This is a genomic window from Zooshikella ganghwensis DSM 15267, from assembly GCF_000428585.1.
Lineage (GTDB): Bacteria > Pseudomonadota > Gammaproteobacteria > Pseudomonadales > Zooshikellaceae > Zooshikella > Zooshikella ganghwensis.
In genome coordinates, this window is record NZ_AUAF01000002.1 from 1 (window position 1) to 115,070 (window position 115,070).

At 42.3% G+C, this 115,070-nt stretch carries 114 protein-coding genes, 4 tRNA genes and 1 pseudogene; 51 read left to right on the forward strand and 68 right to left on the reverse strand.

Annotated features, from left to right (window positions below):
* Positions 1-22: 22 nt before the first annotated feature.
* The 14 genes from F607_RS33395 to mtnA form a co-directional block, all read right to left on the reverse strand.
* Positions 23-154, reverse strand: coding sequence for a transposase (locus F607_RS33395; protein WP_230400453.1), 132 nt, complete (start codon positions 152-154; stop codon positions 23-25).
* A gap of 200 nt (positions 155-354) precedes the next feature.
* Positions 355-834 carry a transcription termination/antitermination NusG family protein gene (locus tag F607_RS27560; protein ID WP_051310608.1) on the reverse strand — a complete coding sequence of 160 codons (480 nt, stop codon included), beginning with the start codon at positions 832-834 and terminating at the stop codon, positions 355-357.
* Between the two features lie 17 nt (positions 835-851).
* On the reverse strand, positions 852-1,544 hold the full coding sequence (gene pyrF, locus F607_RS0100565) for an orotidine-5'-phosphate decarboxylase (RefSeq protein ID WP_230400346.1): 693 nt from the start codon (positions 1,542-1,544) through the stop codon (positions 852-854).
* 250 nt (positions 1,545-1,794) lie between these two features.
* Positions 1,795-2,976 carry a lipopolysaccharide assembly protein LapB gene (gene lapB / locus F607_RS0100570; RefSeq protein WP_027706473.1) on the reverse strand — a complete coding sequence of 394 codons (1,182 nt, stop codon included), beginning with the start codon at positions 2,974-2,976 and terminating at the stop codon, positions 1,795-1,797.
* 11 nt (positions 2,977-2,987) lie between these two features.
* The gene (locus F607_RS0100575; RefSeq protein WP_027706474.1) at positions 2,988-3,296 is read right to left on the reverse strand and encodes a LapA family protein; all 309 of its coding nucleotides are present in this window, start codon (positions 3,294-3,296) and stop codon (positions 2,988-2,990) included.
* A 116-nt stretch (positions 3,297-3,412) separates the two neighbouring features.
* Positions 3,413-3,709: an integration host factor subunit beta gene (gene ihfB / locus F607_RS0100580; protein WP_027706475.1), complete on the reverse strand. Its 297-nt coding sequence runs from the start codon at positions 3,707-3,709 to the stop codon at positions 3,413-3,415.
* A 236-nt stretch (positions 3,710-3,945) separates the two neighbouring features.
* Entirely contained in the window at positions 3,946-5,625 is a 1,680-nt protein-coding gene (rpsA, locus tag F607_RS0100585) for a 30S ribosomal protein S1 (RefSeq protein WP_027706476.1), read from the reverse strand.
* 171 nt (positions 5,626-5,796) lie between these two features.
* Positions 5,797-6,480 (reverse strand): (d)CMP kinase, encoded by a 684-nt coding sequence (gene cmk / locus F607_RS0100590; protein WP_027706477.1) that lies wholly within the window; start codon positions 6,478-6,480, stop codon positions 5,797-5,799.
* Positions 6,480-8,732 (reverse strand): bifunctional prephenate dehydrogenase/3-phosphoshikimate 1-carboxyvinyltransferase, encoded by a 2,253-nt coding sequence (locus tag F607_RS0100595; RefSeq protein ID WP_230400347.1) that lies wholly within the window; start codon positions 8,730-8,732, stop codon positions 6,480-6,482. Before F607_RS0100595 ends, cmk begins: the two co-directional genes overlap by 1 nt.
* A gap of 81 nt (positions 8,733-8,813) precedes the next feature.
* Positions 8,814-9,917 carry a histidinol-phosphate transaminase gene (gene hisC / locus F607_RS0100600; protein WP_027706479.1) on the reverse strand — a complete coding sequence of 368 codons (1,104 nt, stop codon included), beginning with the start codon at positions 9,915-9,917 and terminating at the stop codon, positions 8,814-8,816.
* Between the two features lie 38 nt (positions 9,918-9,955).
* Positions 9,956-11,044, reverse strand: coding sequence for a prephenate dehydratase (gene pheA / locus F607_RS0100605; RefSeq protein WP_027706480.1), 1,089 nt, complete (start codon positions 11,042-11,044; stop codon positions 9,956-9,958).
* Between the two features lie 8 nt (positions 11,045-11,052).
* Positions 11,053-12,141 (reverse strand): 3-phosphoserine/phosphohydroxythreonine transaminase, encoded by a 1,089-nt coding sequence (gene serC / locus F607_RS0100610; protein WP_027706481.1) that lies wholly within the window; start codon positions 12,139-12,141, stop codon positions 11,053-11,055.
* A 137-nt stretch (positions 12,142-12,278) separates the two neighbouring features.
* A complete protein-coding gene (gyrA, locus tag F607_RS0100615) occupies positions 12,279-14,960 on the reverse strand; it encodes a DNA gyrase subunit A (RefSeq protein WP_027706482.1) in 2,682 nt (893 codons plus the stop codon).
* A 604-nt stretch (positions 14,961-15,564) separates the two neighbouring features.
* Positions 15,565-16,632, reverse strand: a complete 1,068-nt coding sequence (mtnA, locus tag F607_RS0100620; RefSeq protein WP_027706483.1) for an S-methyl-5-thioribose-1-phosphate isomerase — start codon at positions 16,630-16,632, stop codon at positions 15,565-15,567.
* Between the two features lie 344 nt (positions 16,633-16,976).
* On the opposite strand from mtnA, the gene F607_RS0100625 reads away from it, so the two are divergent.
* The 5 genes from F607_RS0100625 (at position 16,977) to F607_RS27565 (ending at position 21,906) form a co-directional block, all read left to right on the forward strand.
* Positions 16,977-18,305 (forward strand): TRZ/ATZ family hydrolase, encoded by a 1,329-nt coding sequence (locus tag F607_RS0100625; protein ID WP_027706484.1) that lies wholly within the window; start codon positions 16,977-16,979, stop codon positions 18,303-18,305.
* 41 nt (positions 18,306-18,346) lie between these two features.
* The gene (gene ubiG / locus F607_RS0100630) at positions 18,347-19,102 is read left to right on the forward strand and encodes a bifunctional 2-polyprenyl-6-hydroxyphenol methylase/3-demethylubiquinol 3-O-methyltransferase UbiG (protein ID WP_051310611.1); all 756 of its coding nucleotides are present in this window, start codon (positions 18,347-18,349) and stop codon (positions 19,100-19,102) included.
* 8 nt (positions 19,103-19,110) lie between these two features.
* Positions 19,111-19,791, forward strand: coding sequence for an HAD-IA family hydrolase (locus F607_RS0100635; RefSeq protein WP_027706486.1), 681 nt, complete (start codon positions 19,111-19,113; stop codon positions 19,789-19,791).
* A 28-nt stretch (positions 19,792-19,819) separates the two neighbouring features.
* Positions 19,820-20,560, forward strand: coding sequence for a YciK family oxidoreductase (locus tag F607_RS0100640; protein ID WP_027706487.1), 741 nt, complete (start codon positions 19,820-19,822; stop codon positions 20,558-20,560).
* 398 nt (positions 20,561-20,958) lie between these two features.
* Positions 20,959-21,906: a GGDEF domain-containing protein gene (locus F607_RS27565; RefSeq protein WP_051310613.1), complete on the forward strand. Its 948-nt coding sequence runs from the start codon at positions 20,959-20,961 to the stop codon at positions 21,904-21,906.
* Positions 21,907-21,915: 9 nt separating this feature from the next.
* Here the strand turns inward: F607_RS27565 and rluB are convergent, their stop codons facing one another.
* The 5 genes from rluB to F607_RS0100675 all read right to left on the reverse strand — a co-directional run bounded on the left by rluB (position 21,916) and on the right by F607_RS0100675 (position 26,711).
* Complete coding sequence (rluB, locus tag F607_RS0100655; protein WP_027706488.1) at positions 21,916-22,764, reverse strand: 23S rRNA pseudouridine(2605) synthase RluB; 849 nt, start codon at positions 22,762-22,764, stop codon at positions 21,916-21,918.
* A 104-nt stretch (positions 22,765-22,868) separates the two neighbouring features.
* Positions 22,869-23,852 (reverse strand): SMC-Scp complex subunit ScpB, encoded by a 984-nt coding sequence (gene scpB / locus F607_RS27570; RefSeq protein ID WP_084611045.1) that lies wholly within the window; start codon positions 23,850-23,852, stop codon positions 22,869-22,871.
* Entirely contained in the window at positions 23,849-24,748 is a 900-nt protein-coding gene (locus F607_RS0100665; protein ID WP_084611053.1) for a segregation and condensation protein A, read from the reverse strand. The genes scpB and F607_RS0100665 overlap by 4 nt, the downstream gene beginning before the upstream one ends.
* A gap of 439 nt (positions 24,749-25,187) precedes the next feature.
* Entirely contained in the window at positions 25,188-25,814 is a 627-nt protein-coding gene (locus F607_RS0100670) for an L-threonylcarbamoyladenylate synthase (RefSeq protein ID WP_027706490.1), read from the reverse strand.
* Positions 25,815-25,838: 24 nt separating this feature from the next.
* Positions 25,839-26,711, reverse strand: coding sequence for a PHP domain-containing protein (locus F607_RS0100675; protein WP_027706491.1), 873 nt, complete (start codon positions 26,709-26,711; stop codon positions 25,839-25,841).
* Positions 26,712-26,994: 283 nt separating this feature from the next.
* On the opposite strand from F607_RS0100675, the gene F607_RS0100680 reads away from it, so the two are divergent.
* The 3 genes from F607_RS0100680 (at position 26,995) to F607_RS0100690 (ending at position 28,856) form a co-directional block, all read left to right on the forward strand.
* The gene (locus F607_RS0100680; RefSeq protein ID WP_027706492.1) at positions 26,995-27,591 is read left to right on the forward strand and encodes a septation protein A; all 597 of its coding nucleotides are present in this window, start codon (positions 26,995-26,997) and stop codon (positions 27,589-27,591) included.
* An 8-nt stretch (positions 27,592-27,599) separates the two neighbouring features.
* Positions 27,600-27,899, forward strand: a complete 300-nt coding sequence (locus F607_RS0100685; protein WP_027706493.1) for a YciI family protein — start codon at positions 27,600-27,602, stop codon at positions 27,897-27,899.
* A gap of 282 nt (positions 27,900-28,181) precedes the next feature.
* On the forward strand, positions 28,182-28,856 hold the full coding sequence (locus F607_RS0100690) for a TIGR04211 family SH3 domain-containing protein (protein ID WP_027706494.1): 675 nt from the start codon (positions 28,182-28,184) through the stop codon (positions 28,854-28,856).
* Here the strand turns inward: F607_RS0100690 and F607_RS0100695 are convergent.
* Positions 28,853-29,131, reverse strand: a complete 279-nt coding sequence (locus tag F607_RS0100695; RefSeq protein WP_027706495.1) for an Rdx family protein — start codon at positions 29,129-29,131, stop codon at positions 28,853-28,855. The genes F607_RS0100690 and F607_RS0100695 overlap by 4 nt on opposite strands.
* Before the next feature lie 184 nt (positions 29,132-29,315).
* Here F607_RS0100695 and F607_RS0100700 point away from each other — a divergent pair, with 184 nt between their 5' ends.
* On the forward strand, positions 29,316-29,957 hold the full coding sequence (locus F607_RS0100700; RefSeq protein ID WP_027706496.1) for an O-methyltransferase: 642 nt from the start codon (positions 29,316-29,318) through the stop codon (positions 29,955-29,957).
* Here F607_RS0100700 and F607_RS32420 read toward each other — a convergent pair.
* The 5 genes from F607_RS32420 to F607_RS0100725 all read right to left on the reverse strand — a co-directional run bounded on the left by F607_RS32420 (position 29,954) and on the right by F607_RS0100725 (position 33,096).
* A complete protein-coding gene (locus F607_RS32420) occupies positions 29,954-30,604 on the reverse strand; it encodes an ion channel (protein ID WP_051310615.1) in 651 nt (216 codons plus the stop codon). The genes F607_RS0100700 and F607_RS32420 overlap by 4 nt on opposite strands.
* A 35-nt stretch (positions 30,605-30,639) precedes the next feature.
* Entirely contained in the window at positions 30,640-31,704 is a 1,065-nt protein-coding gene (locus tag F607_RS0100710; protein WP_051310618.1) for a DUF2804 domain-containing protein, read from the reverse strand.
* Positions 31,701-32,141: an acyl-CoA thioesterase gene (locus F607_RS0100715; RefSeq protein ID WP_027706498.1), complete on the reverse strand. Its 441-nt coding sequence runs from the start codon at positions 32,139-32,141 to the stop codon at positions 31,701-31,703. The genes F607_RS0100710 and F607_RS0100715 overlap by 4 nt, the downstream gene beginning before the upstream one ends.
* A 187-nt stretch (positions 32,142-32,328) precedes the next feature.
* Positions 32,329-32,784: a hypothetical protein gene (locus F607_RS35080; protein WP_051310620.1), complete on the reverse strand. Its 456-nt coding sequence runs from the start codon at positions 32,782-32,784 to the stop codon at positions 32,329-32,331.
* A complete protein-coding gene (locus F607_RS0100725; RefSeq protein WP_027706499.1) occupies positions 32,785-33,096 on the reverse strand; it encodes a BolA family protein in 312 nt (103 codons plus the stop codon).
* A gap of 791 nt (positions 33,097-33,887) precedes the next feature.
* Between F607_RS0100725 and F607_RS0100730 the strand changes: the two genes are divergently transcribed.
* The gene (locus F607_RS0100730) at positions 33,888-34,181 is read left to right on the forward strand and encodes a YebG family protein (RefSeq protein ID WP_027706500.1); all 294 of its coding nucleotides are present in this window, start codon (positions 33,888-33,890) and stop codon (positions 34,179-34,181) included.
* A gap of 136 nt (positions 34,182-34,317) precedes the next feature.
* Positions 34,318-37,200, forward strand: a complete 2,883-nt coding sequence (gene rapA / locus F607_RS0100735; protein WP_027706501.1) for an RNA polymerase-associated protein RapA — start codon at positions 34,318-34,320, stop codon at positions 37,198-37,200.
* 157 nt (positions 37,201-37,357) lie between these two features.
* Here rapA and lpxL read toward each other — a convergent pair whose 3' ends face one another.
* Entirely contained in the window at positions 37,358-38,272 is a 915-nt protein-coding gene (gene lpxL, locus F607_RS0100740; RefSeq protein ID WP_027706502.1) for an LpxL/LpxP family Kdo(2)-lipid IV(A) lauroyl/palmitoleoyl acyltransferase, read from the reverse strand.
* Positions 38,273-38,496: 224 nt separating this feature from the next.
* On the opposite strand from lpxL, the gene minC reads away from it, so the two are divergent.
* The 3 genes from minC to minE are packed head-to-tail and all read left to right on the forward strand — an operon-like array spanning position 38,497 to position 40,377.
* Positions 38,497-39,237, forward strand: a complete 741-nt coding sequence (gene minC / locus F607_RS27585) for a septum site-determining protein MinC (RefSeq protein WP_051310622.1) — start codon at positions 38,497-38,499, stop codon at positions 39,235-39,237.
* 54 nt (positions 39,238-39,291) lie between these two features.
* Positions 39,292-40,101 carry a septum site-determining protein MinD gene (gene minD / locus F607_RS0100750; protein WP_027706503.1) on the forward strand — a complete coding sequence of 270 codons (810 nt, stop codon included), beginning with the start codon at positions 39,292-39,294 and terminating at the stop codon, positions 40,099-40,101.
* Positions 40,102-40,107: 6 nt separating this feature from the next.
* Entirely contained in the window at positions 40,108-40,377 is a 270-nt protein-coding gene (minE, locus tag F607_RS0100755) for a cell division topological specificity factor MinE (protein WP_027706504.1), read from the forward strand.
* A gap of 164 nt (positions 40,378-40,541) precedes the next feature.
* On the opposite strand, the gene F607_RS0100760 is transcribed toward minE, so the two are convergent.
* The gene (locus tag F607_RS0100760; RefSeq protein ID WP_051310625.1) at positions 40,542-41,693 is read right to left on the reverse strand and encodes a tRNA-queuosine alpha-mannosyltransferase domain-containing protein; all 1,152 of its coding nucleotides are present in this window, start codon (positions 41,691-41,693) and stop codon (positions 40,542-40,544) included.
* Positions 41,694-41,748: 55 nt separating this feature from the next.
* On the opposite strand from F607_RS0100760, the gene F607_RS0100765 reads away from it, so the two are divergent.
* The 3 genes from F607_RS0100765 to F607_RS0100775 all read left to right on the forward strand — a co-directional run bounded on the left by F607_RS0100765 (position 41,749) and on the right by F607_RS0100775 (position 45,996).
* The gene (locus F607_RS0100765) at positions 41,749-43,065 is read left to right on the forward strand and encodes a M18 family aminopeptidase (protein WP_027706506.1); all 1,317 of its coding nucleotides are present in this window, start codon (positions 41,749-41,751) and stop codon (positions 43,063-43,065) included.
* A 213-nt stretch (positions 43,066-43,278) separates the two neighbouring features.
* Positions 43,279-43,455: a hypothetical protein gene (locus tag F607_RS33915; RefSeq protein ID WP_157365338.1), complete on the forward strand. Its 177-nt coding sequence runs from the start codon at positions 43,279-43,281 to the stop codon at positions 43,453-43,455.
* Between the two features lie 420 nt (positions 43,456-43,875).
* Positions 43,876-45,996: a carboxy terminal-processing peptidase gene (locus F607_RS0100775; RefSeq protein ID WP_027706507.1), complete on the forward strand. Its 2,121-nt coding sequence runs from the start codon at positions 43,876-43,878 to the stop codon at positions 45,994-45,996.
* A gap of 287 nt (positions 45,997-46,283) precedes the next feature.
* On the opposite strand, the gene F607_RS0100780 is transcribed toward F607_RS0100775, so the two are convergent.
* The 4 genes from F607_RS0100780 to F607_RS0100800 form a co-directional block, all read right to left on the reverse strand.
* A tRNA-Asp gene (locus F607_RS0100780) sits at positions 46,284-46,360 on the reverse strand.
* Positions 46,361-46,375: 15 nt separating this feature from the next.
* Positions 46,376-46,451 (reverse strand) — tRNA-Val (locus tag F607_RS0100785).
* A gap of 543 nt (positions 46,452-46,994) precedes the next feature.
* Positions 46,995-47,071 (reverse strand) — tRNA-Asp (locus F607_RS0100795).
* A gap of 15 nt (positions 47,072-47,086) precedes the next feature.
* Positions 47,087-47,162 (reverse strand) — tRNA-Val (locus F607_RS0100800).
* Positions 47,163-47,454: 292 nt separating this feature from the next.
* On the opposite strand from F607_RS0100800, the gene rdgC reads away from it, so the two are divergent.
* A complete protein-coding gene (rdgC, locus tag F607_RS0100810) occupies positions 47,455-48,366 on the forward strand; it encodes a recombination-associated protein RdgC (RefSeq protein ID WP_027706508.1) in 912 nt (303 codons plus the stop codon).
* A 24-nt stretch (positions 48,367-48,390) separates the two neighbouring features.
* Here the strand turns inward: rdgC and F607_RS0100815 are convergent, their stop codons facing one another.
* The 4 genes from F607_RS0100815 to dapA all read right to left on the reverse strand — a co-directional run bounded on the left by F607_RS0100815 (position 48,391) and on the right by dapA (position 52,501).
* On the reverse strand, positions 48,391-49,245 hold the full coding sequence (locus tag F607_RS0100815; protein ID WP_027706509.1) for a tetratricopeptide repeat protein: 855 nt from the start codon (positions 49,243-49,245) through the stop codon (positions 48,391-48,393).
* 405 nt (positions 49,246-49,650) lie between these two features.
* On the reverse strand, positions 49,651-50,367 hold the full coding sequence (gene purC, locus F607_RS0100820; protein WP_027706510.1) for a phosphoribosylaminoimidazolesuccinocarboxamide synthase: 717 nt from the start codon (positions 50,365-50,367) through the stop codon (positions 49,651-49,653).
* An 89-nt stretch (positions 50,368-50,456) separates the two neighbouring features.
* Positions 50,457-51,626 (reverse strand): outer membrane protein assembly factor BamC, encoded by a 1,170-nt coding sequence (gene bamC, locus F607_RS0100825; RefSeq protein WP_027706511.1) that lies wholly within the window; start codon positions 51,624-51,626, stop codon positions 50,457-50,459.
* Complete coding sequence (gene dapA, locus F607_RS0100830) at positions 51,626-52,501, reverse strand: 4-hydroxy-tetrahydrodipicolinate synthase (RefSeq protein ID WP_027706512.1); 876 nt, start codon at positions 52,499-52,501, stop codon at positions 51,626-51,628. Before dapA ends, bamC begins: the two co-directional genes overlap by 1 nt.
* Positions 52,502-52,893: 392 nt before the next feature.
* On the opposite strand from dapA, the gene F607_RS0100835 reads away from it, so the two are divergent.
* The gene (locus F607_RS0100835; RefSeq protein ID WP_027706513.1) at positions 52,894-53,361 is read left to right on the forward strand and encodes a peroxiredoxin; all 468 of its coding nucleotides are present in this window, start codon (positions 52,894-52,896) and stop codon (positions 53,359-53,361) included.
* Between the two features lie 43 nt (positions 53,362-53,404).
* Here the strand turns inward: F607_RS0100835 and F607_RS0100840 are convergent, their stop codons facing one another.
* Entirely contained in the window at positions 53,405-54,487 is a 1,083-nt protein-coding gene (locus F607_RS0100840) for an AI-2E family transporter (RefSeq protein ID WP_027706514.1), read from the reverse strand.
* A 56-nt stretch (positions 54,488-54,543) separates the two neighbouring features.
* Positions 54,544-54,777: a sulfurtransferase TusA family protein gene (locus F607_RS0100845; protein ID WP_027706515.1), complete on the reverse strand. Its 234-nt coding sequence runs from the start codon at positions 54,775-54,777 to the stop codon at positions 54,544-54,546.
* 330 nt (positions 54,778-55,107) lie between these two features.
* Between F607_RS0100845 and F607_RS0100850 the strand changes: the two genes are divergently transcribed.
* Positions 55,108-56,544, forward strand: coding sequence for a M48 family metalloprotease (locus F607_RS0100850; RefSeq protein WP_038289459.1), 1,437 nt, complete (start codon positions 55,108-55,110; stop codon positions 56,542-56,544).
* Positions 56,545-56,635: 91 nt separating this feature from the next.
* Here F607_RS0100850 and nadA read toward each other — a convergent pair whose 3' ends face one another.
* From nadA to ruvC, 12 genes are all read right to left on the reverse strand, one after another.
* A complete protein-coding gene (gene nadA / locus F607_RS0100855) occupies positions 56,636-57,700 on the reverse strand; it encodes a quinolinate synthase NadA (RefSeq protein WP_027706517.1) in 1,065 nt (354 codons plus the stop codon).
* A gap of 193 nt (positions 57,701-57,893) precedes the next feature.
* Complete coding sequence (gene queE, locus F607_RS0100865) at positions 57,894-58,544, reverse strand: 7-carboxy-7-deazaguanine synthase QueE (RefSeq protein ID WP_027706518.1); 651 nt, start codon at positions 58,542-58,544, stop codon at positions 57,894-57,896.
* 263 nt (positions 58,545-58,807) lie between these two features.
* Positions 58,808-59,581 carry a tol-pal system protein YbgF gene (gene ybgF / locus F607_RS0100870; RefSeq protein WP_051310627.1) on the reverse strand — a complete coding sequence of 258 codons (774 nt, stop codon included), beginning with the start codon at positions 59,579-59,581 and terminating at the stop codon, positions 58,808-58,810.
* A 170-nt stretch (positions 59,582-59,751) separates the two neighbouring features.
* The gene (pal, locus tag F607_RS0100875) at positions 59,752-60,270 is read right to left on the reverse strand and encodes a peptidoglycan-associated lipoprotein Pal (RefSeq protein ID WP_027706520.1); all 519 of its coding nucleotides are present in this window, start codon (positions 60,268-60,270) and stop codon (positions 59,752-59,754) included.
* 56 nt (positions 60,271-60,326) lie between these two features.
* Entirely contained in the window at positions 60,327-61,613 is a 1,287-nt protein-coding gene (tolB, locus tag F607_RS0100880; RefSeq protein WP_027706521.1) for a Tol-Pal system beta propeller repeat protein TolB, read from the reverse strand.
* Between the two features lie 5 nt (positions 61,614-61,618).
* The gene (tolA, locus tag F607_RS0100885; protein WP_027706522.1) at positions 61,619-62,572 is read right to left on the reverse strand and encodes a cell envelope integrity protein TolA; all 954 of its coding nucleotides are present in this window, start codon (positions 62,570-62,572) and stop codon (positions 61,619-61,621) included.
* A gap of 13 nt (positions 62,573-62,585) precedes the next feature.
* Entirely contained in the window at positions 62,586-63,017 is a 432-nt protein-coding gene (gene tolR / locus F607_RS0100890; RefSeq protein ID WP_027706523.1) for a protein TolR, read from the reverse strand.
* 3 nt (positions 63,018-63,020) lie between these two features.
* Positions 63,021-63,716, reverse strand: a complete 696-nt coding sequence (tolQ, locus tag F607_RS0100895; RefSeq protein ID WP_038289466.1) for a protein TolQ — start codon at positions 63,714-63,716, stop codon at positions 63,021-63,023.
* A 243-nt stretch (positions 63,717-63,959) separates the two neighbouring features.
* Positions 63,960-64,358, reverse strand: coding sequence for a tol-pal system-associated acyl-CoA thioesterase (gene ybgC, locus F607_RS0100900; protein WP_027706525.1), 399 nt, complete (start codon positions 64,356-64,358; stop codon positions 63,960-63,962).
* Positions 64,359-64,449: 91 nt separating this feature from the next.
* Complete coding sequence (gene ruvB / locus F607_RS0100905) at positions 64,450-65,454, reverse strand: Holliday junction branch migration DNA helicase RuvB (protein WP_027706526.1); 1,005 nt, start codon at positions 65,452-65,454, stop codon at positions 64,450-64,452.
* A gap of 11 nt (positions 65,455-65,465) precedes the next feature.
* Positions 65,466-66,068, reverse strand: coding sequence for a Holliday junction branch migration protein RuvA (gene ruvA / locus F607_RS0100910; protein WP_027706527.1), 603 nt, complete (start codon positions 66,066-66,068; stop codon positions 65,466-65,468).
* 38 nt (positions 66,069-66,106) lie between these two features.
* Positions 66,107-66,625, reverse strand: a complete 519-nt coding sequence (gene ruvC, locus F607_RS0100915) for a crossover junction endodeoxyribonuclease RuvC (protein WP_027706528.1) — start codon at positions 66,623-66,625, stop codon at positions 66,107-66,109.
* Between the two features lie 1,112 nt (positions 66,626-67,737).
* Here ruvC and F607_RS0100920 point away from each other — a divergent pair.
* Together F607_RS0100920 and F607_RS0100925 are read left to right on the forward strand one after the other, a co-directional pair.
* The gene (locus tag F607_RS0100920) at positions 67,738-68,367 is read left to right on the forward strand and encodes a class I SAM-dependent methyltransferase (protein WP_027706529.1); all 630 of its coding nucleotides are present in this window, start codon (positions 67,738-67,740) and stop codon (positions 68,365-68,367) included.
* 82 nt (positions 68,368-68,449) lie between these two features.
* Positions 68,450-69,199 (forward strand): substrate-binding periplasmic protein, encoded by a 750-nt coding sequence (locus F607_RS0100925; RefSeq protein ID WP_051310632.1) that lies wholly within the window; start codon positions 68,450-68,452, stop codon positions 69,197-69,199.
* Positions 69,200-69,223: 24 nt separating this feature from the next.
* Here F607_RS0100925 and F607_RS27590 read toward each other — a convergent pair whose 3' ends face one another.
* Positions 69,224-69,865, reverse strand: coding sequence for a glutathione S-transferase family protein (locus F607_RS27590; protein ID WP_051310634.1), 642 nt, complete (start codon positions 69,863-69,865; stop codon positions 69,224-69,226).
* A 61-nt stretch (positions 69,866-69,926) separates the two neighbouring features.
* Between F607_RS27590 and F607_RS27595 the strand changes: the two genes are divergently transcribed.
* The 3 genes from F607_RS27595 (at position 69,927) to F607_RS0100945 (ending at position 72,592) form a co-directional block, all read left to right on the forward strand.
* Positions 69,927-71,360: an ATP-binding protein gene (locus tag F607_RS27595; protein WP_157365339.1), complete on the forward strand. Its 1,434-nt coding sequence runs from the start codon at positions 69,927-69,929 to the stop codon at positions 71,358-71,360.
* A 44-nt stretch (positions 71,361-71,404) separates the two neighbouring features.
* On the forward strand, positions 71,405-72,073 hold the full coding sequence (locus tag F607_RS0100940; RefSeq protein ID WP_027706531.1) for a response regulator: 669 nt from the start codon (positions 71,405-71,407) through the stop codon (positions 72,071-72,073).
* A 105-nt stretch (positions 72,074-72,178) separates the two neighbouring features.
* Positions 72,179-72,592, forward strand: coding sequence for a Spy/CpxP family protein refolding chaperone (locus F607_RS0100945; RefSeq protein ID WP_027706532.1), 414 nt, complete (start codon positions 72,179-72,181; stop codon positions 72,590-72,592).
* A gap of 124 nt (positions 72,593-72,716) precedes the next feature.
* Here F607_RS0100945 and F607_RS0100950 read toward each other — a convergent pair whose 3' ends face one another.
* The 3 genes from F607_RS0100950 to F607_RS0100960 all read right to left on the reverse strand — a co-directional run bounded on the left by F607_RS0100950 (position 72,717) and on the right by F607_RS0100960 (position 75,798).
* Complete coding sequence (locus tag F607_RS0100950; protein ID WP_027706533.1) at positions 72,717-73,460, reverse strand: YebC/PmpR family DNA-binding transcriptional regulator; 744 nt, start codon at positions 73,458-73,460, stop codon at positions 72,717-72,719.
* A 212-nt stretch (positions 73,461-73,672) separates the two neighbouring features.
* Positions 73,673-75,436, reverse strand: a complete 1,764-nt coding sequence (aspS, locus tag F607_RS0100955; protein ID WP_027706534.1) for an aspartate--tRNA ligase — start codon at positions 75,434-75,436, stop codon at positions 73,673-73,675.
* 47 nt (positions 75,437-75,483) lie between these two features.
* Complete coding sequence (locus F607_RS0100960; RefSeq protein WP_027706535.1) at positions 75,484-75,798, reverse strand: FmdB family zinc ribbon protein; 315 nt, start codon at positions 75,796-75,798, stop codon at positions 75,484-75,486.
* Between the two features lie 1,215 nt (positions 75,799-77,013).
* Between F607_RS0100960 and F607_RS0100965 the strand changes: the two genes are divergently transcribed.
* The 3 genes from F607_RS0100965 to F607_RS0100975 all read left to right on the forward strand — a co-directional run bounded on the left by F607_RS0100965 (position 77,014) and on the right by F607_RS0100975 (position 81,894).
* Positions 77,014-78,315 (forward strand): OprD family outer membrane porin, encoded by a 1,302-nt coding sequence (locus F607_RS0100965; protein WP_038289469.1) that lies wholly within the window; start codon positions 77,014-77,016, stop codon positions 78,313-78,315.
* Positions 78,316-78,686: 371 nt separating this feature from the next.
* The gene (locus F607_RS0100970) at positions 78,687-79,940 is read left to right on the forward strand and encodes an OprD family outer membrane porin (protein ID WP_027706537.1); all 1,254 of its coding nucleotides are present in this window, start codon (positions 78,687-78,689) and stop codon (positions 79,938-79,940) included.
* 622 nt (positions 79,941-80,562) lie between these two features.
* Positions 80,563-81,894 (forward strand): OprD family outer membrane porin, encoded by a 1,332-nt coding sequence (locus F607_RS0100975; protein ID WP_027706538.1) that lies wholly within the window; start codon positions 80,563-80,565, stop codon positions 81,892-81,894.
* A 126-nt stretch (positions 81,895-82,020) separates the two neighbouring features.
* Here F607_RS0100975 and F607_RS0100980 read toward each other — a convergent pair whose 3' ends face one another.
* A complete protein-coding gene (locus tag F607_RS0100980; protein ID WP_027706539.1) occupies positions 82,021-82,365 on the reverse strand; it encodes an HU family DNA-binding protein in 345 nt (114 codons plus the stop codon).
* A gap of 1,099 nt (positions 82,366-83,464) precedes the next feature.
* On the opposite strand from F607_RS0100980, the pseudogene F607_RS35375 reads away from it, so the two are divergent.
* Positions 83,465-83,653 (forward strand): annotated as a pseudogene (locus F607_RS35375) (cold shock domain-containing protein); the annotation flags it as partial.
* A gap of 313 nt (positions 83,654-83,966) precedes the next feature.
* On the opposite strand, the gene F607_RS0100990 reads toward F607_RS35375, so the two are convergent.
* Both F607_RS0100990 and F607_RS0100995 read right to left on the reverse strand, forming a co-directional pair.
* Positions 83,967-84,167, reverse strand: coding sequence for a SlyX family protein (locus tag F607_RS0100990; protein ID WP_027706540.1), 201 nt, complete (start codon positions 84,165-84,167; stop codon positions 83,967-83,969).
* An 11-nt stretch (positions 84,168-84,178) separates the two neighbouring features.
* Positions 84,179-84,622, reverse strand: coding sequence for an HIT domain-containing protein (locus tag F607_RS0100995; RefSeq protein ID WP_027706541.1), 444 nt, complete (start codon positions 84,620-84,622; stop codon positions 84,179-84,181).
* Between the two features lie 128 nt (positions 84,623-84,750).
* Between F607_RS0100995 and F607_RS0101000 the strand changes: the two genes are divergently transcribed.
* Entirely contained in the window at positions 84,751-86,481 is a 1,731-nt protein-coding gene (locus F607_RS0101000; protein ID WP_027706542.1) for a proline--tRNA ligase, read from the forward strand.
* A gap of 172 nt (positions 86,482-86,653) precedes the next feature.
* Positions 86,654-87,286 carry a lytic transglycosylase domain-containing protein gene (locus F607_RS0101005; protein ID WP_084611050.1) on the forward strand — a complete coding sequence of 211 codons (633 nt, stop codon included), beginning with the start codon at positions 86,654-86,656 and terminating at the stop codon, positions 87,284-87,286.
* 32 nt (positions 87,287-87,318) lie between these two features.
* Here the strand turns inward: F607_RS0101005 and F607_RS0101010 are convergent, their stop codons facing one another.
* On the reverse strand, positions 87,319-87,591 hold the full coding sequence (locus F607_RS0101010) for an acylphosphatase (RefSeq protein ID WP_027706544.1): 273 nt from the start codon (positions 87,589-87,591) through the stop codon (positions 87,319-87,321).
* 97 nt (positions 87,592-87,688) lie between these two features.
* Positions 87,689-88,144 (reverse strand): TlpA family protein disulfide reductase, encoded by a 456-nt coding sequence (locus F607_RS0101015; RefSeq protein WP_027706545.1) that lies wholly within the window; start codon positions 88,142-88,144, stop codon positions 87,689-87,691.
* A 122-nt stretch (positions 88,145-88,266) separates the two neighbouring features.
* On the opposite strand from F607_RS0101015, the gene F607_RS0101020 reads away from it, so the two are divergent.
* Positions 88,267-89,817 (forward strand): hypothetical protein, encoded by a 1,551-nt coding sequence (locus F607_RS0101020; RefSeq protein ID WP_157365341.1) that lies wholly within the window; start codon positions 88,267-88,269, stop codon positions 89,815-89,817.
* Here F607_RS0101020 and F607_RS27605 read toward each other — a convergent pair.
* Positions 89,776-91,104 (reverse strand): YihY family inner membrane protein, encoded by a 1,329-nt coding sequence (locus tag F607_RS27605; protein ID WP_051310640.1) that lies wholly within the window; start codon positions 91,102-91,104, stop codon positions 89,776-89,778. The genes F607_RS0101020 and F607_RS27605 overlap by 42 nt on opposite strands.
* Before the next feature lie 169 nt (positions 91,105-91,273).
* Between F607_RS27605 and arsC the strand changes: the two genes are divergently transcribed.
* From arsC to F607_RS27620, 7 genes are all read left to right on the forward strand, one after another.
* A complete protein-coding gene (gene arsC, locus F607_RS0101030; protein ID WP_027706547.1) occupies positions 91,274-91,636 on the forward strand; it encodes an arsenate reductase (glutaredoxin) in 363 nt (120 codons plus the stop codon).
* Positions 91,633-92,001: a DUF2069 domain-containing protein gene (locus F607_RS32430; RefSeq protein WP_051310642.1), complete on the forward strand. Its 369-nt coding sequence runs from the start codon at positions 91,633-91,635 to the stop codon at positions 91,999-92,001. The genes arsC and F607_RS32430 overlap by 4 nt, the downstream gene beginning before the upstream one ends.
* A gap of 255 nt (positions 92,002-92,256) precedes the next feature.
* The gene (locus F607_RS0101040; RefSeq protein ID WP_027706548.1) at positions 92,257-92,514 is read left to right on the forward strand and encodes a hypothetical protein; all 258 of its coding nucleotides are present in this window, start codon (positions 92,257-92,259) and stop codon (positions 92,512-92,514) included.
* 51 nt (positions 92,515-92,565) lie between these two features.
* Positions 92,566-93,273: a ZrgA family zinc uptake protein gene (locus F607_RS27615; protein ID WP_051310643.1), complete on the forward strand. Its 708-nt coding sequence runs from the start codon at positions 92,566-92,568 to the stop codon at positions 93,271-93,273.
* Positions 93,274-93,352: 79 nt separating this feature from the next.
* Positions 93,353-94,099, forward strand: coding sequence for an ABC transporter ATP-binding protein (locus tag F607_RS0101050; protein WP_027706549.1), 747 nt, complete (start codon positions 93,353-93,355; stop codon positions 94,097-94,099).
* Positions 94,099-95,364, forward strand: a complete 1,266-nt coding sequence (locus F607_RS0101055; protein ID WP_027706550.1) for an ABC transporter permease — start codon at positions 94,099-94,101, stop codon at positions 95,362-95,364. The genes F607_RS0101050 and F607_RS0101055 overlap by 1 nt, the downstream gene beginning before the upstream one ends.
* Positions 95,365-95,367: 3 nt before the next feature.
* A complete protein-coding gene (locus tag F607_RS27620) occupies positions 95,368-96,009 on the forward strand; it encodes a DUF3299 domain-containing protein (protein ID WP_051310645.1) in 642 nt (213 codons plus the stop codon).
* Positions 96,010-96,051: 42 nt separating this feature from the next.
* Here the strand turns inward: F607_RS27620 and hda are convergent, their stop codons facing one another.
* From hda to F607_RS0101080, 4 genes are all read right to left on the reverse strand, one after another.
* A complete protein-coding gene (hda, locus tag F607_RS0101065) occupies positions 96,052-96,756 on the reverse strand; it encodes a DnaA regulatory inactivator Hda (protein WP_027706551.1) in 705 nt (234 codons plus the stop codon).
* A gap of 6 nt (positions 96,757-96,762) precedes the next feature.
* Positions 96,763-97,845, reverse strand: a complete 1,083-nt coding sequence (locus tag F607_RS0101070; protein WP_230400349.1) for an AI-2E family transporter — start codon at positions 97,843-97,845, stop codon at positions 96,763-96,765.
* A complete protein-coding gene (locus F607_RS0101075) occupies positions 97,842-98,414 on the reverse strand; it encodes a CDP-alcohol phosphatidyltransferase family protein (RefSeq protein ID WP_230400350.1) in 573 nt (190 codons plus the stop codon). The genes F607_RS0101070 and F607_RS0101075 overlap by 4 nt, the downstream gene beginning before the upstream one ends.
* 265 nt (positions 98,415-98,679) lie before the next feature.
* Positions 98,680-99,906, reverse strand: a complete 1,227-nt coding sequence (locus F607_RS0101080; RefSeq protein ID WP_027706554.1) for a DUF2066 domain-containing protein — start codon at positions 99,904-99,906, stop codon at positions 98,680-98,682.
* Between the two features lie 356 nt (positions 99,907-100,262).
* Here F607_RS0101080 and purM point away from each other — a divergent pair, with 356 nt between their 5' ends.
* The 4 genes from purM to gloA all read left to right on the forward strand — a co-directional run bounded on the left by purM (position 100,263) and on the right by gloA (position 103,245).
* Complete coding sequence (gene purM, locus F607_RS0101090; RefSeq protein ID WP_051310650.1) at positions 100,263-101,333, forward strand: phosphoribosylformylglycinamidine cyclo-ligase; 1,071 nt, start codon at positions 100,263-100,265, stop codon at positions 101,331-101,333.
* Positions 101,334-101,441: 108 nt separating this feature from the next.
* On the forward strand, positions 101,442-102,074 hold the full coding sequence (gene purN / locus F607_RS0101095; RefSeq protein WP_212716237.1) for a phosphoribosylglycinamide formyltransferase: 633 nt from the start codon (positions 101,442-101,444) through the stop codon (positions 102,072-102,074).
* 24 nt (positions 102,075-102,098) lie between these two features.
* Positions 102,099-102,815 carry a DUF3108 domain-containing protein gene (locus F607_RS27625; RefSeq protein WP_165773304.1) on the forward strand — a complete coding sequence of 239 codons (717 nt, stop codon included), beginning with the start codon at positions 102,099-102,101 and terminating at the stop codon, positions 102,813-102,815.
* 22 nt (positions 102,816-102,837) lie between these two features.
* On the forward strand, positions 102,838-103,245 hold the full coding sequence (gene gloA / locus F607_RS0101105; RefSeq protein ID WP_027706557.1) for a lactoylglutathione lyase: 408 nt from the start codon (positions 102,838-102,840) through the stop codon (positions 103,243-103,245).
* Between the two features lie 70 nt (positions 103,246-103,315).
* Here gloA and F607_RS0101110 read toward each other — a convergent pair whose 3' ends face one another.
* Together F607_RS0101110 and F607_RS27630 are read right to left on the reverse strand one after the other, a co-directional pair.
* Positions 103,316-104,530, reverse strand: coding sequence for an argininosuccinate synthase (locus F607_RS0101110; RefSeq protein WP_027706558.1), 1,215 nt, complete (start codon positions 104,528-104,530; stop codon positions 103,316-103,318).
* A 242-nt stretch (positions 104,531-104,772) separates the two neighbouring features.
* A complete protein-coding gene (locus F607_RS27630) occupies positions 104,773-105,717 on the reverse strand; it encodes a flagellar protein MotY (RefSeq protein WP_051310652.1) in 945 nt (314 codons plus the stop codon).
* Positions 105,718-105,921: 204 nt separating this feature from the next.
* On the opposite strand from F607_RS27630, the gene pyrC reads away from it, so the two are divergent.
* Together pyrC and rnt are read left to right on the forward strand one after the other, a co-directional pair.
* Entirely contained in the window at positions 105,922-106,959 is a 1,038-nt protein-coding gene (gene pyrC, locus F607_RS0101120; RefSeq protein WP_027706559.1) for a dihydroorotase, read from the forward strand.
* 16 nt (positions 106,960-106,975) lie between these two features.
* Entirely contained in the window at positions 106,976-107,620 is a 645-nt protein-coding gene (gene rnt, locus F607_RS0101125) for a ribonuclease T (RefSeq protein ID WP_027706560.1), read from the forward strand.
* A 119-nt stretch (positions 107,621-107,739) separates the two neighbouring features.
* Here rnt and F607_RS0101130 read toward each other — a convergent pair whose 3' ends face one another.
* Positions 107,740-108,342: a peroxiredoxin gene (locus tag F607_RS0101130; RefSeq protein ID WP_027706561.1), complete on the reverse strand. Its 603-nt coding sequence runs from the start codon at positions 108,340-108,342 to the stop codon at positions 107,740-107,742.
* A gap of 322 nt (positions 108,343-108,664) precedes the next feature.
* Here F607_RS0101130 and F607_RS0101135 point away from each other — a divergent pair, with 322 nt between their 5' ends.
* Together F607_RS0101135 and bfr are read left to right on the forward strand one after the other, a co-directional pair.
* Positions 108,665-108,862, forward strand: coding sequence for a (2Fe-2S)-binding protein (locus tag F607_RS0101135; RefSeq protein ID WP_027706562.1), 198 nt, complete (start codon positions 108,665-108,667; stop codon positions 108,860-108,862).
* Positions 108,863-109,139: 277 nt separating this feature from the next.
* Positions 109,140-109,613, forward strand: a complete 474-nt coding sequence (gene bfr / locus F607_RS0101140) for a bacterioferritin (protein ID WP_027706563.1) — start codon at positions 109,140-109,142, stop codon at positions 109,611-109,613.
* A 273-nt stretch (positions 109,614-109,886) separates the two neighbouring features.
* On the opposite strand, the gene grxD is transcribed toward bfr, so the two are convergent.
* Complete coding sequence (gene grxD / locus F607_RS0101145; RefSeq protein WP_027706564.1) at positions 109,887-110,228, reverse strand: Grx4 family monothiol glutaredoxin; 342 nt, start codon at positions 110,226-110,228, stop codon at positions 109,887-109,889.
* A gap of 373 nt (positions 110,229-110,601) precedes the next feature.
* Here grxD and F607_RS0101150 point away from each other — a divergent pair, with 373 nt between their 5' ends.
* The 4 genes from F607_RS0101150 (at position 110,602) to F607_RS35380 (ending at position 114,628) form a co-directional block, all read left to right on the forward strand.
* Positions 110,602-111,645 carry an ABC transporter ATP-binding protein gene (locus F607_RS0101150; RefSeq protein WP_027706565.1) on the forward strand — a complete coding sequence of 348 codons (1,044 nt, stop codon included), beginning with the start codon at positions 110,602-110,604 and terminating at the stop codon, positions 111,643-111,645.
* A gap of 693 nt (positions 111,646-112,338) precedes the next feature.
* Positions 112,339-112,539: a hypothetical protein gene (locus F607_RS0101160; protein ID WP_027706566.1), complete on the forward strand. Its 201-nt coding sequence runs from the start codon at positions 112,339-112,341 to the stop codon at positions 112,537-112,539.
* A 793-nt stretch (positions 112,540-113,332) separates the two neighbouring features.
* Positions 113,333-113,527, forward strand: a complete 195-nt coding sequence (locus F607_RS0101165) for a hypothetical protein (protein WP_027706567.1) — start codon at positions 113,333-113,335, stop codon at positions 113,525-113,527.
* Between the two features lie 36 nt (positions 113,528-113,563).
* The gene (locus F607_RS35380) at positions 113,564-114,628 is read left to right on the forward strand and encodes a LamG domain-containing protein (protein ID WP_268967626.1); all 1,065 of its coding nucleotides are present in this window, start codon (positions 113,564-113,566) and stop codon (positions 114,626-114,628) included.
* A gap of 195 nt (positions 114,629-114,823) precedes the next feature.
* Here the strand turns inward: F607_RS35380 and F607_RS0101175 are convergent.
* Positions 114,824-115,070 (reverse strand): ISAs1 family transposase (locus tag F607_RS0101175; RefSeq protein ID WP_157365343.1); only part of this gene is annotated, 247 nt, incomplete at its 5' end.

The following is a 115,070-nucleotide window of genomic DNA, read 5'->3' on the forward strand; positions in this document are numbered from 1 at the left end:
AAACTAATTACTAAAAATCAAATTATTCTTGTCGTCTTTCAAGCTGTTCTTGATATCTGACATAATTTTTTATCATTTCTGCGTTCATACCAACTGTATCTACACAATAACCTTTAGCCCAAAAATGATTTCCCCAGTAAGGCCTTTGTTTCAAATCTGCTCATGTGTCTTTCCTTTACTCAGTTATGGGGATAACCAAGTAAACGAATACCATGAGCAGATCATTCAGGCATAGCCTTTCGCTGACGATGACCACGCCCATAGGACGTGGTTTTTATTTATTAATAAACACGCTACCGCTCAGAGATTTACAGTTATATCCCCAAAAACTCTACGCAAACCATAAAAGCTACTTTATATAGCTTTAACTAGGTTTTCATGTACACTTATTAACTGGTTTTTACTTAAAAAGCTAAGCAGAATAATACAGCGCTCATCACCAGACTTATTCAAATATATACCTTGTAGATATTTAAATGGACCTTCTTTAAACTCTACTAATTGGTTTATTTTAAATTTTGCTTTTGGCTCAGCGCATAATAAAGCTTCCTGACGTTTTATTCGCTCAATTAAATCATCACTCGCTTGTGCGTGATTAATGCCAAAACGAACAAAGTTTGCCACACCTCTTGTTGAACGTACTTTGGTATAATTTATACCTTCAACTCTTTCATTATTTAAAAAAACATAGCCAGGAAATAAAGGCTCTTTTTTTACTTTTCCTGCCTTATCAAGCTTATCAATCCAAGGGCAGTACACAGTAAAGTTTTGATTTTCTAAATGGGCTACAGCCCGCCCCTCTTCACGTGGCTTTGTTTTCAATAAATACCACATATTTAACTATCCTTGTCTTAGAAAGAGAAGAGTTCTTTCACAATATTCTGAACAGCAACAGATGGTGATTTTGCCTGAGTTACAGGTCTGCCTATCACTAAATAATCTGCATTATTTTTTACAGCCTCAACAGGTGTCATGATCCGACGTTGATCATCTAAACTATTCTCTTTCAATCGTATGCCTGGGGTTACTGTTAGAAAATCTTTATGCGTATGATTCTTAATACTAGATGCTTCAAAAGCTGAACAAACGATACCATCAACACCACAGTTGTAGGATAATTTGGCGAGTGCTAGTGCATATTCTTCAGGGGTAGTAGTATAGCCAAGCGTTTGAAAATCAGAACTATCCATGCTAGTTAAAACAGTAACCGCTATTAGTAGTGGTTTATGCGGAGATTTGTCTATAGCTTCTCTACAAGCAGCTAGCATTCGCTGCCCACCTGAAGCATGAACATTCACCATCCATACCCCTAAATGGGCAGCAGCTCTTACAGCTTTGGCTGTCGTTGTTGGAATATCATGAAATTTTAGATCTAAAAAAACTTCAAAGTTCTTTTGCTGAAGCTCTTCTACAATAGCAGGGCCACAGGTAGTAAAAAGCTCTTTACCTACTTTAACACGGCATACCTCGGGATCAAGCTGCTGAGCCATATCTAATGCAGCTTGCTTAGTTGGGTAGTCCAGTGCAACAATGATTGGAGACATGCTTAAACCCATTTACCTGCAGTTTCAAATCAACGCCAGAAATTAAGCTGCGAGATAATATCAGAATTGACTTTGCAAGTCTTCTCTTACTAAAGTGCAAAATACATAAAATACATAAAATACATACTACTTAATATACCAAACAATGCACAATTCTAAATGGATTAACAGTCAAGGTTAAATTAAAAACAATAAACTGAAGTTAACATCTAATAAGTAAACACTATATTAATTACAATTTAATACAGTTTTATTGCCCTTCAATACCTCTAATAGGCTTGACTTTTCCCCACTGATGGCAACTAGGACATAACCAATGCAACTCCTTTCCTGCAAAACCACAGTGGTGACAGCGATAGATTGGTTTATTTTCGACCAAACGTTCTGTCAGCTCACGCAATAAACCCAAGTTCTTTTTTGCTTTTCCTTCTGTATTAGCAATATGCAAGTCAATAAGAGCATTTAATCCTCGCAATGATGGACGCTGAACAAGTTGTTCAGCAATAAATTTACCTGCTGCTTTATCACCCTCTTTTTCCCGAATAGTTTGAGCTAGTGCTAATACAACTGAAATAGAAGGATACTCTTTAAGACATTTTGACAAATACCCATTAATCCCAAAGAGTGTTTTTGCCTTTTGATCACATTCTATTAACAAGGGGACAGACTCAGAAATAAAGTCAGGATCTTGATGAAAAATTTGTTGCAATATCTTAATCGCTTCTTTGAAATTTTCCTGCTCAAATTCTAAACGTCCTAAGATCAAGTAGGCACGAGCACAACATTTATCGTATTTCATTGCACGCTTTATAGCTTGTTTTGCAGCACTATAGTCCTGCCTTCTTATACATAGCTCAGCTTGCTCACAACAGAAGTGTGCTAAAAGGGTGATATAACGTTGTCCATCATAAGAAACTAATTGATCTGCAATATTGATTGCTTCTTCCCACTCTTTTTCTTGCTGATAGATCTCAACCAAAGCCTGTAAAGCGGTGTACTTTAAATCATGCCCAGACTTGACAACCTCTAAAAATAAGGACTCTGCTCTATCAAGCACACCTGCCGATAGATAGTCTCTTGCTAGCTCAAGCTGTACCTGCAAAGACTGCTTGCGATTTAAGCTAGGACGTGCCAATAAGCTTTGATGAATTTGAATTGCTCGTTGCACTTCACCACGCCGGCAAAATAGTCGACCTAAAGCAATGCAAGTTTCAAACGCCTCATGACTATCAGGATTAATCTCTAGTGCTTTAATAAAAATATCAATTGCTTCATCAGTTTGCTCATTTAGCAAGTAATTCAAACCAATAAAGTATTCCTTTGATAGTCGGTCCTTAACTCGTTGTTGTCTTTTCTTACGGTCCCAACGCCCCAACACATATCCAACAGCAATAGCTGTGAGTACCATTCCAAATAGCAATGACTCAGACATTCACTTGCACCTTACAGTGTGCTTGTCCTGATTTTTTGTAATTCTTCATCTCGACTTTTGAGTTTCTTTTCTAGCCGACGAATTTTATGCTTAGCTAACATGATAATCATCAAAGCCGATAAGAGTCCCAAGATACCACCGACAACAAACGATACAATAATAAGCCATGGTAAAGAGAGTCCAGGAAATGAAAAACCCACAAGGCTTAAGTCGACAAGTAGTGTATTACTGCTAATAAAATCAGCCATCACTAAAGCGAGCGCTAATGCGACAAGAACAGCTCCAATCCACTTAAACCAAGATACAAACCGTTTTAACATGAATAAAACTCACTGGTTGATTACACTATGCAAGGCATTATAGGGTTAAATAACAGATAAAAAAAACGGTACTATCAAAAGATCATACCGTTTCATAATGAATTTTTAATGGATGCTTAATAGCCAGCCACTAAGCCTTTATTTACTCGCTCTCTCAGCTCTTTACCAGGCTTAAAATGAGGTACATATTTTCCTTCCAACATAACAGCCTCCCCTGTTTTGGGGTTTCGGCCTACCCGTGGTTCACGAAAATGGAGAGAAAAGCTACCAAAGCCACGTATTTCAATGCGGTCACCACTCGCTAACGCATATGACATTTGTTCCAGCATTGTTTTAACCGCTAATTCAACGTCCTTGAGAGACAGTTGCGGTTGCTGTTCAGCAATGCGTTCGATTAATTCTGACTTGGTCATGCAGGCATCCTCACCTTGGTCATATGGCACCCTAACTAACATAGCCAAGAAATCAATTTTATTCAAGTAACTATCTGATTATAAAGGATATATCGTAGTCAAAGCACAGTACAAAACAGGTACAGCACAGAAGAAGTACAACATTTGCATTAAATATTATCTCCTTCACAACAAAAAAAGGGGTGACCTAATGGCCCCCCCTTTTTATAGTCTCTTAGAAAGATTACGAAGAGAACTTAGTCCTTGCTATCCATTTGTGCTTTGATCAAGTCACCAATAGTAGTAGGTCCTGCAGCTTCCATTTCTTGCTTACGCAACTCTTTCAATGCAGCTTTCTCATCAGCTTCATCTTTTGCTTTGATTGAAAGACTGATTACACGGTTTTTGCGATCGATACTGATAATTTTCGCATCGATAGCATCACCTTCTTTCAGTGCATTGGAAGCATCTTCAACACGGTCACGACTGATTTCTGAAGCCTTCAATGTACCTTCAACTTCTTCTGCAAGCTGAATCGTAGCGGCTTTAGCAGTCACTTCTTTAATGACACCATTAACAATCGCACCTTTCTCATGCTTAGAAGCGTACGCTGCAAATGGATCTTCTTGAAGCTGCTTGATTCCTAGAGAGATACGCTCACGCTCAGGATCGATCGATAGAATAACGGTTTCAAGCTCTTCGCCTTTCTTGTACTTACGAACAGCCTGCTCGCCTGCTTCGCTCCAGGAAATGTCAGACAAGTGAACCAAACCATCAATAGCACCATCTAGACCAATAAAGATTCCAAAGTCAGTAATAGATTTGATTGTGCCAGAAACTTTGTCGCCTTTGTTGTACTTAGTAGAGAACTCTTCCCAAGGATTTACTTTACACTGTTTGATACCTAGGGAAATACGACGACGCTCTTCATCAATATCCAGCACTTGAACTTCAACTTCATCACCCAAAGAAACCACTTTAGAAGGATGAATGTTCTTATTAGTCCAATCCATTTCTGAAACGTGAACCAGACCTTCAACACCTTCTTCCAGCTCAACAAAGCAGCCGTAGTCAGTTAGGTTAGTTACACGACCGGAAGTACGTGTACCTTCAGGGAAACGCGCTTTAACTGCAACCCATGGATCTTCACCCAACTGTTTCAGGCCAAGCGATACACGGTTACGATCACGATCGAACTTCAATACTTTAACGTTGATTTCATCACCCACATTCACAATTTCACTTGGATGCTTGATGCGCTTCCAAGCCATATCAGTGATGTGCAACAGACCGTCAACACCGCCTAGATCAACGAATGCACCGTAATCAGTCAAGTTCTTAACGATACCTTTAACTTCTTGACCTTCTTGCAATGTAGCTAACAATGCTTCACGCTCAGCACTGTTTTCAGCTTCAAGCACACTACGGCGAGAAACAACAACGTTATTACGCTTTTGATCCAGCTTGATCACTTTGAAGTCAAGCTCTTTACCTTCAAGGTGAGTAGTATCACGAACAGGTCTAACGTCAACTAGTGAACCAGGTAGGAATGCACGAATAGAGTTAATATCAACTGTAAAGCCACCTTTAACTTTACCATTGATAATACCTTTAACCACTTCATCCGCTTCAAACGCCGCTTCAAGTTCTTTCCAAGCTTCAGCACGTTTTGCTTTTTCACGAGACAAGCGGGTTTCACCGAAACCATCTTCTACAGTATCCAGAGCAACCTGAACTTCATCACCTACTTGAATAGTCAGCTCACCGCTTTCACTCAAGAACTGCTCACGAGGAATCACACCTTCAGACTTCAAGCCAGCATGAACAGTGACCCAGTCCTGATCGATGTCAACCACTACTCCACTGATAATAGAGCCTGGTTGCATGTCTAATTCTTTTAAACTTTCTTCAAATAATTCTGCAAAGCTTTCGCTCATTACACATACCTACTAGTTGACTGAGTAGCATAGAGCACCCTTAACTTAATAAATGGATGATACACTACGGTGGCCGCAGGACCAGCATCTGCGGGTTGTCCAATAATTAAACAGCACACCGCGCCGCTGGCTCCACAGTGTGCTGCTTACCTTTTCATTTAAATAAACTTGTTATAGCAGACCTTTGCGCTTCAGGTGCGTTTTTATTTCAACCAAAACCTCATCAACAGTCAGAGGTGTTGTATCAATAATGATTGCATCTGCTGCAGGCAGCAAAGGTGCGATAGCGCGCTCACTGTCTCGCCTGTCTCGAGCAACGATATCCTCAAAAATGCGCTGGATGTTAGCATCAATACCTTGTGCTTGCAATTGTTTAAGCCTTCGTTGGGCGCGCTCTTCAGCTGAAGCGGTTATAAAAAATTTAATATCTGCATCAGGAAAGACAACCGTACCCATATCTCGACCATCAGCCACTAACCCCGGTGATTGTGCAAATCCCTGTTGCCTAGTGAATAAATTATCTCGAACTTCAGAAATTGCTGCCACTTTTGATGCAGATAAACTCACCTCTTCAGTTCTGATTTGTAGGCTAACATCTTCTTCAACAAGAAAAATCTGCATTTGTGATGATTCGTTACAAGTACGAAAAGACACATCTAAATTTTTCGCCAGTTTAGATAGTGCAGCAATATCATCCAGTGCGATCTGTGCTTTTAGTGCAGCTAACGCGGTTAACCGATAAAGCGCACCACTATCCAGCAAGTGCCAACCAAGTTGCTGAGCCAACAGGCTACTAACAGTACCTTTCCCTGAACCACTGGGACCATCAATAGTAATAACAGGTACTTCACTCATTACTCAGCTGACTCCACGGCAAGATCAAAGCCTGTTACTTTTGCAAGCTCAATGAAATTTGGAAATGAGGTCGCTACATTGGCACAGTTTGCTATTTCAATGGCACCTCTTGCCCGCAGTCCTGCAACCGCAAATGCCATAGCAATACGGTGATCTCCTAAGCTATCAACCTGACCACTTTGCAATGTCTGGCCACCCTTGATGATAATACCATCGGGCGTAGTTTCGACATGAGCCCCCAACACTTCAAGCCCATCAGCCATCGCTTGAATACGGTCACTTTCCTTGACTCGTAACTCACTGGCACCGCGAACAGTCGTAGTGCCTTGCGCATTAGCAGCAGCAATACAGAGTACAGGGAACTCATCAATAGCTAGTGGGACTTGGTCTTCCGGGACATCAATCCCTTTAAGTTGAGCTGCACGCACACGAATATCCGCAACAGGCTCCCCGCCTACTTCACGTTCATTTTCAAGAGTAATATCCCCCCCCATTAGGCGCAAAATATTAATCACACCAATACGTGTGGGGTTAATTCCAACATGCTTAATCAATAACTCTGAGCCTGGCACAATGGATGCCGCTACCATGAAGAATGCTGCTGAAGAAATATCAGCTGGCACTTCAATTTTACATGCAGACAGCTGACCACCACCTTGGATAGTGGCGGTATTACCATTAACCTCAACGGGATAACCAAACCCCGTCAACATGCGTTCAGTGTGATCACGTGTTGGAGCAGGCTCAGCGACTGTTGTCTTACCCTCAGCATACATACCCGCTAACAACAAACAGGATTTAACCTGAGCACTCGCCATAGGTAATGTATAGTTTATGCCTGCTAATTGATTCCCACCCTCTATTCTTAAAGGGGGACGACCTTCGTCCTCAGTGTTAATAACCGCACCCATTTGCTGCAAAGGCACGGCAACTCGGTTCATAGGTCTTCCAGAAAGAGAGCCATCACCCGTCAAGGTAACATCAAACTTCTGCGCCGCTAGCAGCCCCGCAAATAAACGCATTGCGGTACCTGAGTTACCTAAATAAAGCGGACCAGGTGGTTGCTTAAGTCCATGCAAACCTACCCCATAAATAGTGACTTTACCCTGGTGAGGGCCTTCAATCACGACCCCCATATCTCGGAACGCTTGCAGCGTAGCCAGACTATCTTCACCTTCTAAAAAGCCCTCTATTTCAGTCACGCCCTCTGCTAGCGACCCCAGCATAATAGAGCGGTGAGAAATAGACTTGTCTCCAGGAACACGAATTTCTCCTGACAATGGACCGGCTGGATGACTGATATACCGAATTTCTTGCTGTTTCATAGGCTCCACATAGGCACGACGGGCCAACATTTTACTAAAGTGTTCACGAGCAACTTTAGCTCGGGTAAAAACGCCCAGCATATACTGGCTATCTTCTGTTTCAACAGCCTTCTGCAGTTTGCATAAATCAGCTGTAAAATCATTAAGCGCACGCAATACAGCACCTTTATTGGCAACAAAAATATCGTGCCACATGGTCGGATCACTGGCAGCAATCCGCGTAAAATCACGGAAACCACCCGCTGCATAGCGAAAAATATCCTGATTATCCCGCTCAGTTGCCAACGTATCAACCAGCGAAAAGGCAAGGAGGTGAGGTAAATGACTGGTCACTGCAAGCACTTCATCATGCCGCTGAATATCCATTTGCAATACATCAGCACCCATTCCCTGCCACAACTGACGTACACGTGACAACGCCTGGTGATTCACCATCGCATGAGGTGTCAAAATCACTTTATGATTGACAAACAGGTCGGGATTTGCGGCTGTCACACCACTTTTTTCTGAACCCGCGATAGGGTGTCCTGGAATAAAGTTTTCAGGCCATTCACCAAAAACAGCTTCTGTGGCATCAATTAAACACCCTTTGGCGCTGCCCACATCAGTGATGATTTTATCTTGCCAGCCTTCTACTTCAGCAAGTGATTGCAACACCTGCTGCATGCGCAACATGGGGACTGCTAACACAATGATATCCGCCGCTTTTACCGCATCAGCAAACGGCAAGTAATCATCAATAACCTGTATTGCTTTGGCTATTTTTAGGGCCTGTTGATCGAGATCGACACCTAACACACGGTGACAAAGCGACCGCTGTTTTACAGCCGTCGCAACTGAACCACCAATCAAACCTAGCCCAATCACTGCCAGTGTTTGCTTTGACAATGGTTTCATCAGAAAGCCATTTGGCACTGTACTACTCATAATGCTTTACTGCTCATCGTCCACAAACTCACTCAACACGTTTCATCTAGCAATATAGGTAATTTCGAGGTTGCTTGAAAGTTAGAGTGTCTGCTTAAGTGCTTCAATAAACTGCTCATTTTCTTCGGGCAGTCCAATAGATATGCGTAAATGGTGAGCCATACCATAGTTCGCTACTGGACGAACAATCACTCCTCGCTGAAGCAGCTGCTGATTAATACTCCCAGCATTCTCACCAAAGTCAGCCGTTATAAAATTTCCTTTTGAAGGAATATAGCTAATACCAAGAGCATTAAACGCTGATGTAATTTGCATCATACCTTCATGGTTAATCTGACAGGCCTTTGCTAAATACGCCTGATCCTCAAGTGCTGCTTCAGAAGCCGCTAGCGCAATACTATTTACATTAAAAGGTTGGCGAACTCTGTTTAACAAGTCTGTTATTACAGGTGACGCAACTGAATAACCAACACGTAAGCCTGCAAGCCCATAAGCTTTAGAAAACGTACGACATACCACAAGGTTAGGAAAACCCTGCTGAAGTAATAAGCCGTTAGGATAGTCTTCACCCCCAACGTACTCAAAATAGGCTTCATCAAGCACAACTATAACGCGTTTAGGTACTTGCTCAAGGAACTTAACTAACTCTCTTCGAGAAAAACAGGTCCCCGTAGGATTATTTGGGTTAGCTAAAAAAACCATCGCAGTTTTTTCATTAACCACCTTCGCCATGGCGTCAAGGTCATGCCCCCACTCCCGTGCAGGCACTACAACAGCTTTCCCACCAACGGCCTGGGTAACAATGGGATAGACAATAAATGCATACTGGGAAAATACGACTTCTGAGCCAGGAGCCACAAATGCACGCGCCAAAAGATCAAGTACATCATTAGAGCCATTCCCTAATGTAATCTGGTCGAATGCCACATTAAGGTGAGCACACAATGCACTTTTCAGGTTAAAGCCATTACTATCTGGATAACGAGTCAAATCACTTTGAGCATTAGCAATCGCTTTCAGGACCTTAGGGGAAGGCCCTAAAGGATTCTCATTACTTGCCAGCTTAACAATACTCTCTGGCGCCAAGCCCAGTTCACGGGCAACCTCTTCAATGGGTTTACCTGGCACATAAGGTTGTAACTGCCTAACCCCCGGTACTGCCAGCTGTGCATAGTCCACTGACATAGCCACTCCCTAATCATTATTATTGATGTGTTTTACGGTTAAAGAACCCCTTGAGGATAAGAACCTAAAATCTTTAGATCAGAAGCTTTAGCAGCTACATTTTTCATAACTTCTGCAATTTCAGGTTCTTGAACATGGCCTAAAAAGTCAATAAAAAACACATAATTCCACGTACCTGTGTTTGAAGGACGTGTTTCCACACGAGTTAAGTCAATGTTTCCTTTGTGAAAAGGTTCTAGCAGCTCATGCAAAGCACCTGGTTGGTTACGCATTGATACCATGATTGACGTTTTATCTTGTCCACTAGGTAGCGCTTCTTGGGTTCCAATAATTAAAAATCGTGTTGAATTATCCGGACGATCTTCAATTTTTTCAGAGACCTTTTCTAACTCATAAAGCTCAGCCGCCATATCACCCGCAATTGCAGCAGAGTGCCATTCACTTTTAATACGCTTTGCAGCCTCCGCATTACTATTCACAGCAACACGTTCAGCACCTGGATAATAAGAGTCCAGCCATTTACGACATTGCGCTAAAGACTGAGCATGTGAGTAAATACGAGAAATTTTTTCACGGCGAGTGTGTTCTGAAACCAGTAAGTGATGATGAATGCGTAGCTCAACTTCTCCACATATTTTTAGTGGTGACTCCATAAACGAGTCAAGAGTATGATTAATAACTCCTTCCGTTGAGTTTTCGACAGGAACAACACCATAGTTAACCGCTCCTGCGAGCACCTCCCTAAACACTTCATCAATCGTTGCCATGGGCACACTTACAGCTGAATGCCCAAAATGCTTAATGGCTGCTGCTTGGGTAAATGTCCCTTCTGGCCCAAGGTAGGCCACATGAATAGGCTGTTCCAGCGCTAAACATGCAGACATAATTTCCCGAAACAAACGAGCCACTTCTTCATCATCAAGAGGCCCCTGATTATTCTGCATGATGCTACGCAGCACTTGAGCTTCACGCTCTGGCCGATAAAAAAAACTATCACCTTCCAGCTGCTTGACTTGGGCTACACCCTTCGCACAATCAGCACGCTCACTAATCAACGTCAGTAATTTGCTATCAATTGCATCAATTCGATTGCGTAACTCTTTTAATTTTTGCTCAGTTTCAGACATACTTTTTTTCAACCGCAGCGTTTCTCGAAATCTTTCATAAAAGTAATCAGTGCATCTACCGCTTGCTCAGGTACTGCATTATAGATAGAAGCACGCATTCCTCCCACCGAGCGATGACCTTTTAGGTTCATCAGCTTATTTGCTTCCGCTTCTTGTAGAAACCGAGCATCTAGGGTGTCATCTTTTAAAATAAAGGGTACGTTCATCCAGGAGCGACAGTCAGGGTCAATAGGATTATGGTAAAAGTCACTCTCATCAATAAAGCGATATAATTTTGTGGCTTTTCGCTCATTGATTTCAGCCATTGCTGTAAGCCCACCCTGGCGCTTCAACCACTTAAACACTACCCCTGACAAATACCAGGCAAATGTTGGCGGTGTATTTAACATTGAGCCATTGTCTGCAATGCGCTGATAATTAAACACTGAGGGGGTTGAAGGCATCACACGATCAAGCAAGTCTTTACGCACAATGACCAGGGTAATCCCTGCCGGTCCAATATTTTTTTGAGCACCAGCATAAATTAAAGCGAACTTACTGACATCAATCGGCCTGGATAGTAGCGTAGAGGACATATCTGCAACCAACGGAATTGACTCCACCTCAGGTACAAAGTGAAACTCAAGCCCACCAATGGTTTCATTCGGGGTGTAGTGCAAATAGGACGCCTGCACTGGAATATCCCACTCCGTCATTGGTGGGATTGTTGTATTCTGGAAGCCTTGAGCATCGGCAACGATATGGGTTTTAGCATACCGAGCAGCTTCAGCTGTGGCTTTATTTGACCAAATTCCGGTATTAACACATGCTACTAGAGGGCTAGCTTCTTTTCCTAGCAAATTCATTGGGATAAGTGAAAACTGAGCCGTTGCTCCACCTTGCATAAACAGCACAGCATAATCATCAGGTACTTGCAACAGATCTCGTAAATCCTGCTCAGCCTCAGCAGCCATAGTTTCAAACGAGGCATGACGGTGACTGATTTCCATAACGGAAATGCCCCTCTGCTGCCAATCAAGCAGCTCAGCCTGAGCCTGTAGCAGCACTTCATCAGGTAAAGCCGCAGGTCCTGCACAAAAATTAAAGGCTCGTGTCATAAGCAATACCGTACCAACTAACTCCATAGACAATAAAACGGCCAATCTCCCAGTCAGGACATTGGCCGTTCTGTTAACACTTTAGCGGCTTCAGGTCAGCTTGATCCGCTGACAGGTCATCCTTTTGCAGCCGTTTGTCAGTCTTCACCAGGCTCTTCTCCCTGCTGAGGATCAGGATCATCATTATCGGCATCTGGTTCTGACTCACCCTCTGTCACTTGTGAAGCTCCAACTTCACTATCAACAACATCGTTAAGCTCTTCAGATTCTTCGCTCAAATCACCAGAATCCTCTGGCTCAGCAACCCGCTCGATACTGACTAGACGCTCATCATTGCTCAGTTTAATCAAGCGCACACCTTGAGTATTTCGGCTAAGCACTGAGATTTCGTCAATGCGTGTTCTGACCAATGTGCCTTGGTCAGAGATCAACATCATTTCATCATTATCCCAGACTTGAATAGCACCAATAATCGCGCCATTACGCTCACTGCTTTGCATACCAATCACACCCTGACCGCCTCGCCCATAAACGGGGAACTCAGCCACTTGAGTGCGCTTACCATAACCATTTTCACTTGCAGTAAGAATAAAGCCATCATTATCAGGAATAATCAGTGAAATAACTTTATGCTGCTCTTGCAGACGAATACCTCTTACCCCTTTTGCAGTCCGCCCCATCGCACGAACATCGGACTCTTTAAAGCGAATAGCTTTACCAGAACTACTCACCAGCATGACATCCTGTTCACCATCGGTAATAGCAACACCCACAAGATGATCTTCTTCATCCAACTCCAATGCCCGAAGACCAGCATTACGAGGACGTGAAAACTGCTCTAGTGGTGTTTTCTTGACAGTACCATTCGCCGTCGCCATAAAGACAAAATGGCCTTCCGTAAACTCAGCAACAGGCAAGATAGCCGTAATATACTCATCAGCCTGCAGCGATAATAAATTATTAATTGGCCGGCCACGGGATGTCCGTCCTGCAGCAGGAATCTCATACACTTTTAACCAGTAAACCTTACCAACCGACGAGAAACATAAGATCTGAGTATGAGTATTCGCCACTAGCAAGTGCTCAATATAATCTTCATCTTTCAATGAGCTTGCTGACTTACCACGACCACCTCGGCGCTGAGCCTGATAGGTATCCAGCGGTGTTGTTTTAGCGTAACCACTCCGTGAAATGGTAACCACCATATCTTCTTCAGTGATGAGGTCTTCAACGGTTAGGTCAACCCGTGAACTGACAATCTCAGAGCGTCGCTCGTCACCATACTCTTCGCGAACCTGTTCTAACTCCTCACGAATCACCGCTTTTAGCTGGTTTGCATCTGACAAAATAAGCATCAACTCAGCAATTCGCTTCAGCAACTCCTGATACTCATTCAATAACTTGTCATGCTCTAAGCCTGTCAGCCTATGCAGACGTAGCTCAAGAATAGCCTGGGCCTGCTCTGGTGATAAATAATACTTACCATCACGTAAACCATATTCCTCTGGTAAGCCATCTGGGCGACAAGAAACTGCACCAGCACGATCAATCATGTTTAACACATGACCAGGTTGCCAAGGTGTATTAATCAACTTCTCTTTCGCCTCAGCAGGTGTCGGAGACTCTTTAATCAGCTGAATAACCGGGTCGATGTTGGACAACGCAACCGCTTGTCCTTCCAAAATATGCCCGCGCTCTCTGGCTTTACGAAGCTCATACACGGTACGACGTGTAACGACTTCGCGGCGATGGCGTATAAAGGCTTCAATTAATTCTTTCAGATTTAGCAGCTTAGGTTGACCATCAACCAGTGCCACCATATTAATACCAAAGACACTTTCCAGCTGCGTCTGTGAGTAAAGGTTATTGAGTACAACGTCTCCTGACTCACCACGGCGTAGCTCAATCACTACTCGCATTCCATCTTTATCAGACTCATCCCTCAGCTCTGTAATCCCTTCTATTTTTCGATCTTTTACTAGCTCAGCAATTTTCTCAATCAGCTTAGCCTTATTGAGCTGATAAGGGATTTCAGAAATGATAATAGTTTGCTTGCCTGTCTTTGGATCTTCTTCTATATCCGCTTTTGCTCTGATGTAGATTCGGCCACGACCAGTTCGGTAAGCCTGCAAAATACCCGCCCGGCCATTAATAATTGCCCCTGTGGGGAAATCCGGCCCAGGAATATATTCCATCAACTGATCAATCGTTAAAGAATCATCTTCAAGCAGGGCTAAACAGCCATTAATCACTTCTCTAAGATTGTGCGGAGGAATATTGGTCGCCATCCCTACCGCAATACCTGAAGAACCATTGACCAACAAATTAGGGATACGGGTTGGTAATACAACTGGGATTTGCTCTGTACCATCATAGTTAGGCGTAAAATCAACGGTTTCTTTTTCTAAATCCGCCAGTATGGAGTGAGCAATTTTTGCCATGCGTACTTCGGTATAACGCATCGCAGCAGCTGAGTCTCCATCAACAGAACCAAAGTTACCTTGCCCATCAACCAGCACATAACGCATTGCAAAAGGCTGCGCCATACGGACAATCGTGTCGTACACCGCAGAATCACCATGAGGGTGATACTTACCGATTACATCACCAACAACACGTGCCGACTTTTTGTAAGCTTTATTCCAGTCATTACCAAGCTCACTCATCGCAAACAGTACACGACGATGTACTGGCTTCAAACCATCACGGACATCAGGCAATGCACGCCCAACTATCACGCTCATAGCATAATCTAAATACGACTGTTTCAGCTCATCTTCGATATTAATCGGAAGTATTTCTTTAGCTAAATCACCCATTACGGATATGTTTCCTTATGCTGTGGGTTTTGACTGATGCCCGCATCAATGAGTCAAAAACCGATAACACCTATGCATTAAGCAACTGCACCAAGTGAAGCTATTCAACATGAAAAAGCGTATTGAGCATCTGTCTTCTAAGCAAGTTAACCTAAATTACCCGACAACCCACTTAAGCTGTATTTATCTGCACGTATTTAGAATGCTTATGCCATCTACAAGCTGCCACAACACTTTTCAACAACAGCCTTCAATTTGTACTACAGCCTCAATAACACCTTTTCCCTTGCATTCAAAACTCACAACAGTAGCAAGCACGCAACCTTGAGACAGATTGCGCAAATGATTAAGGCAAAGGGGTATGGGTCTTACCATGCTCAATGCATATTTAATCTATTCACCACTGGTAATATATCACCAGCTATACTCAACCAGTTTCTTTACTAGTTGGACTGGGAATTATTCCGTGAAGTTTCGGTCACCCAGCAAAAAGATGAGCAATTATAACCAATTACCGCAAAGGTGTATATTTAATCAATGCATCTGACTCACGCTATTCCAACAATACATTTAAATCGTCACGTTACGACTATCAAACCCACTTTCAGCAAAACAGTTGTTGCATTTTTGCCAAAGTTGGATTTTCTATCACTCCCCGCTCTGTAACAATCATATCGATCAAGCTAGCAGGCGTCACATCAAAGACGGGGTTACTTACAACAGTATTTTCAGGCGCTACATTTTTTTCACCCAACATAACGAGCTCATGGTTTCCCCGGCACTCAATTTCAATTTCATTGCCTGTTGCCAAATCCATATCCACCGTAGAAGAAGGTGCTACAACCATAAATTTACAACCATGATGCCGTGCCAGTATTGCTAAGCTATAGGTGCCAATTTTATTGGCCGTATCACCATTGGCTGTAATACGATCTGCACCGACTATCACCCAATCTATTTTATTAGTAGCCATATGGTAGGCTGCTGCGCTGTCTACTCCCAAAACAAAGGGTATTTTTTCCTGACTCAGCTCCCAGGCGGTTAAACGCGCACCTTGAAGCCACGGGCGTGTTTCGTTCACCCAAACTTGCTGCAGCTCATCAACTTCAGCCAAAGCCCGAATAACACCCAGAGCAGTTCCATAACCACCTGTGGCTAATGCTCCTGTATTACAGTGAGTCATTACTCTTATCTTATGGCTACCCGACAATGTAGCTAAGATAACCTGTTTACCGTACTGCCCCATTGTTTTGTTAGCTGTAATATCTTCCTGATGAATCGCAATAGCTTCAGCAATAAGCTTATCTTTTAACGAAGCCGTTACTTGTTGTTCTTTAGAAGATGTAACATGCACATCAATCAAAGCCTTCATTCGTGCGATGGCCCACCGGAGATTAACCGCTGTTGGTCGTGCAGCACTGAGCATATCAAGGCTAGCCATGAGAGTATTTAATGGTTGCCCAATAGTTGCGGCAAGAACAACACCATAAGATGCACTAATACCAATAGCTGGTGCCCCACGAACAACCATTTGCTGTATAGCCAACGCAACATCCTCTGCGGTTGAGCACAACACATAACGTATTTGATTAGGTAACACTTGCTGATCCAGCAATTTTAGCTGCTCCCCTGTCCAGCTAATGGCTTCTACTCCGGAAAAAGAAGACTGCATTTTTAGGTCCTTTTACATTGGATTAATAAGCTGACTAAGCTCTATATTGCTTTTGCTTTCCTGCTTTAAAAATCAATCTAAAAATACTGACGGTTTTTAATAACCTATAAAATAATTTAATTGTCGTATATTGACTCATTAAGTTATTGATATAAGCCAGACAAACTACACAACATACGCTGAATATCAAACTCGAAATAGACAACACAAAACTATATACTGCCGACTAGTCTCTGGATACAGGTGATTTGTGCAGGATGCATAAACTCGTACTGATCACTTATTACTCTAATAAGTCTACTAACTAATGCTGTTGTATTTTAAATCAGTCTGTGGAAGCCGCTATGAGTGAAAAAAAAACTGTCGATACCGTCATTGAGGCGGGCTGGGTTATCCCTGTCACCGCTGATAAAGAGGTACTCAAAAATCACGCTCTTGTTATTAATGACGGAACCATCGTTGCGATTACACCCAACGAACAAGTGCTAGATCAGTTCCAGCCAGCAAACCATCAGCAACTCCCCAACCACGCACTGATTCCTGGTTTTATTAACACACACTGTCATGCTGCCATGTCCTTTTTCCGGGGGAAAGCTGATGACCTGCCTTTAATGACCTGGCTTAATGAGCATATTTGGCCTGCCGAGTCACAATGGGTGAGCGCTGAATTCGTTCACGATGGTACTCAACTTGCCATTGCTGAAATGCTGCGCTGTGGTACTACTACATTCAGTGACATGTACTTTTTTCCAGAAGTAGCAGCCAAAGTCGCTTTGGATGCCAAAATTCGCAGTCAAATCAGTTTTCCCATCATGGACTTCCCTACGCCATGGGCTAAAGATCCTGATGAGTATATTCATAAAGGGCTAGAGGTTTTTGATCAGTTCCGTCACCAGTCTATGACCCGCATCATGTTTGGCCCTCATGCACCTTATACCGTATCAGATGAGCCATTAAAGCGAATCGCAACTCTTTCTGAGCAGCTTGATGCCGCTATCCAAATGCATATCCATGAAACACCAACAGAAGTTAATGATGGGCTAGCCAAAACAGGCAAGCGCCCTCTCCAACGTCTTCACGATTTAGGGTTACTTAGCCCAAGGCTACAGTGTGTTCATATGACCCAAATTACTGAAGCTGATATACAGCTGCTCCAACAAACAGGTGCACATGTTGTTCACTGCCCTGAATCGAACCTAAAACTGGCCAGTGGCTTTAGTCCTGTTGATCAACTTCTAAAAGCAGGTATTAATGTATCTTTAGGAACTGATGGAGCTGCTAGTAACAACGACCTGGATATACTCAGTGAAATGCGCACGGCCGCTTTGCTTGCTAAAGCCGTTGCTGAAGATGCTGAAGCTTTGTCAGCGCATGAAGCACTCGCCATGGCTACTATTAACGGTGCAAAAACACTAGGTATTGATGACATTACAGGTAGTTTAGAAGTCAACAAAGCTGCAGATATCACTGCCATTAACCTTGATGAGCTGGAAAATTTACCTATGTATCATCCAGTTTCACAAATTGTGTATACCGCAAGTTCACGACAAGTAACGCATGTTTGGGTGAACGGTCATTTAGTGTTAAATAACCGGGAGCTCACTACATTAGATATTGATTATCTCAAAGCCAACGCCCTGCGCTGGAAAGAAAAGATCATTACTGGCAAATAAATAACTACCAACAAGGTACTTTAAAACGGGAAATGCTCGCGATGGAACAATCCCCTGACCGCAAGGTTGATACCCCAAACAACCGCGTTAATGCAAATAGTAATGTTGATGCAGATGAAATAGCTAAGTTTGAGGCATTGGCTAGCCGTTGGTGGGATCGTAACAGTGAGTTTAAGCCTCTCCATGATATAAACCCCCTAAGGCTTAATTTCATTGATGAGCGAGCATCCCTGGCGGGTAAAAAAGTACTCGATGTTGGTTGTGGTGGTGGCATTCTTGCTGAGTCCATGGCCTTACGCGGAGCTCATGTGCAAGGCATTGATATGGGAGAAGCCCCACTGACCGTTGCCAAGCTACACAGCCTTGAGTCAGGGGTCAATGTTGAGTACGCTCAAACCACAGCCGAAAATTTGGCTCAAGAAAAGCCTGAGCAGTTTGATGTTGTCACCTGCCTTGAAATGCTTGAGCATGTGCCAGATCCCTCGTCAGTCATCAACGCCTGCTGCCAACTGGTTAAACCAGGTGGGCACGTCTTTTTCTCAACCATTAACCGCAATCCAAAATCTTATCTATTTGCCATTATCGGTGCAGAATACATATTAAAGTTACTCCCTAAAGGCACCCATGACTGGAATAAATTTTTGCGCCCAGCCGAACTAGCCCAATGGGTTCGTGCTGCAGGTCTGCAACCACAAAGCATGACAGGTATGACCTATAACCCCATCACCAAACACTACAAATTGGATGAGCGCGATGTTAGTGTCAACTATTTGCTACACACCATAAAACCCAGATGAATAAAGTCATGCCATCATCACCTATTCATGCCATTTTATTCGACTTAGATGGCACACTACTCGACACTGCGCCAGACTTAGTGGCTGCAGTAAATCGTCTACGCCAAGCTCACGGTGAAAATTCACTTGATTACAACCTAGTACGAAACTGCGTATCTAATGGTGCTAAAGCATTAGTTAAGCTTGCATTTTCAACAACTGAAGACGACCAGCGCTTTACTCATCTTCACCAGCAACTGTTAGCGCTTTATGAAGAACAGCTTGTTAATGAAACAGCCTTATTCCCTGGCATGGATCGTTTACTTCAAGCAATTGAGTCTCGCCGCCTTCCCTGGGGAGTGGTCACCAATAAACCCAGTCAATACACAGCGCCAATAATGGATTCACTTGCCCTGAGCCAGCGCAGTGCAGTGACGATATGTCCCGACCATGTTCAGCAACGTAAACCACACCCCGAACCATTGCTAGCCGCTTGCAGCCGGATTAACTGTAAACCAGAGCAGTGTATTTACATTGGCGACCATGAACGGGACATTGAAGCGGGTCAACGTGCAGGTATGGTGACGATTGCAGCATGCTATGGCTATATTGACAGTGATACTGACCCTGCTTCCTGGCCTGCAGATTTTCATGCCAATTCCGTAATGGAAATTCTTGACTGGCTTAACGATAACCATTGGACTTTATGAGCTTAACTTTACTGACTGGGCGAATACCATGTTTGAATATCAAGCACAAGACAACCTGTTAGCTGATCGCGTTGTTTTAGTAACAGGTGCAGGTGATGGCATTGGCAAGGCGGCAGCCCTGAGTTTTGCTCGTTATGGTGCTACTGTCATTTTGTTAGGCCGTACCACCAAAAAGCTAGAGGCCGTTTATGATGAAATTGAGCAGAATGGCTATCCACAACCCGCTATTTACCCAATGAATCTAGAAGGGGCAAGCCCCAAAGACTATGATGACCTAGCACAGCGCATTGATGAGGAGTTTGGCCAGCTTGATGGCCTGCTTCATAATGCAGGCAGTCTGGGAACCCTAACCCCCATTAGCCAATACAATATTGACACCTGGCATCAGGTCATGCAGGTAAACGTTAATGCGGCATTTATGATGACTCAGGCCCTATTACCCCTGCTTCGCAAATCAAACGATGCCTCTGTCATTTTTACGTCATCCTCTGTTGGCCGCAAAGGTAGAGCCCATTGGGGAGCATACGCTGTCTCCAAGTTTGCTACAGAGGGGCTAATGCAAGTACTTGCCGATGAAGAGGAAGATATTAGCCACATTCGCTTTAACTCAGTGAACCCTGGCGCAACCCGCACAGCAATGAGGGCAAAAGCTTACCCTGCAGAAGATCAGTCTAAACTGGCCAGCCCTGAGGATATCCTTAATGTTTACCTTTACTTAATGGGGCCAGATAGTAAAACTGTTAATGGTCAAGCTTTTAACGCTCAATAACCCCAAATCATAGTTACCACTATCAGGTTATTACGCATAGCTAATCCCCCTTCCATTGAACGCTCAAAAAAGGATGACTCACTCCTCTTTGAGCGTTGCAATTCAAAATACTGAAATAGCACACCGTCTTTCATATCCACGATTCACCACTAAAATCATCATGTAACCACTATATTATTTTTTTCGTCACTTATTTGACGCTACCCCTACTCTATCCGTTATGATTGGTTGTTAAATCAAACAATAGCCATGATGGTGGAACCTATTTGCCGCCAAGAACCCTCACGGGACTGTAAACCCGCAGAAGTATTTAAATAATAAAAATTTAATCAAGTGGCATAAAATTCGCAAAGATTTAGCGAACAAGACGGAACTATTTACAGAAGGCTTTGGTCGTTATGAATCAACCTGTGCAGCAAACACATTTGAGCAAGTCAAGAAAGCTCACCGCAGTCAATGGACAAGCCTCGCCCAACGCTAAGGTTAATATAAAACCGCTTCATCCAACCTATACTGATAACCTCTCAGTAACTCAGCGATTGCAGTTTATTCAAAAGCTACAGTCATCACTGGAAATTGATACCCTGATTCAGCAGCTGTTTAACACCATTAATGGGCTGATTGAGTTAGATGGTCTTACCTATCTTCACAAGGAGTATGACTTAACGATCCATTGTGGCAAAACCAAGCACCACAGCTGTAGCTATCGAATAATCACTGAAACTGACCAACTTGGAGAAATCATTGGCTATCGTCAGCAGCGCTTTACTGAAGAGGAATTAACCTGCTTAGAAGACTTACTACATTATGTCGTATGTCCACTGCGTAATGCTTTACAGTACCGATCTGCCATCCAGGCAGCTCTTTATGACCCACTCACTGGGGCAGGCAACCGTATAGCCTTGGATAATGCACTTCACCGCGAGTTACAAGTCTGCAAGCGGGAAAAACAGCCTTTATCCTTACTGGTATTAGACCTGGATTATTTTAAGCAAATCAATGACAGTTATGGTCATAGTGCTGGAGACTATGTGCTAAAACAAACCGTCGCCTGCCTGCATAACAGTTTAAGAAATGTCGATATGGTTTTTAGATATGGTGGCGAAGAGTTTATTGTTCTTCTCTCAAAAACCAGCAAGAAAGCAGCTGCAGTGGTTGCAGAGCGCTTACGTAAAAGTATTGAGGATATGCAGTGCCAGTATAACAACATTGCCATTCCACTAACGGCAAGCCTAGGCACTTCAACACTTGGAGCAAAAGATACGATACAAGACTTATTTAATCGAGCTGATCAAGCCTTGTACCGTGCTAAAGCATCTGGTCGAAATGTTGTTATTAGCAGCTAACTGTAAAGATTAGCGCGACGGGCGCGAAGGCTTCTTTTTCTTTGGCTTACTCGCAGTGTGTTTGCGCTGCTGTCGCTGTAAGTCAGTTTTTCCTTGTTTACTATGGGTTGGCACAGGCTTAGCACTTAGTCCTACCAGTTTTGCTAACTCATCAACTTCCCGCTGAGAAAGTTCATCCCAAGCACCCACCTTAACTCGGCTCGCTAAAATGATGTTACCATAACGCACACGTTTCAAGCGGCTTACTTTAACTCCTTGAGACTCCCAAAGACGGCGCACTTCTCTGTTTCGACCTTCCATTATCACAACGTGAAACCAGTGATTAATACCATCGCCACCTGAGTCAACAATGTCTGTAAAACGGGCAGGGCCATCATCCAGCGTCACGCCTTCAAATAAGCGCTGTGTCATCTCAGGCGTTACTTCTCCCATAACCCTAACAGCGTACTCTCGCTCTATTTGATATGAAGGATGCATCAGGCAGTTTGCCAGCTCACCATCAGTGGTAAACAATAATAAACCTGAAGTATTTATGTCCAAGCGCCCAATATTTATCCAGCGCTCTCCTTTAAGCTTTGGTAAACGGTCAAAAACAGTAGGACGTCCTTCGTTATCTTTTCTTGAACACACCTCACCTTCAGGCTTGTTATACACCAGCACACGACGATGTTCAGAACCACAGCTAGTTGTCACTAACCGACCATCCACTTTAACCTGGTCAGTGTTAGAAACTCGCACACCTAAAGTCGCTGTTTGCCCATTCACCTGGACACGACCTTCAGCAATCCATCGCTCAATTTCCCGTCTGGAAGCCAGGCCAGTTTGTGCCAAGGCTTTTTGTAACTTCACCGTTTCCACTTCGTTTTTACTCGCAACTGTTTTCAATAATTAAAGCTTACTACCCAATTAGACAGTAAGCTTTCAGTTTCTGAATTAAGGATATCTTTATTAATTAGCGGCTCTTACGAGGCTGTACCATCTTGTTGGTCAGTAGATGCATCTATTACATCATCGGTACTGGCTTCAAGCGTAGTTGACTCAGCCTCGCCAACCCTATTTCGTACCTGCTCTTCTTGCAGCTGCTTCTCTAAAAACGCAACTGCACGCGCCTGGGCTTGCTCGGTTTCCTCTGCCAGTGTCATTTCTCCTGCAGTTTCAGGCGGTATGATAGCTGAAGCGTCTTCAGAAAGAGGATCAGAGCAGCCATCTTCCTCTTTATTAACGGCTTCTTCCTCACAGGCTTCAGGCTCAAATTGACCAGATAACAACTGATCAAAATGCTCAGGTAGTTGCTGTTCCATTTCATCAAGCTCAGCAAACAGCGCTTCTGCAGCCATCGGCTTATCCTGCATATCCTCTGCAGAGCCAGCTTGCTGCTCTATAGGCTCATCTAACGCCAGCTCTTCATTCGCGGCCATTTCTTTAATCTCTGCAAGTGGAGGCAATTGGTCTAAGCTTTGCAAATTAAAATAGTCTAAAAACTGACGTGTTGTTGCATACATCGCCGGCCTGCCAGGGACATCACGGTGCCCGACTACACGTACCCACTCACGTTCTTGCAACGTTTTGATAATGGAAGAACTTACACTCACCCCACGAATATCTTCTATTTCACCACGGGTAATGGGTTGTCGATAAGCAATCAGTGCCAACGTTTCCAGTAAAGCACGCGTATAGCGAGGGGGACGCTCTTCCCACAGCTTGCCAACCCATTCACTCAGTTGACTTCGCACCTGAAAGCGATAGCCAGAAGCAACTTCCTTGAGTTCAAATCCACGCCCCTCACACTGTTCACTAATGGAAGCTAGAGCTTGCTTGATTACATCAGGCTCAGGACGGCTACCTTCGGAAAACAACAGTCGCATCTGTTCTATGGTTAGTGGCTTTGGTGATGCGAGTAATGCACCTTCCAAAATCATGCTTAGAGTAACGTCAAAATCTGTCATGAGGCTCGCGCTTTTACATGAATAGCCCCAAATGGCTCAGTCTGTACCAGCTCAATAAGGGACTCTTTAATTAATTCCAGAACGGCTAAAAAGGTCACCACTACACCCAACCGTCCTTCTTCCAGGGAAAAAAGAGCAACAAAAGGGGTAAAATGATCAGCCGATAAAGCACCCAAAACTTGAGACATGCGCTCCCGTGTTGAAAGTGCTTCCTGCTCTACTTGGTGGCTTTCAAACATCTCAGCACGTTTCAATACTCCAGCAAAGGCAACTAATATCTCTTTTAAGTCCACATCAGGCTGAGGTTTATCATGCACAATATGGGGCGGCAAAGCTCTTGCTAAATGAATATCACGTCCTTGCCGTGGTATTTCATCGATGGACTCCGCCGCCTTTTTAAACCGCTCATATTCCAACAAGCGCTTTATCAATTCAGCACGAGGATCTTCCTCTTCCTCTTCAGTCTCTTCACTTGTTCTAGGTAATAGCATGCGTGATTTAATTTCTGCCAGCATAGCGGCCATGACTAAATACTCTGCTGCCAGCTCAAAGTGGACAGCTTTCATAAGCTCGACATACTCCATATACTGCAGCGTAATATCAGCAACACATATTTCCAAAACATCGACATTCTGTCGTCGAATTAAGTACAAGAGCAAGTCCAAGGGGCCTTCAAATGCCTCCAGAAAAACCTCAAGTGCTTCTGGAGGAATATACAAGTCTTGCGGTATTTCTGTGACAGGCTCACCTTGCACAATTGCAAATGGTAGCTCAGCCTGCTCAGGCGTTTGTCGAAAACGACGTTGATAAGCCTGGCTTTCTGAAAGCAAGTCAGTTTGGTGGTCCAGCGCACTGTCGGCTGTAGTATTTTCCGGTTGAGACACTGGTTCTGACATATCATGCATTCCTAACGAAAGCGCCACAGAGTTAAACATGCTTATTATGTGTTTATGCTGGGCTTACTCAAATCCTGCAAAAGGTTGGTTTGAATTGTGTAAACCTCAATCAACACTAGAAGTATATTAGTTGTATTTATGACAACTACTTTAAGCACTGTTGCAACCGCTACTTTATTACTCAGTATTCAGTTATTCAGCTTTAGCTGTCTAAACAGTCTATTTTCGCAAAACAGGCTCTATCCTGCACCTGTTTTTGAGTACACTCCTCTTAATAAATTATGATGAAAGTTCCAAGCTGGGCATTTATTTGCTTTCCTGAAAAACATGAAAACATGCCGCACTGTCAAGATGATTAACCGACAGGCGTTAACCACTCTATAATCAGCTTAGAAGAAAATAGTTGGTCCAGAAGTCAGCAGACTAAACAAACATGCACTCACGCTTGTAAGAAAGGGGTAGCATCACCTTTACCTTCACGAATAACACTAGGCACTTCATCCACCATATTGACCACAGTGGTAGGCTCCATTCCACAAAAACCACCATCAATAATCAGGTCGACATGATGTTCCAGCAAGTCACGCATTTCATATGGATCAATAAGCGGATACTCATCCCCAGGCATAATAAGAGTGGTACTCATAAGCGGTTCACCTAAATCGGCTAACAATGCTTGGGTAATTGCAAAGTCTGGCACACGTAAACCTATTGTTCGCCGCTTTGGGTGCATTAAGCGTCGAGGAACCTCTCGTGTTGCTTGCAAAATAAAGGTATAAGGCCCTGGCGTGTAGGCTTTCAATAAACGATAAGCCGTATTCTCCACACGTGCATAAATAGCAAGCTCCGATAAGTCACGACACATCAGTGTAAAATTATGACGATCATCTAAGTTTCGAATACGACGAATACGGTCAACAGCTTTTTTATCACCAATATGACAACCAATAGCATAGGCAGAATCTGTTGGGTAAACGACCACTCCCCCCTGGTGAATAATATCTGCAGCTTGTCGTATTAAACGCTGCTGGGGATTTTCATAATGTATCTGAAAAAATTGGCTCACAGTATTTACCTACTGTTTTTTTATTCAAAGCGACCAAGCAGACCAAATTGGTCGGCACTGTTTTGGTAATAGCGGTACTTTACCCACATCAGCCCAGTGGGTCGCAGGTCCATGAAAGTCACTACCACAGGATGCCAGAAGCTCATAATCACAACTTAATTGAGCTAAATAAGCCAAACGATCAGGTGTAACCCCTGCAGTGGCTACTTCCATCCCATGACCACCAAAGGCTTTAAACTGCTGTAATAAGTTACGTAGCTTGGTATTGGTCATTTTATAACGAGCAGGGTGTGCCAGTACGGCTTGGCCTTCAGCTTCTCTAATCCAGGTGACAACTTGCTGTAAATCTGGCCACTGACTTTTGACATCACCAATTTTGCCAGCCCCTAACCACCGTTTAAAAGCCTGATCACGTGTTTCCACAAAGCCTGAACGAACCATATGTTCAGCAAAATGTGGACGACCTAGCTGTAATTCTTGGTCAGAAAAAAGACCTTTTGTTTGTTGTCGAACAACCTCTAGCGCCCCTTCCAATGGGTTAGTAACACCCACTTTCACTAGCCGCTCAGCAATTTTAGTTGCACGCATTTGCCGCGCTTGGCGCTGACAAGTGAGAGCTTGCTGAAAGCTGGATGATTGCAGCTTAATATTTAAACCTAAAACATGTAATGTGATTCCTCGCCAAACACAGGAAAACTCAATACCTGGAATAATGGTTAAAGATAATGCTTGCAGCTCTGAGCTATATGCCTGGCTCAGCCAATTAATGCCAGCTACGCTGTCATGATCAGTGATTGCCAGAACATCAACTTGTTGGGTTATTGCCCGTTCAACCAGTTCTAAAGGGGACAAAAGACCATCTGAGGCTGTTGTGTGGGTGTGCAAATCGTACAGCACATTAACTCTCTTTTTACTTACTTTTGCTCATAGTAACAGCTTTCATTTCATGTGCGTTAATGTCATTGCACCGACATGGACAATTCGTTTGAACTAAACTGATGTTTAAGGGTTCTAACCGCTGTAGTATCAATTCCTAAGTACCTAAAAAAGCACCCCAAAAACAACACTAATAAAGCAACCATCAGCAATCCAAAAGATGATAGATAGACTTTTATTTAGATTGCTAAGAAAATAAAGTACTATATACACCTACTTATCTAGCCAGGGTGACAGAAACGCAATGAAATTCTTTGTTGATCTACTCCCAATCATCGTTTTCTTCGCGGTATATAAGCTAACAGGCGACTTTTTATTGGCAACCATCAGTATTTTAGCGGCTACTGGTGTGCAAATGGCCTACAGCTGGGTTCGTCACCGTAAGATTGAACGTATTCACCTTATTTCTGCGGGATTACTTGCTGTCCTTGGCGGTATGACCCTCCTTTTTGACAACTCTGCCTTTTTACAATGGAAGCCCACTATTTTGTATTGGGTTATGGGGGCAGCAGTACTGATCTCTCACTTCTGGGGAAAGAAAAACCTTACCCAACGCAGTCTTGAAGGCCTGCTCAAAAGCTCAAATGTTCAACTCCAAGCAGTACCCACAACAACCTGGAGCAAACTCAATTTAGGTGTTTTTGGGTTCCTGACTGCAATAGGTGTTGCCAACCTATATGTTGCTTACCAGTTTAGTGAGTCAGCCTGGGTTAACTTCAAATTATTTGGTTTAACCGGCATCACACTTGTTTTTATGGTGGCATTGATTATGCCACTGTCTCGCTACATGGAGACTGAGCAAAAAGCCGAACCCGCAATGATCAACGAAGAACAAGACTAACAAGCCTTATGCTATATATCATCATCGCTGAAGACGTCCCAAATAGTCTTCCACTACGCCAGCAAGCTCGTCCACAGCACTTAGCCCGACTGGAGCTACTTAGAGAGGAAGGTCGTTTGATCATAGCGGGTCCTACACCAGCTATTGATAGCAACGACCCTGGAGAAGCGGGTTTTACCGGCAGTATTATCATTGCTGAGTTTAATTCACTAGAAGATGCTAAGCGCTGGGCAAATGATGACCCTTATATCAAAGCAGGTGTATACGCCAAAACAACCGTAAAACCTTTTAAGAAAGTTTTGCCTTAATTTCTGCAAGCTATCCTTGTTTCCGCAGACTACCCTGCCCCACTAAAATTTGAGTACTAACACTATGGTATTCTTCTAGAATGGGGCAGGCTTCCCCCCCACAGTCCTTAACGCGTTTTAAACTCAAGTTCATAAAAAAACTGTGATATCCTCTTAGTCTTTCCTTTCATTACATTTAAAGAATGGATTCACCGTATTTAATAACAGTGTCCACAACTGAATGGATTATTCTGGACGATGCCAAAAAATACGCTTTTTTTCAGATACAGGGAGTTGGGCCGAATGCGAAGCATTGCAGCTTTATTTATTGCAGTCATAGTTATATTTCCCTTACCAGCTCAAGCAGCACGAATTGGATATGTTGGTGATGAAATCTATGTTCCCCTTAGAGCAGGGCCAGCCAGTAGTTACCGAATTGTACATTCAGGCCTAAAAACAGGTACTCAACTTGAGATCCTGGCCTACGAGATTGAAAAAGGCTATAGCCTAGTAAAAACACCTTCAGGGTTAGAGGGTTATATTGAAAACCAATATTTGGTTGAAGAACCTGTTGCCAAGCTTCAGCTTACAGAACTACAAAATGATGTATCGTCTTTGACCGCTGAAAAAAATAGACTAGAGCAGCTTATTACTGACTTTAAAACTGAAAACCAAGGTGTCATCACCCTAAATGACCAGCTAAAAGAAGAAAAACAAGCCATTCAAGTACGCCTTCAATCACTGGAGAACATGACTAAAAATACCCAGCAAATTGTGGCCCGAAATAAAACCCTCAGTGACACACATGTTAAGCTCACAGAACAGATTAGCGCCTTACAAAAAGAAAATAATAAACTATCTCAAATGGCCTACTTAAAGTGGTTCTTGTATGGCGCAGGCACCATGATTCTAGGCATTACCTTAGGGCTAATACTGCCTAGAGTTAGACTGCGCCAAAAACAAAGTGAGTGGCTTTAGCCGTCGATATGCCCCAGGTCTCTTTCTGGCTGAAAATAATTGCGTAAGCGTTGTTTGAGCGTTTTTGCATCGGGGAAACCACCATCACGCTTACGCTCCCAAAGCAGGACATCGTCTGCATAGATATAAAAACGACCACCATATGATGGTTTAAGGGTCACTCCTGCTAGATCCTCAGCAAATGTACTTAAAAGCTCTTGAGCTAGCCAAGCAGCCCTAAGTAACCATTGGCACTGACAACAATACTCAATCGTTATCAAGGGTTTATTCTTCATAAAAACCTCAGTACAACCTGATAGCAGCCACTTTAACTACACATGACTAACCTTTATTGTGGTTGAAAAATCAGCTACAAACCCGCTCAATTAAAACGACTTTTGCAACTGAAGCAAATAGCTATTCCACAAAGGACAAGCTAAACTAGCCGGCCGTTATTACTCTATTTACGCGATCATTATTATGTTGGACTATCTTGTTAACCCTGATATTGAAGATTACTGCCACCAAAACACAACCAAAGAGTCTGACTTGCTTCTCTCTCTCATTGAAGCAACCAATAAAAATATGGGGTATCCCGTCAAATTATCAGGTAGACAGGTAGGACGCTTATTAAAACTGATCGTTAGCATCAGCCAAACCAAGACTATTCTTGAAATTGGTATGTTCACTGGTTACTCAGCACTATCTATGGCTGAAGCATTACCTGACGATGGCAAAATTATTTGCTGCGAAACTAACCCTCGAGCCGTTGAGTTTGCTAAAGCATTTTTTGAGCAGTCACCTCATGGCGACAAAATTGATATTCGTTTTGGTAAAGCACTGGATACCATCGGCTCCTTTTCAGACATTACTTTTGACCTAGTATTTATTGATGCTGACAAAAAAAATTACACCAATTACTTACATGCCACACTTCCTCTTGTTAGAAAGGGTGGACTCGTTATTGTGGACAACGCCCTTTGGCAAGGTAACGTTCTAGCACCTAGTGATGAGAGAGATCAGGCTGTTGCTGACTTAAACCACTATGTTGCCGAAAGTGATGCTCTTGAAAATGTCTTGCTAAGCATTCGTGATGGAGTGAATATCATACGTAAGTGTTAGGCCACTTTTTGGGAAATATGCATACCCACTAACCTCCCAACAAAAACAGCTAAGTAAAACTGTCCAACAACCGCTTCCAGTGCAGTCAAAGACTGCGCTGCTCGACTGATAGGGACAACATCGCCAAAGCCAAGTGTAGTTAAAGAAACGTAACTAAAATAGATAAACCCCCATACATCGTAACCATCCACCGCATTAATGCCATGAAAGGAATCAGGATGGAGCAACTCAATAAAGCTGTAGCAAAGCGCCCACCAAATACCAAACAATAGATAAATGCACATAGAGCCATAGAGGGTATCTCGCGTAATCACCGTATTCGCAAACACGAGTTTAATCATACGAATAATGACGTACACAAAAAATACAATATATAAAAAGGTATCCAGCATCGCAAAGGTTGGTGTCCCTCGGCTCACTGATACCCAACCCGTAATTGCAGTGGGAATAGCTAGTATCAGGGATGAAATAAAGGCTCGCCGATCATGGCTAAAAACATAAATAGAACATACCAACAACAATGTTAAACTGGCTTTCAGCATAACACTGCGGGTAATAAGCTCAGGAATTAAAGGAAATATAATAGCGACTAAAATAAGGGCTACTAAAAGTGACGCAAAACTATAACGAGGGACTTTGACTTTCATTTAAAGCAGCCTTATGCCATAGGCTTATCACTTATCTACCACTTTGCATAATGTTCTTCAACAAACCCTAAAATATTATCGACTTGAATAGTACGTTGGCCGGTCTCTATCGTTCCTGAAAAATAGCCATAAAGCTGATGAAAATTAGTTGCCATTAACCATAAATTTAAACATTCTCGATGCGCTCCAAGAGGCGTAAAGGTCAAATCAAGCGACTTATCATAGGATGTGATATGCCATGGCAAATAAATATCATCAACATGATAATCAAAATGTATATGATCAATTTTTCCCAGCTGCCCATCCAGCCAATAGCAGTTTTCAGTAAAGCTTGTCTCATTGACACCCGCAGATAAATTCAACCCTAACCATTCACCTGAGCTTAACCTTCCCCCAAGGCACGCCCAATTCCAAAAGGTTTCCCGGCGCATATAACCAGCCGAAAAATCATGATGTGCTGATGCCTGTATTTGGGATAAATCAAAGTGCCCCCACTTACAGTCGATTTCACCCTGAACTGCCAGACCAGCCACTTTTTGCGCGTAGACCCAACCAGAGGGACCACAGCGAGTGCAAATTCGTAGTGGCTGCATGGGCTGGATAGCCTCATCAAATACACAATTTACATTGAGGTTTGGTAGCTCGATACGCAGTGACTTAGTACGCGTTAACCGATCATATTTCATAACAATAACGCGATTTCCACGTTTAAAATAACTACCGCCTTCATCAGGACTTAAACTTAAATGGCAGTTTTGACTCAGTACATCATGAAATGTCAGTGCCCACCGACGCTTAGAAGGTGGATGGTACAAATAACAAAAAGCCAGCCCCACAAGTTTAGTATCAACCAGGGCACAGCCTAAAACGATCTCAGGCGAGATAATACCGTAATATTGAAATGCATTAAAACCAAACCAACGCTGCCAGCGTGATGCTGCTTTTCCCATTGGTGTTAATAGGCGACAATCACGATAATTAATTTCGGAGACCGGGTAATCTATAACCCCAAACCTTGGCTGGCCATTTTGCTGGATAAGCTTTGTATCAGGGAACTGCACTACAGATTGATGTTGATCGATCAGCATGCTTTCGCTCAAACCTGGCTCCCTTCTAGTTTACGAATAGCTTCAACCACATGATCAGGCAACGCAGTTTTTGCTTCTTTTGATATATCAAAGCAAACTACAGTCCCAAATCCCTCTGCTGCAACACGTTGTGCTTTTTCACTAAAAACAACATATTGCATCTTTAACCTGTCAGTCAGTATTTCCGTTACTTTCGCTCCAATAACCAGCTTGTCTGGATATACCAGTGGCATTTTAAAGCGACAGGAGGTTTCAGCCAGAACAGGCACAAGGTGTTGTGCATCTAATAAATTACCCAACAGTAGACGCTCAAAATAGGCTATGCGAACATTTTCAAAATAACGGAAATAAACAGTATTATTTAAATGCCCTAACGCATCCATCTGCCCCCATTCTACTGCTGTTTCAAGAACCACAGGCATTGAAGCAATATCGAAAGATGATGCCATAAACCAACTCCCTGGACTTCACCATTATGTCTACATAAGCCTAAATAATAAAAAACTCAGCTAGCGAATTGTATCCAAGCTGCAACAGGAAACCTGCTATGAAATGTGACTTTTTGGTTTTAATTCAGCCGTCTTTCAACAAGCTTAGAGGTTGTTTAATCCTTTAAACACTACCTACTTAATACCCTCATTCAAAAGAGTGAGTCGAAGATGACTCAGTTAGGGTCTTTTCCTGATGTTTTAAGATACGAGGCCAGCGTGCACTTTTATGTTGCGACTTTGGGTCTGTGACTGTAACAACATAGACTCGTGTAATACCAGCATCCTCGACCAATAAACCCTGAATAAACTCATCTTTACCTAAGCTATACCACTGACTATTCCCCAACTGGTCCTTTTCCATAAACCCATCGATGATAATCTTGACTGGCCTAGGGTTATAGCTACTCCACTTTCCAGAATAAATTGACTCCAAGCGAGCCCAACCACCCAAAGGTGTAAAACCAGGTTGTTTTTCCCTTCGTCCCCAGGGAATAAGTAATACCTGCCCACGTTTATTACGAACAGGTAAACAGCTTTTCGGGTTTGGGAAAAAAGTACGAATTGTTTCTTCTGCTTGTTGGTACGTAACCCCGCCACACATTTAATGCTGCCCACCCTGGCAGTTGGGTGATTGTGGAGCACTGGCCGATCTTGCTTGCCACTCATCTGGCGTATAGGTATGAAGCGCTAACGCATGCACCGGACCCGCTAGTTCATTAGCAAGTAATTGATAAACCTGTTGATGGCGAGCCACACTGCGCTTATCTGCAAAGGCATTAGAGACAACAATAACCTTAAAGTGTGTACTTGAATTTGGTGGGACATTGTGCATATAACTTTCATTTTGCACATCTAAATATGTTGGCTGCAAGCCCTCATTTAGCTTGCTCATAATGGTATCTTGCACACTCATGCACGAACCCTCAGCACTAAGAAACGATTAAGGAAAGCCTAACAGAATTAACGTACACCATACACGCATAAAGACTAGGGTTAAGTGCTAAGGTACAGGGAATAAGTGGGCTCTTGTTTTTGGAAGGAAGGGACTCATAAGAAAAAGACAGGCAGAACAGCTAAAAGGACCTGACCTCTTTTACCTGCCAAACCTGTCTTCTAAGGACATATCAAGTTGATATGTATTAGCGGGTAAAACCCACCCATTGCTTTTTGTTGTATGCAGCCAAAAGCCGAGCAATAATTAATGATTATTATCTACCAATTCTTGCGTTCATTCTTGTACCGCAGGCTCTCCTTAAGTTTTTCAGTAATATTATTCAGCTCGTTAACACGAGACTTGAATTGTTTTTTACATTACATATCACAGCGTTTAATGCTTACTACTGTTATCGTGCTTTACAAACCAAGCACATTTACCTAAAAACACCATCTGTCTTGAATTACTTAAGCGGTTTATACTAATACTTTATCTATGTTGTAAGCCTAGCACTGATTCCTACAAAGGATATTTGACCCGAGTCAATACGAACAAATAACTAAACAACACTATATTTTCTATTGATTTACCGCAGTTTTTCCAAAACCAGTAAGTTATCCTCTTTAGCAGAAATAAATAATTCACATTTAAAAGTTTCAACAAGCCTCAGTTAGTAATAGACATCAATACTGACATTTTATACAGTATGCGCTTTACTCTAGGGATACCAACACAACCCTTATCCTGTGTAAATTCAAACGAGGTGACCCATGCCGGTAATACCCATGTGGAAATGTGATAGGGATGGCAGTATGTTTGATGATAAAAAAGCTGCAGAAGAGCACGATAAAATGCTAGAACTGGCGGCAAACATCACACACATGTTAGAACGCCATTATGCGACATTAGATGAAGAGCTTGCTGAAGACATTGGTTTGCTTTTCGCTCAAAACAAAGAAACGATTGCTAAAGCAATAAAAGGTAAGCCTGAGCTTATTCTGGAAATAGAGCCACAGGCGGAACAGAAAGCCTCCACCAAAAAAGCTGAGAAAAAGGAGGCATAATGCTGCATTACTGGCTTACACTTTATTCAGCCTTGTGAGCCAGTCTGACAGTTATTATTTGTCTCACCTCCCTATTGTCATTCTGTCAGGATCAGCTACCATAGCGGCTTTTTTTCAGAGGTAGTAGGCGTAAAGCATGACGACATTTGTTCCAGGACAACGTTGGATTAGTGATACCGAAACAGAGCTAGGCCTGGGTACCATTCTGACGCTTGAGAACCGCCTGGTCACGCTATTGTTTCCTTCCACTGGCGACACACGGATTTACTCTATTCATAATGCCCCCTTGACCCGGGTGGTTTTTAATGTGGGAGATACCATTGAAAATCATGAAGGGGAGCAAATTGAGGTCACTGATGTCGCGATTAACAATGAGTTAATCACATATACTGGTAATGACACACAAGGCAAAGCTGTCGAAGTGCCTGAATCATGCTTGGGTAACTTCATCACATTTAATAAACCCCAAGAACGACTGTTGGCTGGACAAATTGACCAAAACCAACATTTCTCACTTAGATATAAAACATTACAACATAATCACCAGCTACTTAGCTCTAAGCTTCTGGGTTTAGTAGGCTCACGTACAGCATTAATTCCTCACCAGCTGCATATTGCTTACGAAGTTGGACAGCGAACAGCACCCCGTGTATTACTTGCCGATGAAGTTGGACTAGGTAAAACCATTGAAGCCGGGTTAATCATATATCAACAGCTTTTAGCAATGCGTGCCCAGCGCGTGCTAGTCATAGTACCTGAAACCCTTCAGCATCAGTGGCTTGTAGAACTTCTTCGTCGTTTTAACCTGCACTTTAGCCTGTTTGATTTAGAGCGCTGTCAGCAATACCCTGACGACAATCCTTTTGACAGTGCTCAGCTTGTACTTACAAGTTTGGAGTTTCTCACCCAGCACTCAGCTTATCATGACCAGTGTTGCAAGGCGGGCTGGGACTTAATGATTGTTGACGAAGCTCACCACTTAACCTGGTCTGCAGAACAACCTAGCGTACCTTATTTATGCATTGAGCAGCTTGCTCAAGCAACACCTGGTGTACTTCTGCTGACAGCAACGCCCGAACAACTTGGAAAGGAAAGCCATTTTGCTCGATTAAGGCTGTTAGATCCTGAACGCTTTCATAGCCTAGAAGCATTTATAGAAGAAGAAACCGCCTATGCACCAGTAGCAAAAGCCGTTCAAAACTTAATTGAGTTTGACTCAATGAGTGAAGATACAGCCAAATTACTACTGACATTTACCTCCACCGAACAGCACAAAGCACAAGATTTAATAAACATTATCCAAACATCTAAAGATAACGACGAGCGTGAGCAAGCAAAGTCAGTACTCATCAATATACTGCTTGATAGACACGGTACCAGTCGTGTTCTATTTCGTAATACACGTGCAGGTGTTCATGGTTTTCCAGGCAGGCTCCTACAACCCTATCCTCAGCCAATCCCCGAACTTTACACGCTGGCATGGGAAGATAGCGACAAGCTAGAGGAATTTCTCTTTCCTGAAATCGCATACCAACAAAGAATTACTATTGATGATAAAGACCCTTGGTGGCGATTTGACCCAAGAATTGACTGGCTGCTTACACTACTTAAGGCATTGAAAGGCGAAAAAATATTACTTATTTGCGCCAATGCAACAACAGCCCTTGACCTTGATGAAGCTATTCGTGTTCGTTCCGGTGTACCAAGTGCCGTATTTGAAGAGGGTATGTCAATCATTGAGCGGGATCGTGCTGCGGCTTATTTCGCAGACCAGGAGTATGGCGCACAAATTTTAATTTGCTCAGAAATTGGTAGTGAGGGTCGCAACTTCCAGTTTGCTCATCACTTAGTTTTATTTGATTTACCACTCAACCCTGACCTGCTTGAACAGCGCATTGGTCGACTTGATCGAATTGGTCAAACTGAAGCTATTAGAATTCATGTGCCTTACTTTGAAGGCTCAACTCAAGCCATGATTTATAGCTGGTACCATGATGGCTTAAATGCTTTTCTGGATACCTGCCCTGCTGGCACTCAGTTATACTCGATTTTTCAGGATGAAATTACCACGTTATGCCAGCAAACAAACCCATTGGAAGATGATAAGTGGCCAGCATTACTTAAAAATACCCAACAGCAGCTAAAGCAAATTGCCCATAACCTTCATGAAGGTAGAGACAGACTTCTTGAGCTCAACTCTCAAGGTAATATAAAAAGTTTTGACCTAATCAACGCGCTACAAAATGAAGGTAACGCAAAAAAACTGCGTAAATACACAGAAAAATTATTTAGCTGCTTTGGTATTGATCATGAAGATCACTCAAAAGATTGCATTGTCGTAAGACCCAGCGAGCAAATGCTAGTACCTTCATTCCCAGGCTTACAAGAAGAAGGTATGACGATGACCTTTAATCGGGATATTGCACTGAGCCGTGAAGATATGCACTTTCTGACCTGGGAGCACCCTCTCGTGCGCAATGGAATGGAGATGCTACTGGATAGTGAGTTTGGTAATACAACCGTTGCCTTACTCAAAAATAAAGCTCTGAAGCCTGGAACTATGCTAGTCGAAGCAATTTATGTAGTCGCTCCACCAGCAGATCACCAGCAATTACAACGCTTTTTACCACCCACTAGCATTCGCACGTTGATTGATCCTAAAGGTAATGATCTCAATACTAGTGTTAATTTTGAGACACTCGATGCCCAACTCCACCCGATAAAGAAAAAGACCTCACGAAAACTAATCAAAGCGCAGCATGAACCCATAATGCAAGCATTAAAGCAAGCAGAAAACGCTGCTGCACAACAGATGCCGGCTATTGTCCAGTCAGCTACTCAGGCTTTTAGGACAACACTTGAATCTGACCTTGAGCGCTTACAAGCGCTAAAAGAGGTAAACCCTAATATTCGAGAAGAAGAAATAACACATCTTCAGCAAACTATCGCATCAGGTCTCATTGGATTATCTCAGGCTCAACTTCGACTTGATGCAGTTCGTGTAATGTTTGCCGGGTAAAGTGTCTGGAAAACATAAAGCAAGTAGGTGCCGCTAACGCCCTACTTACTGCCTTGCTATTAAACTAATCACGTCGTAAAGATACCTCTCGCATAGTTTTATCGAGGTATCTTTTAACACTCCTAACCAAAAATCTCCTAAACGAAAAACGCTGAAATTAATATAACTTAGCCTCTCCCTCTGGCCGTGTTTTAAAGCGACGATGCAGCCACATATACTGATCAGGTTTTTTACGGATTTCTTGCTCTATACACTGGTTTACTCTAAGCGCATCTGCTGCTTCGTCTTTTGAGGGAAAATCTGATAATGGCGGATGTATAGTAACCAAATAACCTTTATTCCCAGGTAAACGTTGCTGAGAAAATACCACAACTTTAGCTTTTCCCATTCGAGCAAACTTTGATGTCGCAGTAACAGTAGCGGCTTGAACCCCAAAAAAAGGAACAAAAACACTTTGCTTGGGACCATAATCCTGATCAGGGGCATACCACACAATGCGCCCGTCTCGAAGTGCTTTAAGCATTGTGCGAATATCTTTTCGAGGAATTGTTCGTGAAGAAGGGTGATAGTTCTCTCTACCTCGCCTTTGTATATAATCAAATACTGGATTTTTATGCTTACGGTACATGCCATCAATTGGAAAGTGCATTCCAAGCAGGGCTGCTCCAATCTCCAAAGTTGTGAAATGCATTGCAACTAATAACACACCTTGGTCTTTTAATGCTTCAAGATGCTCCTTACCCTCAAATACCACATATTTTGCCAACCGTGACTTTGGCCACCACCATGCCATTCCCGTTTCCAGCATACTAATGCCTAAAGAGTGAAAGCTCCGCTTCACCAGTGTAGCTTGCTCATCTGATGATAGCTCAGGAAAACACAGCTTAATGTTGGTTTCTGCAATATGGCGACGCTGTTTTCCCAGATAGTACGCAACTTTTCCTAAACCTTTTCCTATAAACTGAATCCATGTATAGGGTAGCTGACAAAGCAACCACATAACCCCTAACCCCAACCAGGTTAACCAAAATCGCGGATGGAAAAATTGCTTAGAAAATTTCAAAGGCTCCATAAAAACACTCAAATACTTATGACAAACAGTGCTCAATGAATAGCCTCATTGACACATGCACGTTTAATAAAATAGCAATTGATGCTAAAAACAACTACAGTTACTCATGCTGACATTATAAATAATGACCGCTGAACCAATACAATGCTTAATAAACTCGTGTCGTGTAATTTAATCACTAATGAAACAGGTAAATTCAGCAAACCCTAACTGATGCGCAAACAATGACTGCGAATGCCTCTCAACCCAATAATACAACTGGTTTCCAGTTAAAAAGAAGCCGACTGACACTAACCACGCTAGAGCTACTAAGCCTTGAGCTGGAAATAATTCGGCTTCAACTGACAGAACAAGCTCAGCTTGCCCCTAATTTACTCCATGACATGCCAGTGATATTAAGCCTTGAGAAAGTGGCTCTGCCGGAGAAAACGTGCAATGTTAACGCGATCGTTCATGAATGTGAACGAATGGGCCTAAGAATAATAGCAATTCGAGCACAAGCGCACTGGCGTCCTTATCTTAAATCAATAGAAATTGCCTATTTACCCACACTTTCAGCACAGTCAGACGAACCAATCAGCAAACCACAACGTCAAATCACAGAGCAAACACCTAACCCAGAACCAAAGCCTGCAAGCCCAACACATATTGTTGTTAATAGACCTGTGCGCTCTGGTCAGCAGGTTATCGCACCTGAAGGGGACTTAATTGTCCTTGCCCCAGTCAGTGCAGGAGCTGAATTACTGGCAAAAGGTAATATTCATATTTACGGACCGCTTCGAGGGCGAGCACTTGCAGGAATAGAAGGCAACACAAAAGCTGGTATTTTTTGCTTACAGTTTGCTGCAGAACTCGTAGCAATTGCAGGACACTATATGACTGAAATGGCACCATTCCAATCTTTTTGGCAAAAAGGTGCTCATATTTTTCGTGAAGGAGAAAACTTGCAGATCCTTCCACTTTAAACAATAATTTTTTGAGAAATTCCGCTAGAAACTAATTTTTTATAGGGTGCTACGTTGGCCAAAATAATTGTTGTCACTTCAGGCAAAGGTGGCGTTGGCAAAACCACGACCAGTGCAGCTATTGCCACAGGTTTAGCAATGCGTGGTTATAAGACTGTTGTCATCGACTTTGATGTGGGGTTACGTAATCTTGATTTAGTAATGGGCTGTGAACGTCGAGTGGTGTACGACTTCGTTAATGTTATTAACGAAGAGTCAAACTTAAAGCAGGCTCTCATCAAAGATAAACGTATTGCCAATTTATTTGTTTTACCTGCCTCTCAAACACGAGATAAAGAAGCCTTAACAAAAGAAGGCGTAGGACGTGTTTTAGAAGAGCTTCGCGAGTCCTTTGATTATATCGTGTGCGATTCACCTGCGGGCATTGAAAAAGGTGCACTTATGGCACTTTATTATGCTGATGAAGCCATTATTGTCACTAACCCTGAAATTTCTTCAGTTCGTGACTCTGATAGAATCCTAGGTATTTTGCAAAGCAAATCTATACGAGCTGAGCAAGACTTAGAACCTGTTAAAGAGTATTTACTACTGAGCCGCTATGATCCAGAACGCGTAAACCGCGGTGAAATGCTGAGTGTTGGTGACGTAGAAGAGATTCTAGCTATTCCATTATTAGGTGTAATTCCTGAGTCAAAAGCCGTCCTTAAAGCATCCAACCAAGGTATTCCGGTTATTCATGACGCTGAAAGCGACGCAGGACAAGCCTATGCTGACTCAGTAGATCGATTTCTTGGTAAAGATCTGCCCCACCGCTTTCTTGAAGTGCAAAAGAAAGGCCTGCTCAAGCGGATGTTTGGAGGCTAACCCATCATGAGTTTTTTTGAGATTTTTAAAAACACCAAAAAAGATGCCAGTGCATCAATGGCCAAAGAGCGCCTACAAATCATTGTGGCACATGAACGTGCCACCCGTGACGGGCCAGACTACTTACCTGCTTTACAGCGTGATATTTTAGAGGTCGTGCGTCGTTATATTTCAATCAATCCAGAAGATGTCGCTGTTAACTTTGACAGCCTTGATGACTATGCAATTTTGGAGCTGAATGTAACACTACCAGAGACAGCACCTGCTCAAGAGTAGCTTAGTTGTTTTTATAAAACAAAAGTAGTCCCCTGTCGTATCCACCCTCATACCTCGGCCAGTACCATGAGATAGTGTCTTTCACAATAACTGTTTTATAGTTATTGAAACCAGACCATTAGCTTGCTGGCCCCTTTGGCTACCCACCTAAATATCAACAAGATTTATTTTTCAGCCAGTCGTGCCACACATACTTCAGAAAATAAAGAAGCATAAGTTTCTTTTAGTGAAGACCAATACCACTTTTGCATCATAGGAGCCTGGGGCAATTTATTTTTTTGCTTTGCAATCACTAGTTGATATAAGCGCTTTGCTAAGTGCTCTGCTTCCTGCTCATGGGCTTCAGTATTTGATGGATAGCAGTAATCTTCAGCAAATAAATGAGGATAGGCCAGCCGATTTGGCACAACAGGAATACACCCTAAAGCCACCGCTTCTTGAATAGCTATACCCTGAAAGTCATGCAATGCAGTAGAAACTACAACATCACTGCTGGCCAGTAATTGATAGTACTCTTCACGATTCTCAACAAATCCCCATTTCCCCACTATATCTGCGTATTTCTGATAAAACTTAGCAAAACACGTTGGCTTATTTCTAAATTGTTGTCCAACGACATGAACGCATATATTCCTTGTTTTAGTCACTAGCTGAGCAATAGCTGAAAAAAAGCGTTCCGGCGCTTTATCATACTCCCAACGATGGTTCCAAATGATCTGTAACTTCTGCTCAGGTACTGTAGGTTTAAGTTGAAAAAAGTGATCCTCTTGGAGAGGGACAGGTACTACCCTGCACTTTTGGACTATTTCTGGTATCACATTTACTGGCACGCCATCTGGCAACTGGCCTAATAATTTTTTTGCTCCATATAAAAAAGTCTCCTGGTTGTAGATTGTATTAAACACCACACAATCAGCCACTAATGCTGAGTAAAGTGTAATCACTTGAGCGCCCACAGAGTCAACCACATTTTCTTGAATAGGGTAGACAAACTGGTTTTCATGGAAATAAAGAATTGTAGGTATTTTAGATAGTGTGGGTACCATTCCCCGCAGGGCTGACAGATCTGTCATTGATGTAGCGATGATTAAGTCATACGGCTGAAGTAGTATATCTCGATAGCCTAGCCCTAGCGTCAAGCTATTCCCTCGAATCCGCCACGAAAAAAAACGTGCAGGCAAAGTCAATACTGTCCATTCAATTGCAGGAAAGGCTTTCACGAGTCCTTTATGCCAATAACAATGACTCACTGCATCATATGGAGAGAGAAGCAAAATGCGTTTAGGAAAAATAGTTGGTGTATTGTTTTCTGGCATAGCTTTGGCACTATATGAATAAAACAAAGCTTGTATTATGGATCTAGAGTAACTTATGAGTACATTATCAGACTTCAATCACCAGCTTCTGCAGTTTTTAAACTCTTCCCCAACACCCTTTCATGCTGTCTCAAGTATGACAGAGCTGCTTATAAATGCTGGATTTATACCTTTAAAAGAAAGTGAAAGCTGGTCACTTAAAGACTTTCAAGGATATTTTATCACACGAAATGATTCTTCCATTATTGCCTTTACAACTGGTAGTCAAGAATACTTCAAACACGGCTGGCGTTTAGTGGGCGCTCATACCGATAGTCCTTGCCTTAAGGTAAAGCCAAATGCTGATCTATACCAACAAAATTATTGGCAACTAGGGGTAGAGGTTTATGGTGGTGCTTTATTAAACCCTTGGTATGACCGTGATTTATCCTTGGCGGGCAGGGTTACTTTTTTAAATAGCCAAAAGCAAGTATGCAGTGCACTTATTAATTTTGAAGAGCCTATAGCGGTCATTCCCAGTTTAGCCATTCACCTAGATAGAAATGCCAACAAAGAGCGCTCTATTAATCCGCAAACAGATATTCCACCTATTTTAAGCCTGATACCTGAAGACAACACAAATAAGCCGACTCTTAGTAAATTATTAATTAGTCATCTTAATAGTGCAGGCTATCAAGATATTAAAGAAATATTAGACTATGAACTTAGTTTCTATGATAGTCAGGCACCAGCACTTGTTGGTTTAAACAAAGAGTTTATTGCTAGTGCTCGGCTTGATAACTTATTAAGCTGTTTTATTGGGTTACATGCCTTACTTAATAGTGAGTATCAAAAAAACGAAGTACCTTGCCTGTTGGTATGTAATGATCATGAAGAAGTTGGCAGCCAGTCTCACTGTGGAGCACAGGGACCTTTCCTACAACAAACACTTACTCGAGTTATGGGATGCCCAATTACCGCAGCCCAGGTAATGGCAAATTCACTTATGATTTCCGTTGATAACGCTCATGGAATTCATCCAAATTATGCTGACCGGCATGACGCAAACCATGGTCCAATACTAAATAAAGGTCCTGTCATTAAGCAAAACTGCAACCAGCGCTATGCAACAAACAGTGAAACAGCAGCTATTTATAAGTGGCTCAGTCAGCAGCAACAAGTTCCTTTCCAATCATTTGTTGTTCGAACAGATATGGCGTGTGGCTCAACCATTGGCCCTATAACTGCTGGAGAATTGGGTGTAAGAACACTCGATATTGGGGTTCCTACTTTTGCAATGCATTCACCTAGGGAGCTTGCAGGCAATCAAGATGGCTATATATTAAATAATGTATTACAAGCCTTTTTTAAAACTACGGAACTACCTTCCTAAATCTCTCCACATGTAGCACCAAAGATCTAACCTTTCCGCAATAAAAAAGCTGCGATTTTATGAAAATAAAGTCGCAGTACTATCAACATTTACGTATTCATACGGAGTTAGTTCACACCAAATTGGTGCTAAAATAACCATCACTGATTGAGATAAGCCAGTAACTCAATCTGAAGCAGCCAGAACTTGCACGACCAACGCTTGGAGCTCAAAATGCCTACCAGAACCAAAAGAGCAAGCTTTGCTGACCACATCGCCTGCCATCGCTTCGGAAAACGTTCAGCAAAAAATAATCAAAATTCAACAGCTACTCTTCTTAAGTCTAAGTTCACAACTAAAATTGATATTGAACACGACTCTAATGCAAACTTTGTTCGAGGCTACAACTAATTATAATAAATAGCTCAAAAGCTCTACATAGCTAAATGACAAGATTTCCTTAAGCCACTTAATGTTAAAAGTTAAGTGGCTTTATATTATCTAGCAATTTTAACTACTGCTTTTATAACAATTTCCTCAAATTACACGTCATTATTGTTTACACCTTCACTCCCACATAAAGCGCTTACTCTCACCTCATAAGCTTTCCAGCTCACATATTGACAGTTCTGAGATTCAACTCTTAGCTTTTATGCAGTTGTTCAAGGCTGATGCAATCATAAATGGGCTAAACTTAACACTTAAAACAGGTTATGATTGCAAACATCCCCCCTCCTGGAAGTAGGAAACTGGGAACTATTAATGCATACAGGCTCTCAAAATAGGGCATAAAAAGACTATAAGTATCGGAAAGGTATCGAGCATTAACCAATGGCATTAAATCTCTGTAAAAGCAAGCTACTAAATGCACTACTATTTACAACCATGACAAGTCTGTCACTGGCCACGATCGCAAAGGTTATTCCTGCAGAGCAGCTGAATTTGCAAGAGTTAACGCCTACTGAAGATCAACGGCTGGCCACTGTAAATATGGTGCAATTACTACGCCGTCATTATGAAAAGATTCCACTTAACGATCAGAGCTCAGTTAAAATTTTTGACCGATACTTAGAAACCCTGGATCCTGACCGACGCTATTTCCTTCTTCAAGACATTAATGAATTTGAAAAATACCGTCATAAACTAGACAACGATTTGAAAACAGGCAATCTGCGTCATGCATTTGAAATGTTTAATCGTTACCAAGCTCGTGTTAAACAACATCTACTTTTCAACCTCAAACTATTAAAACGTGGTGTTAGCCGCTTTAATTTTGCAATAAACGAAACCCTAGAGACTGACCGAAAAAATGCACATTGGACAGCAACACATGCAGACCAGCAAAGTTTATGGCGTAAAATCTTAAAGGATCGTATTCTGCGCTTACGGTTAGCCGGTAAAGAAGATAAAGAAATCGTTAAACTGCTAACTAAACGCTTCAATAATCAGCTTAATCGACTCCATCAAAACAATAATGAAGATGCCTACCAAATTTTTGTGAACGCTTTTACACAAATCTATGACCCTCACACTCAATACTTCTCACCTCGCAGAGCAGAAAACTTTGATATCAACATGAGCCTAAAGCTGGAGGGTATTGGAGCTGTTTTGCAGTCTGAAGATGAGTATACAAAAGTAGTTCGACTTGTAAATAAAGGGCCTGCAGACAAGGCAGGGCAACTCAAGCCTGCAGATAAAATAGTAGGTGTTGGCCAGGGAACTGATGGTGAAATAGTTGATGTAATTGGTTGGCGGCTTGATGAAGTTGTTGAGCTGATTCGAGGCAAAAAAGACACCATTGTAAGGTTAGAGGTCATTCCATCTGGCAGTGACACTACTGGCCCCGAAAAGGTTTATTCTATAAAGCGGGACACCGTTAAACTTGAAGAGCAGTCAGCTCAGAAAAAACTGTTCACCATAAAGGAAAAAGGCAAATCATTTAAAGTTGGCATTATTCAGATTCCAACCTTTTATATTGACTTTAAATCAGCTCAAGCAGGTGAGCCTGAGTATAAAAGCACTACACGTGATGTAAAACGACTGCTAAAAGAGCTAGAAAAAGAAAAAGTTGATGGTCTGGTTATTGACCTGCGTAACAACGGTGGTGGTTCGCTGCAAGAAGCAAACGAACTGACCGGATTGTTTATCAAACAAGGTCCTACTGTTGTTGTTAAAGACAGCCTTGGCCGGGTTGATACCCAAGAAGACCCAGATGGCTCAATTTATTATGATGGCCCAATGGTTGTTCTCGTTAACCGCTTAAGTGCGTCTGCTTCTGAAATTTTTGCTGGTGCTATGCAAGACTATCGTCGAGCGCTGGTTGTAGGTAGTCAAACCTTTGGAAAAGGCACAGTGCAGAGTATTCAACCATTAAATCACGGTCAGCTTAAATATACTCTGGCAAAATTCTATCGTGTATCAGGACAAAGTACTCAGCACCAAGGCATCATGCCAGATATTCACTTTCCTGCTGTTTACAATACGGAAGAAATTGGTGAAAGCTCATTACCAGATGCCTTACCATGGGATACCATCAAGCCTGTTCGCCATACTCCATATCAAGCTAATATTCCTGAAATAATGTTGCTACAAAAGAAGCATAATCAGCGGATACAAATCAGTCCTGATTTTATCTACATTCAAGACCAACTGAATTATCAAAGAGAACTTGAAAAACAAACTAAAATCTCTTTAAACCAAAAACAGCGGCAAGAAGAGTTACAGCAGCGCCAGGAACAGCGGTTAGCAATGGAAAACACTTTCCGCAAAGCAAAAGGAAAAGATACCTATAAAAGCTACTCTGACTTTGAAGAAGCAGCTGAAAAAGAAAGCCTAAAAGAGCAAGAAGATCTACCTGTTGAAGATGATGCCTACTTGTTCGAAGCTGGCAACGTGCTGGTTGACTATGTCCAACTAAAACAACGTATTGCCGCCAATGATAGCGTATTTTGATTGTTACATTTAGTTCTTAACCGAGCTATTAGTCACCCCTTGGCTAATAGCTTCACCTGCCCCCAGCCCTTCCCTCTAAGGCTTATCTGATAGCAAATCTAGCTAGCAGCATGACAAGGAACAATAGACTATATGCATAAAGCTGACTAGGTATTTAATGGAAAAGTAAAGTAATTCACCATCAGTGCTTGTAGATCAGCAAATAGTGGTTACAGGATAAACTTACCGCAGAAATAGATAGATATGTAAACGAGATTGCAATGTACTGTAACACTGCTTAAGGAAGGTGGCGGAGCGGACGGGACTCGAACCCGCGACCCCCGGCGTGACAGGCCGGTATTCTAACCAACTGAACTACCGCTCCGAATCCTAAAAGAAATGGTGGGCAGAGAGGGGATCGAACCCCCGACCCTCGCCTTGTAAGGGCGATGCTCTCCCAGCTGAGCTATCTGCCCATCTCTTAAGGACGGGGCGCATTATACGCACTATAGACCACAGATTGCAACTTTCTTTTAATATTTTTCATTGGATATACCCTTCACGAATCATTTTTAGGGTTTGTTGCCAGCACTTTTGGCCACCAAGGATGGGTAGGAATGCAGTTTATGCATAATGACATGGATGTCATATAGTAGAGCAATGCAGGAGCTACTGCCGAGGAGCATTTAACTGTCACACCAGTCACTTATTAATATAACCGCCCAGCAGCGCTGTTATATCAATTAAAGTGGCTACCGCAAGTTTCACAGAAGTAAACTTGCCCAGGGGCTTCATCGCTTGACGGCCCTGCCCTTGGGGTATAAAAACCCTTCGTTCTGGGTATAGATAGCTACTTTTCAATAAACCAGTACAAGAAAAGTATTTCCACTCAGCAACTGGATCGCAATGTAAAAAGGGGATCAGAAAGCTGTATATCTAAAAATAAAGAGGACTGTATTAGCGGGGATAACTACGCTTAGAGGGGGCATCTAAATCAGATTATGGAGAAGATGAAATGATGGCGGAGCGGACGGGACTCGAACCCGCGACCCCCGGCGTGACAGGCCGGTATTCTAACCAACTGAACTACCGCTCCGAATCCTAAAAGAAATGGTGGGCAGAGAGGGGATCGAACCCCCGACCCTCGCCTTGTAAGGGCGATGCTCTCCCAGCTGAGCTATCTGCCCATCTCTTAAGGACGGGGCGCATTATATAAGTGCTTTTACTCGCAATGCAACCCTTGCGCATAGTTTTTCTTATTTAGCATTCTATTTCAGCTAGTTAGCTCATAAAAAAGCTTTTACCAACGACCAAGAAACTAGCAAGCATTTTCATGTAAGCTGCTTTTACTACTTGGTTATTAACCTAATAGTTACATTTGTCAGCAATATGCCAATTAAGAAGCATCCAGAGCAAAAAGCTTTGAGGTGCCAAGTAAGCTTTTGCTAACATGCGGCCTCCTAACAAAGTGAGGCAAGTATGTGGTTTAAAAACTTAATTGCTTACCGTTTAACGAAACCTGTTGATTTTGATAATGAACAACTTAATCAGCAGCTGCAAGATCATTTATTTACCCCATGCTCTAAACAACAAGCTTCCACCTATGGCTGGGTCCCTCCCCTGGGATCACATAGCGACTTATTTTTACATCAGGCTAATGACTTGATACTCATATGTGCCAAACGTGAAGATAAAATACTTCCTGCATCTGTCATCAAAGATTTTGTTCAAGATAAAGTCACCGAAATAGAAGAAAGTCAGTTTCGCAAAGTTACTCGTAAAGAACGCGAGCAAATAAAAGAAGATACTATTCAGACACTGCTCCCCAAAGCCTTCAGCCGCTCCCAAAAAACCTTTGCTTGCCTAGCACCACAGCAAGGATGGTTATTAGTAGATGCGGCAAGTCATAAAAAAGCAGAAGAACTCACGAGCTTTCTTCGGCAGTCCATTGGCTCACTACCTGTTGTTCCCCTAATGCCTAATGACGCCCCTAACACCATTATGACTAGCTGGCTTAATGGAAATGCACTACCAACACCTTTTATTATTAGTGATGAGTGTGAGCTTAGAGAGCCAACAGAAGACGGAAGTATTATTCGCTGCAAACGTCAAGACTTACTTAATGATGAAATCTGTACACTCATTAACAATGGCAAGCAAGTCAGTAAGCTCGCTTTGCAGCTTGAGGCAGAGCTAGCTTTTGTTCTCGCAGACGACTTTACACTTAAACGTTTAAAGTTTGCTGATGAGTTGATTGAGCAAGCCTCAATTGATGACCCTGATGATAAGGCGGCACAATTTGATGCAGACTTTATTCTTATGACCAACACACTGTTAGCACTAATTGAAAAGTTAGGAGAGCAGTTTGGGGGATTTTCCAAAGGTGAGTAAAGCCCTCTTTTGAGGGCTTTGAAACTAGTGCATTAAACTAAACAGCTTGCGGCGGAATGATTTAACGAGGTCGTTAGCAGAACCCAACAAATCAAAAATCTGCAGCATGAGTAACCTGGCACCATCCTCTCTAAAGGTGCGATCTTTTTGGACAATCGTAAACAGTAAAGAAAGTGCAGACTCATATTCATCTTCAACCACACGCCTAATGGCCAGCTGAAAAGAAACCTCTAAATCCTCTGGCTGTTTACTTGCCTGCGCTTCAAGCTCGCTTGAAGGTGGTAATTCTGCAGCCATTTCATAAAAAACAATTTTTGCCTTGGGCTGCTCTATGCCTGGAGCGTCATCCGGAATACTAGCCATCACTTGCTTGGCATCCTCAATTTTGCCCGTTTGCAACAGCAGTTTAGCTAGCTGAACCTTTAAGGCTTGGTTATCAGGTTCACTTTGTAACATTTGCTGAACAAATAATAACGCCTGATCAAACTGTCCTTCCTCAATAAGTGCATCAACTTGCTTCTGAATACGATCAGCAGGACTCAAGGTCAACTCATCCAATACAGCTTTTAAGTCCGCTTCACTGGTTAAGCCTGAAAATTCTTGAGCTATTTGTCCCTGAAAAATTATTTTTAATGTTGGTAAAGAGCGCACCGCCAAGTGTTGTGCCAACATAGGTTGCTCATCGGCATTAACCTTAGCAACAATAAATTTACCACCATAAGCGGTTGCCAATTTCTCCAATATAGGAAGTTGGCTTTTACAAGGCTGGCACCAGTCTGCCCAAAAATCTAACAGTACAGGTACCGTCTGTGACTTTTCAACAACCTCCTGCTGAAAGTTATCAACAGTGACATCAACAATATAAGGGTTGTTTGACATGCTCTCTTCCACAAAGTTTTAGGACACAATTTCCAGTACTTTACGCGTTTTAGTCCAGCCTAAGCACTGAATGCCACTTTCAAAGTTCAATAATTTAATTTTTAAATGACTTAACTATCAACATGGTGCTCTAAGTGATGTATTTCAAGCATGAAGATTAAAAGCAAGAAAGTAGGTTACTCACAGTTTCTGTGGATAAGTTTGTGGATCACCCATATAAAAGAGGACTAAATCCTTTAAATATAGACTTATTCTTTAAATTGCACAGCAAATGTACACTTTATTTTGGTGACTTATTAGTAGCTGGTTTAAGGGAGTGCCACCTGCCAACTAGAGATAGGACAACGTTAAAAGCAGTCACTGCTCATGAGCGAACAAGCAGTGACTCCCAACAGATAAAGTGACTTAGTAATTAAAATTGATACCCAACCGCTGTCCTACCTCTTCATAAGCTTCAACAACATTCCCTAAGCCTTGGCGAAAACGATCTTTATCTAACTTAGCCCGCGTTTCAGCATCCCATAAGCGGCAACCATCAGGGGTAAACTCATCACCAAGCACCAGCTCACCGTCATAAAGGCCAAACTCAAGCTTGTAATCTACCAGCAGGAGTCCTGCAGACAAAAATAGAGGCTTAAGTACATCGTTAACCGCAAGGGTTAGCGTCTTCATTCGCTCAACATGCTCTGACTCGGCCCACCCAAATGCCGCAATATGGTAGTCGTTGATCATTGGGTCGCCCAGCTCATCATTTTTCAAGAAAAATTCAAATACTGGCTGCTCTAGGGTTAGTCCTTCTTGAACCCCTAAGCGACGACAGATACTTCCTGCCGCAATATTTCTTACAACACACTCAACAGGAATCATCTTCAAGCATTTTACCAACGACTCTTGTGTTGAAAGCAGCTTATCAAAGTGAGTTGCTATACCTGCTGCCTCAAGCTTCTCCATAATAAAAGCATTAAACTGATTATTAACGGCACCCTTACGATTTAATGCCTCTTTTTTCTTACCATCAAACGCAGAGGTATCATCACGAAAGTGTAATATCAGTCGATTTGGATCATCTGTCGTGTAAACCGACTTAGCTTTCCCCGAATACAGCTCTTCACGTTTTTCCATTGATTTTCTCCACTCACCAATAACAATTGCGGCACATAGAATAATTTAGACAAAAAAAACCAGGCACTTGGCCTGGTTTTTCAACATCACTATCGCAAGTTATCCTTTATTAACCTTAGCAAATCCTGACTGAGGTCTTTTGGAGCAATGGTGTTAATGTCTTTCTCTACCGAAACATATACCTTATTACCAAAGGGCGTTACCCTGATCTGGTACTGCGTCGGCTTAGTTGCCCCATCTCCTTCACTCTCATCACCAAACATGCGGGAAAAGAACCCTGGATCTTCATCCTTTGCTTTAACAGGTTCCTGATCCTCTCCTACAGCAATATAATACAGCCCAGCAGACCTGTTCTTATCGGCTACTTTGACATTTGCTTGAGCCAACGCTTGGCCTGTAGCAGCCCAGCTTCGCTCAAAAGGAGCCTTAATCAATAAGGCCGGGTTGCCATTGCCATCTTCCTCAAGCAATGCTGTAGCACTCAGGTCTAGGGAAGTATCAACGACCTGTTGTCCACTTCCACCACGAGAGAAATAGAGTAGCAATTCATTCAGCATACCCGCAGCATAAGCATCAGTCCTTTGCTTTGCCTTTTCCCAATCTACTTGCTTTTCATCATCTAGCTGTGACTTTGTGTGTCGAGCATGCATGACAAAAACCTGTGTTTCACCCGTCTCAGCTCCCTTCGTAACAAACACACGAAACTTGTCATTAAACAAGTCCTCATCGTCATCACCAATAAGATCCAAAATAAAGTGACCAATAAAGTCAGCTTTGCTGTACTCCCGTGGTGTTAGCCAGGCTGTTTCCATTACACCTGCAGATGCGTCCTGATTTTCGACGGATATTTTATTTTGCTTCCAGAAATACAACAGTTCCTGCCAAACATATCCAGGATCTTTATCAGTAATCATCCAGCGTAACGAGCCACGCTTGAGAATTTGATAGTGAACATTATCCGACTTCACTACAACACGTTCAGGGCGAGGTAAGCGAAACTCATCAGGTAATGTTGGATCCTGATTTATTTCAGGGATTACCATAGTATCATCAATGGCATTCTCTGCTAAACGCTCAGGGAGTTTTAGCCGGGGAGCCTGTTCAGCTTTTAAATAATCATTGGAGCGGTCCCTAATGTAGCCACCTTCTCCAAAAAAACCGCACCCAGATAACAAGGCACTGGCAGTAATAGAAAATGCCACAAAAAGACACTTCAAGCGACCTGGATTAAGGTCAAATTGAACATAGTTAGGCGCCATTATAGCAGTCCTTGTTCCTGTAAAATATCAACTAATGGTGCTCGGAATTGTTCACTTAAGGGGGTTAATGGTAAACGTATTCCCTTGCCAATTAACTTCATTTCTACCAGTGCCCACTTAACCGGAATAGGGTTAGATTCCCAAAACAATGCTTTATGTAGTGGCATAAGGCTATTATTCAAGGCTATAGCATCTTCAGTTTTACCCTCGATAGCCAAGTTACATAGCTCTGCTACTTTAGCAGGCACCACATTCGCCGTGACAGAAATATTCCCTTTACCTCCTGCTAACATAAGTTCCACGGCTGTCGCATCATCTCCCGACAATACCAAAAATTCACTCCCACACTGCTCAATGATGGCTTTAGCACGAGAGATATCACCTGTTGCTTCTTTGATACCAATAATATTAGGGAGTTCAGACAAGCGCTTTACTGTTTCAGGAAGCATATCTACAGCAGTACGACCAGGCACATTGTACAAAATTTGTGGTATATCAATTTGCTCGGCAATCGTCTTAAAGTGTTGAAATAACCCTTCTTGAGTAGGCTTGTTATAATAAGGCGTTACGAGTAAACAAGCATCTGCTCCAGCATCTTTTGCTTCTTTAGTAAGAATAAGTGCTTCAGCGGTTGAGTTAGCACCTGTGCCCGCTAGCACAGGAATTCTTCCTTTCACCTGTTGTACAACGTGCTTAATCACCTTTAAGTGTTCAGGAACGGTCAGTGTTGCAGACTCACCAGTAGTACCCACAGCAACTATTGCATGAGTGCCCTGCTCTAAATGAAAATCAACCAGTTTCGTCAAGCATTCCCAATCAACAGCTCCCCCATCATGCATTGGGGTTACTAGGGCTACAATGCTGCCTGAAATCATTGCCTTGCTCCATTCACACTTTAATTGGCGGTTATGTTACTGAGGCTGGCTGAATTGCTCAAGTAATCCGGTAATTTTCATGCCTAAAAAAAATACTTTGCTGCATGAGTATGTTTTAAGTCACATAACATTAACTAAGTAAACCACCTGCAAACAGCCTGCAACTTTACTCCCTTGCAAATGGCTTTATCTCTTTACCTAATCTTAATAAAATCATACTCTAATAATTCCACCGCAATCCGTTAAATTATTACATACTATCGACTGTATACCTGTACAAGCTGTACACAGTCTGTCGTTAGTGATCATCATAACCCCACTCTGGGTTTCTCATATCAAATAAACTGTTACTGTAATCCAGCAACAACTGTACAACGAATAAGGACGGCATAATGAGTGTAACCGTGGGTGAACCTGTTAGCGACTTTCAAGCACAAGCAACTAACAACAAAGATGTTCTGTTATCTGCCCTGAAAGGGTATAACGTCGTACTTTATTTTTACCCTAAAGACAGCACCCCAGGCTGTACAACTGAAGGACAAGATTTCAGAGACCACTATGAAGAGTTTAAAGCCTGCCAGACTGTTGTGTTTGGTGTATCACGCGACTCACTGAAATCACATGAAGCCTTTAAGCAAAAACAAAACTTCCCCTTTGCACTTATTTCAGACCCAGATGAAGAACTGTGCAAACTGTTTGATGTGATCAAAATGAAAAACATGTACGGCAAACAGGTTATGGGTATTGAGCGCAGTACATTTTTGATTGATAAAGAAGGTGTTCTTAGGCAAGAGTGGCGAAAAGTATCTATTCCTGGCCACGTTAAAGAAGTACTGGCTGCCGCTCAATCCTTGACCTAAACAGCCTAGTTGCTAATAGTAAAACCCGCCCTTAGAAGCGGGTTTAGCCCTCAGAGGTTGAGGCTCCTCCCCCGCCATCAGACACTCTTGGCCAAGCTGACAGTAACGCTTTGAGCAGGGTTGCCAGCGGTATCGCAAAAAATATTCCCCAAAATCCCCACAAGCCACCAAACACTAACACAGCAACAATAATCGCCACAGGGTGTAAGTTAACTGCTTCTGAGAAAAGTAAAGGTACCAATACGTTCCCATCCAATGCCTGAATAACACCGTACACTACCATTAAAATAATAAAGTCATTACCCCAGCCCCATTGAAAAAAGCCAATTAATGCAACAGGAATCGTAACAACTGCGGCACCAATATACGGTACGATAACTGAAAGCCCTACCAGTAAGCCTAACAAGGCAGCATAATTAACATTCAAAAAAGCAAAAGCAATATACGTAACCGCACCAACAATAAGAATTTCAATGGCCTTACCACGAACGTAATTTGCAATTTGTTCATTCATTTCCTCTGATACACGTTCAATCAAAGGACGTTCACTGGGTAAAAAAGCAGTTACCCAATTTAGTAACACCTCTTTATCCTTCAGGAAGAAAAAGACAAGAATAGGTACAAGGATTAAATAAATAAGAATGCCCACAAAGTTGGGAAGCTGTGAAAGTGAAAAGGAAAGTACCGTTTGCCCCATATCTGCCAAGTGTTTACTTGCTGAGCTAATCCATAAGTTTACTTGAGCTTCAGAAACAATCTCTGGGTACTTTTCAGGTAACAATAATAATTCCTGACGCACACCTTTTATCATAGAGGGTAGCTCATTCACTAACCCTGTTATTTGATCCCAAATTAAGGGCAATAATACAAAACATATTAGGGTCAACGCAGCCACGAATAGGATAAAAACAATAGTAACCGCCAGGGTATGAGGTATTTTATATTTTTCGAGTAAGGCAACCAGACCTTGTAACAAAAAGGCTAATACCAGTGCAGCCAATGCTGGAGCCAGCATAACACCCATGGTAAGGATCACTACCAATCCCACCACTAATAACACAGTTAACACCACTGCTTCCTGGTCAGAAAAATAGCGATGAAACCAGCTCTTAAAAACGTCTAACATGCGGTGTACCTTTCATACCATGTACATTTTGATATGGCATCTTGCCCTAAAAGCCACTAGGATGTTTTCTTGATCCTGTGGTAATAAATACCATCAACCAACTCACTTGACAGTAACTCATGGCCACTCAGCTGACAGTATGCCGCAAAATCTCTGACAGAGCCTGGATCTGTGGCTGCAACATGCAGTACTTGTCCCCGTTGCATTGATGCAAGCGCCTGTTTAGCTTTAAGCAATGGCATTGGACAGTGCTGTCCAATCATATCCAATTCAATATCAGTAGTTGTCATGGCGATTCAATAATTTCTTGTTATCTTGATGTTGGCACTCTGTCAGGGAACCAAAATGTGCTCAATGCACTCGAACCAAGTAAGTAATTGCAGTATAAGAGACAATGCTAACTCATTATTACGGCTAGCATCCATAAACGCAATGCACTAAATTACTGAAGCCTCTAGCAGACAGCTAAAACTCCATCATGCTAAAGTATTTCGGCGTAACAAGATGCTTGTTGGCTGCCACTTACAACAAGATCAAGGTTTCATTTATAAACGCTCTTTTAGGTAGCCGTCAGAAGAATTGTTTGAACCTTTTTATCCGCTGGCGAAAAAACTCTCATCATGTTTAAGAAAATTTGTACAACATTAAGTGCCTGTACACTCGCTCTTTCAGTGACAACTGCTGCCAATGAGCTTTTACTTCCAGACTTGGGAGATAGCAGTTCAGCCGTTGTTTCTCCATCTCACGAGCATAAACTGGGTCGGGCATTTCTTGCCTCACTCCGTGGTCAACTGCCCATGCTAAAAGATGCTGAAGTGCAGGACTATGTGGAGGAGTTAATTTTTAAACTCATCAACACCAGTGAGGTAAAAGATCATCGTTTAGAAATTGTAGTTATTGACAGCCCCAAACTGAATGCTTTTGCTGCACCAGGTGGAATAATAGGCATTAACGCTGGTCTTTTTCTATTTGCTGAAAATGAGCACCAATTTGCCTCTGTTATTGCCCACGAATTAGCTCACTTAAGTCAGCGCCACTATGCGCGAGGTGTCGAAAATGCAGAGCGAAATAAACTGCCCTACCTTGCCGCAACACTTGCCAGTATCGCAGTTCTTGCTGCTGGCGGAGGCGATGCTGGGTTTGCCGCACTAGCAACTACCCAAGCAGGTATGCGCAGCCAAATGCTAAGCTTTAGTCGTCAAAATGAACGAGAAGCAGACAATATTGGCATTCAAAATCTCTACCGCGCGGGTATGAATCCTCAAGCAATGCCTGCAATGTTTGAGCAAATGAATCGTGCAACACGCTTTCTTGGCCAAAAACCTCCAGAATTTTTATTAACACACCCTGTTACTCAAAACCGTGTTGCCGACTCAAAAAGTCGAGCTGCACAATTCCCGGCACAAAAGTACACCTATAACCCACGATATGAACTTATTAAAGCAAAAATTAAAGTTCATTATGCAAGCAGCCCACAAACAGCAGCGAAACAATTTAAGGCTAATACCAAACACTCTGCTGCTCGTTATGGTCTGGCACTTGCGCTCACTGCCAGCAGCCAGCCCAAAGAGGCCCTAAGCACACTCAAACCGCTTTATGAAAAATCACCGGATAATATCCAGTTTGCTCTGGCGCAAGCACGCCTGGAAAAAGCGATGGGCAATATAAGCCAGTCGAATAAAACGATTACCAGCTTGCTGGATATTTATCCAAACAATCATGCATTAATGCTGCAGCTGGCAGATAACCAAATGGCTGGAAAGCAATATGCTGCAGCTGAGCAAACCTTACGCCGCCTTTCTCGTAATCGAGCGACAGACCCATATGTATGGTATTTACTGGCTGAAGCAAGAGGCTTAAATAAAAATATTTTGGGTGTACATGAAGCCCGAGCCGAGTACTACCGCCTCAATGGCAATGTCGATAAAGCGATAGAACACCTTGAATATGCACTTAAACTAGCAAAAGGTAAGTTTGCAATTACTGCTAAATTAAACAAACAAATCGAAGACCTGAGAGCCTACAAGAAAGAGTTAAAAGACCTTGGCTTTGGTTAAAAAGCTAATAAGACGGTAATAAAAAAGCCAACTGATTAAACCCAGTTGGCTTTTTGAATACATAAATTACTCTTTGTAATACAACCAAAAACTAAGCATTACCCTTCACTTTAAGCTGATATTCAGCTGCAAAATCAAGCATACGATTAAGAGGAATCATCGCTCGTCTTGCTAACTCAGGGTCTACAAACACTTCATTATTACCTTGCTCTAGGGTACTAATAGTACTATCCAAATCATTCATAGCCATCCATGGACAGTGCGCACAACTCTTACATGTTGCTCCAGATCCTGCTGTAGGTGCTTCTAAAAAGGTCTTGCCTGGCGCGGCTTGTCGCATTTTGTAAAAAATACCGCGGTCTGTTGCGACGATAAACTGAGGGTTGGGTAGAGACTGAGCAGCCTTTATCAGTTGGGATGTAGAGCCTACAGCATCTGCCAGCTCAACAACTGCTGCAGGAGATTCAGGATGAACTAGTACTGCAGCCTCAGGATATACCTGTTTCAAATCAAGTATACCTTTTGCTTTAAACTCATCGTGCACAATACACTCGGAGTGCCACAGTATCATATCTGCATCGGTTTCCCGCTGAATATAACTGCCTAAATGGCGGTCTGGCGCCCAGATGATTGGCTTATCCTGATCAACCAGGTGCTCAATAATAGGTAGCGCGATACTTGATGTGACAACCCAGTCAGCTCTGGCTTTTACTGCAGCAGAGGTATTTGCATACACAACTACCGTCCGTTCAGGGTTGGCATCACAAAAAGCAGAAAACTCATCAATAGGACAACCCAAGTCTAATGAACAGGTTGCCTCCAAAGTAGGCATTAACACTCGCTTTTCTGGGCTTAAAATTTTTGCTGTTTCACCCATAAAGCGAACACCCGCAACCAGCAACGTTGAAGCTGAGTGCTGACTGCCAAAACGCGCCATTTCTAGAGAATCAGAAACACAGCCTCCGGTTTCTTCAGCAAGCTCTTGGATAATATCATCGGTATAATAGTGTGCGACCAGCACTGCATCTTCAGCTTTTAAAAGCTGTTTTATCTTTTGCTTTAACTGGCGTACCTGCTCACTGCTGTACTTATCTTTCTGCAAGTACTCTGTGGCCAGGTAGTCTTTGACGATTTGTCTATTAATATCTGCAGTCATACTTCATCAAGTATCAGGCTAACAAAAAAGTTATATTGTCGAGTAGATGCTACCATATTTGCTGCAGGAAGTGCCTTTTTAACGAAGTGTTCTAATAACTCTTTTAAAAAAGGAATTAGAAAATGTAATAAAGAAACTCCAACAATAAGGGAACTTATTTCAAGCAAAACAGCCTCGTTTCAAGCTAAGCAACTTAGTGCCCTGGTTCATCATTCCATAAATACTTGTGAAGCTGTAATTGCATGCGAACCGGTAGCCGGTCAGCAAGAATCCACTCCGCAAGCTGGCGAGGCTCAAGCTGGTGATGAACAGGAGAGAAAAGGACATCTGAAACCCGATCGGCTAAATTATATTCATCCAGCTTAAACACAGCCCACTGATAGTCTTCTTGGCTGCCAATAACAAACTTCACCTGATCCTGTGGTTTCAAGTATTTAATATTGCTGTATAAATTGCGCTGTAGCTCACCCGAGCTTGGCGTCTTGAGATCCATAACCACAACAATACGACTATCAACATGCTCTATTGGCATAGCCCCACTGGTTTCTAGTGAGACCTCATAGCCAGCATCAGCTAACAGTTTAAGCAATGGCAAGCAGTTCGGTTGTGCTAAAGGCTCTCCACCTGTAACCGTCACGTAATGTGGGTGATACTGCTGAACTTCAGCCATAATCGTTTCAAATGACCAAAGCTGGCCACCAGAAAAAGCATAGGCCGTATCACAGTAGCCACATCTTAGCGGACACCCCGTCAACCGGATAAACACTGTAGGTAAGCCTGCCGTTCTCGTCTCACCCTGCAGCGAATAAAATATTTCTGTCAAGCGAAGTTGCTTTTCACTCATGTTACTTTCTACTGCCATAAAACCGGATTGACGTTCAATTACTGCATAATTCTACTCACAACAGGCTTATAGGGTTAAATAAGAACAAACTCAAGGGCTTTAAGCCCAATGACAAAGTCTCACACCCATGAATGAGAAGTATTCTTTACCAGAAAGCCCATTAAGCAAGGAGATTCATTAAGCGGCGAGAGTATAGCGGAAATCGGGATAATGAGGAACCAGCAAGTATCACTTGCTGGTAAAAACAGAACGCAACAGGTCTGTTAGTTGACCTGCTTTAGGAAAGCTGCCGCAAGATTTGCTGCAGCAGCATCTGGAAACTCTTTCGTTACTTTTTCTAAATAGTGTTTCGCTTGCTTCTTATCTCCCAACTGGAAATAAACACGACCAAGCTTGTAAATCGCACCAGGCAGTTTACTACTTTGTGGAAACTTATTAATCACTTGAGTAAACGCATCTTTAGCTGGCTCAAGCTGATTTTGTGCCAAATAAACTTCACCTTGCCAATAGTAAGCATTATCTGTGTAAGCACCTGATGGATATGTTTGTACAAATGCCTTTAATGCTGTAAGCGCATCGTCAAAACGCTTTTGACGAATCAGCTGGAAAGCTGAGTTATACTCATCTTTCTCTTTATCCGAAGTAGCAGAAGCATCAACAGGCTGTTGTACCCCAGCATTTTTGCTGCCACTAACAGATCCACCACTCGAAGCCAGATCGGAAATCCGTCGATCAAGATCTATATAGCGGTCTTTTTGTTCCTGCTGCATACGCTTGATCAAGTATGCCTGTTGTTCCACTAAACCACGTAAAGACAGGACTTCCTGTTGTAATTCTTCTAACTGCACGAACAACGCGGCACCATTACCTCCTTGATAACCTCGGGCAGGTGCTGCTTGTCCTCCTGAGCGACCATAAGGGGTGGAGTCAACAACGGGAACCTCTGCATAAGAGGGTAGTACCATAACAAGGCTTGCAGTAGCTAAGCTTATACCTGCTACGATATGTTTCACTGTTCGAGCGGTTGAATAAATCATGGCTTAATCGAACCCTAAACACTTTATTGCTGTACCCACAGATGGATGGCAGACACCCATCTATGGCATTGCAAACAATATAAAAATGTTTGCGGGTACTTGGCAACTCATAAACATAATTTGTTGTATTTGCCACCAAGTTACCAATCAGTTCAAACTAAAAAATTATTTTAGTAAGCACCATTGGGAATAATTACAGCTCTACGATTTTGCTGCCAGGATTGGTCATCATGACCCAGTGCAACAGGCTGCTCTTCACCATAGCTAATTGTTTCAACCTGCTCAGGTGCAACACCTTTTAATACCAGGTAGCGTTTCACCGCTTTTGCACGACGCTCACCGAGTGCTAAATTATATTCACGGGTTCCACGCTCATCAGTGTGCCCTTGAATAATAATTGTTTTGTTAGAGTCAGACGCCAGTTTAGCGGCATGAGCATCAAGTGCTGGATAGTCTTCTGGTAATATTTTTGAGTCATCAAAGCCAAACAAAAACACCTTTTTATCTAGCAGCGCTTGAGTTTGTGCATCAACACTTCCATCAATACCATCAGTTGCAACACCCGTGGTGGCTGATACATCTGCATCCCCTACAGAGCTAGCACTATCACCACCGGTCGTATTACAACCTGCCAGCCATGCAACGGAAGATGCAAGCAGTACAACTTTACCGAATTTCAAAAAATCCATAAATAACTCCCGGTTTGCTAAAAAATGCTTAGAGAAAACAAACATACATGGTGACATTAGTAAGTGAAGTTTGACCATGCAGGTTCGCGTACATCCCCTTGCTTCGAAGGCAAGTTAAGTTTCACAGCCCCATCTGCAGAAACGGCAGATAGCACACCCCGCTGACCTTGCATAGCACCATACAGCAGCATAGTACCATTAGGAGCAACACTGGGTGATTCATCCAGTGAAGTAGACGTCAGTAGACGCATCCTTCCCGTTTCAAGCTCTAAAACAGCAATATTAAATTGTGCAACTCCCTGCCCTTTATGAACCATGGCAATTTGTTTGCCATCTGGGAAAACCCTGGCTCTAGCATTATATTTACCTTCAAATGTCACTCGCTCAGCTTTACCTGTCGCCAGAGTTGTCTTATAAATTTGTGGTGAACCACCACGATTTGAAGTAAACACAATTGCTGAGCCATCTGGCATCCAGCTGGGTTCAGTATCAATTCCAAAGTGCTTGGTAATTTGTCGTAAAGCCCCTGAATTGACATCAACCAGATAAATATCAGGGTTTCCGCCTTTAGACAGCACAACCGCTAGCTGTCGACCATCTGGCGACCAAGCGGGAGAGCTATTTAAACCTTTATAATTTGTTATACGACGCTGTTTGCCTGTAGCTAAGTCCTGAATATAAATACCAGGTCTTCCTCCTTTAAAGGAGACATAAGCAACCTTTTTATTATCGGGTGACCAAGTAGGGGAAAGAATGGGTTCACTCGAGGTAAAAATGGCTCGTGCATTATAGCCATCGGCATCAGCGTAGTTCAATTGGTAACGTGAGCGCTGTCCACCCAACCGTTCGGCGGTAACATACATGATTTTCGTATCAAACGCACCACGAATTCCAGTAATTTTTTCATAGACTTGGTCACTAATACGGTGCGCTAATTTACGCACATTCGTGCTTGCAATTTTACCTGAAGCCAAGCTTTGTTGACGAACAACATCAAGGATTGAGTAGTTAGCTTCATAACGACCACCACCACTGTTAATGTTACCCACCACAAGATACTCAACATCTGACTTACGCCAATCAGCATAAACCACATCATTTTCTGTATGTGGCATACTCAGCATATTATTTGGATCAAAAGGATCAAACTGTCCCGTGCGTTTTAAGTCACTGTTAATAATGCTGGCGACGTCTTCAGGGCTACTACCACCAAAAGGCACAACCGCCACTGAAACTGCGCTATCAACGCCCTGAGTAATTTCAATGGTGAGCTCGGCTAACGCTTGCTGTCCATAGACTGTTACCAGCAGCAGCGTCAGCATAGTGGAAATTATTTTTTTCACTGCGCTTAGTCCTCCGGGTTAAATAGCATATTAAATCGTCGAAAGTTACTTTCAAAAACACGTGGCTTGAGCTGCCTAAGTTCTGAAATACTCCCTAGACGTTCCACAGCCTGTACTGCAGAACGATCAAATAAAGGGTTACCGCTGGACTGGATTACAGTCACATTCACAACTTCTCCGGTAGGGACAAGTTGAATTTGTAGCCTTACTTGCAGCCCCTTAGTTAAAAAACTGGGTTTTCGCCAATTTTGCTGCACTAACTGTTGTATTAATGCTTTCATTGAAGCAACCTGCTTTTGACTGGCGGCTGCTTCCTGTTGTGCACGCTCTTCAGCTTCTTCTGCGGCTAGCATTTTCTCCAGCTCAGATTCTTGCTGACGACGTAAAGCTTCTTCTTTTGCTTTTCGCTCGCGTTCTTGCCGTGCTTTAGCCTCACGCTGCTTACGCAACTTTTCCTGCTCAGCACGCTTAGCCGCTTCTGCCTTTCTTTTAGCGTCAGCAGCAGCTTTTCGTTTCGCTTCTTCTGCTGCTTTTTTCTTTGCCTCTGCCGCAGCTTTTCGCTTAACTTCTTCTGCTTTCTTTTGGGCCGCCACTTGTTGTGCTTTTTCTTGCGCTTTACGCTTAGCTTCTTCTGCTGCCTTGCGCTTCGCATCCTCAGCCGCTTTTTGCTTAGCCGCTTCTGCTGCTTTTTTCTTTGCCTCTTCCGCAGCCTTACGTTTGGCTTCTTCCGCTTGACGTTTAGCTTGCTGATTCACTTTATTTTTTTGAGGTGTAGCCGCTTTTTTCTGTTGCTTCGTTGTTGATTTCAAGCCTACCAGCTTAGCCTGGATTAACTTAGGCTGCTTTACTGTATGTCGCTCAGTAGGTGATGGCCATGCAATAGATACAGCTATAATGATAATTAAATGTAATCCTACTGCTAATACAGCAGGTAATGTATAACCGTTTGGAAACCTCACAAACTAACCACTTCTATTGAGTCAAATCTTGCGGGTCTGTAATTAAGCCAACATTTGGCACGCCTGCCTGCTGCAGAGCAGCCATCGCAGTTACCACGATACCATAGTCAACTTTTTCGTCCCCTTTGATTAATACCATACGATTAGGCTTAACACGCAGTATCTTACCCACCTGCTCGGTAATTGTTTCCAAAGGCACAGGTTGATCTTGCTGCTTACCAATGTTGATGTAATAGGTACCATCTTCTTTTACTGACACAATAATGGCTTCTTCGTCTTCTTTAACATCCAGCGGCTTAGCATCTGTTTTGGGGAGATCAACATTGACCCCCTGCGTAAGCATAGGTGCCGTCACCATAAATACGATCAGCAGAACCAACATTACATCAATGTAGGGAACAACATTGATATCTGACATTTGCTTGCGTGGAGCGCGCCTTGCCATAACTTACCCCTGCTGCTGCCGTGGTCGGCTATGCACATTACGGTGGAGTATGCTGGAAAACTCTTCAGAAAACGTGTCGTAGCTATTCAGCACTGTGTCAACCCGCGCTGAAAACCGGTTATAGGCGACAACAGCAGGAATCGCTGCTAATAAGCCCATTGCTGTTGCTACTAACGCTTCTGCTATTCCTGGCGCCACTGTGGCTAGGGTTGCTTGCGTCTGGTTAGCAAGCCCTCTAAAAGAGTCCATAATACCTATTACAGTGCCAAACAAACCAATATAGGGACTAATTGAGCCTACTGTAGCCAAAAAAGGCAGGTTGGTTTCCAGGCGTTCCTGTTCACGAGACAATGCCACACGCATTGCACGTTGAGTGCCTTCCATTACCGCATCAGCATCAGCACCTGAATCCTGCTTCAGTCGTGTAAACTCTTTAAAGCCTGAGCGAAAAATATGTTCCATACCACTGTCAGGGTCAGGTTCATTAGTCACTTGCCGAAATAGTTTTGATAAATCTATACCAGACCAAAAACGATCTTCAAATGCTGTCGCCGCACGGCGTGCATTTATTATCAAAAATGCACGTTGAATGATCATAACCCATGAAACAATCGACGCGCCTACTAAAATAAGCATCACTAACTGTACAACCCAGCTAGCTTGTAGAATCAAAGACCAAATGGACAAAGACTCAGTCACTACATCCCCCTAACGGAGCACCCGTAAATGCAATAGTATTAAAACGTTAGCCGGCAACTAAATTACATTTTTAGCACTGGTATACTGATTAGATAGATCAATGACCACTTTGGTTTCCATCATTTTCTCCTACCTATCAGCAGACATCAGCAATCAAAGACGACACCTGCTAAATACTTGCCTAATAAAAGCAGGGCGAATCATAACACTGCACGTTGTAACTTGTCGTAGTTTTACGAAGACTTATGCAATTTTACAAATAAGATCACGAGGAATAGCTTGAGGCTTTAACGAATCAAATGTGACGCAAGCAACTTTAACTTTAGCCTCACATAAACGTTCACCCGTTTCACTCAGTGTAACCAACTGGTGAAACACTAAATAGGTACGCTTAACTTCAGATAATGACACGGTGACATCAATTCGATCATCAAGCTTGGCAGGCTTTTTATATTCCACCGTAGCGCTATGGACAACAAACATCACATTTTGTTCATGAAGCTTCGCCTGCTCATACCCATACTGTCTTAAAAATTCGGTGCGAGCTCGCTCCATAAATTTAAGGTAATTAACATAATAAACAATTCCTCCCGCATCCGTATCCTCATAGTAAATACGAAAATTTAATGCAAAAGTGGACACAGTAACTCCATAAATTAAGTGGTAGTGAACAGGAAGTGTGATGCTTGCTAAAAAGTTGTTAGCCTACCGATGTTAAACCAAGCTGTCATAGCTAAGCGGGTTTAGGTAAACCTAAGTGGTGATAAACGGCATCTGTAACGACTCGACCACGAGGCGTGCGCAAAATATAGCCTTGCTGCATTAAATATGGCTCTAATACATCTTCTATGGTGCCTCTTTCCTCACTAATTGCTGCAGCTAAACTATCAATGCCCACAGGTCCCCCTCCAAACTTCTCGACCATGGTCAATAGCAGCCTTCTATCTTGTTGGTCAAAGCCAACATGGTCAATGGCCAACATAGTCAGCGCCTGGTCTGCCATAAGTTGCGTAATAATACCCTCGCCCTTAACTTCAGCATAATCTCTTACTCTACGCAGTAATCGATTCGCAATTCTGGGTGTACCACGTGAACGCTTCGCTACTTCAGCAGCTCCCTCCGACTCAATAGCAACCCCCAAAATGTTCGCAGAACGGGTTACAATATGGGTTAAATCAGGAATATTATAAAATTCAAGCCGCTGTACAATTCCAAACCTGTCTCGTAAGGGTGAAGTGAGAAGTCCAGCTCTGGTCGTTGCTCCTACCAACGTAAAAGGTGGCAAATCAAGTTTAATTGAGCGTGCTGCTGGCCCTTCACCAATCATGATATCCAGCTGATAGTCTTCCATCGCAGGATAAAGCACTTCCTCAACCATTGGGCTTAAGCGGTGAATTTCATCAATAAACAACACATCACCCGGCTCTAAGTTAGTCAGTAAGGCAGCTATATCTCCCGCTTTTTCGAGTACAGGACCTGAGGTTGTCTTGAGCTGCACATTCATTTCTGTGGCTAGAATATTGGCCAGAGTTGTTTTTCCAAGTCCTGGCGGACCAAAAATCAAGGTATGATCCAGTGCCTCATTGCGTTGCCGTGCCGCATTAATAAAGATTTCCATTTGCTCACGGACTTGAGGCTGCCCAACATAATCTTGTAATAACTTAGGGCGAATCGCACGATCTTGTGAATCTTCCCCACCCGAAGCAGCAGGGGCTACTAGTCGATCAGCTTCAATCACACATCACCCCCTTACTTCACCATACCTTTCAGCGCAAGCCGTATTAGCTCTTCTCGTGAAGCACCTGCCTGATAGTGAGCCTTGATCGCCTTCTCTGCATCAGCTGCCTTATACCCTAGCGCTTGCAATGCGCTTACTGCATCCTGCAAAACATCATGCTTTTCGAGTTGACCCGATGGCTCTGAGAATAAAGGTCCGCTGTCAGTTTCCCAGTCTTTTAGTCGATCACGCATTTCAATTAACAAGCGCTCTGCCGTCTTTTTACCAACACCTGGCAGCTTGACTAACGTCGCAGTATCTTGGCGTTGAACACTTTGCACAAACTCTTTCGTTTCCATGCCAGAAAGAATGGTTAACGCCAGCTTAGGACCAACCCCATTCACTTTAATTAAAGCCCGGAATAACATACGCTCTTGCTGAGAGACAAATCCGTATAGCTGATGTGCATCGTCTCTTATTGCTAGGTGAGTAAAAAGTGTAACTTCACCACCCACCTCTGGTAGCTGATAAAAGCTACTCATTGGAGCTTCTAACTCATACCCCACTCCCTGAACATCAATCATCAGTTCAGGAGGTTGCTTGATGACTAAAACCCCTTTTAAACGTCCAATCATAAATTTAAATTCGCATTTCAAACATCAACTAAAATGCTTCAACGTATCCGGCGACGCCGTGTACTTGAAGCCCCAGCAATTTTAATCAAACTCTGTTGTGTATGGGCATGGCACAAAGCAACAGCCAATGCATCAGCCGCATCAGCAGGGGGACACCGAGACAGCTTTAGTAAATGCTGCACCATATGCTGAACTTGGGTCTTATCAGCACTACCTTTACCCACAACGGACTGTTTCACCTGGCGAGCAGAATACTCTGATACAGGGAGTCCCTGAGTAACAGCGGCGACAATAGCAGCCCCCCGCGCTTGCCCTAACTTTAATGCAGAATCAGCATTTCTTGCCATAAATACCTGCTCAATCCCCACCGACTGAGGCATATAACGCTCAATGACCGCCGTTATCCCCTGAAAAACTTCTTGCAAACGATCAGGCAAGTCTGTTGTTGTCATTCGTATACAGCCACTTGCCACATAATCAGTTTTTGCTCCAAGCTGACTAATCAAGCCATAACCTGTTACCCGAGAGCCTGGGTCAATACCTAGAATAATTGCCATGCTTAAATAATGTGCTACACCGATTCAAATCACTGTATAATTATACATCTATTGTTGTGATAGCAAGTATGTAAATAATACTAATGCACGTTAATAATCAACTAGCCTTCTTTTTCCTCAACGACCTTACTTGCCTGACACTACCCTTTATTCATCAAAAGACCTGGAGCCACCCACCTGAAGCACCCAGCCAAAGATCAGCTTTAATGAATCAGAAACTTCCTGTTACAAACAAGTTCCTTTTGTTACCAAAACACTGTATTCCTTCTTAAATCAAGGGACTATTCTGTTTGGACAAGTAGCCGGCACTAAATAACAAAACGATTACAACTGATGAATATGTCTGAGTCCAAAAAGTCTATCCTCACGATTTCAGCAATTGTCTCCTGCCTGTTTATTATATTGCTTACAGCAAATTTGCTGTGATCGAGTTATGACCATCAAGCTGAGCCTCTGAACATCTCGACCTTTAACAGCACCTTTCTAACAATGCCACGATACCAACATTACTGATTTTTAAGTTCTACCAACAACAGCTGCTCCCCCTCAAGCATGCCACAACGCTTACACCTCATTGTAACTTTTTTGCAACAAAATATAGGTAATATAACAACAACCTACCTAGCTCTCTATTTGCCAGCAGTATTAACCGAAATCAAATAGTTACTTTCCATAAGCTAGGATTAAAAGCATGATGATTATCAAAAGATTGAAACTTTCTGACAATTCGTCATTGCGAAACCCAAAAAATTGTAGTAATTTTACAACATAAGTTATTCAGACATTCTTATTGATGTTAAACCTACATTCCATAAAGGAGGTGAGGTAGTACTGTCTCAGAATTGATTTTGTTTTGGTCAGAAATTTCTTGATCAAAACCAACACGTTTTAAGCCATCTTTGTATCAGCTTGTGTCAAGATCGTTATCTCCTCTTACTGCTTAACGTTCCGAAACCCTCTCACTGCACGACACAAGCTGTTTTTTTTCTTCCCCCTCCCCTTTCCAAAAAGCAATTTGATTCATTTTTGCTTGTCAAAACCTTATTATTTACACTTCAAAGTGTTTTTCACTGCTTTTTATACGGCAAACAAGGAGGTAAATCTGCCCAGTTATGCCATACTTCAACGAATATAATGAACCAAATACTATTCAAGCACATGGTATTGTCGTGCTTGAAAAAAAACACCAGGCCATCAAGGCACTGAAAAGAAAGCACAAACCATCAGTTCATGGCCACAAGCTATGGCACTCAAGCTTTCTACTCATGGACTATCTTAATTTTCACCCTCTACCTAATAAGTCTTCACTAATGGAAATCGGTTGTGGCTGGGGAACAACCAGTATATTTTGTGCAAAACGCTTTGGCGCCAAAGCCACAGGGGTAGATTTAGATCCTAATGTTTTTCCTTACCTTCATACTCTGGCTGAATTTAACCAGGTAACAATTAATACTGAACAAGCACCCCTGGAAAAACTCAGTAAAGCAAAGTTAGCCAACCACCATACGGTATTAGGTACTGATATCTGTTTTTGGGATGAGTTAGTCAACAAGATTTACAACCTTATTCGACGCTCTTTGCAGGCAGGCGTTACGCAAGTAGTACTTGCTGATCCTGGTCGTTCAACGTTCCATCAGCTGGTTGCACGTTGCAGCAAAAAATATTCTACGGAATGCCATCCCTGGTATACCCAAGACCCAGAGTTTATCTCTGGTTATGTGCTTTGTGTGAGTGCGCGTTAATCCTCACTGAGACTTCTGTCTCGCTAAGCCTTGACTATACTGTTAGCAGTACAGCGACTTCACAACCAATATGGCGGTATTCGTGAGATATAGTCTATGGCTTCTGCTCAGCCTGGTTTACATAAAGAGCTTTGCCCTCGAGTTAAACGTTCGCGTTGTAACCGAGGAGTTCCCTCCTTATAACTATACCCAGAACAAAAAACTGACTGGCCTCAGCACTGAGGTCGTTCAAGCCGTCTTCAAAGAACTTAATATTAACCCAGAGATTAGAATCTACCCTTGGGTAAGGGCCTATCAAACAGCACTCAATGAACCTAATACACTTATTTTTTCAATAGGCAGAAATAAAAAGCGAGAGAACCTATTCCGCTGGATAGGAGTGATTTCTCCGGCAAAATCTTTCTTGTTTAGACTACCTAGCCGCAACGATATTGTGATCAACTCACTTAAGGATGCTAAACCATTTTTAGTCGGCACATTTCCAGAAAGTGTTCGTGAGCAGTATTTAATCGGTAAAGGTTTTGAAAAAGGCATACATTTGGTCAGTACCTATAGCTATGAAAAGAGCTTCAAACTAATGATCAATAAACGTATTGACCTCTGGGCTATGAATGAACTGGTAGCCTATCATATAGCCCGCAAAGCGGGCTATGACCCTCATAAAGTGTTGAAAAAAGCCTTTTTTTTAGAAGAGCTTTCACCTGAAGGTTATTACATGGCATTTAACAAAGAAACCGATGCTGCCGTTGTAAAAGCTTTTGAAGATGGACTCAAAGCTATTAAACAAAAAGGTATTTATAAGCAGATTCAACAACAGCACCTCGGCAAATAACCTGATACCGTCCTAAATCTACACCTAGGATGAAAGCAACTTTTCATCAACTAACATACATTCTTTAAATATTGGCTCCTGCCAAATACGCTCTAGGTAAGCAGCTAAAATAGGCCAACGCATTGGATCAACCTCATAATTAGCATATCGCGCATTTAAAAACTGACTACCTATTGATATTTCAACAATACCAAATGTATCAAACAAAAAATCTGAAGTCGGTACTTGTGACTCCAAATAATCAAGGACCGGCGGAATATCTTGATTAATGGCTTTTTCAACCCTTTGTTCATCAGCAGGTTGTTTTTTAAATTTTTGCTTAACAACACGCTCCAAAAATAACGGTGGACCCAGCACTTCCATCACCCGGCTATCCGCATACTCCTCAAGCCACATTGCCTGTGCTTTGAGCTTAGGATCAACAGGATACAGTTGATGTGCTTGTCCATACTGATCATTTAAATACAAGCAAATAATTGTTGAGTCTGGAATCGTTAAGTCACCATCAACTAATACTGGCACCTTTCGCAGTGGATTTAGACGGTCAAAATCCTTAGGCAAATCAAAAGGTATAACAGGCTTTAGCTCGTAATTAATCTTCAGCAACTTTAATGACAAAATGACTTTACGAACAAAAGGTGATAAAGGAACTCCATAGAGAAGCATAAGCATATTCCCTTAGCTGCATTTGAAAAGTAATACGCTAAAAGCACATTATGACCAAACCATGAAACAACAAATAAACCCTTCAAATTCTGGTTCAATGTTTCTCAGTATACGCTGGAAACTGTATTTTCTAGTGGTGATTACCACCAGCTCAGTGGCTTTAGCTATGCTGGGCTTAATACAATGGAGCTTTGATCAAGGCTTTTTAAAATACATAAACCAGCAAGATAAAAACCAACTGGAGCAAATTGTTCCAGAAATTACTAGCTATTATCACCAGCGTAACAGTTGGCAACCCTTAGTTAACCACCCTCAACACTGGGCCGACTTACTGGCAAAAGCACTCAATCCTGCAGGACAAGAGTCAAGCCCCCCCATACCAATACACAGACCTCGGTTTAGAGCCTTTTTACGCCGTTATGTGTTACTTGATGAACAACAACAGTTGTTAATTGGCCACATTCCCAAGCAAGCCTCCCCCTTGATACAGCCTATCGAAGCAAATAACCAGGTGGTGGGTTTTGTTGGCGTTATCCCAAGGAAAGAGCTATCAGACTTTAATGATATTGCTTTTGCCGAGTCTCAACGTCAATTGCTGTTAGTGATTACAGTTATTGTCATCGCTTTGAGTGCCCTTCTGACAATTCCTCTTGCCGGCTCTATTGTCAGCCCTGTTCAAAAGCTTCGAAAAGCAGTGAGCACCTTAGCCAACCAAAAACAAGCAACAACACTTGTGATTAAGCAAAATGATGAAATCGGTTTACTCGCCGCGGATTTCAACCAGTTAAGTCTCATTTTGGAACAGCAGGAAAACCTCAGACGACAATGGCTTGCGGATATTGCCCACGAACTTCGCACACCCATCAGTGTTTTACAGGCAGAACTTGAAGCGATTGAAGATGGTATCCGACCACTGACTCTAAATAGCATTCAATCGCTTCAGGATGACTTGGGACGACTGACACGCTTAGTTAATGACTTACACCACCTTGCCCAAGAAGATATTGGCGCTACTGACTACCACATGTCAGCCCAACCCCTACAACCAATTTTAGAAAAGCTAGCTAACCGCTATATGCCACTTCTTGAAAAACACCAGCTGTCCATTACTGTAATTGATCAGTGTGCAAAACCAGTTGATCTTGAAATTGATGCAGATCGCATACAACAACTGTTTATCAATTTACTATTTAACTCTCTTCACTATACAGATAGCCCCGGACAAATAAACATTACACTTAAACCCTTAAACGATAAGTTACGTGTTATTTGGGAGGATTCTGCCCCCCAGGTTCCAGAGGACTCGCTGCCTTACTTATTTGATCGACTTTACCGTGTTGACTCATCCCGACAACGTGTAAAAGGAGGGGCGGGATTAGGTCTAGCAATTGTCAAAGCAATTACTGTTGCTCACCATGCCCAGATCTCAGCCGAACAATCATCTCTGGGAGGTTTAAAGTTAATTATTGACTTTCCGCAGTCAAAAACACGCTAAAACCTTAACCAACAACAATTGGCTTAGACTAATTAAGTATCACTATGGATAAACAAATACTGGTTGTCGAAGATGAAGTAAAACTTGCACAACTGATAGCTGATTACTTGCAACACGCGGGTTTTAATCCATTTATTCTTAATGAGGGCACACATGCTGTTTCATGGGTTAAAACGAATCAACCGCAACTAATTTTGCTCGACTTGATGTTGCCAGGTATGGATGGTATTGAAATATGCAAGCAAATTCGCACATTTAGTAATACCCCACTGATAATGGTCACAGCCCGTATTGATGAAATCGATCGGTTGTTAGGTCTTGAGCTAGGTGCCGATGACTATATTTGCAAACCATTTAGCCCCCGCGAAGTGGTTGCAAGAGTCAAAGCCGTACTTCGCCGTACAAGTGAACCCTTCTCACCTGAAAGTGCACTACTTCAATTGGACAAGCATCAACTACGCGCTACGTTTTTTGGAGAGCATGTTCCTCTCACAGCCATTGAGTTTCAATTGTTAGCGATTCTAGTGGATCACCCTCACCGCATTTTTAGCCGTAGCCAACTCATGGATAAAATCTACCAAGATCATCGTATTGTGAGCGAACGTACCATTGACAGCCACATCAAAAAAATCCGAAAAAAGCTAGCCACAATTAATAACAGTCAGGAAGTGATTCACTCAGTGTATGGTGCAGGCTATAAGTTTGAAGGATAATTTTAGAGGCACCCTGTTAACTTCCTTTTTTCCTCCACATTTCTTCCTTAATTAGCTTGTATCTTAAACCTCATAGACCAAAACATTCATTATGAGGTGAGCTACATGAAGCAAAGCATGAAACTAAAAGCTATCGCCCTAGTACTTCCACTGGCATTAGGCGGATTTGCATGGGGTGAGCAGGAAGGTAGACCTGACCCTGGACAGCGTACGGCTAAAGAGCTAGGACTCACTGCTGAGCAAAAACAATCATTTCAAACTATTATGAAAGCTCAACACCAGCAGCGTAAAGCTGTACATGAAAAGTACCGTGACCAAATTCAGGCAGAAATGGATCAGGTGTACCAAAGCACATTAAGCCAGCTAGAAAGTGTACTCACACCTGAACAGCTAGAAAAATTTAAAGCTCACCACGAGCAGCGTAAAAAAGCCATGATGGAAAAAGGTCCTCGCGGTAACAAGCGCGGAGGAGACTGTGGTCCTGGCTGGAAACAAAAAAATACCAAAACTGAAGGGTAGCATGACAATAAAAAAGCAGAGGCCAAAACCTCTGCTTTTATGTTTAACGATATTTAATTGGACTTTACTAGAAAAAACAAAGCCACAACTACGCAACAAAAGAGCAGCGAATAATTAAGCTTTCTTATAAAGACTCTAACAAGGACTCTGGAAAATCGGCATTTGAATAAACGTTTTGTACATCATCCAAATCTTCTAACCGATCAATCAGTTTTAGCACTTTTTCTCCATCTTCATCCGTTAGTGCAACGGTGGTTGATGGAATCATTGTAACTTCAGCATTAACAGGCTCCAGCCCTGCTTCCATCAATGTCGCTTTTACCTCAGAAAAATCCGCAGGCTCAGTAACAACATCAACAGAGCCATCATCATTACTGACAACATCTTCTGCGCCTGCTTCTAAAGCAGCCTCCATGACAGAGTCTTCATCAATATCGGGTGAAAAACAAATCTGACCTTTTTTCTCGAACAAATATGCAACAGAACCATCTGTACCTAGGTTCCCACCATGCTTTGAAAATGCATGACGAACTTCTGCCACTGTTCTATTGCGGTTATCAGTCATAACCTCGACATAAATTGCAACACCTGCTGGCCCATACCCCTCGTACGTCAACTCTTCAACGTTATCAGAGTCATTGGTTCCAGCACCACGAGCAATCGCACGATCAATTGTGTCACGGGTCATATTACTGCTTAATGCCTTATCGACCGCAGCACGCAACCTTGGATTATCTTCAGGAATAGGCCCACCTTGTTTTGCAGCAACCACCAATTCACGAATTAGCTTGGTGAAAATCTTACCTCGCTTAGCATCTTGCGCAGCTTTACGGTGTTTAATATTGGCCCACTTACTATGACCAGCCATAACTATCTCTCCTAAATCGTATACAGCAAGACTGTCATCTTTTTGTATTCAACACCTGGATTTGGCTCAATAACAGGTAAACCAGAAAGAGAAAAAGATGACACTCCTGAAAAAATATTCGCTAAAAAAACAGTTCACTTAAAAAAGTGACTCAGCAATTGCTGAGTCACTATGTACACCTAAACACATATCCTGAAGGATCGATTTACATATTAAATATGTTTACGAATACGGATATTGAGTTCATGTAACTGTTGTGTATCCACTTCACTTGGCGCCTGTGTCATAACACAAGATGCGGTTTGCGTTTTAGGAAAGGCAATAACTTCTCTAATTGAAGATGTTTCTGTCATCAACATGACCAAGCGATCCAAACCAAACGCTAAACCACCATGTGGAGGGCAACCATATTTTAAGGCATCCAATAGGAAGCCAAACTTATCTTTCAGCTCTTCTTCACCAAGCCCAAGCACCTCAAAAACAGCTTCCTGCATTTGCTGGTCATGAATACGAATGGAACCACCACCTAGCTCAGTGCCATTCAGTACCATGTCATAAGCCCGAGAAAGTGCCGTATCAGGATTCGCTTTTAGTGCTTCAGGTGAACATGCTGGTGAAGTAAATGGGTGATGCAAAGCAGTCCAGCCACCTTTTCCATTTTCTTCAAACATAGGGAAATCAATCACCCACAATGGCGCCCAGGGACGTTCAATAAGGTTTAAGTCTTCACCCAACTTAACGCGCAGCGCACCGATCGACTCATTAACCACTTTGGCCTTATCAGCCCCAAAGAAAATAATATCGCCATCTTTTGCATCCAGGCGCTTCATCAGGGCTTGAATCGTTTCTTCCGGAATAAACTTCAAAATAGGTGACTGTAATCCATTGATACCATCATTTATTGCATTCACCTTAATCCAGGCTAAACCTTTTGCGCCATAGATGCTGACATACTTGCCATAGTCATCTATTTGTTTACGTGACAATGACGCACCACCAGGTGCTTTTAACGCAACAACACGGCCTTTAGGATCATTAGCTGGACCGTTAAATACTTTAAACTCAACACTTTGCATTAAGTCATCAATGCTGGTTAGCTCAAGTGGAATACGCAAATCTGGACGGTCTGAGCCAAAGCGCTCCATAGCTTCTGCATAGGTCATGCGTGGAAATTCACCCAAGTCAATATCCAACAGATTACTAAACAGTTGACGGACCATTTTTTCAGTCATTGACATAATGTCTTCTTCATTCATAAAAGAAGTCTCAATGTCAATTTGGGTAAACTCTGGTTGACGATCAGCACGTAAGTCTTCGTCACGAAAACATTTGGCAATTTGATAATAACGGTCAAACCCAGAAACCATTAATAGCTGTTTAAATAATTGTGGAGACTGAGGAAGTGCATAGAAACTCCCTGGGTGCACGCGGCTTGGCACTAAGTAATCTCGCGCACCTTCGGGTGTTGCTCGAGTTAAAATCGGGGTTTCGATATCCAAAAAGCCGTTTTCATCCAAAAAGTTACGGATAATCGAAGTTACCTTAGAACGGAAACGCAGCTTGTTTTGCATTTCTGGACGGCGCAAATCGAGAAAACGGTATTTTAATCGAACATCTTCACCCACTGCAGAGTACTCGTCCAAAGGAAAAGGCGGTGTTTCTGCCTGATTAAGGATTTCAATTTGCTTACCAAGGACTTCTATTTCACCAGTAGCCATATCAGGGTTGCTTGAGCCTTCTGGGCGCGCCCTTACCTTACCCACAATGGAAATCACGTATTCACTGCGTACTTTATCTGCTAACAGGAAAGCTGCTTGCTCATCAGGATCAAAAACAACCTGAGCAATACCCTCCCGATCACGCACATCGAGAAAGATCACACCACCATGATCTCGTCTCCGATGAACCCAACCACACAGTTTAACTTCCTCTCCAATATGAGATGCTCTTAAGTCGCCGCAATAATGGCTGCGCATAATAGTTGTACCCTGTTTTACTAAATTGACATTCGATAATCAGACGATCAGCTACTGGTTGTGGCTGCTTTTGTAGATGTTTTCGTTGTGCCAGAAGCGGCATTCTTATTGCTGGCGCTTGATTCATTTGTCTTACTGGCAGATGCTTTATTATCACTTTCTGCCAGATTCTTTTTCTTACCGGTTTTAAAATCAGTCTCGTACCAGCCCCCACCTTTTAATCGAAAGGCAGGTGCACTTAATCGTTTACGAAGGGCATCAGTATTACACTGAGGGCAACTAACCAATGGCTCATCACTTACCTTCTGAATAACTTCTAAAGCATGTTGGCATTGACCACACTCATACTCATAGATTGGCATTGACTTTTCACCTCGACTACAACAGCCAACTAACCGCGTTCTATCCTGTTTAGACAAAGCCGTGCATTATACCGCACCTTGCTAAAAAAGGTCAGCCTTTTCGCATAGTCTCAGCGCTTATTAATGCCCAAAAAGATAGACTGCTACATTGCCTCTTTTCACTTTAGTTTCCCCTTAAGACAGCCTAATACCCCAAGACAACTTAGTACCTCAAAACAATTTCATAAAAGTAACCTGCAATCAATCAAAGAATAAACGGGACTTGTGCCCATGCAATACTTGAACTCATTTGCTCATCCCGCAGTAGAAGACCATCCTTGGCCGCTACTGCTCACGGTGCTCCCAGCACCTGCTTCACAAACAAGTTCAAGCATTGCAAACCTACTTTTTACTCTCCTCAAATCACGTTTAAATAAATCATAATGATATTTCGATGGGTGGATAGATGAGACAAAAGGATGGATAGTGCATTCAAAATCCGAACGAAGGTGCTTAAAAAATAGTTTTAAAGGCAAAATGTCATGTGATTGACCTAGTCTCCTGTACCTTAACACTAAAACAACAAAAAATAGCAAAAGATAAAAAACACCAGTTATCAAAAGTCAATAATAAGAAGAGCTCACTGCATAGCACTATGATCAAAGCAATAAATTAGCAATATTAATAACAAAATTTCGCAATAAACAATCATTACATTCTTGTAAAAGCGTTATGTTCTAGACATAATAGGCATAATCTGACACCGAATTAACACAAATTAAAAAATACTAATTTAACCGTGTTTAATACACCAACTAGCAATCTTATAGAGCAGTAATAGAAGTCAATAAGAACGTAACTAAGTAAAAAGAGAAGTAGAACTTAGCTTATGCAGTGCAAGTTGCTAGCCCAATTACCCAACTCCTTATGTTTTTCTCCCAAAGCACATTGCTTACCAGCTTTTTCTGCTTCTGAACGCTGTTTTAGTCATTCTGTGCGAATTTCAGCCATTTCAATTAGGTAAACAGATGGGGAATAAAACAGATTACAGCTTTTAGAAATAACACATGAAAATGTCGTTGCATTCATTGTTGTTTTTTATTAAAAACACAACAATGCGTCAGTTCTAACTTTGAGCTGATTAGGTAAGATCTGTCATATATTGACAGTGCAGTGAGTCAAACAGGCATGCCGAATCGACTCATAACACACAACACCTTAGGAGTAGGTCACACAATGAAGATGTTTAAACTTTCTGCATTGAGCGCAGCTGTTTTTGCTGCCGCCTCTGCAACAGCAGTAACAGCGCAAGCTGAAGGATTTATTGACGATAGCTCAGCTACATTGAGCATTCGTAACCAATACCGCAATGAAAACGGTGTTAATGGAAAAGAGTTCGATCGTCGTGAGTGGGTTCAAGGCTTCCAGCTTGACTATAAGTCTGGCTACTTTATGGACATTATCGGCTTTGACTACTCTGCCGGTGCCGCATTCAAACTAGACCAGCCAGCTAACCGCGGTGATCAGTGGAGCTCCACTAACCTTCCAAAGGATAAGAGCCACGGCTCAGATGTGAATGATATTGCAGGTACTAACCAGGCTTACCTAAAAGCCAAGTTTGGTGATGAAAACCTCAATGCTAACATGAAGTTTGGTCTACAAAGAACCTGTACAGAGTTATTCTGCCCTTCAGGCTCTCGTGTACTTCCTGCCTCTGCTTACGGTACCTATTTAGAAGGTAACGTGCAAAACCTGAAAGTATACGGCGCACGCTGGACTAAAATGCACTCTCGTAGCCAAAGTTACTTCGCCAAAGACTTTACGACTAATGATGGCAAGAACACAATTGATACTATCAAGCTAGTTGGTGCCGCTTATAAGTTTGATAACGGTTTAGGCTTATACGCTGAGTATGGTGAAGCTGATGAGTACTTGAAAAAGTACTTTACTAAAGCGGATTACACCATTGATCTAGGCAATGAAACATCAGTCTTACTGGATGCTCGTTATGGTCGAGCCAAAGATAATGGCGACTACTACAATGGCGAAGATAATGATTATGAAAGCAAATACTACAACTTAACAGCTACTTTAAACGTACAGGATCTGTCTGTCTGGGTTGGCTATAACGTAACTAAAGATGGTAACTGGGAAGGCAAGTGGGATGGTGATGTTGACCAGGCTGGTGCTTTCAACTCATCTCTTGACCTGTGGCAAGGTTATAACCGCAAAGATGAACGTGCTTGGGTAGTTGGAGCAAGCTATAAGTTTGACAACCTCGGCTTACCTGGCTTTGAAGCAGGTACTCGCTATGCTCACAGCTCCAACATCGATAAAGATTCTCTAGCTGCTGGTAAGAATCCATTAACTACTGATGACCAAGCTCATGAGTGGGTTCAGTGGGCTAAGTACACTGTACAAAGTGGTCCAATGAAAGACTTATCTGTTTACGTTGAGCACGCTCGCGGTGACAACCCTGTAGATGGTGATGAGGATAATACTGGTATTCATATTCAATACGACTTAGCTATCTTCTAGTCTCCCGAAAAGTTCATACTTTTCTTGCTAAAAAAACGCCGCATCTGCGGCGTTTTTTTATTCTTGTAATAAATCCCGTCTATATTTGTTAGCAAAATCTCATGGAAGATCCATACTAGGAAAGGTAATGGAGCAAAAAAACACACATGGACTTGTGTATGAATAAAACTTTTCTACGGTTATACCGGGGCCACTTCTGCGTTCCAGTGACATTACACCATGTAATACATGTAAGGAGTTCGCCTGACGTTTCATAGTCGGCGGCACTAGGGCAGTTTTGGCTGTGGTTTCCGTAATATCCCCTACACTAAACCTGTGATTACAGATAAATCACTCACAATAAACACAATATGACTAGGAGTAGGTCACAAATGAGAACTTTTAAATTAACCTCACTGAGTGCAGCAGTTCTTGCAGCTAGTGCACTTGTTCCAGCAACATCTCAAGCTAATGGCTTTATAGACGATAGTAGCGCTACACTCAGCATAAGAAATTACTACTTTAATGGTAATGGTATCAATGGTGATAGCTATGATCGCAAAGAGTGGGTTCAAGGTTTCCAATTTGAATACGAATCAGGGTATCTATGGGACATTATTGGCTTCGATTACGCCGCTGGTGCCGCATTTAAATTAGACCACCCAGGCCATAGCCCCACAAACCTACCTCGAAGTAGTGATGGTGATGTAAATGATATAGCAGGAACCAATAAGGCCAACCTAAAAGCCAAGTTTGGTGATGACGATATGAATGTCAACTTGCGGTTTGGCCTACAAAGGACATGTACAGAATTATATTGCCCATCAGGCTCACGTATTTTGCCTGCCACCGCCTACGGTACCTACCTAGAAGGAAATCTTTCTAGCCTGAAAGTATACGGAGCACAGTGGACAAAAACTCACAGACGTGAAAACAGTTATTTTGCTAAGGATCTTGAAGATGATTTTGGTAATGAAATAGATGATATAACTCTCATAGGGGCCGCCTACAAGTTTGATATGGGCTTAGGTATTTACGCTGAGTGGGGTAACTCAGATGACTACCTTGAGAAACACTTTTTCAAAGTCGACTACACTTTTGATTTAGGTAGTGGCATAACCTTACTAGTTGATGGTCGCTGGGCTAAACAAGAAGAAGATGGAGATGGATACAGTAATCAAGGCCATGAAAGTCAGTATTGGAACTTAACAGGTACACTCACGGTTAATGACTTTTATGTCAAGCTAGGTTATAACAAAACCTCAGATGGTGACTGGCAGGCTAAGTGGCATAATGACCATGACCAAGATGGTGTTTATAACTCAACCCTAGACCAATGGCAAGGCTACAACCGCGAAGATGAAAAAGGATGGCTTGTCGGTATTGGGTACGACTTCGCGAATATTGGTTATCCTGGTTTAAATGCCAGTACTTACTATGCCTATGGTAGTGGTATGAAAGACACATCCCTAAGCGGAAGTGATCATAATGCACATGAGTGGGGACAATATGTTTCTTACAAAGTACAAAGCGGCCCCATGAAAGACCTATCAGTCTCATGGGAGCATTACCATACGGCGAACCCCGCAAGTACTGATGATGATACCAATCGTATTAAAATCAAATATGATATTGCCCTCTTTTAAGAATTAGCTAAACTACATTCTAAAAACGCTGCATTTGCAGCGTTTTTTATTTGAAACGAAAGTTGTAGATGTATCCTTCCTTGTGGCTATATAAACCCATAATGAATCGTTTTTAGGTGTCAAAATAAAGTGGTATATACTCACAGCGAAGGGTTATTTAGGCGAGGCCACCGAGCGATGAAGCCCCAGGAGTTTAGATAAACTAAATGACTGGGGTGGCAGTTAAATGCTCCTGCATAAACTGCATTGCCACCATCCTTGGCGGTCAAGAGCGATGGTAACAAAGCCTAAAAATCATTCGCGAAGAGTATATTTATATTTTATAAATATTCTTTTAATTTATATTTAATACAGATCTGCAAACAATAACCTTGCTCCTGAATACCGGCTGCGAAAAGTATCCATGCATAGTTAAGGGTATTAATGAGTGTATAAATGGAAAATATATTGTATACCCTTGGCTAATCAATTTTATGTGTGCTACCACTAGAGCAATGCAGGAGCAATTAACTGCCTCCCTCAGCACTTTGAAAAGAGTTGTGGTTGCTATCGCTAGCCTTAACAAACCAGACTAGCCCCACCAAAAATCCTTTACTGTGGGTATAAACATAAGGAGCTGTTTATGCAATTATCTAAAATTACACCACTAAATACCTCATCAAGGCTGGTACTTTATACTTTTTTATACAGTACACTCAGTATTTATAATACTACAGCTCATGCAAACAGCTCTGAAGCCAAACTTGATTTAACGCTTAGAAATTACTACTTCAACCGGGATTACCGCCATGCAAATGGTGACATTAGAGCGGGCAACCAAGATGGTAAACGCAAAGCCTGGACCCAATCATTTCTTTTTGACTATCAGTCTCCATACTGGCATAACCTGATTGGCAGTGACCTTTCTATCTGGAACACACTTAAATTAGATGGTGGAAAAGGAACTGGTAGAAATGCTTTAACAATTACCCAGGAAGATGCAGATCAAGTAAGCTACTCATCACTCGGCGTAGCACTTATCAAGTTTAATCTAGAAAGTTTCTGGAATACGACAGTAAAGGCTGGCCGCCAAACATTTGAAACCCCTTTGGCCCTGTATTCAGATAGCCGCTCACAACCTTCTGCTTTTTCTGCAGTTCATATTCATAGCCAACCTGTTGATCGTTTTAATGTAAATTTACTGGGAATATACGAAGCCAAAGATAAAGACGATAGTGGCTTTGATGATATCCATTATGAATACGGATTTGCCATTAGCCGAGATAAAATTGAGCATGCATATACATTAAGCATGGATTATACCTATGAAAATGGTCTCTATTTAGCCGCTCAGGCATTGACAGCTAAGGATGCCTATAATGCTTATCACTTAGAAGCAAGTTATAGCTTTCCACTTAATAACTGGTTAAACATTGACGTTGCAGGACTTTGGGAGCGACAAAAAGACACTGGAAACTTTAATGATGACAATCCAGGTTCAGTAGGTATTGATAATGATTTATTTAGCTTTAGCTTAGCCTTTAGACTAGGTGACTACTCAAAATTTACTATTATTTCACAAAACCTAACAGGTGACAGTGGTTTTGATTATTTTGCTGAAGGTGATCCTTGGTGGTTCAATAGCATCCAATATTCAGACTTTAACTTTGAGGATGAAACATCTTGGCAAACTCGATTTGATTATGACTTTTCTGGTATTGGTTTTCCAGGTCTTACAGGTCTGATTCGTTATGGTTACGCCAACGATGCCAAACCCTTTGATAGCAGTACCAACGATGAATATACCGAGTGGGAACGAGACCTTGAGTTACGTTATCAAGTACCGAGTGGGCATTTAAAAGGTATGGATATAAGAGTACGACATGCAACCTACCGCTCCCATCAATCCATGGGTAATGGTGGTGCCATTGACGAGTTCCGCATTATTGTTAATTACACATTACCATTAATATAACCACTGTTTTTTTAATGCTAGAAAAATCGGTGCTAAATACGCTGTGCTAAACAAAAAATGCACCCGTTAGTGGGTGCATTTTACAAAACACTACAATTAAGATGCTGATCAGCACCTTAAAATAGCTTAGCTTTCAGCCATGTCTTTCAATTTTTTCAATGCACGTACTTTTACTTGCATAGAAGCAGGCTTAGCTTTAAACATCATTTCTTCACCTGTAAAAGGATTCACCCCTTTACGCGCTTTAACTGCAGGTTTTTTCTTAGTTGTAATTTTAAGGAGTCCAGGCAGTGTAAACTCACCGCAAGCACGCTTTTTGATATGACGCTCAATTACGTTTGCAAGCTCATCCAACACATTCTGTACATCTTTTTTGGCTAACTCAGTAGTCTCAGCCAACTCATTCAGTAACTGAGTTTTAGTGTATTTTTCTTTGATAGCAGCAGGTGCTTTGCGTTTTGCTTGTGCCATTGCTATTTAACTCCAAGAATAAAACATATTTTAACTAAACGAACCATGCTTCCAGGCTTTTAACTCTTTCATTGTAATATACGTCAACTAAAGAGTATGCCTATAGAAACACTTTAGATTTCAGTCAGTTATCCTTGATAAAAGGTCAATTATCATTTGGGACAAAATAATCTATAAAGTTCGCTTTGTCTTTACAATGGATTCAGATAATGACTGTCGCTAAGTATGTAAGACAATGCTGTGTATTTGGGAAGTACACTAAACCAAACGATTGAGCCAACTTGTTACTCAACACAGTTTGGTAAAAAGCTTGTATACGCAATAGTACTTAGCACACACAAAATCTCTTAGATTACAGCTTAAAAAGCTTATCATCATAGCAGGAAACTATAATACAAGTCTTTCCAGGACGCACGCTTTTTATACTGAAAAATAACATTTTCTTTTTCTTTTTTTACATAAACAACAGGTTTAGCCTGACTTAGTTAATATGTCAGCTTAGAATCCTCCTACAGATTCAATGTCTTAGACTACACTTAAGGAGTAAAGCCTAGTGCTTTAACTTATGACAGTAGTATAAATATACTTTTTGCTTTGTGTACTAGTGATGGCTTTCAATCGCTTTTCTGGTTAACCCCTTTTACTCTTTGAGCAAGCCATCACTTAACTTTTTTAATCATCACTAAAATTAAATATAAACAATATGAAATTAGCCAAATTACTCCGCATCGTACATTGTTATCTTGGGCTTATAGCCTTTTTGTTAACATTAATTAGTGTGCCTATTTTTTTTCTAGAAGCACATATGCCTCTACCCTCAATAGATGCTTTGAATATGTTAAGCCTTTCACTCATCAATCTCCTGGTCGGCAGCCTGTTCAGCTTACCGCTATCACAACGTTTATGGTGGCTTCAGCTGCTTGGCTCCATACTGTTACTTATTAGTTTGTTAGCCAGCATGATTACAGCACTCACAGACTCTTCTCTTTTTCAAAGCCTCCATATAATCTGGCTAATGCTGTTTGGTGTAGTATTTTCCGCCTGCGCTCATTGGCATAACTTCCGGCTACACGCCAACATTGTTTGGAATACAGCTGCTCGGGAAACAGGAACTGTTAAATGGTTTAATGTCAGTAAAGGGTTTGGATTTATTTCTCGAGCACGAGGTGATGATGTGTTTGTTCACTTCAAAGCAATACGCGGCCAAGGACACCGTACTCTCACAGAAGGTCAGCAGGTTGAATTTCTGGTAACCGCTCGTGATAAAGGTTTACAGGCTGAGGATGTGGTCAGTACTCCACCTGATATGTTCCACTTGGAGTATGGTGAAGATACGCCCCCTCCCCCACAAAGTAATAACGACTGATAATGTAGGCAAACAAGGATTTGTCTCAATAGAGCCCACAAAAATGTTAGATCTACAGAAGCATTACAGGATCTAACAAGAGTGGCTTAAATAACGCTAGTACTTCTTTTTAAATCAGAAAAGTCGCTACCTGCACAGCCCAAAAAATGCTGTGCAGGTAATGCGCTTTTGCTTCATTTAACTGATGCTACTTTTCGCCCCCCCATTACCTAATCTTATGGGTAACAGGGATTGATTAATAATGTGGAGGCTTCTCAGCTTGCTGTGAAGCTTGAATTAACTCAGGCAATACTTGTAACTGGTCCTTAAGGTAATCCACCTCTCGTCGTAAGGCATCAATCGACTGTTGTTGTTCAGCAACCACCTTATTGAGTGCCTGTAACAAGTCTTCTTGAAACGCCACTTGCGTCTGTAAATCAATAAGCATCTGATCCATCGTGAGACCTTTTAACACTCTGTAGCGTAAGTTAAATACGTTGTAAATACCGTGTGCAAACGTGCTTTAAGCGCTTCTACAGCCTCTGGCTCATAAGCTTTTGCGGGTAACTTACCCCATACTGGCTCTGGCCAGGCATCATCGGACTGTTGCCGAGCAATAATGTGAATATGCAGCTGACGTACTTTGTTACCCAGTGCAGCAATATTCATTTTATCTGCTGCAAAAATATCTTTAAGCTTTTCACTAATGTAGCTTACTTCCCACCACAACTGTTGTTGATCTTGGGCTGAAAGTTGGTAAATTTCTTCAATACCAGGCACACGAGGTACTAAAATAAACCACGGGTATCGTTGATCATTCATTAATAACAAGGATGATAAAGAAAAGTCCCCAACCTTAATCGTATCCTGTTGTAACTGTTCAGCTAAAGTAAAACCTTTCGTTACTTCCATCTTTCGCTATCCTCTCATCAACACCATAAAAATACACTAATCACAGATATTGATAATATGTGATCATAGCAATCCGCAGCAATGCACCGTAAAATACCTGCTTTTTGGAACACAACTGGTAGCCAACTATGCGCACAACTGAATTCTTTATTCCCACCTTAAAGGAAACGCCTACTGATGCCGTAGTTATCAGCCATCAACTGATGCTGCGTGCAGGAATGATACGAAAACTGGCTTCAGGGTTGTATACATGGTTACCGCTGGGTTTACGTACCTTACGCAAAATTGAACGTATTGTTCGTGAAGAAATGGACAAAGCTGGGGCAATTGAACTATTAATGCCTGCCGTTCAGCCAGCAGAGCTTTGGCAAGAGTCTGGGCGCTGGGAGCAATATGGCCCTGAGCTACTACGTATTAAAGACCGTCACCAACGAGACTTTTGTGTAGGGCCGACTCATGAAGAAGTCATTACGGATATCGCTCGTCACGAACTCAGTAGTTACAAGCAATTACCTATTAATTTTTACCAAATTCAAACTAAATTTCGTGATGAAATTCGCCCCCGCTTTGGTGTCATGCGTGCCCGTGAGTTTGTCATGAAAGATGCTTATTCATTCCATCTGAATGAAGACAGCATGCAGCAAACCTATGAACGCATGCATACTGCTTACTGCAATATCTTCGATCGTTTGGGCCTCAATTACCGCGCAGTAGTTGCTGATAGCGGGAGTATTGGTGGTAGCACTTCACATGAGTTTCACGTATTGGCAGAGTCAGGTGAAGATGCTATCGCCTTCAGTAATAGCAGTCAGTACGCTGCAAATGTTGAAAAAGCCGTTGCCTTACCAGACACAACAGCACGCCCTGCGGCTACAGCCGAGTTATCTAAAGTAGAAACCCCTAATCAGCATACGATTACGGATATTGTCTCCTTTTTCTCAGTTGAACCAAAACAGACACTGAAAACACTCGTCGTCCATGGCAACCCAGATGAACAAGGTAATACAACACTGGTTGCACTTGTAATTCGCGGTGATCACCAGCTGAATGAAGTCAAAGCTGAAAATATCCACTCTGTCGCTCAACCACTCACATTTGCCTCTGATGCAGAAATACAAGCACAACTCAACTGCCAGCCTGGTTCCATAGGCCCAGTGGGTTTATCTATTCCTATTGTGGTAGATCACTCTGCAGCACACTTAGCTGACTTTATCTGTGGTGCCAATGAAGATGGCTACCACTATACGGGTGCCAACTGGGACCGTGACTGCCAATATACAACCGTTGCCGATATTCGTAATGTCGTCAATGGTGACCCAAGCCCCTGTGGCCAAGGGGAGCTTGTTATCAAGCGAGGTATTGAGGTAGGACACATTTTCCAGCTCGGTGCTAAATACAGCAAGGAACTGAATGCAACCGTTTTAGATGAGCAGGGTAAGTCAGTGACTATGCTGATGGGTTGCTATGGTATTGGTGTATCACGTATTGCAGCGGCAGCCATAGAGCAAAAAAATGATGATCATGGGATTATCTGGCCCGACGCGATAGCACCCTTCCAAATTGGTATTGTGCCACTGAAAATGGATAAATCAGAGCAGGTTAAAACTACAACAGAACAGGTTTATCAACAACTTACTGCTGCAGGTTTTGATGTTTTGCTCGATGATCGCGATCGTAAAACCAGCCCAGGTGTAAAATTTGCAGAAATGGAGCTTATTGGGGTGCCACACCGTATAGTGATTGGTGATCGCGGCCTAGCAGAAGGTACTATTGAATATAAGCACCGCTCTGCAGAAGATTCTACGACTGTACCTGTATCTGAAATTGTCGATTTTTTCAAAGATAAAATTACACTTTAATAAAATGCTTATCGGATACATCCGATATGAAGTGCCCAATGGGCACTTCACTTAAGCACCTCATCGCCTATTCGTGTAACTTAACAGTATTTTACTTTTCAAAAATATAATGCAACAAGTAAGGTATAGATAAGTAAAATCTGGCAGGATTGCCTTTTGGTCATTAACTTTTATGCAGCAACTTCACGTTATATCAAATCAACTTAAAAACGATACCCTTTTTCAACTAGACTTCAAAACTGCTTTATGTCTGGCTGCCTTTTTTTTGAGTTTATTTGTTCAACCAGGTTTTGCTGGTCGACAACAACCCGCTGACGCAGAAATCCGCTCATTATTAAAAAAGACCGTCAGTGAAGCCTCTAGCTTTTATGATAAATATGATGCTGAAGTGTGGCTTGTGGATATGAATTCTCGTATGGCTCGCTTTGTCAAAGCACCAGATAAACGGCTAGCCATGCTCAAAATGATCCACCAAGAAGCAACCCGTGCAGGATTACAGCCTGAACTTGTACTCTCTGTTATTCATGTAGAAAGTTTATTTAATCGTTTTGCTGTTTCCAGAGTAGGTGCTCAGGGAATAATGCAAGTGATGCCTTTTTGGAAAAACGAAATAGGCCGCCCGCAAGATAACCTGATTGATTTGGCCACCAACTTACGCTACGGATGTACTATTTTAAGTCACTATATAAAGAAAGAACGAGGCGATCTAATTCGAGCTTTAGCGCGCTATAACGGCAGTCTTGGAAAAACCTGGTATCCCCGCAAAGTTATGACCGCCATGTATAAATATTGGTATCCCCAATAATCACTACACTACTTTGCTCATGTAATAAGCCTTTAGCGCACACCAAATTCATGATAATCCTCCCACGGTATTTCACTTACCTCGATATGCTGTACATCAGCCATCGGGGGGCCCTTTGACAACCAAGCCTCAAGCGAATTCACCGCTTGACTATCGCCACACATCACAACCTCTACTCGCCCATCAGGAAGATTGTATGCATAACCAGTAACCCCTAGCTGTACCGCCTTAAGCTGAGTAGAACCTCTAAACCACACGCCTTGAACTCGCCCAGTCACCCACGCTTTTTTACAGATTTTTGTCATAAAAACTCCATTTTACTCTCAACAATTTAATCCTTATTGTTAAAAAAAGGCTATTTAGCATCTCTTAGAAAACCGTAAGCAAACCAATCAGCTATTTTTATTGAGCAGCGGCTATTACTTGTTTTATTGATTCTAGTGTTTGCGGACCTACCAATTGTTTCACCACCTTTCCTTTGGGGCTGATTACTAACGTCGTAGGTAACACCTGAGGTCTTGTCCAGTTTAGCTGAGCGGTTGGGTCTTGCTTAAACACAGGAAACGCTATTTTCAGCTGAGCAACTTGTTGCTGTAACTCTGTAATATTTTCAATATTATCAAAGTTAATGCCAAGTACACTCACATTGGCTTGTGTGTCTATTTTGTTAAGCTCTGGAATTTCTTTTATACAGGGTGTGCACCATATCGCCCAGTAGTTAATCAGTAACCACTGTCCCTGATAATCAGTAATATCAAGTGGTTTCCCGTAGCTGTCATAAAAATCAGGACGATTACAACCAATTAGACTTAGACAAAATAACAAAAGCAGAACTATTCTGAAATGTAGAATCGTCATAAGGCTGTCACTAGTTATTGAGTGGAGAATTATAAGTGCATTAATTAAATACTTACTGAATCGAGGTGGATAATAACGCGAATATCCTTTGCATGCGATAGCAGTAAGGAGAGCTTATGCCAATGAGCAGCCTAGAATTATATATACCAAAACAACAAATTACTCGTAGTGCAATTATCAATTGCTCCCCAAAGGCCATAAAACAAGAGTTAAAAGAACTTCCTCTCGCCAATATGCCTGCTGCTTTGCGGCAAGCCTGTGCCTTACTTTCTCTTATAAATCGAACTAAATTCAGCGACTCTGCCCGCTTAGGCATAATGCAGTGTTTTGATAACACCTTTCGCAATATTAATGATTATTACCACTCTAAAAGCCAGCAGTATATACAGCAGATTACACCTACTGAGCAGCACAAACTCTCTGAGCTAAAGGAAGAAATGTCCTTTGGCTATAAAATAATACTGCAAGAAGCCATAAGCAGAGATGACATGAACCATAAGCCAATGGCTGATATTATTTATATGGCTATGTTTTATCTCTGCCAATGCCTGATGCAGCATTATGATACATTTACCCAACCCGGACTGTACCTCTGGAAAGAAGTCAATCACTTATTTAAGTTTGCAGAAGACCACAAGTTTTATCGAATTGCAGTCAAAAGACAGTTTCAGCCCATAGCTGGCGAAAATGTCGAAGAACTGTACAAGCAAATAATGCTGGTTGAAATGGCCAACCCCTATCATTTAGCACCAGGTGAAGCCTGGTTCCTTTATTCTTATTTAGGCAAGCATGCTAATTATGCCAGGATGACAGATAGCTCTGAGCAATCTGACCCTTCGCAATACTTTTCAATTAATCTCAATAGTGAGCAACGCCCACATAATGCCTTTAGTCACTCGCAGCGGAGTGATGACCCTATTCGCTACTTATTTCCTGAAAAGCTTGTTGCCCTTCTTGACCAACATGTAAGTACACTTGCAGGTGGCCATCGGCCCGCTGAAATCGGCATCCCAACAGCGACAAAAACTCAGCAGGTCATTGAGTTATTGTGCAATGTAAAAGAAGTATGGCGCCAAAGCCGACATCGTTTAGGGTTACGCATTCCCTGTAATTCATTTACTGCTATTGTCTGGGGCGTTGATACCATTCATCAGTTACTATCACCAGAAAAACAAAAAGAAGTTTTACAGGATAGTCAGTTACACCGCACAACAGGCCGCATGGTTAACGAAAGTGAAAACGGGTTTTGCCTAAAATTAACCCATGTTAATTATTCTGACTTTCATAATGGCCAAGTCATTGCCATGCGCAGTGATAAGCAATCTCACCCCCGCTGGATACTGGGCATTATCCGCTGGCAACAACAAGACACTGAAGCACAGGAAAGTCTTGTGGGTGTAGAATACATTCGCGGCTTAGTTCGTCCTATCACACTCAAAACACTTACTGAAAAAAGTAAAACCCAACGTACAACAGATGGCTTACTTGTTACAAACAAGGTTAATGGCCGACAGCAGCATAGCGTTTTAGTCAATGCTGGCGTCTACATTGCAGGTAAAGGGCTGCAATTAGAAGTACCTCAGCAAGGCAAGGAGTATGATATTCAAGCTGATGACTTACTGCAGCATACATCATGTGTTGACCGTTTTTCCTTTAAAGCTTACGTTGCTTGAGGGATACAGGTCAGTATTATGATGTGTATCTTCGAACCCTAATTGATTCCCTGAGTGGTAATCAAAAAGCTGTGTTAGCGTTATGGGTAGTTGTTGCTCTGCATAATGGTGAATATGGGCAATACGTGCTACTAAAAATCCTAACCACTCAGGCCATGACTGTTGCTGGATACGACTTAGCTCATTTTCACTGGGAAGTTGCCAAGGGATAGAACGGCAAAATGACCAGCAATTAACCAAAGCTAAATCATACCCAAGAATCAGCTCTCCACTATCATCTTTGGTGATAATACCCTGCTCATACAGCCATTTAGTACATAATTCCCACTGTTCTTGACTTACTGGCCAATTAGCCTGGTGCATATGTTGATAGCTTGTCGTCAGTCCTTGCTGGAATCGCACCCGAAATACCTCAGCAATAACAATAACGGCAAGAGATGTGGGTAAAGGTTCTCGGGTCTGCAAATCATGCCAAAAATTCAAAGCTCTTACTAACTCAGCTCCCAACAAAATAATATTCCAGGAAAGGTAAATCCATAATAAAAACAGAGGAACTGCCGCAAATGCGCCATAAACTAGCTCATAACTTGGCGATAAAGAAACAAATAACGCAAAACCTTTTTTTGCCAGTTCAAATAAGGCTGCCGCTAATAGCCCGCCTAATAATGCGTGCTTAAAACGAACGGGGCGATTAGGTACTGCGATATAAATCAAGCAAAATGCTGCAGCCGTAAGGAGTGGAGGTACTATTTGCAACAGCCACTGACGACTAATAATTAAATCCGTCGCATCCATAATAAGTTCGACAGAAGTAATATATGATGTCAGCGCAAACCCACAGCCCAGTAGTAGTGGTCCCAAGCTTAAAATAGCCCAATATAATAAAAAGCTGGCAAGCCCTTTTCGTCCTTGCTCTACACGCCAGATTTTATTGAGCACCTCTTCTATGGTTTTTAACATCAGCAACGCAGTGACAATCAAGAATGCTACCCCCACAAACGTCAGTTTACGTGCTTGTGTAGAGAAGTCAGCTAAATATGACTGTACTGTCGCACCGGCGGAAGGCACAAAGTTACTAAATATAAAACTCTGAATTTCATCACCCACGCCCTGAAATGTCGGAATTGCTGCAAGCATGCTGTAAGTAACAGTCATTAATGGCACAACAGCAAAAAGTGTTGTATACGTCAGTGCCGCAGCGCTTTGTAAACAGCCATCCTGAACAAAACGCTGGCCAATATAACGGGCAAATACGGCAAGCTTACGCAATACCATCATCAATTCCATGCAAAAGCTCCAGTAGTTTTATATGCCTACCAGTAAAGGTACATTACAAATGTATTGTATTTAACATGATACTAGTTTCTTAATCGTACCACTTACCTTCCACCTTACTTAGGGGCAAGGTAAACTCTACACAGCCAAAAAGAACCTTTAATCATTACTAGGGCATCATATGAGTGAACTGATTTTTTATCACAACCCCCGCTGCTCAAAATCACGCGCGACATTAGCGCTTATTGAAGCCCAGGGGCATACGCCAACAATAGTAGAATATTTAACTACACCGCCAACAGTGCCAGAGTTACAAGACATCATCAAAAAACTTGGCATTCATCCCCGTGATATATTGCGAACCAAAGAAGAAGAGTATAAAAGCTTAAACCTGGCTGACCAAAGTCTTAGCGATGAAGCTATTCTAGCTGCAATTACTGAGCACCCTAGATTGTTAGAACGACCTATTGTCGTCACCAACAACCAGGCCATTATAGGGCGGCCACCTGAAAATGTTTTACCCTTACTGGCTTCACTAACATGAGTTCGGCAAATGTTACCGCCATCAAGCACCACAGTATGAGCATAGTGACCAAAGCGTTATACATTACATTAATTCTCTATTTAATCTTGGATACCTGGCTTTTACGTCCACCTGAAGGTGTATCCTTAGTAGTTATCACGCTGGTTAAGCTGCTTCCCTTGTCTCTGTTATTCCCCGGAGTCTTTCACGGTAAGCCTCGTACCTATGCCTGGCTGTGCTTTATCCTAACAATCTACTTTACCGCAGGTGTGCTCGCGACGTGGCAAACACCTGAACAATGGCAAAACTGGTTTTTAACGCTCACCAGTTCCACTATGTTTATTACCAGTATGCTATATATTCGCTGGTTTTACAGGGCCCACTAGAGGCCCTACTTATCCCAGAACCCACCCACCTTCTATCTGTAGTGTGCCACTACTTAAACCAGCATGTGATTAAAAGCTCGCTTATCCCCCTGACTCTATGTGTTTACTCCTAAGTGATCACAGACAAACATAATCATCATTGTCAGAAGAAAAGTTATACTATAACATTTTATTCATCTGGTAGATTTTCCGTTCTTAGGTAATCCCTAGTGTTAAACTGATAATGCAATGAAACCTTTCCTTAGGCGAATCAACATGCTTATCGTGGCAGGACTGGCTATATGCTATGTTATTGCCACCTGGCAAGGTCATATCCACCTCAATTCAGACCATGAGGAGAGTGGCCCATGCTTTCTATGCCAGTTTCATAGCAATGCCGGTGTACCCGCTCAACCTGTCAAGCATCTATCATCTCAAATACACTCTACCTACACTCAATACCATGTCTTTCAGATAACTTATTCCACATTTTTTGCCTTTGTTATTCGTGCGCCACCAATGATTGCTTGTTAGCTAGCAACGCTACCTCACACACTTATTAACAACTTGATGGTTTTTCTGTAAATGACAAGTACTGACTCCCAGCGCTTGTTGTATACAAGCGTCTTCGTAGCAGTGCATTCTTCACTAGCAACAGAACTACCACAGGTTCAGCATCATTATTTGGAGCGCATATATATGCAAACACCATTCAAAGCTATCACTTCAGCATCACTGCTTTTTTTTCTTGCACTCCCTGCTTCAGCAGAAACACGTCAACATGGTGCCCATGAGCATGGAAGTGCCACACTCAATATTGCCTATATCGATAATACATTAGAGGTTGAACTGCTCTCCCCTGCGATGAACCTGGTAGGCTTTGAGCATATGCCTGAAAATGACGAACAGTTTAAACAACTGAATAACGCATTAGGTGAGCTTAAAAAAGCCCATCAACTCTTTGGTCTTCCTAGCACCTGTAAGCTCAAGCATATAGAGTTTGAAGGAGAGCTAGTTGAGTCACTAGCAAGCGCTTCAAAAGATAAGCATCATGAGGATGATCACCATAAGGATGACCATAATGAGCATGAGCACGAAGAGGAAGGGGGCAATCATAGTGATATTCAGGCACACTATAAATTCAGCCCCTGCAAAGATATCAAGCAATTAAATATTAGTTTACTCAAACAGTTTCCAGGTTTAGAGCATGTCAACACGCAAGTGATTACCAGCAGCCATCAAACCCAGTTGGAGTTAAATAGCAAGCAACAACGTGTTCCTCTCAACAAGTGATCCGGTAAACAGCGCTATTTAATTTAAATGATTATGCTTAGGTGTGCTGAAGTGACGCCTAAGCAAACGGAAACAAACCATGATGAGTGATGCGATTATTCAGCTGCAAGCACTACAGTTCGCCTGGAAGACAGATCAGCCCATCCTGCAAATTGATGAGCTAGTCATTAAAAAACGTCATAAGATGTTTATAAAAGGACCTAGCGGCTGTGGTAAAACTACCCTGCTGGCACTGCTTGGCGGTATTTTAAAACCGCAACAAGGACAGATAACCATACTTGGGCATGACATCACCCAGTTAAGTAATAGTCAGCGCGATCTCTTTCGGAGTGAACATATTGGCTTTATTTTCCAAATGTTTAACCTACTGCCGTATTTATCTGTCTTGGATAATATTACGCTACCCTGCCGATTCTCTCAAAAGCGACAGCAACGTATTAAGGAGAAACAAGCAACCCCTCAGTCTGAAGCCATGCAACTCGTCGAGACTTTAGGCCTTCCCAAAGGCGTACTGTCTAAACCTGTAACTGAACTCAGTATTGGTCAGCAGCAACGCGTAGCCGCAGCACGTGCACTGATAGGTGGTCCAGAAATCATCATTGCCGATGAACCCACATCAGCATTGGATTACGATGCTCGAAAAAGCTTTTTGTCACTGTTATTTGAAGTATGTGATGCCTACCAGGCAACCCTGCTTTTTGTCAGCCATGACCCGACTTTAGAGACTTTATTTGACGATACCCTTTCTCTAATGGACATCAACAAAGCCACACCCCATCATTTTAGCCATCAAGGTGACAACCAGCAGATGAAGGAGGTGAGCTAATGACACCAACACTTAAACTGGCCTGGCAAAGCCTTCTCAACCGAAAAATAACCGCATTATTAACTGTTTTAGCAATAGCCATCAGCGTAACACTGCTACTCGGTGTTGAAAAAATTCGTACAGAAACTAAACGCAGTTTTCTTAGCACTTTATCAGGTACTGACTTAGTCATTGGCGCTAGGACAGGTCCTGTACAACTCATGTTGTATAGTGTTTTTCGCATGGGTAATGCAACCAATAACATCGACTGGAAAAGCTATCAGCATTTACAGCAACACCCGCTAGTAAAGTGGACAATCCCCCTTTCTCTTGGAGACTCGCATCAGGGATTTCGCGTCTTAGGAACAGATCAGGGTTATTTTACCCATTACCAATACGGTGACCATCAGCCGCTAAAAATCCGCCAAGGCAAAGTTTTTGCTGACATTTTTGATGCTGTCATTGGGGCTGATGTGGCAAAAAAACTGGGCTACTCCGTGGGCGAGTCGATTGTGCTGGCTCATGGTGCTGGTAAAACCAGCTTTATGAAACACTCTGATAAGCCTTTTACCGTTGTGGGTATATTGGCCCCAACAGGTACCCCCGTAGACCAAACCATTCATGTATCACTGGCAGGCATCGAAGCTATTCATTTAGGCTGGGAAAATGGTGTTCCTGCAATGGGTAAACCTCGAGTCACCGCCGAGCAAGCTCGTCAGCAGGCATTAGAACCCAAAACCATTACCGCCGCTCTGGTTGGGCTAAAAAGTAAAATAACAACGTTTCGATTACAGCGGGAAATCAATGAGTACAAAGATGAGCCATTGACAGCCGTCCTACCAGGCGTTGCTTTAGCAGAGCTATGGAGTCTTTTATCTGTCGCGGAACATGCACTGTTAATTATATCTGCGTTTGTTGTCGCTACCGGCCTTATTGGCATGTTGACATCAATTTTAATGTCTCTAAATGAACGAAGACGAGAGATGGCTATTTTGCGCTCAGTGGGAGCACGTCCAGTTCATATATTTTCACTGATGATGACAGAAGCAGGACTGCTAGCCACTATTGGCTGCACCCTAGGTGTTAGCCTGCTTTATCTACTGATGCTGATTACTCAGCCCATTATCAGCAATTATTATGGCGTGGCCTTAGCCATTACTCCGCTTACTCACTATGAGTGGCTTCTAATCCTGATCATTATTAGCAGCGCTTTACTGATGGGGTTAATACCTGCTTGGCGTGCTTATAAAAACTCTCTAGCAGACGGAATGACAATAAGGGTTTAACTCATGTTAACAAAGCGATTAAAACACTTAGCTTTTAGCTTATTACTTATACTCCCACTAACGGCAATGGCAGACGTTAAGACGTTAGACTGGATGGACCTTATTCCTGAAGAGCTACGCAAAGCGTATATCGAGCAACAAGATGTTGCTACTATTGATAAGCTAACATCAACGCTACTTGAAAAGGAACAAAAGCAAACCGAAGTAAAACTCTCTGCGCCTGTCGTAATGGACTTAAACCAGAAGGATGTTCGTATTCCTGGCTATATCGTACCTTTGGATATGAGTAAAGAAGGTACCGTTAAGGAGTTCTTACTCGTACCATTCTTAGGTGCATGTATTCATGTCCCACCACCACCACCTAACCAAATCATTCATGTGACCTCAGAAAAAGCTGTCATCCAGGCTGATGCACTGTATGAGCCTTACTGGATAACCGGTAAGCTAACCATCGCACAAGTCAGTACCGATATTGCTGAAGCTAGTTATGCACTTAAAGCTTCTCAAATTACACTCTATACAGAAGAAGATGCTGAACAGGCTGCTGCGGCTGAAAAAGCAGAAGAAGCTAATACATCAGCTAAAAGCGAAAGCACTAAAGACAAAAGTACTGAAGGCAAAAACGGACAGGAAAAAAGCAAGTAGTGTTTTTCAGTAAGAGGGACTAATCAAAACACAAGAAGGTGATCACCAATCCATCACTTGCTTAACAAAAGGAATGGTTAATTTGCGCTTGGCCCGCAAGGATGCTTTATCTAGCTGGTCAAGTGCACTAAATAACGCCTGTGTGCTTCGTGGTGAGCGATATAAAATATAGCGAGCCACTTCATCACTCACGTCTAAACCACGCATATGTGCCCTGAGCTGAAGCGCTGTTACTTTTTCCTCATCCGTTAAGGGCAAAACCTGAAAGACAACCCCCCAGGAAAGACGAGAAAGTAAGTCCGGTAGATTAATTCCAATATCTTTAGGTGGCGATGACGCTGCGATTAATAATCGACGCTTTGCATCTTTCACTCGGTTGAATAAATGAAATAATGCTTCTTCCCACTGACGATTACCTGCTACAGCCTGTAACTCATCAATACAAATCACATCCAGTGTTTCCAAACTATCCAACACCACAGGGCCGTATGGCAAAAGCTCTGCAAGCGGCAAATAAACACTTTTTAACTGATGTAAGTCTGCCTCATGACAAGCAGCCTGCAATAAGTGACTACACCCAACACCTGGTGAGCCGTAGATAAATACGTAAGGTTCTGCTTGCCCATACTCCGCAGCATCAAGGGACAATGCCATTACTACAGGCTGATTCCGGCCACTGTAAAAATTAGCAAATGTCGCATCATCTCTAAGCTGTATTCCAAGAGGCAGCTGAATTGGCGAACTCATAAACACTCATTCATCAGGGGTTATGGGTTGCTGATTAGCATGATACAGTGCACTTAACGTATATATATCTTTTAAATGTCGTAGCAGCACCATAATAACCGCAGCAATCGGCAGTGCCAGCAGCACCCCCACAAAGCCAAATAACTGACCACCAGCAAGAATGGCAAAAATCACCGCCACTGGGTGTAGACCAATCCTGTCTCCCACTAACAGAGGCGTTAGAACCATTCCTTCCAAAGCCTGTCCCACCAAAAATACCACAACAACCCCAACAAAGGGTAGCCAGGTATCAAACTGGAACACGGCAGCCACCAACGCTATGCCAATACCGACAATAAAGCCCATATAGGGAACAATACTTGCCAGTCCAGCGGTTAGCCCAATAATAATGGCAAATTGTAAGCCAACAAGCCATAGGCCTGCAGCATAAATTATTCCCAAGCAGAGCATAACCACTAACTGACCTTTTAGAAAAGCGCCTAAGACTTCATCACACTCAAGCGCTAATTTAGCCACAACCGGTTCTAAGTTACGGGGTAATAACGAGCCTACTTTTGCCGTCATAACATCCCAGTCACGCAACAAGTAAAAAGTGACAACAGGAATCAAAAATAAATTTGTCAGCGCAGTAATGATAGCGACGCCAGAGTCAGTGGCTGACTTTAAGATGGGCGTAAGTAGATTACCCGCTGTTTGCCATTTAGACACAATGTGTCGGGTAACATTATTCACTTTTAAACTTTCTGGGTCGATGCCTAAGTGCTGATAGACCCAAGGAAATGCATTCTCTTCCAGCCAGGCAGCCCAAATAGGCAACTGATGAATTAATGTTTTAATCTGACCGGCTAACAGTGGAATAAAAATCAGTAAAAGAATGCCAAAAACCAAAGAAAGTACAATAAATACCGTAATTACGGCTAATGTACGAGACATGCCTTTTGCTTCAAGCCGGTCGGCAATAGGGTCACCCAAGTAGGCGAGTATCATACCCACCAAAAACGGTGACAAGATAGGTTTCAGTAAATAGATCAGAATGCCAATGAGTACTAGCATACTGAGCAAAAACCAACGCTGCGTGTAAGTCATCATGATTTACGCTTAGTTTCCTGCCTGTATTTTTGACTCCAAACCCACACATAGTCCAGTCCACTCATGACTGTCACAACAGCCACCGAAAAAATTAAAGCTACAGAAATATAGGTGGGTATTGTCAATAATGTTAGATGCATTACTGTCAGCAGGGCCAGCATAATTTGTAAAAATGTGCTTAATTTGCCAATTCTAGAAGGCTTAAATTCATATTGGCCCACAAGAAAATGATAACTTACAGCACCTGAAACAATGACTAAATCACGAACAATAACAGTAGCTGTTAGCCATAGTGGAAAATGCCCAAGAATCGTCAGCATAATATATGCCGCCATAAGCATTAGTTTATCAGCCAAAGGGTCAACCATAGCGCCAAAACGGCTATGCCAACCGAACTTTCGCGCTAAAAAGCCATCAAGCCCATCAGATGCGGCCGCAACAATAAACAAAAGCAACGCTAAATGATAGCGCTCAATGAGTAAGCTGTAACTGATGGGAATAATCAGCAACAGCCTGATAATAGTTAGTAAATTAGGAAGATAACGTAATGCCAAGTGTGTATCCGTCAACTTTATTACTTTACAGCTCACAGTGAACATATAAAAACAAGCTGCCATAGTTAAAGCTAGCAGCCTGTATCGCTTAAATACTTGTTTTTTCCCTTTTCACTTTTGCTTGATTTATCTGTCACCCGATTTTAAAGCGTAACCAATCATTCTGGTAAGCCTATATAAGGCAGTTTATGCTTTTTTCAAGCTTATCATGACTTTATGATGGTTAAGCTTTTTACACTTAGCCATCATACTATTTATAAATGAGAGCCTACCATCTAGGTTATTGCCCTACCCACTGATACTGTACAAAGCGATCTCCGCCTGCTTGTTGAGGCAATATACTTAGCTTGCTCTCTCGATTTAAACGGGCTACCAGTTTTTCCTTCGTACGGTTATCCTTTAAATCAATATCAAATACAACCATAGCGCCAGATACTTTAACCAAGTGCACCGCTTTAACTTCCGTTAGGTTTTTCAGTAGCTGATTGATATCGGCAAAAGCATCTATCCCTTCAACACCATCAACCGCTAGCCTAACATCATGACTCGTTGCCATAGGCACAGGCAACGTAGTAGTTGAAGCTACACTGTTATCAGTTGCTGAACCATCGTCACTATTTGTTGCAGCCGGTATTTGCCCTACATCTGTAGTGTTCACCTTTGGCTGTTCAACATTATCTATAGCGTCACTTCCATCAGCCGTATCCTGTATATTTGATGTATAAAAGCTAGCTGCGAGTTTAACCCCCATAGCGGCTAACTCATCCGCCGATAGCTTACTAAATGACTTACTTTTTTGGGTCTGCTCTGCCAGCAATAACCAGCGACCACTGTAGGTCTGCTCACCCTCCACATAGACTCGTGCAGCTAATATGGCACCTGGATTGTAGCGCTGGGAAGCCGTGCGAATTGTATCTGCATATAAACCCCACATATCCACTTCATCCAAAGCAGCAGCATCCTCTAAATCTAATAATGGCCACATTAATGGCATAGCCTTTTGCTTGGCTTCTTTGGTCAGTGCTTGTAATAAAGGGTGCTGACGATCACTTTCGCCAAGCTGAGTTCGCTCCCCTGATGCAGACTGAATCAGCCAAACCAATGTATTTGGTCGCTCCGTGGGTTGCCACACTGATATGCTATGATCTTTAAGTAGCCGCTCTATGGCTTTTTTATCAAACTGCATAACCATTTGCTTTGCTGATACTTCAACACCATCACTCGACAGTGTTGTTTCATCCGTTGACTCAAATCCAAACTGCACAATATACATATCTGCCGTGTTAATAGCTTCAGCAATGCCTGGCATATCGGCAATACCCTCCTGACCAGAGACCTTTTGCAGAACGCGAATAAGCCCTTCTCGCATACCTTCATCTTGCTCAGCCGTTGAGCGCACCAGCACTTTCGCTTGATAAAGATCCGATGCCGCTGAAGCGGTCGTCGCCACCAACGAAATAAGTAACAAGAATGAAGTTAAAATAAATGTTAGCTGTCGTGAAAACATAGTCTTACTTTCCTTCCTGATCAGCAGGCACTTAATGCTTTACATTGGCATACCAATGGCCTTGTAACAGAAAAACCACATTAGTCGTACCTTATTTGATAACAAAACCTGGATAGGTACAAACTGCTGTGTCTAATACCTCCTGATTTAACCACTTGGCATATAACGAACGCATGATAATAGATACTGCTTTATAAACAGTTACATAGCCTGGCAAGCAAACACTTGCTAAAATACCCGCAATGTGCCGCGCAAGTTACTTAAAAGTGGTCTAATTAACAAGACAGATTGACACAACTTTAAGACAATTCGTCTTAACGCTTAATTCCAATCACACATTACCTGGGCCTTAAGCCATGACTGAACGCAGCAAACCATCGACTTCAATGCCATCGGTTAGTTACAAGGATGCAGGCGTTGATATTGATGCAGGCAACCGCTTAGTTGAACGCATTAAACATATTGCCAGAAGAACTCATCGTCCGGAAGCCCTAGGCGGGCTTGGTGGCTTTGGCGCTTTATTTGAGCTACCCAAAGGCTACCAAGAACCCGTTTTAGTCTCTGGAACGGATGGTGTAGGAACCAAGCTACGCCTTGCGATGGAGCTCAATCAGCATGACACGATAGGCATTGATCTAGTCGCCATGTGTGTCAATGACCTCATTGTCTGTGGCGCAGAACCTCTTTATTTTTTAGATTACTATGCCACTGGCCAGCTCAATGTAGATGTAGCCACCGACGTTATCGGAGGCATTGGGCGAGGTTGCGAAATTGCAGGCATTTCATTAATAGGTGGTGAAACGGCTGAAATGCCAGGAATGTACCAGGGTGATGACTATGATCTTGCAGGCTTCTGTGTAGGTATTGTAGAAAAGTCTAAGATTATTGATGGTAGTAAGGTAGAGCCTGGCAATCAATTGTTGGCACTTGCCTCATCAGGCCCCCACTCAAATGGTTATTCACTGATCCGCAAACTACTGAAAGACAATAAAGCTGATCTTAACCTACCACTTGGCGACTCAACCCTTGGTGCCAGCTTGTTGGCTCCCACTCAAATTTATGTGCGCTCACTGGAGATGCTCTGGCGAACTCACCCAATATTAGCAATGGCACATATTACAGGTGGTGGCTTACTTGAAAATATTCCTCGCGTCTTACCCGACAACTGCAAAGCCGTTATTGATGGCGGCAGCTGGGACTTACCTCCTGTGTTTAAATGGCTCCAACAAGCAGGCAACATCACTAGCCAAGAAATGTTAAGGACATTTAACTGTGGTATAGGTATGGTGATCTGTGTACCTATCGATAAGGTCGAAGCCATCATTCGGTATTTAGATGCTGCCGGTGAAACAGTATGGCGTGTAGGCGAAATCCAAACAAAAGAAAAACATGATGACGCGGTAGAAGTACAAAACCTGTCGTTTTAGCCTTTCAACAGGGTTAGTGACATACCCACACTAGCCCTGCCTGGACATCCACTTGATGCTCCTACAATTGGCTCATCGCTGATAAACTTTTCTATGGACACTTTTTCTATGGATATTGTTGTATTAATTTCTGGCAATGGCAGTAACCTGCAGGCTTTAATCGATCAGCAACCTGATCACCACTACCGTATTGTCGCCGTCATTAGCAATAAGCCTGATGCCTATGGCCTACAGCGCGCACAGCAAGCCAATATTCCCACCAAAGTGATTGACCACCAACAATTCACTGACCGTAATGCTTTTGACCAGGCACTGCAAAATAACATTGATAACTTCCAGCCCGAACTTGTCGTTCTTGCAGGTTTTATGCGCATATTGACAGATAATTTTGTGCGACATTACACAGGAAGAATGATTAATATTCACCCATCATTACTGCCCAAATATCGTGGTCTGCATACTCACCAGCGCGTCATTGATGCTGGCGACACAGAGCATGGTACAACTGTACACTTTGTCACCGAAGAGCTTGATGGTGGTCCAATCATTATTCAAGCTGTTATCTCAGTAACAAAAGAAGATACAGCAACTACACTTGCTCAAAAAGTACAGCAACAAGAGCACATTATTTATCCTAAAGCAGTCGCCTGGTTCTCGGAACGAAAATTAAAAATGGAACACAATAAATGTCTTCTTGATGGCGAACTTTTACCGCCACAAGGTGTTCAAATCAGACATTAGATGACAACAAAGGTTTTTTTGCCTATGAAAACGAAAGGCTTACTTGCATTAGCCGCTGGGTTGGCTTGCTTTACTCATACAGCCTATCTCAATGCTGATACGTTACAACCTTACAAAGCTACCTATGGCGCTGAAGTATCAAGTATTCCTGTTAAAGGCTCTGCAAGCCGGGAGCTAACAGTCGCCAAAGATGGCTCTTACCACCTTAGTTTTAGCGCTGACATTGTGATTGTTGATATTGCTGAGCAGTCAAGATTTAGCATTCAAGACAACTATGTCGTTCCAACCTCTTATCACTATAAACGAGGTGGGTTTGCCAAAACGAAAGAAGACAGCCTGACTTTCGATTGGAAAAATATGCAAGTGCAGAATCAGGCTGATGAAGAAGTCAAACCATTTGCGATCACTAAGCAAACCCTTGACCCTTTAAGCTACCAATTTCAGCTCAGGCTCGACTTGGCTAATGACAAAAAAGATCTCACTTATAAAGTAGCTGATGATGATGAAGTCAAAACATACTCCTTCCAGCGTCTTGGTGAGGAAATTATTGACAGTCCGCTTGGCAAATTGAAAACTGTGAAAGTGAAGCGTGTTCGCGAAAATAAAAAGCGTGAAACAACACTCTGGTTTGCAAAAGAATGGGACTATATTTTAGTACGCCTGCAACAGCTTGAAGAAAGCAAGGTTTATGATATTTACCTGCAAAAAGCATCCATTAATGGCAAACCAGTAGGTAAATAAAACCAGCCAATGAGGATGATAAATGCGTTTACTGCATACCATGCTACGTGTAGCAGATTTAGATAAATCGATTGATTTCTATACACGTATAATGGGCATGAAGCTATTACGAAAGTCAGAAAATACTGAGTATAAATATACACTGGCCTTTGTAGGTTATCAGGATGAAGCTGATGGCGCTGTCATTGAATTAACCTACAACTGGGGCGTTGATCAGTACGATCAAGGCAGTGCTTTCGGGCATATTGCCATTGAAGTAGATGATTTATACAAAACCTGTGAGCAGATTCGTACAGCAGGTGGCGTGATCACTCGCGAACCTGGGCCAGTTAAAGGTGGTACCACTGAAATAGCTTTTGTCCGAGACCCAGACAACTATGCAATCGAACTGATTAATAGTAAACATGCTGGGCAAGGGCTTTCTGGTTAAGCCTTTAATAAAAAAACCCGCTTTTCAGCGGGTTTTTTCATATCGATATTATTTACCAAATACATTCTACCTAAAGTAGAGCACGTCCTTTATTAGCAGCAATGCGCAGCCGTAATGCATTTAACTTGATAAAACCAGCAGCATCTGCCTGATCATAAGCTCCGGCATCGTCCTCAAAAGTGGCAATTGTCTGATCAAATAAGCTTTCAACAGACTGACGCCCGACTACTGTAACACCGCCTTTATACAACTTAAGTCGTACTTTTCCATTCACATTAACCTGAGATGCATCAATCATATCCTGCATTAATTTACGCTCAGGTGACCACCAGTAACCGTTGTATATAAGTTTCGCATAACGCGGCATCAATTCATCTTTTAAGTGAGCCACTTCCCGGTCGAGGGTAATTGATTCGATAGCCCGATGAGCACGCAACATAATGGTACCACCAGGTGTTTCATAACAACCCCGAGACTTCATCCCCACATAGCGGTTCTCAACAATATCTGTCCGTCCTATACCATTAGCACCACCCACTTTATTTAAAAAGGTCAGTACTTCTGCTGGTGTCATTGCCTGACCATCAATGGCAACAATATCACCACGCTGATAATCCAGCTCTAAATAAGTCGGGGTATCTGGCGCTTGCTCTGGTGCTACCGACCAACGCCACATATCGTCTTCTGGCTCTGCCCATGGGTCTTCCAACAAGCCACCTTCATACGAAATATGTAGTAAGTTTGCATCCATGGAATAAGGGGATTTACCCTTTTGCGTTTCTACTGGGATATCGTGTTTATGGCAGTAGTCCAGCAAGCTTTCCCGGGAGCTAAGATCCCAATCCCGCCAAGGGGCAATGACTTGAATCCCAGGTTTTAACGCGTAAGCCCCCAGCTCAAAGCGAACCTGATCATTCCCCTTTCCTGTTGCACCATGTGCAATAGCATCTGCCCCTGTTTCATTGGCAATTTCAACAAGGCGCTTGGCAATCAGGGGTCGAGCAATAGAAGTACCTAGCAGGTACTCTCCCTCATAAACTGTATTGGCACGGAACATGGGGAAAACAAAGTCTCGGACAAACTCTTCTCGCAAGTCATCAATATAGATTTCTTTAATACCTAGTGCTTCTGCTTTTGCGCGGGCTGGCTCAACCTCTTCACCTTGACCTAAGTCAGCGGTAAAGGTCACCACATCACATTGGTAAGTGTCTTCCAGCCACTTGGCAATGACCGAGGTGTCTAATCCCCCCGAGTATGCCAAGACAACCTTATTGATGTCTTTCATTCGTTTGCTCCAAAAACTACTTGTATATTCCCAAATTACTAAAGTTATGTTCATGCCAAATGAATAATTATTCTAACGACTGTGAATTACTTCGCCTAGAGCAATAGGCACAAACACGACATTTTTTTGTGTCATTATGTAGCCAGAAATTAACAAGGGAATATAGAGGGCTATTTTTGACAGACTAACGTACCCATCCTCATTGGCTCGCTAGCGATATGGAGCAGCTTCTTATAGATACTCTACTCAGCGCCTTTTTCTTCTTCTAGAATATTGGTTGCTGGCGGGACAGTTACACTTTCTGAAGGCAGTGGTTTCTTTTCAAGCCGAACGGTAGCACGACGATTTCGTGCACGATCTTTTGAAGAATTATTTTTAACAATAGGGTAACGCTCACCATGAAAACGCACTTTCATAATGTCTGATTTAACCCCGCGCGTAATTAAATATTTCTCAACCGACTCAGCCCGTTGCTTTGACAGTTCTCGGTTATCTAAACGACGTCCAATATCATCGGTATGACCATCAATATAAATCGACTGTACTTCCTGATCGGCTTTAACATAAATGGCGATATTATTAAGCTTTTCTTTCGCCTGTTCATTTAATGTGGTTTTACCAGAATCAAACAATACAAAAGACCGCCTGATTTGATCAAAATTCACCGGTAACAGCTTCGACAAACAGCCTAAATAATCCTTGTATACCTTTTGAAAATTGACATTTGATAACGCCACTGTGATGGTTTCTTTATCACTGTACCAGGCCATTCGCTCAAATGCTGGAGCCATACCTTGCTTAAGCTGATTCAACATCCAGCTGGGTAACGGTCCTGTCATAAAAATGGCTTCTTTACCAGGGTCTACTTGTATTTCCCCCATCACCTGAGCACTTCGGTCATGTCGCCAGGAAGGTAATGACGCAACCAGCATCGCTTTACCTTTCTGTATAGGGCTTTGCCAGCTTAACAAACGAAAACCAACGCGCTCACCTGCTCGACGGCGAAAAATCGCCTCACCAAACTCAGGTATAGGGTGATAAAGATTGCACTCAAAAATAGACCCTTCCATCCGCCATTCAGAACGATCAACTGGCGCTTGATAAATAATGGCACTCACGGGGTATACCCCAAAAAACATCAACACGAGACAATACTTGATTAAACCCAGAGCTTTATCAAAGATCATATGCTGCTTCTCACCCGTTACTTCTTTAAATAGCGGCTAGCAGGTGATGATCTTTAGCTTTATTCTGTGTTCAGTCCATAACAACATACAACAGTTCAAGGTAATCCAACGCGTCTCTGCAAATAGGCACCCAACAAAACCTAGTAACTCCGAGTACACTTAGGTAGGATGCCCAAAGAAAATTACTTGGCAAGGCAACTTTTAATGGAACAAATGTTAACAATCACACGCCCTGATGACTGGCATATCCATTTACGTGATGGTGCGGTTTTAGCAAATACCGTAGCGGATGCAGCACGCTATTGTGGACGCGCGATTGTCATGCCTAATTTAACACCTCCAGTTCAATCCATTGATGATGCTCAAGGTTACTTAACACGTATACAGCGAACTATTCCTGCCAACAGCCAATGGCAACCTCTACTCACACTATATTTGACTGACCAAACAACTCCTGCGCTTATCCAGCAAGCGGCCCAGTCAGGTATTATTTATGGCGTTAAGCTCTACCCAGCAGGCGCAACAACAAACTCTGAAGCGGGTGTGCACGATCTTACTCCGCTTTACCCAGCATTCGCAGCCATGGAAGAAGCCGGCTTACCTCTGCTTGTTCATGGGGAAGTGACAGATGCTGATGTAGATATTTTCGATCGAGAACAACGTTTTTTAGCAGAACAACTTGCCCCTCTCTGTACCAAATTTCCTAAGCTGAGCGTTGTTGTTGAACATATTACTACAACGGATGCCGTTGATTTTGTGTTAGCCCAAAATGACAACGTGGCTGCAACCATTACTCCACAACACCTGCTTTATAATCGCAATCATATGCTGGTGGGAGGAATTAAACCCCACTTCTACTGCTTACCCATCTTAAAACGAAGACAGCATCAGGAACGCCTGCGGACTGTTGCAACCAGTGGTAACTCAAAATTCTTTATGGGAACAGACTCAGCCCCCCACTCCCAACAACGTAAAGAAAATGCCTGTGGCTGTGCTGGTTGCTACAGCGCATTTGCAGCACTTGAGCTTTATGCCGAAGTGTTTGAAGAAATGGGCGCACTGGATAAATTAGAAGCTTTTTCCAGCTTTAATGGTGCAGACTTTTATGGCCTAAACCGTAACACTGACACCATCACCCTAGTAAAACAGCCCTGGCAGGTTCCTGAGACGCTGGCATTCGGTAGCGACCGCGTAGTACCATTGCGCGCAGGCGAAATGATCAACTGGCGAATCCTTCCATAAGAATTAAGGCTGTAGCGTGACTAATGAAGCACCACTAAAACCTCTTATTGCAGAACGATTCCGCGGATTTTTACCCGTCGTTGTTGATGTTGAAACCGGTGGTTTTAATGCAGCAACTGATGCTTTACTCGAAATCGCGGCAGTCACACTCACCATTGATGCTACTGGACAAATGGTGCCTGAGGACACTATTGATTTTGCAATCAAGCCTTTTGCTGATGCTAATATTGAGCCAGCCGCTATTGAATTTACAGGTATAGATCCATTCTGCCCTGAACGCCAAGCATCTGATGAGGATGAAGCTCTTAAGCAGCTTTTTAAGCGTATCCGTAAAGCCATTAAGTCAGGAGGCTGTAACCGCGCTATTTTAGTTGGACATAATGCAATGTTTGACTTGAACTTTTTAAATGCAGCGGTTATTCGAAACAACCTCAAGCGCAACCCTTTTCACCCCTTTTCCAGCTTTGATACAGCGACTCTCGCAGGGCTAGCTTTTGGTCAAACAGTGCTTGCTAAAGCATGTGAAGCTGCAGACATCAGTTTTGACTCTCAAGAAGCACATTCTGCCGCCTATGACGCCAATAAAACAGCTGAGCTTTTTTGCAGTATTGTTAACCGTTGGCAAGCTTTGGGTGGTTGGCCAGTTAACGCTTTAAAATAAAAATGATTATTAAACTGCCTAGGGCCTGTTAACACTTAAAAAGCAAAAAAACCCTGCAAAAGCAGGGTTTTTTCTAGCAGCCAAGCTACTTAAATAAGCGCTAAATAAGGCTTAAAACCTTACAGTTGCTCAGCATTCTCAGCGAGATATTTCGCTACACCTTGAGGAGAAGCTTGCATACCTTTTTCGCCTTTTTTCCAACCTGCTGGGCAAACTTCACCGTGCTCTTCGTGGAACTGTAACGCATCAACCAAACGCACCAGCTCATCAACGTTACGGCCTAAAGGCAAGTCATTCACCAACTGAGAGCGAACAACACCTTCCTTATCAATTAAGAAAGCACCACGGAAGGCTACTCCACCGGCAGACTCAACATCAAATGCTTTAGCGATTTCGTGAGTCATATCTGCAACCAGTGTGTATTTAACTGGACCAATACCACCTTCACTAACAGGCGTGTTACGCCAAGCGTTGTGTGAAAAGTGAGAGTCGATAGAGACACCAATCACTTCAACATTACGCTCTTTGAAAGCGTCCATACGGTGATCAAGTGCAATCAACTCTGAAGGACATACAAAAGTAAAGTCCAGTGGATAAAAGAAAACGAGCGCATACTTCCCTTTAGTTGCTTCAGAAAAGTTATATTGCTCAACAATCTCACCGTTGCCTAATACAGCTGGAGCTGTAAAGTCTGGAGCACGCTTACTTACTAGAACGCCCATTTATATTCTCCACATGTCGTTTGTTTTATATATGGCTGCTGATCGTATAATAGCTAAGCGATTATCCCTACCATCAGCCTGAAATAAAGCAAGATAAAAATACTTAATCTGTCTTGCTAATGTAAAACTACATTGTTGGAACTAATAATACACCTCAGTAGGTTTCAAGCCTACTGCCTTTCCGATTGAATTTTTTTTACATAATCATAGAAAAAATCTATTAGAAAGTGCTTTAATCTTGAACAAAGCACCCGATTGACAATCATTATCATTCGCACTACTATCAGTACAAAGATACAATCTTCTTAGCAGGCGCAGCACTATGTACATTTGTTTATGCAAAAATGTTAAATGCCATGAAATAAGGCAGTGCGTTCACGAAGGTGCTGATAACCTGCGAGAAGTCAGTCAATGCTTAGGTGTCGCCACACAGTGCGGCAAGTGTGCAAAAGATGCCAAGCAAATCGTCAAAGAAGCTAAGCAAGAGCGGCAGCAGCTTTTAGAGTTTTTGCCCGCTTAACCTATAGCTTTTTTTCAGTGTTAAAAACAACCTCTCTTCAAAAGGTGCTCTATCAGTGCACTTTTTCTTATTATTACTCTCCCTCCCTACTGCTCATAAGAATGGGTATTCAAACCACAAACGCAGAACGTAATGATAGTAATTAGCATTAGCAAAACTCATTCTAAATCAATTAGTTAAGTTTGACACCAGACTTGCAGCTAGCGATACTAAGGAAGGCTATAACGCCTTAAATCCCCACGTTTTATCCTACTATAAAAGCTGATGAGGACCTGACATGAAAGGTGATCCTAAAGTTATTGAGCACCTCAATAAAGCGCTTGGTAACGAGTTAGTCGCCATCAACCAGTATTTTTTACATGCTCGGATGTATAAAGACTGGGGACTCGAAGAACTGGGAAAAAAAGAGTATGAAGAGTCCATTGATGAAATGAAGCATGCCGACTGGATAATTGAACGCATTTTATTTCTAGAAGGACTACCCAACCTGCAAGATTTAGGACGCTTACGAATCGGCGAAAATACCAAAGAAATGCTTCAGTGTGACCTGGACTTAGAAGTTCAACAAGCCATACCAGATTTGCGAGAAGGTATCGCATACTGCGAAAGTGTCGGCGACTATGGAAGTAGAGAGCTACTAGAAAAAATTCTAGCGTCTGAAGAAGAGCATGTTGATTGGCTTGAAACTCAGTTATCGCTGATTGACAAAATTGGTATAGAAAATTATTTGCAATCTGCCATGGGCGCTTAACGGTAGACTTATTTGTAAAACTACCCTTCTTTAAATAGTTAATTTGCCAAGCCTGTTATTTTCAGTGTTTGGCAGATTAACGTTCTTAACCGATAAAAGCTTAATGCAAGAAACTTAATCTAAAAAAGTGCCTTTATTTCCACATATAAAGAGTGGTTTTATTGCTTTATCTTTGCGCTTTATACAGTATCGTAATAACTATAGGGCACATCAAAATATAGTGGTAAGGTAAAACAATGACCTGCAAAATAACAGGTCATTTGCATGGCAGTATTAAGTATCAGCAGATTCTTGTGGTGCGTTTTTATTTGCAGCCTGAAGTAACGGTAAAAGCTCACCTTTTTCGTGCATTTCCAAAATAATGTCACTTCCACCAATTAGTTCACCGCTGATCCAAAGCTGTGGAAACGTTGGCCAATTAGCGTACGCTGGCAAGTTAGTGCGTATTTCAGGGTTTTGCAGAATATCTACATAGGCAAATTTTTCGCCGCACTCCATTAAAACCTGTGCCGCTCTTGAAGAAAATCCGCATTGTGGCATTTTAGGAGAGCCTTTCATATACAGCAAAATAGAGTGTGTTGAAATTTGCTGTTTAATTTGCTCCATTACATCCATCAGGTAACCTCACTTATCTCAAACGGTTTGAGATAGTTTAACGTATTTAAGTAATAAATGCTGTCACTCCCCTCATTCTATACTTTACTCTTTACAAATTAACCATTAAAAAAAAGTGGTCTTGTCTTAGTGTTAACAGACAGTCACAAAACTACTGCGCTTGAAAATGGAGAAAGATGCAAAGCGCTTGTAGGTCTGAAATAATAGATGTATTTCTAATCATGTATACCCAAAACGAAGGGTTTTTAGGGGCGACCGTCAAGCGATGAGGCTCCAAGAGCTTATATTAATAAGTGACTGGGCTGAAGTGTGCCGACAACAAACCCTAAAAAGTGATTCGTAAAGGGTATAAGTCTCTAAGGCGTTTAGCTTCATGCCCACGTTACTTTCATTAAAAAATGTTTGCTGTTCATATGATGAGCAACCCGTTGTTCAAGATTTTGGCTTCTCTATGCAACCGGGTGAAATCTGCAGCTTACTTGGACCAAGTGGCTGTGGGAAAACAACAGTCCTCAGAGCGATTGCAGGTTTCGAAAGTATCAGTGCAGGTGAAATTGCATTATGTGGTGAACCATTATCTACCCCTTCCTCCGTTAAACCACCAGAACAGCGCCAAATAGGCATGGTTTTTCAAGATTATGCACTTTTTCCACACTTAACCGTCAGACAAAATATTGGCTTTGGTATCATCAAACACCCTCAACGCCAACAACGAATAACTCGTCTACTCGAAATGACAAATATGGCCGCCTTTGAACACCGCTACCCCCACGAGCTTTCTGGAGGACAACAACAGCGTGTTGCATTAGCACGTGCTATGGCAACCGAGCCAAAACTACTCCTTTTGGATGAGCCATTTTCTAATCTTGACACTGATTTACGGCGTCGGTTGAGTTTTGAAGTCAGGCAGATTTTAAAAGACCAAGGCGTTAGTGCAATTTTAGTGACACATGACCAGGAAGAAGCTTTTGCTTTTGCAGACCAAATTGGGGTTATGCAACAAGGAAAGCTACTACAATGGAATACCCCCTATCACATTTATCACGAACCTGCGACGCAGTTTGTAGCAAGCTTTATTGGACAAGGGCACTTTTTGCCTGGGCAAGTACAAGGAAAGCACTTATCAACTGAGTTAGGACTCATCAACAACCCAACGCCTAACCGATGGCCAGAAGGCTCCCCGATTGAGGTGCTCCTTCGCCCTGACGATATTATTATTGATACCGTCAGTACCATTCGTGCCGATATCATTAACAAAACGTTTATGGGAGCAATAACACAATACACTTTACGCCTAAAAACAGGCAGCATTATTGAGTCTGTATTGTCCAGTCATCATGACTACAGCCATAGTGAGGAAATAGGGATTAGAATTGATGCTCAACATGTTGTCGTGTTTCCTGCCCCCAGCCATTAAAAAAATGTCTCCTCACACTCTTTTATAAACAGTCTGTGGCAAGTTGGGAGCCTCCATGCAGAGCATGAATTAATTTGCTCTTCCCGCAGCAGAAGACCATCCTTGGTCTCTACTGCTAACGGTGCTCCCGGCACCTGCTTCACAAACCAATTCAAACTCTGCAAACCCACTTGTTGCCATTGCCCTGGACGCTATTCTTACCCAACCCCCACTAAAAGCAGATACTCTATTTAGTATTGTGTAATACCAAAAGTGATAGTATTTTACGCGAAATTCGTCAAAACAGCCGAGAACTATGATTGCCGGAATTTTTTTCGAGGGGGGGGGTTGAGTATTCTGGGGATGGTAGGTGCACCAAGGGCATTAAAGAATAAAAAAATTTAGGTGGCATGGCTTATTGGCTTATTGGCTTAGAAAACATGCATAGTTTACTGGGTATACTTGCCAATATTGATTTAAAGGTGTCATGTAATTTCTCAGTTATTTTTATTTATTACGGGAGAGAAGAACCCCATGAATAATTATTTATTATTTTGAAAGACACAACCCATCGATATCATAAACTAATAAATATCGGAAGTCGTATAATTACTAATTGCGCAATAAGCTTGATTCACATAACAATCCGACCTTCGAGTAGTCTAAGCATATATTTAGAAATAAGTTTTTTAAGAAGTACTTCTTGGGGAAGATATGCAAAAAGCAGTATTAGCGTTAGATTCTAACTTTGTAGCACTCGCGTTTACAGCTGTCTCTTTAAATTCATTTGCTGATGAGAAAGGTCGACTTTATTTAAGTCTTGGAGCTAATGCAGCCGAATACAACAATTCTCACTCTGATTATGAGAATGAAAATGACCCATACAGTGGAAATGCTGAGTGCACGAAAAGGTAAGGTCCAGTAAATATTTTCGTTGATGATCATGTAAATAAATTCTTTGGCCTAGAGGTCAACTACACTGTTAGTGAAGATGATGCCAACCCGTAATATGAGTGTTCAAGTGATAGCTGATGAAGCCAGTATTTCAGCAAAAACCCTGTACAATTGACGTCAAGTTGCGAAAAGAAAAGTCTATGTTATGCCAAGTATCTTAGTAATCAGGTTGAGCAAGATCATCTAGGGATTAAGCGGATCACTCGAGCTATTTTGAGTTTTAAATCATTTCGTAGAGCTCGTTCTACGTTGATCTACATAGAGTCGATTAATAATTGAAGAAAAACTAGTTGGCAAATTCATAGACAAAATACAAAGTACTTTTTAAGCAATTCTGCTTATTACCGAGCGAAGTGTGTCCATAATAAGTTCGTTTTTACAATAAATAATTTTTCAATAGGGCCTTTTTAATCGGCAAAACAATAAATTTAATTTTTTATTTATCAATTTTGGCTAATCGCTGGATATAAGTACATCCCTTGCGAATTAACTATAAGACTAACTGTCAGCTTTCTTGATTATTAAAGATGGTAGTAATTTAGTTTAATACGAGGTCAATCAAATCATTTATTAATATAAATGATTATCAACACTTAAAAAGGCACCTCAATATTTTACAGTATTAGATTTGACCTTTGAGCACTTTACAGCCGTATCCTTGTGACTTAGAGGTAAAGCAATTTCATTTCTCCCTTCTTAAGGAAGGTTAGAGCGGGATTAAAAGTTCTCCTAGAAGTAAAGTAGGTAACATAAAATGCAATTAAAAAAACCATTAGTAGTTATTATTTCAACACTAATATCTGCATCTTCAATAGCTTCGGATATAGCCTATCCAACCATCACTAACTCAGAAATTGGGTATTGGTCATTTGATGGTGGGCTTTATCAACAAGGCGGAGTGGATTACTCATCGGAAGGAAATGATGGCTATTTCCTGGAAGAAGGTTAAGGTTCTATCAGTGGTGGAAAATACAACGAGCAAGGTATTTCAGGAACATCGCTTAAACCAGAGCAAACGAATCCATTTGTTGTTAATGTTAAAGCAAATGGGAACAAATTTGATATTAATGGTCCCTTTGCTCTTTCATTTTGGTTCAAGCCAACAAAAGTCAATGCTAAACAAGTGCTCGTTGAAAAAAGTGATTCAACTACAGACACCTTATTTTCTATATTCGTAGATACAGACAATCGCTTAAAAGTGGTTTTCAGAAATGCTGCAGGCGTAATCGGTGGAGTTGAATCCCTTGATCCACTACCTAACTTAAGAAATAAATGGCAGCATGTCGTATTTTCTTTCAGTGGACACCAAAGCGGTTTAAATCTAGCGTTAAATGGACATCGCTTAAAAGACGTTAAGTTAGGCTTACCTGAGGATTTAAGCACAGATAATCCTTGGGTATTTGGTAACAGTGTTACTGAACAATTAAATAATCCATTAATAGGTGAGTTAGATGAAATTCATTTATATAGCAGAGCAATTAGCTCATTGGAGGCAAACTGTCTTGCAGATTTAGGCTTTCATTGTGTCCCTACATTTTACCAAGGACCACCAGGGCTAAGAGGACCTCAAGGTGCACCAGGTATACCAGGAAAACAGGGTAAAAAAGGCGAGAAAGGTGATCGCGGTCCACAAGGTGAAAAAGGAGACAAAGGGGACAAAGGTGATGTAGGACCTATTGGTCTACAGGAACCTCAGGGTTTAAAAGGGGAAAAAGGTGATCAAGGGCCACGAGGGGAAAAGGGACCACAAGGGCCACGAGGGGAAAAGGGACTTCAAGGGCCAGCAGGTAAAGATGGAAAAATAGTATTCTATCCCATTTCAAGGGTATTAAAAATGAAGGGAGGTGCTGGTGATAATTGCGCTAACCACTCATTTAGAAACTTACCTTTAGAAGAGGCAGATTATAGTATTGTGTTAGACTGGTATAATCATGGGTATAACACTCATATTATTAATGGGAAAAAAGAGAAAGGAGCATCAGTGATTAGCTTTCATCACTGTGTTCATCAAGGAGGAACTGCACAGATAAATTTGAATTTTAAGAACTAAAATGAAGAGGCCATGTGGGAAGAAAATAATCCACCTTCTTAGAAGGTGGTTTTGCTTTTACCCCCCTTGAAAGGGGGCATTAAACGAGACTCTTAAAGATTCTGTGTAACCGCCTATTCTTACTGTTAATAGTATAAGGATAGGATATTGAACTTCACCAAAATAGCCGCTAACCCAGGGCAATCGCATATAAATTTACACCGAACAAATTAGCTTCATTAAATATTCATGATCCCAACCAGCAGAGAGTCTCTTATTTTTTATTCCAATTTTATAAGTATTATCTTGCTTAAGAATATTAAGTGCTATCTGCCTAATTCTAGACATATTTTCAGCTGAATGTCCTTTACGAATTCGACTATCATCTTCTCTGAATGCAACATCCAAACTCCAGTGCAAGCTGTTTTCAATTTGCCAGTGATGTTGGATCATTTCACTAACC

Coding starts and splice junctions, on each gene's coding strand:
- F607_RS27560 (WP_051310608.1), bottom strand. CDS start 834: ATGTGGTATTTATTGAAAACAAAGCCACGTGAAGAGGGGCGGGCTGTA.
- pyrF (WP_230400346.1), bottom strand. CDS start 1,544: ATGTCTCCAATCATTGTTGCACTGGACTACCCAACTAAGCAAGCTGCA.
- lapB (WP_027706473.1), bottom strand. CDS start 2,976: ATGTCTGAGTCATTGCTATTTGGAATGGTACTCACAGCTATTGCTGTT.
- F607_RS0100575 (WP_027706474.1), bottom strand. CDS start 3,296: ATGTTAAAACGGTTTGTATCTTGGTTTAAGTGGATTGGAGCTGTTCTT.
- ihfB (WP_027706475.1), bottom strand. CDS start 3,709: ATGACCAAGTCAGAATTAATCGAACGCATTGCTGAACAGCAACCGCAA.
- rpsA (WP_027706476.1), bottom strand. CDS start 5,625: ATGAGCGAAAGCTTTGCAGAATTATTTGAAGAAAGTTTAAAAGAATTA.
- cmk (WP_027706477.1), bottom strand. CDS start 6,480: ATGAGTGAAGTACCTGTTATTACTATTGATGGTCCCAGTGGTTCAGGG.
- F607_RS0100595 (WP_230400347.1), bottom strand. CDS start 8,732: ATGAGTAGTACAGTGCCAAATGGCTTTCTGATGAAACCATTGTCAAAG.
- hisC (WP_027706479.1), bottom strand. CDS start 9,917: ATGTCAGTGGACTATGCACAGCTGGCAGTACCGGGGGTTAGGCAGTTA.
- pheA (WP_027706480.1), bottom strand. CDS start 11,044: ATGTCTGAAACTGAGCAAAAATTAAAAGAGTTACGCAATCGAATTGAT.
- serC (WP_027706481.1), bottom strand. CDS start 12,141: ATGACACGAGCCTTTAATTTTTGTGCAGGACCTGCGGCTTTACCTGAT.
- gyrA (WP_027706482.1), bottom strand. CDS start 14,960: ATGGGTGATTTAGCTAAAGAAATACTTCCGATTAATATCGAAGATGAG.
- mtnA (WP_027706483.1), bottom strand. CDS start 16,632: ATGCAGTCTTCTTTTTCCGGAGTAGAAGCCATTAGCTGGACAGGGGAG.
- F607_RS0100625 (WP_027706484.1), top strand. CDS start 16,977: ATGAGTGAAAAAAAAACTGTCGATACCGTCATTGAGGCGGGCTGGGTT.
- ubiG (WP_051310611.1), top strand. CDS start 18,347: ATGGAACAATCCCCTGACCGCAAGGTTGATACCCCAAACAACCGCGTT.
- F607_RS0100635 (WP_027706486.1), top strand. CDS start 19,111: ATGCCATCATCACCTATTCATGCCATTTTATTCGACTTAGATGGCACA.
- F607_RS0100640 (WP_027706487.1), top strand. CDS start 19,820: ATGTTTGAATATCAAGCACAAGACAACCTGTTAGCTGATCGCGTTGTT.
- F607_RS27565 (WP_051310613.1), top strand. CDS start 20,959: ATGAATCAACCTGTGCAGCAAACACATTTGAGCAAGTCAAGAAAGCTC.
- scpB (WP_084611045.1), bottom strand. CDS start 23,852: ATGACAGATTTTGACGTTACTCTAAGCATGATTTTGGAAGGTGCATTA.
- F607_RS0100665 (WP_084611053.1), bottom strand. CDS start 24,748: ATGTCAGAACCAGTGTCTCAACCGGAAAATACTACAGCCGACAGTGCG.
- F607_RS0100680 (WP_027706492.1), top strand. CDS start 26,995: ATGAAATTCTTTGTTGATCTACTCCCAATCATCGTTTTCTTCGCGGTA.
- F607_RS0100685 (WP_027706493.1), top strand. CDS start 27,600: ATGCTATATATCATCATCGCTGAAGACGTCCCAAATAGTCTTCCACTA.
- F607_RS0100690 (WP_027706494.1), top strand. CDS start 28,182: ATGCGAAGCATTGCAGCTTTATTTATTGCAGTCATAGTTATATTTCCC.
- F607_RS0100695 (WP_027706495.1), bottom strand. CDS start 29,131: ATGAAGAATAAACCCTTGATAACGATTGAGTATTGTTGTCAGTGCCAA.
- F607_RS0100700 (WP_027706496.1), top strand. CDS start 29,316: ATGTTGGACTATCTTGTTAACCCTGATATTGAAGATTACTGCCACCAA.
- F607_RS32420 (WP_051310615.1), bottom strand. CDS start 30,604: ATGAAAGTCAAAGTCCCTCGTTATAGTTTTGCGTCACTTTTAGTAGCC.
- F607_RS0100715 (WP_027706498.1), bottom strand. CDS start 32,141: ATGGCATCATCTTTCGATATTGCTTCAATGCCTGTGGTTCTTGAAACA.
- F607_RS35080 (WP_051310620.1), bottom strand. CDS start 32,784: ATGTGTGGCGGGGTTACGTACCAACAAGCAGAAGAAACAATTCGTACT.
- F607_RS0100725 (WP_027706499.1), bottom strand. CDS start 33,096: ATGAGTGTGCAAGATACCATTATGAGCAAGCTAAATGAGGGCTTGCAG.
- F607_RS0100730 (WP_027706500.1), top strand. CDS start 33,888: ATGCCGGTAATACCCATGTGGAAATGTGATAGGGATGGCAGTATGTTT.
- rapA (WP_027706501.1), top strand. CDS start 34,318: ATGACGACATTTGTTCCAGGACAACGTTGGATTAGTGATACCGAAACA.
- lpxL (WP_027706502.1), bottom strand. CDS start 38,272: ATGGAGCCTTTGAAATTTTCTAAGCAATTTTTCCATCCGCGATTTTGG.
- minC (WP_051310622.1), top strand. CDS start 38,497: ATGACTGCGAATGCCTCTCAACCCAATAATACAACTGGTTTCCAGTTA.
- minE (WP_027706504.1), top strand. CDS start 40,108: ATGAGTTTTTTTGAGATTTTTAAAAACACCAAAAAAGATGCCAGTGCA.
- F607_RS0100760 (WP_051310625.1), bottom strand. CDS start 41,693: ATGCCAGAAAACAATACACCAACTATTTTTCCTAAACGCATTTTGCTT.
- F607_RS0100765 (WP_027706506.1), top strand. CDS start 41,749: ATGAGTACATTATCAGACTTCAATCACCAGCTTCTGCAGTTTTTAAAC.
- F607_RS33915 (WP_157365338.1), top strand. CDS start 43,279: ATGCCTACCAGAACCAAAAGAGCAAGCTTTGCTGACCACATCGCCTGC.
- F607_RS0100775 (WP_027706507.1), top strand. CDS start 43,876: ATGGCATTAAATCTCTGTAAAAGCAAGCTACTAAATGCACTACTATTT.
- rdgC (WP_027706508.1), top strand. CDS start 47,455: ATGTGGTTTAAAAACTTAATTGCTTACCGTTTAACGAAACCTGTTGAT.
- F607_RS0100815 (WP_027706509.1), bottom strand. CDS start 49,245: ATGTCAAACAACCCTTATATTGTTGATGTCACTGTTGATAACTTTCAG.
- purC (WP_027706510.1), bottom strand. CDS start 50,367: ATGGAAAAACGTGAAGAGCTGTATTCGGGGAAAGCTAAGTCGGTTTAC.
- bamC (WP_027706511.1), bottom strand. CDS start 51,626: ATGGCGCCTAACTATGTTCAATTTGACCTTAATCCAGGTCGCTTGAAG.
- dapA (WP_027706512.1), bottom strand. CDS start 52,501: ATGATTTCAGGCAGCATTGTAGCCCTAGTAACCCCAATGCATGATGGG.
- F607_RS0100835 (WP_027706513.1), top strand. CDS start 52,894: ATGAGTGTAACCGTGGGTGAACCTGTTAGCGACTTTCAAGCACAAGCA.
- F607_RS0100840 (WP_027706514.1), bottom strand. CDS start 54,487: ATGTTAGACGTTTTTAAGAGCTGGTTTCATCGCTATTTTTCTGACCAG.
- F607_RS0100845 (WP_027706515.1), bottom strand. CDS start 54,777: ATGACAACTACTGATATTGAATTGGATATGATTGGACAGCACTGTCCA.
- F607_RS0100850 (WP_038289459.1), top strand. CDS start 55,108: ATGTTTAAGAAAATTTGTACAACATTAAGTGCCTGTACACTCGCTCTT.
- nadA (WP_027706517.1), bottom strand. CDS start 57,700: ATGACTGCAGATATTAATAGACAAATCGTCAAAGACTACCTGGCCACA.
- queE (WP_027706518.1), bottom strand. CDS start 58,544: ATGAGTGAAAAGCAACTTCGCTTGACAGAAATATTTTATTCGCTGCAG.
- ybgF (WP_051310627.1), bottom strand. CDS start 59,581: ATGATTTATTCAACCGCTCGAACAGTGAAACATATCGTAGCAGGTATA.
- pal (WP_027706520.1), bottom strand. CDS start 60,270: ATGGATTTTTTGAAATTCGGTAAAGTTGTACTGCTTGCATCTTCCGTT.
- tolR (WP_027706523.1), bottom strand. CDS start 63,017: ATGGCAAGGCGCGCTCCACGCAAGCAAATGTCAGATATCAATGTTGTT.
- ruvA (WP_027706527.1), bottom strand. CDS start 66,068: ATGATTGGACGTTTAAAAGGGGTTTTAGTCATCAAGCAACCTCCTGAA.
- ruvC (WP_027706528.1), bottom strand. CDS start 66,625: ATGGCAATTATTCTAGGTATTGACCCAGGCTCTCGGGTAACAGGTTAT.
- F607_RS0100920 (WP_027706529.1), top strand. CDS start 67,738: ATGCCATACTTCAACGAATATAATGAACCAAATACTATTCAAGCACAT.
- F607_RS27590 (WP_051310634.1), bottom strand. CDS start 69,865: ATGCTTCTCTATGGAGTTCCTTTATCACCTTTTGTTCGTAAAGTCATT.
- F607_RS27595 (WP_157365339.1), top strand. CDS start 69,927: ATGAAACAACAAATAAACCCTTCAAATTCTGGTTCAATGTTTCTCAGT.
- F607_RS0100940 (WP_027706531.1), top strand. CDS start 71,405: ATGGATAAACAAATACTGGTTGTCGAAGATGAAGTAAAACTTGCACAA.
- F607_RS0100945 (WP_027706532.1), top strand. CDS start 72,179: ATGAAGCAAAGCATGAAACTAAAAGCTATCGCCCTAGTACTTCCACTG.
- F607_RS0100950 (WP_027706533.1), bottom strand. CDS start 73,460: ATGGCTGGTCATAGTAAGTGGGCCAATATTAAACACCGTAAAGCTGCG.
- aspS (WP_027706534.1), bottom strand. CDS start 75,436: ATGCGCAGCCATTATTGCGGCGACTTAAGAGCATCTCATATTGGAGAG.
- F607_RS0100960 (WP_027706535.1), bottom strand. CDS start 75,798: ATGCCAATCTATGAGTATGAGTGTGGTCAATGCCAACATGCTTTAGAA.
- F607_RS0100965 (WP_038289469.1), top strand. CDS start 77,014: ATGAAGATGTTTAAACTTTCTGCATTGAGCGCAGCTGTTTTTGCTGCC.
- F607_RS0100970 (WP_027706537.1), top strand. CDS start 78,687: ATGAGAACTTTTAAATTAACCTCACTGAGTGCAGCAGTTCTTGCAGCT.
- F607_RS0100975 (WP_027706538.1), top strand. CDS start 80,563: ATGCAATTATCTAAAATTACACCACTAAATACCTCATCAAGGCTGGTA.
- F607_RS0100980 (WP_027706539.1), bottom strand. CDS start 82,365: ATGGCACAAGCAAAACGCAAAGCACCTGCTGCTATCAAAGAAAAATAC.
- F607_RS0100990 (WP_027706540.1), bottom strand. CDS start 84,167: ATGGATCAGATGCTTATTGATTTACAGACGCAAGTGGCGTTTCAAGAA.
- F607_RS0100995 (WP_027706541.1), bottom strand. CDS start 84,622: ATGGAAGTAACGAAAGGTTTTACTTTAGCTGAACAGTTACAACAGGAT.
- F607_RS0101000 (WP_027706542.1), top strand. CDS start 84,751: ATGCGCACAACTGAATTCTTTATTCCCACCTTAAAGGAAACGCCTACT.
- F607_RS0101005 (WP_084611050.1), top strand. CDS start 86,654: ATGCAGCAACTTCACGTTATATCAAATCAACTTAAAAACGATACCCTT.
- F607_RS0101010 (WP_027706544.1), bottom strand. CDS start 87,591: ATGACAAAAATCTGTAAAAAAGCGTGGGTGACTGGGCGAGTTCAAGGC.
- F607_RS0101015 (WP_027706545.1), bottom strand. CDS start 88,144: ATGACGATTCTACATTTCAGAATAGTTCTGCTTTTGTTATTTTGTCTA.
- F607_RS0101020 (WP_157365341.1), top strand. CDS start 88,267: ATGAGCAGCCTAGAATTATATATACCAAAACAACAAATTACTCGTAGT.
- F607_RS27605 (WP_051310640.1), bottom strand. CDS start 91,104: ATGGAATTGATGATGGTATTGCGTAAGCTTGCCGTATTTGCCCGTTAT.
- arsC (WP_027706547.1), top strand. CDS start 91,274: ATGAGTGAACTGATTTTTTATCACAACCCCCGCTGCTCAAAATCACGC.
- F607_RS32430 (WP_051310642.1), top strand. CDS start 91,633: ATGAGTTCGGCAAATGTTACCGCCATCAAGCACCACAGTATGAGCATA.
- F607_RS0101040 (WP_027706548.1), top strand. CDS start 92,257: ATGCTTATCGTGGCAGGACTGGCTATATGCTATGTTATTGCCACCTGG.
- F607_RS27615 (WP_051310643.1), top strand. CDS start 92,566: ATGACAAGTACTGACTCCCAGCGCTTGTTGTATACAAGCGTCTTCGTA.
- F607_RS0101050 (WP_027706549.1), top strand. CDS start 93,353: ATGATGAGTGATGCGATTATTCAGCTGCAAGCACTACAGTTCGCCTGG.
- F607_RS0101055 (WP_027706550.1), top strand. CDS start 94,099: ATGACACCAACACTTAAACTGGCCTGGCAAAGCCTTCTCAACCGAAAA.
- F607_RS27620 (WP_051310645.1), top strand. CDS start 95,368: ATGTTAACAAAGCGATTAAAACACTTAGCTTTTAGCTTATTACTTATA.
- hda (WP_027706551.1), bottom strand. CDS start 96,756: ATGAGTTCGCCAATTCAGCTGCCTCTTGGAATACAGCTTAGAGATGAT.
- F607_RS0101070 (WP_230400349.1), bottom strand. CDS start 97,845: ATGATGACTTACACGCAGCGTTGGTTTTTGCTCAGTATGCTAGTACTC.
- F607_RS0101080 (WP_027706554.1), bottom strand. CDS start 99,906: ATGTTTTCACGACAGCTAACATTTATTTTAACTTCATTCTTGTTACTT.
- purM (WP_051310650.1), top strand. CDS start 100,263: ATGACTGAACGCAGCAAACCATCGACTTCAATGCCATCGGTTAGTTAC.
- purN (WP_212716237.1), top strand. CDS start 101,442: ATGGATATTGTTGTATTAATTTCTGGCAATGGCAGTAACCTGCAGGCT.
- F607_RS27625 (WP_165773304.1), top strand. CDS start 102,099: ATGAAAACGAAAGGCTTACTTGCATTAGCCGCTGGGTTGGCTTGCTTT.
- gloA (WP_027706557.1), top strand. CDS start 102,838: ATGCGTTTACTGCATACCATGCTACGTGTAGCAGATTTAGATAAATCG.
- F607_RS0101110 (WP_027706558.1), bottom strand. CDS start 104,530: ATGAAAGACATCAATAAGGTTGTCTTGGCATACTCGGGGGGATTAGAC.
- F607_RS27630 (WP_051310652.1), bottom strand. CDS start 105,717: ATGATCTTTGATAAAGCTCTGGGTTTAATCAAGTATTGTCTCGTGTTG.
- pyrC (WP_027706559.1), top strand. CDS start 105,922: ATGGAACAAATGTTAACAATCACACGCCCTGATGACTGGCATATCCAT.
- F607_RS0101130 (WP_027706561.1), bottom strand. CDS start 108,342: ATGGGCGTTCTAGTAAGTAAGCGTGCTCCAGACTTTACAGCTCCAGCT.
- F607_RS0101135 (WP_027706562.1), top strand. CDS start 108,665: ATGTACATTTGTTTATGCAAAAATGTTAAATGCCATGAAATAAGGCAG.
- bfr (WP_027706563.1), top strand. CDS start 109,140: ATGAAAGGTGATCCTAAAGTTATTGAGCACCTCAATAAAGCGCTTGGT.
- grxD (WP_027706564.1), bottom strand. CDS start 110,228: ATGGATGTAATGGAGCAAATTAAACAGCAAATTTCAACACACTCTATT.
- F607_RS0101150 (WP_027706565.1), top strand. CDS start 110,602: ATGCCCACGTTACTTTCATTAAAAAATGTTTGCTGTTCATATGATGAG.
- F607_RS0101160 (WP_027706566.1), top strand. CDS start 112,339: ATGCAAAAAGCAGTATTAGCGTTAGATTCTAACTTTGTAGCACTCGCG.
- F607_RS0101165 (WP_027706567.1), top strand. CDS start 113,333: ATGCAATTAAAAAAACCATTAGTAGTTATTATTTCAACACTAATATCT.